Raw genomic sequence first — 113,427 nt, 5'->3', positions numbered from 1 at the left:
ACGCCGGCGTCAACCTCCTGTGGACGGTGTGGCACGGCATCGAGGACGAGGTGCCCGTGCTGGTCGACCCGCGCGAGCCGCTGCGTTCGCTGGCGGGCTACCGGACCGTCAACGAGACGCTGGCGGCCCATGTGGCGCGCGGCGCGCCGCCCGGGGCGGTGGTGGCGTGCCACGACTACCAGCTGCTGCTCCTGCCCGGTGCCGTACGCCGTCGGCGCGACGACCTGTGGATCAGTCACTTCAGCCACACGCCTTTCCCGGCCCGGGAGTCGTGGGCGCGGCTGCCGCACCCGCTCGTCCCGACGCTGGTCCACGGCATGCTCGGCGCCGACCTGCTGGGCTTCCAGCGGCCCGCGTGGGCGCGGCGGTTCCTGGAGTGCTGCGCCGCACTGGGGCTGGCCGTCGACCACGAGCGGGGCCTGGTCGCGTCGGGGCGGGGGCGCGCCACGTGGGTGCGGTGCTACCCGGTGACCGTCGACGGTCCGGCGCTCGCCACCCGCGCCCTGGCGCCGCGCGTCACCGAGTGGGCGGCCAGGACCAGGGACGAAGACCCACGCGCGGTGATCGCCCGCGTGGACCGCCTCGACCCGGCGAAGAACGCGCTGCGCGGCTTCGAGGCGTACGCCCGCCTGCTGGACCTGGACGCGGGGCTGGCGGAGCGGGTCCGGTTCGTGGCCTGCCTGGTCCCGTCCCGGGAGCGGGTGCCGGCCTACCGCGACTACCGCGACCGGGTCCGGCGCACGGTCGAGGCGGTGAACGCCCGCCATCCCGGGGCCATCACGGTCCACGAGGGCGACGACGCGGAGCGCGCCCTCGGCGTGCTGCGCGCCCATGACGTGCTCCTGGTCAACGCGGTGGCGGACGGGATGAACCTGGTCGCCCAGGAGGGCGCGCTCCTCACCGAGCGGGACGGGGTGACCGTGTTGTCCGCCGGTACCGGCGCCGCCGACCTGCTCCCCCGGGACGCCACGGTGCCCCTGGAGCGGCCGCGCGACGTCGAGGCGACGGCGGACGCGCTGTACACGGCGCTGACCCTGCCGCCCGGGCGGCGGCGGGCCATGGCGGCCCGGGCCCGCGCGGCGGTCGCGCACGCCGACCCGGTCGACTGGCTGCACGACCAGCTCGCCGACATCGCCGCGATCCGGGCCGGGCGGGCCCCGTCGGGGCTCGGCTTCCCCCATGAGGTGGGGCGGGCGGTGGCGGAGGGGGTGTCCGTGCCATGAGCGGCGCCGACTCTTCACCCGTCGCGGTTCTTTTCGACTTCGACCACACGCTCTTCGCGCACGACGACAGCCCGCGGTGGGTACTCGACGCCTGCCGCGCCGCGGGCCACGACACCGGCGGGGCGGCGCCGCGGGCGCTGTACGACCGGATGCTCGCGGAACGCCGTACGCCCGGTGTCACGGCCGCGATGCGGGGCTGCCAGCGGTCCGCCCCCGCCCACCGCCGCGCCCACCTGGCGTGGTTCGGGAGGGCCGGAGCGGACGAGGAGCTCGCGCGGGCGCTGTACGCGCGGCTGCTCTCGCCGGAGGCGTGGACTCCGTACGAGGACGTCGGCGCCACCCTGGCGGCGCTGCATGCCCACAACGTGCCGGTCGGCGTCGTCAGCAACGTCGGCTGGGACATCCGGCCCACCTTCGCCGCCCACGGCCTCGCCGGGTACGTCGGCGCCGACGCCTTCGTGCTGTCGTGCGAGGAGGGCGCCGAGAAGCCGGATCCGGGGCTGTTCCGGACGGCGTGCGCCCGTCTCGGGGTCCCGCCGGGGCGGGCGCTCATGGTCGGTGACGACCCGGTGAACGACGGCGCCGCCGTCACCGCCGGCCTCCGCGTCCATCTGCTGCCCGACCGGCCGCCGGGCGCCTGCCGGGGCCTGGCCGGCGCGGTCCACCACGTGCTCCATGCCGCTACCCACACCCGTCGAATCCGTCACACTCCGCAGGGAGAACCGCATGCCTTCCACTGACCGCGCGTGGGCGCACGTCCCCGAGGACGTCCTCGCCCCCTTCCGTACCGCCGCCGTCACGGGCGGGTCCGGCTTCGTCGGCCGCCACCTGGTCACCGCGCTCGCCGACCACGGCGTACGGGTACGGGTGGTGGACCTCGTCGCCCCCGACGTGCCCTTACCGGGCGCCGAGTTCCACCAGGCCGACCTGCGCGACCCGGCCGCCACCGCCGAGGCGCTGGGCGGCGTCGACGTCGTCTTCCACCTCGCGGGCAACCCCAGCGGTACGCGCTCGCTGCTGGACCCGCGCTTCGACTTCCGGATGAACGTCGAGGCCACCTTCAACGTCGCCGAGGCGTGCGCCCGTTCGCGTACCCGCCTGGTGCACCAGTCGGCGGCCTCCGTCTACGGGCCGCCGACGTACAGCCCCACCGACGAGGCGCACGCCAAGGACCCGATCCTGCCGTACGGGGCGCACAAGCTGTGCGGCGAGGCCATCATCCGGGGCCTGGTCAAGACCTGGCACCTGCCCGCCTCGATCGCCCGGCCGTTCGTCATCTACGGCCCCGGCGAGGACCCGCGCCGCGCCGAGGGCGAGGTCTCGCAGTTCCTGCGCTGGCACCTCAACGGCAAGCCCATTCCGGCGGTCGGCGACATCGACCGCAAGAGCCGCGACTTCGTCCACGTGGAGGACATGGTCAGCGGGCTGCTGTACGTCGCGGGGCGCGCCGAGCCGGGCGAGGCGGTCAACGTCGGTTCCGGCACCGACACGTCGCTGCGGGAGCTCGCCCGGACCATCGGCGAGGTGACCGGGAGCGAGGCGGTGCTGGAGGCGGACGCCACCGTCCTGGACGACAGTTACGCCCTCGTCGGCGACATCGGCCGGGCCCGCGTCCTCGGTTACAGCCCGCACGTGACGCTGCACGACGGGATCGCGGCCCTGGCCCGGGAGCTGGGCGACCGGCCCGAACTGCCCTCCATCACCTCGAGCTTCCAGAAGGAGGCCCCGCAGGAAGCCCCGGAGAACCGCGGATGATCTCCACACGTACGGCCGTCGCGGCCGCGTTCGTCCTCAACGGCATGGTGTACGGGTCGTGGGTGGGCCGGGTCCCGGCCCTCGCCCACCAGGTCGGCGCCGACGAGGGCGCCCTGGGTCTGGCCCTGCTGGGCCAGGTCGCGGGGCTCCTCGCGGGAGCCACCTTCGCCGGGTGGGCGTGCGCGGCCCTCGGTACGCGCCGGGTCACGCTCACCGCGCTCCCGGCGATGTGCCTGGCGCTGGTGGTGCTGTCGCTGCCGGGCGGGTACGCCCTGCTGGGGGCGGCGTTCTTCGTCATCGGCTTCACCGTCGGCACGCTGGACGTGGCGATGAACATCTGCGCGGTCTTCGTCACCGCCCAGGTGGGAAGGCCGCTGATGTCCTTCTTCCACGGGGTGTTCAGCACGGGCGCGGTCGCCGGTTCGGCGGGCGCCGCCCTCGCGGCGTGGGCCGACTGGGGCACGCGTCCTCACTTCCTGCTGGTGGCGGCCGTGGCGCTGGTGCTGGTGGCCGTGTTCGGGCGCCACCTGCCGACGGTGGGAGCGGAGCAGAAGGCCGCAGGACGGGCCGGCAAGGGAGGGGACGCTGCGGCGCCTCGCCCCGTCCGGCAGGTGATGCTGTGGCTGATCGCGTTCACCCTCTTCTGCGCCGCGATCGGCGAGGGCGCCATGGCGAACTGGTCCGTCCTCTTCCTCGACACCGAGCGCGGCATGTCCGCGTCGGCGGCCGCCGCCGGGTACACCGTCTTCTCCGTGACCACCGTCGTCGTCCGCTTCCTGGGCGTCCGGCTGGAGGAACGGCTGGGCCCGTACCTTCTGCTGGGCCTCTGCGGCACGACCGCCGCCGGCGGCCTGCTGATCGCCGTCGCCCTGCCGTGGGCGGCGGCCGGGTACGCGGGTCTCGCCCTGGCGGGCCTCGGTTTCGCGCTGGTCTTCCCGGTCGCCATCGGCCAGGCGGGCAAGCACGGCCAGAGCCTCGGCACCAGCGGCGAGCGGGAGGTGGGCTTCGTGTCCTCCGTCGCGTACGTCGGGCTGGTGACGGGGCCGCCCGCCATCGGGGCGCTCGCACACGCCACCTCGCTCTCGGTGGCGCTGGGGTGCGTGGGCGGCGTGGTGGCGCTGGTGGTGGTGTTCTCCCGGCTGGCCGCCCGGCACGGCGCGCGGACCTCCGCCCCGCCGGGGCGGGTTCCGCCGGAACCCGGCGACGAGCGCCCGGAGCCGACCGTGCCGCAGGGGACGACACCATGACACCGGCCCCTCCCCCGGTCCGGTGGGGCGTGCTGTCGACCGGGCGCCAGGCGGCCGCGTTCGCCGAGGACCTGCTGCTCCTCGACGACGCCGAGGTGGTCGCGGTCGGCTCACGGACCGCGTCCTCGGCGCGGGCCTTCGCGGCGCGGTACGGGGTGGAGCGGGCCTACGGCGGCGGCCCGGGGAAGCTCGCCGCCGACCCGGACGTCGACCTCGTGTACGTGGCGTCCGTCAACGCCGCGCACCACGGCGCCGTCCGGACCTGCCTGGAGGCGGGCAAGCACGTGCTGTGCGAGAAGCCCCTGACCACGAACGTCCGGGACGCACAGGACCTGATGCGGCTGGCCGAGGCGCGGGGCCTGCTCCTGATGGAGGCGATGTGGACGCGGTGCCTGCCCGCCGTACGCCGGGCCGCGCGGCTGGTGGTGGAGGGTGCCGTCGGTACGCCGCACCTGCTGCGCGCCGCGACGGGCGGCCGCGCCCCGGCGCCCGCGCTGGCCCGGCTGCGTGACCCGGAGGGCGGCGGGGCGCTCCTCGACTCGGGCGTCTACCCGCTCGCCCTCGCCGACCTCCTGCTCGGCACGCCCCAGTACATCGACGCCCGCTCCCTGTCCACGGCGCCCCTCGTGGACGACACCACGGCCCTGCTGCTGGGCTACCCGTCCGGCGCCATGGCGGAGCTCGCCTGCTCCTTCGCCACCGAGCTTCCCGCCCACGCCGACCTCTCCGGCAGCGAGGCCCGCATCGAACTGCCCGCCCCCTTCTACGCCGCCGACCGCGTCCTCCTCCACCCGGCCCGCGGCCCGTCCCGCGCCTGGCACCTGCCGCCGACGGGACGCGGCTACACCCACGAAGCGAGCGAGGCGATGCGCTGCGTCCGCGCGGGCCTGACCGAAAGCCCCCTGGTCCCGTGGTCGGCGACGCTCGGCGTGCTGACGGTGACGGACGCGGTCAGGAGGGCGTAGCCACCCTGCCGTGTCGGGCAGGGGCACTGCAGGGACCGACGGCCCGGCCTCTGGTCGGTGAACTCCAGAGGTCGGGCCGTCGGGACTACCGGGACGTCCGGTCGGGCGTCAGGCGCTGGGCGTCAGGCGCGGCAGCGCAGCATCTCCAGCGGCGGGTTGGCGTGGAAGTCCGCCCAGTGGTCCGCGCCGAACTCGCGCACGCCGGCGTCGGACACCTGCAGCGGAACCCAGGTCAGGTCGGTGAACCCGGCGGCCGTCAGGGACTTCTCGTAGACGTCGCGGCGCGGGCGGTTGGCGACGAACGAGACCGGCGGGTCGAGCAGCGCCGTGGTCCGGACGCGCGGTCCGGTCTCGCCCTCCTCGCCGGTGAGCTCGGTGCGGAAGCCGTACTTCTCCGGGGTCGGCCCGTCGAACCGGTAGTCGGGCGACTGGTTGAGCAGGAAGAGCTCGGCGCCGGGCTTCAGGCTGCGGTGCAGGTTGCGGCACATGCGCTCCGTGGTGGCGGTGTCGTCCGCGTAGTTGAGCAGCTGGACCGCCAGGCCGATGTCGAAGGGCTGCTCGAAGGACCGCAGTTCGGCCACGTCTCCGACCTCGTAGCGGATGCCCAGCGGCTCGCGCTCCTCCAACGCCTGTGACACGGCGACCATCTCGCTGGAGATGTCGATGCCGAGCACCTCGGTGGCGCCCCGCCGCTTGAACTCCCGGCTGTAGAAGCCGGTGCCGGAGGCCAGGTCGAGCACCGACTTGCCGCGTACGTCCCCGACCATGGCCAGGAAGCTGGGCACCACCACGTACCGCTCCAGCGGCAGTGCCTTGAAGCCCTCGTACGCCTCACCGATCTCGTCATACTGCTGCACGCTCATCGCGCCGTCCTCCCGTGTGCTTCGTCATGCCCATGGCTCGGCCCCCGTCCCTGTTCCCGGGACATGCCGCGACCGCTGATGGGCAGTCTCTCCACATCACGCCGGACCCTCGTATGGGCAGAAGCCACAAAGATCAGGACATCGTCCCGGCCTCACGTACGGGCGGGGACCGCCACACCCACGCTTTAGGGAAGCGGCGGCCCCGGTCTCAGCGGCAGTGCGGCCCAGATGATCTTGCCGCCGGTCGCGGTGTGCTCGACGTCGCACGCACCACCCGCCTCGCGGGTGATCTCGCGGACCAGCAGCAGTCCGCGGCCGCCCGTGCGCGCGGAGTCCGACTCCAGCGCCTTGGGGCGGTACGGGTGGTTGTCCTCCACGGACACCCGGATCCACTCCGGGCCGATCCCGACCTCGACCGCGACCTCGGGTGACAGCAGCGCCGCGTGCCGTACGGCGTTGGTCACGAGCTCGGAGACGATCAGCAGCAGTCCCTGCGCGACGTCGTCGCGGACGGGGATGCCTTGACGTTTCAGCAGATCCCTGACGGCGTGCCTGGCCTGCGGTACGGAGACGTCGACGGCGGGAGCGGTGAACCGCCAGACCCCTTCGTACGTCGGTGGCCGCGTCGGCGCGGGGGTCCGCGCCGGGGCGCTCCCGCGGGATTCGATGGTCCGGCTTTCACCTTCGTGCTCGATTGTCGCCACGCACCGAGTGTGGGAGCGGCGGGGGCCCCTCCCGGCCAGTGACCGGAAGTCATCGCGTAGCGGACGCCTTCTGACCGAATGGGTCGCCGGAGATTGTCCTTTGACCGCTTTGTCGATACGCGTGGTCACGGCCCGACCCCCGTCGGCGGATAGCATCCGGCCCATGGAGCAGCAGCCGCAGCTGGAGCACAGCGTCTCGGACGGTGTGGCCACCGTCGTCATCAGCAACCCCGCCAAGAGGAACGCCATGACGTCGGCGATGTGGCGCGCCCTGCCCGGCCTGCTCTCCGGACTGGCCACCGACCGGGACGTCCGGGCGCTGGTGCTGACGGGCGCGGGCGCCACCTTCTGCGCCGGGGCGGACATCTCCTCGCTGGGCGCGCCGGGCGACGAGCAGCAGATGCTGGCGGTACGGGCAGAGGAGGCGCTGGCCGCCTTCCCGAAGCCGACGCTCGCCGCCGTGCGGGGCTACTGCGTGGGCGGCGGAAGCCAGCTGGCGGCCGCCTGCGACCTGCGGTTCGCCGAGGAGGGCGCGCTGTTCGGCATCACCCCGGCCAAGCTCGGCATCGTCTACCCCGCCTCCTCCACCCGCCGCCTGGTCTCGCTGGTGGGCCCGTCGGCCGCCAAGTACCTGCTGTTCTCGGGCGAGCTGATCGACACGGAACGCGCCCTGCGCACCGGCCTGGTGGACGAGGTCCTCCCGGCGGGCGAACTGGGCAAGCGGGTCGCGGAGTTCACCCGGGTCCTGGTGTCCCGCTCGCAGCTGACGCAGGCGGCGGCGAAGGAGTTCGCGACCGGTCGCACCGACCGGGACGCGTACTGGGCGGAGCAGGCGCGCGACAGCGGCGACACCGCCGAGGGGGTCGCCGCCTTCCTGGAGCGGCGGGCGCCCCGCTTCACGTACGGGGTGTGACGTGACGTCGACGGCGGCGGCGGCGCTGCACGGTGCCTGGCTGAACGGCCTGGCCATGAACCCCTCCGCGTCCCCGCGGGTGCTCATCCGGGTGCTGGGCATGGCACCCGCGCAGCGGCTGCCGTTCCGGCTGCGCTTCCGGCCGCTGCCGGCGGAGGTGATCGAAGCCTGGGCCCGTCATCCGGACGCGCGGACCCGACGTGAGGTGGCGGAGCACATCCACCTCACTCCCGAGCAGCGCACACGGCTGGTCGACATGGACGAGCGGATGGCATGGATGGTGGCGCTTCACCTCGGCCACGAGCCGGACGCCCTGACCGACGCGGGGTTCGAACGGCTGGCGACGCATCCCAACGCCATGGTGCGCGGTGAGCTCACCCGCCACCTGCGGCTGCCTCCCGGTCCGCTGCGCCTGCTGGCCACGGATCCGGAGCCGGGCATCCGGCGCGCGGCCTGTCCGAGTGCCTGGGAGCACCTGGGCTCCGAGCAGCGGGCGGCGCTGCTGGCCGACGAGGACGACGGCGTACGGTCCGCGGCGCTGGTGAGCCACCACCGGAACGGCCCGCCGATGGGCCCGACGGCGTACGCCTCCCTGCTCGACGGCCAGGACCGGGAGCGGGCGGCCGAGGAGTGCTTGCTGCGGCGTGACCTCGCCGAGCGGCTGGTCCGGGACGACGACTCCGGGACGCGGTGCTCCGTGGCCCGCAACCTGCGCCTGGACGCCGACCTGGCGGCCGTCCTGGGTGCGGACCCGGACGACACCGTACGCTTCCACGCCTCCGTCCACCCGGCGCTCACCGAGCGGCAGCGGGCGGCGGTGCGCGGCGTGGAGGTGGGCCCGCACGACCACCACTACCCGCTGCGGTGGGTGCAGGACCGGCACGGCGACCCCGACGAGATGCGCCGGTGCGCCGCGTCCGGCCATGTGCTCCTGCGGCGCAGCGCCGCGACCGCGCGGAGCCTGCCCGCCGATGTGGTCGAACGCCTCGCGGCGGACGAGGACTTCGCCGTACGGCTCCTGCTCGCCGAGAGGTGCGCCGAGGCCCCGGGACACCTGCTGCTGGAGATGTGGGAGTCCTGGGAGGGGCGCTCCGCCCACCAGATGCCCGAGCACCCGAACTTCCCGCGCGAGGGCCTGATCCGGTACGCCGCCGATCCACGGCCCCGGATGCGGGAAGCCGCGCTGCTGGACCCGGGCTGCCCGGCCGAGGTCGTCGAGCGGCTCAGCCGTGACCCCGAGGAAGCCGTACGCCGCCGGGCGCTGGACGACCCCCGCTTGTCGGTGGAGTCGGTGGTGCGGCTGACCGGCGACCCCGCGTGGTGGGTGAGAAACGCCGCCGTACGGGATCCTCGCGTGCCCACCGAGGTGCTCGCCGGTCTTCTGGAGGAGCGGGAGACCGCGGACGAGGCGGCGGCGAACCCCGCCCTGCCCGAGGCCGCGATGCACGCGCTCATGGACCGGGCGGGCCTGCCGGACGTGGCCTAGCGCGGCGGGGCGCCGATGCGGTACAGCACGTTCGGACGCAAAGGACCTTCGGGCGCGGTGGGGTCCTCGAAGTCGTCGGCCGGGTCCCGGGTCATGCCGATCCTGCGCATCACGGCCTGGGAGCGGAGGTTGGCGGAGGTGGTCACGGCGAGGATCTCGGGAAGCCCGAGCGTGTCGAAGCCGTGGGCCAGGACCGCCTGCGCGGCCTCGGTGGCGTAGCCCTGGCCCCAGGAGGAGCGGGCGAGCCGCCAGCCGATCTCCACTCCGGTGAACGGCATGCCGTCATCCACCTGATCCAGGCCGGCGAAGCCGATGAACTCGCCCGTGGCCCGCACCTCGACCGCCCACCACCCGTAACCTCGCCGGGCGAACTCCACCTGGAACCGTGCCACGGAGGCATCGCTCTGTTCACGGGTGAGCAGGTCGCCCAGGTGCTCCCGCACCTCGGGATCGGCATTCATCGCCGCCCACGGTTCAAGGTCGGACTCACGCCATCGCCGCAGGGTGAGGCGCTCGGTATGCAGGTCGGTCATGCCGCCCACCCAACGTGAGCGCTCCCGCCGGGGCAATCGCTTTTCCTCAGGCCACGCCGCGCATCCGGGCCACGATGGCGGCCGGGGCCTTCTCCGGGGAGCCGGCGTCGTACGGGGGCCGCGGGTCGTACTCCGTCATCAGCTGGACGGTCTGCGCGACCGTGTCGCCGGCGATGCGGCCCAGCAGGTGGAGGGCCATGTCGATGCCGGACGAGACGCCGGCGGCCGTGACGTACTTGCCGTCGAAGACGACGCGCTCGCCGGTCGGTTCGGCGCCGAGCTCCTTCAGCCTCTCCATGGCGAGCCAGTGGGTCGTGGCGCGCCGGCCGCCCAGGAGGCCCGCCGCCGCCAGCAGCAGGGAGCCGGTGCAGACGGAGGTGGTCCAGGTGGTGGCGGCGTCGGCGGTACGGAGCCAGTCGAGGAGCTCCTCGTCGCGCAGGACCGGCTCCCACTCGCCGGTGCCCGGAACGACGACGACGTCGGGGCGGGAGACCTCGGCGAGGGTGCGGTCGGCGACGAGGGCGAGGTTGCCCTGGTCGTTGCGGACCGGGCCGGTCTCCTTGGCGACGAAGACGGTCTCGGCGCCGGGCAGGTGGCTGATCATCTCGAAGGGCCCGACGGCGTCGAGGCTGGTGAAGCCCGGGTAGAGGAGGATGGCGATCTGCATGGGCGTGGACGTCCTTTCAGTGGCTGGGTACGTGCGGCGCGTGGAAGCGCCGCCGGTATTCGGCGGGCGCGGTCCCGAGCGCCTTGACGAAGGCGCGGCGCATCGCCTCGGGCGTGCCGTAGCCTGCGGCCCGGGCGACCTCCTGGACACCGTCGCCGGTGTCCTCCAGCAGGCGCCGCGCGTGTTCGAGGCGGACCCGGTCGACGTAGCGGCCGGGTGTCGTGCCGGTCTCCGCCTGGAAGGCGCGGGCGAAGTGGCGCGGTGAGAGGCGGGCGCGGGCGGCCAGGGACTCGATCGAGAGGTCGGCGGCCGGGTGCTCGGTGATGAACTGCTGGACCTCGCGCAGGGGTTCGCGCCGCGCGGTCTGGGCGGCGAGCTGGGCGCTGAACTGGGCCTGGTTGCCGGGGCGGCGGAGGAAGACCACCAGGTGGCGGGCGATGGTGAGCGCCGCGTCCCGGCCGAGGTCCTCCTCGACCAGGGCGAGGGCGAGGTCGATGCCCGCCGTGACCCCGGCGGAGGTGGCGAGGTTCCCGTCCCGTACGAAGATCGGGTCCGGATCGACCTCCACCGCCGGATGGTCGCGGGCGAGGTGGTCGCAGAACGCCCAGTGCGTGGTGACGCGCCGGCCGTCCAACAGGCCCGCCTCGGCGAGGAGGACGGCACCGGTGCAGACCGAGACCAGACGTTCGGCGCGCGGGGCGTGGACGCGCAGCCAGTCGACCAGGCGCGGGTCGGGGTCGCGGGTGCCCTCGCCGCCGGGGACCAGGAGGGTGTGCGGCGGCTCGGCGTCGGTGAGCGAGGTGTCGGCGGCCAGGCGCAGGCCGCTCTGGGTGCGGACGGGCGCTCCGTCGAGCGAGGCGGTACGGATCGGGTACGGGGGGACGGGGCCGAGATGAGCCGCCCCGGCGAACACCTCCACCGGTCCGGTGACGTCCAGGCTCTGCACGCCGTCGAAGAGGACGACGAGTACGGGTCGCTGCGTCATGCCCCTCATCCTTGGGGGCGGGACCCGATGGCGGCAATGACGAGAAGCCCACCTTTCCTGCCATGCGGCGGCACGCGGCCTGGCCCTGCGTACTGACCAGTCGGTAACGTAGGGCCATGACGACTCTGCCGCCGCGCGCCGGCCGCCGCTGCCACAACGCCCTCAACCCGCTGCACTCGACGGTCTACTTCTCCCCCGACTACGCCAAGGAGCTCGCCGGGCTCGGCGTGGAGGACTCCAGCGCCGCGTACTTCGCCGGGCGCGCCGCCGCGATGGGCGCCGTCGGCCCCGGTGTGGTCGCGGCCTCCTTCTACAACTTCAACCACGAGCTCATCGCCCGCCACCTCCCCGCCGTCTGGGACGCCGCCTCCCCCGAGGCCGTACTGGCGGCGCGGCTGCGGGCCGCCGACACCACGCTGCGGCGTCTGCTCGGTGACGGGATCGTCGCCTCGGCAGAGATGGCCGAGGCCGCCCGGCTCGCCCTGCGTGCCGCCGAGGCCTGTACGCGGCACGCCCGCCCGCTGTACGCCGCCCACGCCGACCTGCCGGTGCCGGAGGAGCCGCACCTCGCGTACTGGCACGCCGCGACGCTGCTGCGCGAGCACCGCGGGGACGCGCACCTGGTCGCGCTGCTCACCGCCGGACTCGACCCGCTGGAGGCGCTGGTCAGCCACACGGCGACCGGCAAGGGCATGGCGCCGCGCTGGATCCTCGCCACCCGCGGCTGGCGGCGCGAGGACTGGGACGCGGCGGCGGGCCGGCTGCGCGAGCGCGGCCTGCTGGACGAGGCCGGCGACCTGACGGAGGCCGGCTCCGCCCTGCGCGCGGAGCTGGAGGACCACACCGACCGCCTGGACGCGGCCCCGTACGAGCACCTCGGCGCGGCGGACGTCGAGCGCCTCACCGAGCTGGGTCGGGGCTTCCTGGCCACGGCGATGGCGGCGGGCGCGTTCCCGCAGGACCTGGCCGGCAAGGGCTGAGGGCTCGTGGCTAGCGGCTGACGTTTCGCGGGTTGGGGCGCGGCAACGCGCAGGGGGCAACCAACCGGACATGGAGGTGTCCCCTTTGCGTACCATCGCAGACTTCTTCCGCATGATCGGCTCGGCCGTCGCCACCGTGGTGACCCTGCCCTTCCGGCTGCTGGCCCGGCTCTTCGGCGGGGCGTCGCGGGGCGGGGGCAGGGCGCGCCGCGCTTGAGAGCTGCCCCGACGGCAGGGCAGGCGGACACGTCGTGCGGTGACCCGGCAGAATGCAGGCTCAAGCTGGTAGGCACGAGAAGGCGAGTCGGGACACCGTGACGACGTCCATCGAAGGCAGGATCGCCGAGGAGCTCGGCGTACGGGAGCGGCAGGTGAGGGCGGCCGTCGAGCTGCTCGACGGCGGGTCGACCGTGCCGTTCATCGCGCGCTACCGCAAGGAAGCGACCGAGATGCTCGACGACGCGCAGCTGCGCACGCTCGAGGAGCGGCTGCGCTACCTGCGGGAGCTGGAGGAGCGGCGGACCGCGATCCTCGACTCCGTACGCGAGCAGGGCAAGCTGTCCGAGGAGCTCGAGGCGCGGATCCGGGAGGCCGACACCAAGGCGCGCCTGGAGGACATCTACCTGCCGTTCAAGCCCAAGCGGCGCACCAAGGCGCAGATCGCGCGCGAGGCGGGTCTGGAGCCGCTCGCGGACGGGCTGCTCGCCGACCCGTCGGTGGAGCCGTCGGCGGCGGCCGCCGCGTTCGTCGACGCCGACAAGGGCGTCGCGGACCCGGCCGCCGCGCTGGAGGGCGCCCGCGCCATCCTCACCGAGCGGTTCTCGGAGGACGCCGACCTGATCGGCGAGGTGCGCGAGCGGATGTGGACGCGCGGCCGGCTGGTGGCGAAGGTGCGCGAGGGCAAGGAGGAGGCGGGCGCGAAGTTCGCCGACTACTTCGACTTCGCCGAGCCCTTCACCGAGCTGCCCTCCCACCGGGTGCTGGCAATGTTGCGCGGCGAGAAGGAGGAGGTCCTCGACCTCGTCCTGGAGCCGGAGGAGCCGGTCGAGGGCCCCTCGTCGTACGAGGCGATCATCGCCTCCCGGTTCGGGATCGCGCAGCGGGGGCGGCCGGGCGACAAGTGGCTCGCCGACACGGTCCGCTGGGCGTGGCGCACCCGCATCCTGGTCCACCTCGGCATCGACCTGCGGCTGAGGCTGCGGACGGCGGCGGAGGACGAGGCGGTGCGGGTCTTCGCCGCGAACCTGCGCGACCTGCTGCTGGCGGCGCCCGCCGGGACGCGCGCGACGCTGGGGCTCGACCCCGGTTTCCGTACGGGCGTGAAGGTCGCCGTCGTCGACGCGACCGGCAAGGTCGTCGCCACCGACACGATCTACCCGCACGTGCCGGCCAACAAGTGGGACCAGGCGCTGGCGACCCTGGCCCGGCTCGCGAAGGAGCACGCGGTCGAACTGATCGCCATCGGCAACGGCACCGCGTCCCGCGAGACCGACAAGCTCGCCACCGAACTCATCGCCAAGCACCCGGAGTTGAACCTCACCAAGGTGATGGTGTCGGAGGCGGGCGCTTCGGTGTACTCGGCCTCCGCCTTCGCCTCGCAGGAGCTGCCGGACCTCGACGTCTCGCTGCGCGGCGCGGTGTCGATCGCACGCCGCCTCCAGGACCCGCTCGCCGAGCTGGTGAAGATCGACCCGAAGTCGATCGGCGTCGGCCAGTACCAGCACGACCTGTCCGAGGTGAAGCTGTCGCGGTCGCTGGACGCGGTGGTCGAGGACTGTGTGAACGGCGTCGGGGTCGACGTCAACACCGCGTCGGCGCCCCTGCTGTCGCGCGTGTCGGGCATCGGGGCCGGACTCGCCGAGAACATCGTGGCCCACCGGGACGCCAACGGGCCCTTCCGGTCCCGCAAGGCGCTCAAGGCCGTGCCGCGGCTCGGCCCGAAGGCGTACGAGCAGTGCGCGGGCTTCCTGCGCATCCGGGGCGGCGACGACCCGCTGGACGCGTCGAGCGTGCACCCGGAGGCGTACCCGGTGGTGCGGCGGATCGTGAAGACGACGGGCGGCGAGGTGGCCTCGCTGATCGGCAACACGTCGGTGCTGCGGTCGCTGCGGGCGGACGACTTCGTGGACGAGACCTTCGGTCTGCCGACGGTCACCGACATCCTGCGCGAGCTGGAGAAGCCGGGGCGGGACCCGCGGCCCGCGTTCAAGACGGCCACGTTCAAGGAGGGTGTCGAGAAGATCGGCGACCTGGAGCCGGGGATGGTGCTGGAGGGTGTGGTCACGAACGTGGCCGCCTTCGGTGCCTTCGTGGACGTCGGTGTGCACCAGGACGGGCTCGTCCACGTCTCGGCCATGTCGCGGAGCTTCGTCAAGGACCCGCGCGAGGTGGTGAAGCCGGGCGACGTGGTGAAGGTGAAGGTGCTGGAGGTCGACATTCCGCGCAAGCGGATCTCGCTGACGCTGCGGCTCGACGACGAGAAGGCCGGGGCGGAGGCGGGCCAGAAGGGGCCGAAGCGCGAGCGGGGCGGCGGCGGTGGCCGACCGCCGCAGCAGCGCAAGGGCGGCGGCGGAGGCGGCGGAGGCCGTAAGCCCCAGGGCCAGGCCCAGACGCCTGCGCCGGCGAACAGCGCCATGGCCGACGCCCTGCGCAAGGCGGGGCTGCTGGGCGGTGACAAGGGCCGCCGCTGAGGCGGTGACGCCAAGGGCGGGCGGGGGAGGCTCCCCGTCCGCCCGGCGTGCGGGCGCGTACGGGCTGTGTGACCCTGACCGCATGAACCAGGTCGGAGACAAGCCCGAGGAAGTCCGCAAGCACCTCGCAGAGGAGAAGCGGGACGCCCGACAGAAGGAACGCAAGCCCGGCGACGACCGGTCCGCGAAGACCCCGGGCCCGGTCCGGCGCGACGACGAGCCGTTCGAGGAGCCGTACGAGGAGCCCGAGGACCGCCCGTAGGCGGCCGGACGGGCGTCAGACCTCCGTGACCTTGCCGTCCGCCACCTCGACGCGGCGGGTCGTACGCACCGCGTCCAGCATGCGGCGGTCGTGAGTGACCAGCAGCAGCGTGCCCGTGTAGGAGTCGAGCGCGGACTCCAGCTGCTCGATCGCGGGCAGGTCGAGGTGGTTGGTCGGCTCGTCCAGGACGAGCAGGTTCACGCCCCGCCCCTGGAGCAGGGCGAGCGCGGCACGGGTCCGCTCCCCCGGGGAGAGGGACGTGGCGGGCCGCAGGACGTGGTGGGACTTGAGGCCGAACTTCGCGAGCAGGGTGCGTACGTCGGCGGGCTCGGTGTCCGGTACGGCGGCGCAGAACGCGTCCAGCAGCGACTCGGTGCCATGGAAGAGGCGCCGGGCCTGGTCGACCTCGCCGACGACGACGCCCGATCCGAGAGCGGCGTGGCCCGCGTCCAGCGGGAGGCGGCCCAGGAGGGCGGCGAGCAGGGTGGACTTGCCCGCGCCGTTGGCGCCGGTGATGGCGACCCGGTCGGCCCAGTCGATCTGGAGCGTGGCCGGGCCGAAGCGGAAGTCGCCGCGCCGGACCTCCGCGTCCCGCAGGGTGGCCACGACGGCGCCGGAGCGCGGGGCGGCGGCGATCTCCATCCGCAGCTCCCACTCCTTGCGGGGCTCCTCGACCGCGTCCAGGCGCTCGATCATGCGCTGGGTCTGGCGGGCCTTGGCGGCCTGCTTCTCGCTCGCCTCGCTGCGGAACTTGCGGCCGAGCTTGTCGTTGTCGCTCCCCGCCTTGCGGCGGGCGTTCTTGACGCCCTTGTCCATCCAGGAGCGCTGCATCTGGGCGCGGCCTTCGAGGGCGGCCTTCTTGTCGGCGTACTCCTCGAAGTCCTCGCGGGCGTGGCGCCGGGCGGTCTCCCGCTCCTCCAGGTAGGCGTCGTAGCCGCCGCCGTACAGCCGGATCTGCTGCTGGGCGAGGTCGAGCTCGAGGACCTTGGTGACGGTGCGGGCGAGGAACTCGCGGTCGTGGCTGATGACGACCGTCCCGGCGCGCAGGCCGGTGACGAACCGCTCCAGCCGCTCCAGGCCGTCGAGGTCGAGGTCGTTGGTCGGCTCGTCGAGCAGGAAGACGTCGTAGCGGGAGAGGAGCAGGGAGGCGAGACCGGCGCGGGCGGCCTGGCCGCCGGAGAGCGCGGTCATCGGCAGGTCGAGGCCGACGGTGAGGCCCAGGGAGTCGGTGACCTCCTCGGCGCGCTCGTCGAGGTCGGCGCCGCCGAGGTCCAGCCAGCGCTCCAGGGCGGTGGCGTAGGCGTCGTCGGCGCCGGGCGCGCCGTCGACGAGCGCCTGGGTGGCCGCGTCCATCGCCTCCTGGGCGGCGGCGACGCCGGTACGGCGTGCGAGGAAGCCGCGTACGGTCTCGCCCTCCCGGCGCTCCGGCTCCTGCGGGAGGTGGCCCACGGTGGCGGTCGGCGGCGAGAGGCGCAGCTCCCCGTGCTCGGGCGTGTCGAGCCCGGCGAGGAGCCGGAGCAGGGTCGACTTGCCCGCGCCGTTGACACCGACGAGGCCGATGACGTCGCCGGGCGCGACGACGAGGTCGAGGCCGGAGAAGAGGGAGCGTTCGCCGTGGCCGGCGGCGAGGTCCTTGGCGACGAGAGTGGCAGTCATAGCGAGTCGATCCTAGGGCCTGTCCTCCAGGTCGTGCCGGGGCGGCGGTGTGACGGGGGCGACGCGCACGCTGCCCATGGCCCGGGCCACCAGGTACGCCCGGCCGCTGCCCGCCACGCGGGCGGCGCTCGGCCACCGTGCCGCCGCGGTGGCCCGAACATGCCGAAAGGGCCGCGGGTGGCGGCCCTTTCGGGGTTCCCGGCCGCTCGGCCCCCTCGTGGGGAGGTCCGAGGCCGGCCGGTGGTCTCTCCGGTCGCGCCGGTCACCGGCCGTGGGGGCCGGTGACCGGCGGTTCAGTCCGGGAACGAGACGGACACGGCGAGGACTAGCCCGGGAACGGCTTGCTCGCGTTGTTGTCGCCGTCGATGCAGGCCCGCATCTTGCGCTCGATCGCCGTGGCCTGTGCGCGGGCCTTGCGGGCCTCGGTCTTGGCGCCGTCGCGCTCCAGGCGCTGGGCCTTCTGCCGCAGGTCGGCGATCTGCTTCTGCATGTGCGAGATGTTGCAGGTGACCGTCTTGGCGGCCAGGTCGACCGCGGGCTGCTCCACGTGGGCGCCGCCGATCAGGAGCCCGCCGGCCACGAGGGTGGAGACGGCGAGCGCGGAAATACGTACACGCATATAAGGGAACCTCAACTTCCGGGCTGTGCGGGCCCGTTCGTGGGGGGTGATCATTACCGAGTGGTAACAATAGCGTAATGATCACCGCTCCCCGGACGGCCGGTCGCGCTCCTCCCCCGGCTCCTCGCCACCCTCCGGCCCGGCCCCGGTCCCGCGCCCGCGCCCGTGTCCGGCGTCCGGCTCGGCCGGCCCGATCCGGATCTCGAACTCGCCCGCGTACTTCTCGTGGCCCGCGATCACCGCCTCCTCCACGGCCTCCTCGGCGAGCTCGCCGCGGACGATCAGCGGGTCCCGCCGGAGGTCCCGCATGAGGGCCCAGCACATGCCGACCATCACCAGGACGAACGGCGCCGCGACCAGGATCGTCAGGTGCTGCAGACCGGCGAGCGCGTCGCCCTTGCCCTCGCCGACGAGCAGCATCACGGCCGCGACGGCGCCCGTCACAATGCCCCAGAAGACGACGACGAACCGGGCCGGTTCGAAGGTGCCCTTCTGGGAGAGCGTGCCCATCACGATCGATGCCGCGTCGGCGCCGGAGATGAAGAAGATGCCGACGAGGATCATGACCACCAGGCTCATCACACCGGCGATCGGGAACTCCTGGAGCACGCCGAACAGTTGTGCTTCCGGCGTCGCGTCGGCCTGGAGCCGGCCCCGCTCCTCCAGGCGCATGGCGGTGCCGCCGAAGATGGCGAACCAGATCAGGCTCACCGTGCTGGGCACCAGGATCACGCCGCCGACGAACTGGCGGATGGTCCGCCCCCGGCTGATGCGGGCGATGAACATGCCGACGAACGGCGTCCAGGAGATCCACCACGCCCAGTAGAAGACGGTCCAGCTGCTGAGCCAGTCGGCCACGTCACCGCCGCCGGTCGCCGCCTCCGTCCGCCCGGCGAGCTGCGGCAGCTCACCGAGGTAGGAGGCGAGCGAGGTGGGGATCAGGTCGAGGACCAGGATGGTGGGGCCGGCGATGAAGACGAAGGCGGCGAGGACGAGGGCCAGCACCATGTTCGTGTTCGACAGCCACTGGATGCCGCGCTCCACTCCCGAGACCGCCGAGAGGACGAAGCACACCGTCAGCACGGCGATGATGGAGACCAGCAGTCCGGTCCCGGCCTTGTCCAGCCAGCCCACCTCGCGCATGCCGCTGCCGATCTGGAGCGCGCCCAGGCCCAGGGAGGTGGCGGAGCCGAAGAGCGTGGCGAAGATGGCGAGGATGTCGATCACCCGGCCGGGCACCCCCTCGGCCCGCCTCTTGCCGATCAGCGGGGTGAAGACGGCGCTGATGTTCTGCCGCCTGCGGCGCCGGAAGGTGCTGTACGCGATGGCCAGGCCCACCACGGCGTAGATGGCCCAGGGGTGCAGGGTCCAGTGGAACAGCGTGGTGGCGAGCGCCGTCTGCATGGCGTCCGCCGAGTCGGCGGGGTCGGTCCCCGGCGGCGGCGTGGTGTAGTGCGCGAGGGGCTCGCTGACCCCGTAGAACATCAGCCCGATGCCCATGCCCGCGCTGAACATCATCGCGACCCACGAGACGGTCTTGAACTCCGGCTCCTCGTGCTCCTGCCCCAGCTCGATGCGGCCGTAGCGGCTGACGGCGAGCCAGAGGGCGAAGACGACGAAGCCCGAGGCGGCCAGGACGAACGCCCAGCCGCCGTTGTGCATCAGCCCGCCGAGCAGGGAGTCGGAGAGGCTCTCCAGGGACTTGGTCGCGGTGGATCCCCAGATGACGAAGGCGAGGGTGAGGACGGCCGCCACGCCGAACACCACCGCGTCGGTCACGGGCGGCTTCTCCTCGTGCGGGTGGCGGCCCGGGAGGGCCGCTTTCACCGGCAGCCGCAGCCGTTGCCCCGGTTTGCGTTCGTCGTGCGACACAGGCGGCACCTTTCACGAATCCATGGGTGATTTCGCTCTCGGTACCCCCTACCACACCCGCACCATACGAATCGGGATCAACAGGCGGTCATGGGCTCTCCCGCCGTGAGGTGGTACGCAGCGCGCGCGTCGAGGAGCAGGGGCACCAGGGCGCGTGCGGACTGCCGCAGCGGTACGCGTACGGAGCCGTCGCCGCCGTCCGGCCGCGTGACACGCACGCCGTGCAGGGCGAGCTCGTCGTGGACACCGGCGTACTGAGCGGGGCTCAGGCGGTAGGCGCAGGGCGGGTCCTGGATGATCTCCGCCGGCTCGGCCGGGTCGTTGTCGGCGCCGCCGAGGTGGACGGGGCCGCGGTCGGCCAGGCCGGCGAGCCGGGCCGTCGTGGTGGCCGCCTCGATGCGGCCGCGCCGCTCGTCGGTGTACCGCATGAGGCCGTCGAGGGCGGTGAGCTGGGTGGTGACGCGGCGGCGGTTGTTGACGGCGGTGTCCCGCTTCTCCTCGTCCGTGAGGGGCGTGACGCGCGTCTCGACGAGCAGGCCGACGGCGTGCTTGAGGCCGGCCGTGTTGCGCAGGATGCGCTCCTGGCCGTCGCCGGCGACCTGCTTGAGGGGCTCGCCGGTGGCGGGGTCGGTCCAGATGCCGTAGACGCCGCTGCTGAACCCGGCGCGCTCGGCGGCGGGGCGGACGTACGACTCGGACAGGCCGTGCGCCTCGTCGTGCACGCGCGCGTCGGTGTTGAGGTTGCGCGGCCACAGCGACAGCAGCGCCTTGTCGTAGTACGGCGGGGTGGCGTCGTACTCGTGCAGGTCGTACACGACGTCGGGGCGGTGGTCGCGCAGTACGGCGGCGAGGGCGCGGCCCTCGGCGGTCTTCAGGGCGATGTGGTCGCGGTTGACGTCGACGCCGTCGGCGTTGGTGCGGGTGTGGGCGGCGCGGCCGTCGGGGTTGGCGGTCGGCACGACGAGGACGGTCGTCCGGGACAGGAAGCGCCGGGTGCCGGCGTCCTCGGCGTACGCGAGGTCGCGGACGGTGGTGAGGCAGGCTTCGCGGCCGGACGGTTCGTCACCGTGCTGGCTGCAGACGAGCAGCACGGTGTGGGGGGTACGGGCGGTGCCGACGGTCACGAGCTGGAGGGGCCTGCCCTGCTTCGTCGTACCGATGGTGGACATCGCCACGCGGTCGCTCGCCCGGTCGACGGCGGCGAGGAAGCGCTGCTCCTCGGCCTGGGTGGTCCAGCGGGCGCCCGCGCTCGCCTCGAAGCCGGTGCGCGGCGGCGCGGTGGCGGACGAGGCCTGTGACGCGGGGGCGGTCAGGAGCGGGAGGGCCAGGGCGGTGGCGGTGACGGAGAGGAGGGCGGTGCGTATGTGAGGGCTCATGCGTATGCGGGGTCTCATCGGATGCCGCCTCCGGGGGCCGCGTACGGTATCGGGGTCGTGGCGCGCGGCTCGGCGACGCCGTCGAGTGGCGCCTTGCCCGGCGTGTGGGGCTTCGTGCCGGAGGTGGCGCGCAGGTACGCTCCCGGCCCGCCGACGACCGGCAGCTTCGCCCGGGTGCGGGCCAGGTCGAGGGTGAGCTTCGGGGCCGTCGTGGCGGCCGGGGGGTCGATGAGGCCCGCGTCGGTGCCGCCGATGATGAGCGCGAGGCGGTGCCCGGCCGGGACGACGTGGTCGGCGGCGGCGAGGTCGAGGGTGATGGTGTGGGCCTTGCCGGGGGTCAGCGGGCGGCCTTGCCGCTCGTCGGCCCAGTTGCCGAGGTCGGCCCAGCCCCGGCTGAAGACGGTGAAGTCGACGTCGGCCGTCTTGGCCTCGGTCTCCTTGAAGCAGGCGCTGTCGCCGGCGGTGCTCGCACCCCAGCAGCTGCGCTCGGTGAGTGTCGTGATTCCTTCGCCGCGCGCCGCGTAGTCGCGGATGGTGTCGGGGCCGAGGTCGACGAGGACGGCGCTCAGGTGTGCGCTGGTGGTGTTCGGGGTGGCGGTGACGGTGACCGTGGCGGAGCCGGACAGGCGCAGGTCCTTGGCGAGCGGCCGGGAGACGAAGCCCGCCTTGGCGGGGGTGGACGTGTCGATGTGGGACGCCCAGTCGATCTCGCTCAGGCCCGGGTCGTCGGTGAAGGTCTCCGTCGTGCCCGGCCGCGCCGGGGCGAGCGACAGGGTGCCGACCCCGGGTGCCGCGCCCGTGCCGGGCCGCAGCGTGGTGGGGACGGTGGCGCGCGGCGGCCAGACGCGGTCGGTGGACCACTGGTCGGGGGCGCGCTCGATGTCGGCCATCGGCTCGCGGTCGATGCCGTTGTCGTAGCCGAGGAGATGGTGGTCGAACCAGCGGTGCAGCGTGCGCACCCACTCGGCGCGGCGGAAGTCGAAGGGGTCGACGTGGCCGGTCTGGGAGAGCCAGATCTTGCGCTCGACGCCCTGCGCGGCGAGGGCGTCCCACCACTGGCCGAAGTGCTTGGCGCGGACGTTGAGGTCCTGCTGTCCGTGGACGACGAAGACGCTGGCCTTCACCTTGCCCGCGTCGGGGACGTAGTCCCGCTCGTCCCACAGGGGGGTCCGGTCGCCGGTGCGCGGCGCGCCGTCGACGAGGCGCTGCTGGACGTGGCCGCAGCGGGCACGGGCGTCGGGGCTGTTGACGTGGTGCGAGAGCCATTCGGGGCCGGAGTCGTAGAGCGGGGCGCCCTTGGCGAAGTAGTAGTCGTACCAGGAGGAGATGGCGCCGATCGGGACGATGGTCTTCAGGCCCTCGACGCCGGTGGCGGCGACGCCGTTGGCGATGGTGCCGTCCCAGCTCTTGCCGATCATGCCGGTGTCGCCGGTGGTCCAGCCGGTGGCGCGGGCCCGCTCGGAGCCGGTGCGGCTGGTGTAGGCGGGGGCGCGGCCGTTCAGCCAGTCGACGACGGCCTTGGCGGACTGGATGTCGGAGGGCCCGCCGACGTCGTCGCAGCCGTCGGAGCGGTTGGTTCCGGCGAGGTCGACGGCGACGAAGGCGTACCCGCGCGGCACGAAGTAGTTGTCGTAGAAGAGCGGGAACTGGACGGGCCTGCCGTCGGCGTCGTACGTCTTCTTCTGGCTCTCGTTGCCGCGCCCGCAGCAGGAGTAGTACGGGCTGGCGTCCATGATCACGGGGACTTTGCGGCCCTGCCGCTCGGCCTCGCGCGGCCGGATGATGTCGGCGGCGACCCGGTCGGCCTTTCCGTCGCGGTCGCCGTCGAGGCCGGTGTCGACCCAGACGGACTCGCGGACGGCGTCGTCGTACGCGTAGACGGGGGCGGACTCGCGGGGCGCGCGGGACTCAAGGGGCGGGGGCGCGGTGCCGGTGTCGCTCCGCGCGCTCGCCATCGGGGTCAGGGCGACGGTCAGCAGTGCGGCCGAAGCCGCCACGGCCAGGGATCTCCTCGCCGGGCGGGTGACGCGTAGATGTAGGGGCATGGCCGGGAACGTACACGGGTCAACTGCCGCGCAAAAGAGTGCCGGAACGGTATCAAAGGGGCATGCGGGGCGGTGCGGGCGAGGGCGGTTCATGTCGGCCGAATGGCGATCGTGTGACGGATGGGGCCATGGACATGACTGCGCCGGAGAAGGCTGAATAACCTTCAGAAGATCTTATGGTCCTACGACTTGGAGAGCCTGACGTGCACCGCAGACTGATCGTCCCGAGCGCACTCGCGGTCTCGCTGATGCTGGCGATCCCGGCATCGGCCGCCGACTACGCACCCGGCGCCGCCGGCATCGGTGACCCCTACTACCCGGCCAGCGGCAACGGCGGGTACGACGTGTCGCACTACGACCTGCGCCTGAAGTACCAGCCCGCGACCGACCTGCTGGAGGGCACGGCGACGATCCTCGCCACCACCAAGCAGAACCTGTCCCGCTTCAACCTGGACCTGGGGCTCAAGGCCAGCGAGGTGCGGGTGAACGGCACCCGAGCGAAGTTCGCCGCGACCGGCGACCACGAGCTGGAGATCACCCCGGCCACGCCGCTGGAGAAGGGCCGGGCGATCTCGGTCGTCGTACGGTACGCGGGCAAGCCGTCCGAGCTGAAGATCGGCGGCTGGACGGCGTGGCACCGTACGCCCGACGGCGGTGTCGCCGCGCAGGAGCCGGATTCGGCCGTGTGGTGGTTCCCGTCCAACGACCACCCGCTCGACAAGGCGACGTACGACATCTCGGTCTCGGTCCCGGACGGTACGCAGGCCATCTCCAACGGCGTCCTGCAGTCGCAGTCGTCGCGGCTCGGCTGGACGCGCTTCAACTGGCGCTCCAACAAGCCGCAGGCCACCTACCTCGCCACGCTCGCCGTCGGCAAGTTCGACATCACGACGGACAAGACCGACAAGGGCCTGCCCGTCCTCAACGCGTACAGCAAGGACCTCGGCGACCACGCGGGCGCGGCGCGCGCCAGCATCGAGCGCACCAAGGAGGTCGCCGAGTGGCTGGAGGAGGTCTTCGGACCGTACCCCTTCAACGCGCTCGGCGGGTACGTGCCGAACGTGACGAGCGGGTACGCGCTGGAGACGCAGACCCGGCCGTTCTACAGCCCCCGGCAGTTCGCCAACGGCGCGAACGTCTCGGTGGTCGTGCACGAGCTGGCGCACCAGTGGTACGGCGACAGCGTCTCGGTGGAGGGCTGGAAGGACATCTGGATCAACGAGGGCTTCGCCCGCTACAGCCAGTGGCTCTGGTCGGAGAAGGAGGGCGAGGGCACGGCGCAGGAGCTGGCGGACTACGTGTACGCCACGCGTGCGGCCGAGGACCCGTTCTGGACGGTCAAGCCGGGTGACCCGGGGCCGGACAAGCAGTTCGACATCGCCGTGTACGACCGGGGCGCGCTCGCGCTCCAGGCGCTGCGCAACGAGATAGGCGACGAGGACTTCTTCGCCATCCTCAAGGGCTGGCCCACCGAGCGGGCGTACGGCAACGCCAAGGTGAGCGACTTCGTATCGTACGCCGAGCGGATCTCGGGCAAGCCGCTCGCCGGGCTCTTCGACACCTGGCTGTACCAGCCGTCGAAGCCGGAGGCGCCCACGGCGGCCGAGTCGGGGATCGCGGAGCGTTCGCGGGCGGCGGCAGCGGCGGACGGCCCCGCCCAGCCGAAGTCGTGGAAGAAGATCGCCGCGACGAACACGATCCACGACCACGGGCACGAGGACGGGCACGGGCACGACCACTGAGGTGTGACTGCGGGAGCCGCCGCCCTCACCCTGCCGTGGGGGCGGCGGCTCCGCCGCCCCCGCTGCTTGAGAGCGCTCTCACACCGTGCCCGGACCGGCTACCCTGCTCCTGTACGCGCACGACGCACCCGCGTACACGGTCCGCCGCGCCGCCGAGGAGCCCGCTTGCCCGCCCTGCCCGCACCGCCCGATCCCGCCCCCGGGTCCCGCCCCACCCTGGAAGCCGTCGCGGCCCGCGCCGGGGTCTCCCGGGCGACGGTCTCACGCGTCGTGAACGGCGGCACGGGCGTGCGCGGGCCCCTGGTGGAGAAGGTCCGCCGGGCGGTCGAGGAGCTCGGGTACATCCCCAACCACGCGGCCCGCACCCTGGTGACCCGCCGCAACGGCGCGGTGGCCGTGATCATCGCGGAGCCCGAGTTCCGGGTCTTCTCCGACCCGTTCTTCGAGCAGCAGGTGCGCGGCATCAGCCGCGAGCTGACCGCGCACGACTCCCAGCTGGTGCTGCTGTGGGTGGAGGGACCGGGCGACTACGACCGGATCGGCCGCTACCTCGGCGGCGGGCACGTCGACGGTGCGCTCGCCTTCTCGGTGCACGACGACGACGAACTGCCCGCCATCATCCGGCGCGTCCAGGTCCCGGTGGTCTTCGGCGGCCGGCCGGGCTGGCCCGGTGCGACCGGCGGCCTCGCCGTGCCGTACGTCGACGCGGACAACCGCGGCGGCGCCCGCGAGGCCGTACGCCACCTGCTCGCCCTGGGCCGCGAGCGCGTCGCGCACATCGCCGGGCCGCGCGACCAGACCTCCGCGATGGACCGGCTCGACGGGTACCGAGACGTCCTGCTGGACGCCGGACCGGGCCTCATCGCGCAGGGCGACTTCACGGAGGAGAGCGGGGCCCGGGCGATGGCGGAGCTGCTGGAGCGCCGTCCGGACCTGGACGCGGTGTTCGCCGCGAACGACCTGATGGCGTCGGGGGCCCTGCGCGTGCTGCGCGAGCGCGGGCTGCGGGTGCCGGAGGACGTGGCGCTGGTGGGCTTCGACGACATGACGTCCATCGCGGAGGCGACCGATCCGCCCCTGACGACGGTCCGCCAGGACATCGAGGGCATGGGCCGGCTCATGGTCCGGCTGCTGATGCGCGTGCTGGGCGAGCGGGAAGGCGCCGAGCCCGGGGCGAGCAGCGCCCCGGGCTCGGTGATCATGCCGACGGAACTGGTCCGCCGGGCGTCGGCCTGACCACGGCGACGCGTACGGGATGACTTACGCGTACAGGACCCACGCGTAAGGGATCTGCGCGAGTGATCTAGCCGTACGGGATGACGAGCACGGACCGGTCCGTACCGGTCTGGAGCTTGGCGGTGCCGTTGCCGATGGCGTGCCACACCTCCAGGCGTACGGTGCCGCCCCGGAGGTCGCCCAGGGTGCCGGTCGCCGCCTTCAGGCCGCGCCCCTGGGTGTACTCCTCCCAGCCGGCCACCGGGTCGGTGGCGAAGTAGTGGTACGTCTCCGTCCGGTCGAAGGTGCCGTCACCGGTGAGGTCGTAGCTGACCCGGGCCTGCTGGCCGAGGCCGACCGTGGTGCCCGCGTCCAGCTGGAGGCGGAAGGCGGTGGCGGCGCCGGGCTTCAGCGTGCCGTTGACGCCCTTCGCCTCGTACACCAGCGGCTGGTGCGGGGTGCCGTCGTGGTTGGCGCCGCCCGCCGAGGCGAGGGTGTCGCTGCCGGCCGTCCCGTTCGTGGCGGTCGTCAGGGCGCCGCCGGTGCGCAGCTGGAAGGTGTCGCCGGTGGAGGGACCGGGGTCGGGGTCGGTGCCTCCGGTACCGGTGCCGGTGGCCGTCGACCGGGCCGGGACGGTGAGCTTCGCGCCGTCGGAGAAGGTCACGGTCCGGGCGGTGGAGCCGTGGTTGTGGGCCGCGTAGGTCCGTACCGTGCCCTTGGTGAAGACGGCCGACGTCGGGATGTCGCCGGTGACGGTGGCGTCGGGGGCTCCGAGCGCGTCCAGCGTGGCGATCCAGTGGTAGGTGTGGGCCTTGGACTCCCCCGCCTCCGGGGTGTACGCCGCGTGGCCCGCGTCCCACTTCGCCTTGGCGGCGGCGGGGTCGGCGAGGGCCTGGAACTCCCACAGGATGTCGCGCCACTCGACGGCCGGGCCGCCGTTCTCGCGCTCCATCTCGGCGAGGTTGCGCCGGATCGCGGCCTTCTCGCCGCCGAGGTGCAGGGAGCCGCCGGTCACGGGCAGGACGTTGATGCCGTGGATCTCCTCGGGGTTGGCGGTCCACCAGGTCGCGTAGGCGGCGCCGCTGCCCCACACCATGCCGGCCGTGTCGTGCGCGAAGGAGGCGGGGAAGACCTGCTGGTCGGCGTCGAACCAGTACTGCGTGATCGCCTCGGACTCGGTCGTCAGCAGGTACACGCCCAGGTCGCGCAGGGCGGTGTCCCCGGTGGCCGCGCCCCACAGCACCAGGCCCGCGCTGAGGTTGGTGGACTCCGACGACGACTCCTGGTTGTTGCCGGCGGCGAAGCCCTGGTGGCCGGAGGCCCAGCTGTGCCCGGCGTAGACGTCGAAGCCGCGCAGGAAGGGGAAGGCGGCGTCGGTGCGGCTGGGGTTGGCGGCATCGCGCACGAGCGTCTTGACCATGCCGCCCCAGGCGGAGTCGGCGGCCCAGGCGGGGTCGTACTGGGCGACGATCGCCGCCGCGTAGACGTAGTACGAGTAGTGGAAGTGGTGGTCGTTGAGCTCGGTGTCGCTGCCGTACGAGGCGGGGTAGCCGGTCAGCGTCCTCCACGTCCGGTCGTACGAGAACTCGTTGCCGCCGCCCACGGTGAACCAGTCCTGGAGGCGGCCCTTGAGGAGGCCCAGCAGCTTGTCGCGGACGGCGGTGTCGCCGGTCTGCTCGGCGAGCGGCACCAGCTGGGCGAGGCGGCCGAGGGCCTTGCCGGTCCAGTAGGTGTCGGTGGCGCCTTGCAGCGGGTCGGGGGCGTTCGCGACCTCGTTCAGGTAGCCGCGCAGCCGGGCCGCGTCGACGCCGGACGACTTCGGCAGGCCGGGCAGCACGGCGGCGGCCCGCTGGCTGGTGGTGAAGGACGTGCCCTCGCGGACCTTCATGGTGCCGCGCGGAGAGACGTACGTGTACGGGGTGAGGGCGTCCGCGGTGTTGAGCCACTGGTGGCGGTAGAGGGCCTGGAGGGTGCCGGTCTCGGTGCCCTCCTGCGGCTGGGTGGTGAGGCTGTACGTGGCCCTGACCGTGCCCGCGCCATGACTCCAGGCGACCTGCGAGCCGGTCACGAAGCTGAAGGCGTACTTCCGGTAGGTGGCGAGCGCGTCGGTGGAGGGCAGGACGGCGAGCGAGAAGTAGTCCTTGCCGCCGAGGGCGGCCGTGAGCGTGGAACCGGAGACGGTCCAGTCGGTGCCAGTGGGGGCGAACAGGGCGTAGTGGTGCCCGGCGACGGTGATGCCGAGGACGTTGCCCTGGTCGGCGAAGACGGTCGGGGCGGTGGCCGTGGTGACGCGTGCGCTGCCGCCGGTGCCCTTGGCGTAGACGAAGGGCAGGCCGTGGCCGATGGTCGTGCGGAGGGTGCGCGCCCCGTCGGACCAGTACGGCGTGACGGTCCAGTCGGACCAGGAGTCGGCCTTGGTGTCGGGCGAGTTGAGCCCCGTCAGGCCGAGGGTGAGGTCGCGCTTGTGGGCGTACTCGTACTGGCGGCCGTCCCCGACGATGGCGGGGGTCGTGGGGTAGCCGATGTCCAGGCCGGCGGCGGTGGCCTGGTAGGTGAGGGGGTGGCCGTACATGGGGGTGGACCAGGGGTTGTCGCCGTAGCGCTGGAAGGCGAGCGAGGACCACCAGTCGTTGGTGGGGACCGGCTTGCCCTGGGCCGCGGGTGTGACCTTGGGGGTGACCGGGGTGCCGGTGTTGGTGGTGGGACCGGAGGTGCCGGCGGGGCGGGTGTCGGAGTAACCGCCCGCGCCGACGGGGACGGCGGCGGCGGCAGCCGGGGCGGCGGTGGGCCCGGCGAGGCCGAGGGTGGCCAGGGTGGTGGCCAGGAGCACTGCGGCTGATCGGGTGCGCGGGGATGGCATGGACTGCACCTCGAGGGGGATGGGGGGGTGAGCGTTGAGAGCGCTCTCATATGGCCAGGAACGTAAAACTCCTGAAACGGGCTGTCAATACACGGGGCGTAGGCGGCACTTGACGTGCTCGCGCTGCCGTTACGCGTTCGAGTCTTGACGGCGCGGGGGCGGCCGGGGCACGCTCCGACGCAGCCTGTTTGAGAGCGCTCTCAGCGCTTTCGGCGCCGTCCCGCTCCCCCGAAGCCAAGGGAGGCTTCCCATGCCCATCGCCCGAGCCGCCAGAAGGGCCGCCGTCCGACTCGGCGCGGTCGCGCTCACCGGGGCCCTGCTCGCCGGCTGCGGAGCCGGCGCCTCCGACGAGGCGTCCGACGGTACGGTCACGCTCACCGTCGACCTCTTCGGCTCCTTCGGCTACAAGGAGGCCGGGCTCTACGCCGAGTACGAGAAGCTGCACCCCGGCATCACGATCAAGCAGACCGACACCGAGGACGAGCAGGACTACTGGAAGTCCCTCCAGACCCGGCTCGCGGGCGGCGGCGGGCTCGCCGACGTCCAGGGCATCGAGGTCGGCCGCATCGCGTCCGTCACGCAGCAGCAGGCCGACAAGTTCGAGGACCTGACGAAGTACGGGGCCGACAAGCTCAAGGGCCAGTTCGCCGAGGCCAAGTGGTCGGCGGCGACCACCAAGGACGGGCGCGTCCTGGGGCTCGGCACCGACGTGGGCCCCGAGGCGATGTGCTACCGCACCGACCTCCTCAAGCAGGCCGGGCTGCCCACGGACCGCACCGAGCTGGCCGCACGGTGGTCCACCTGGGACGGCTACCTGGAGTTGGGCAAGCAGTACAAGGCGAAGGCCCCCGGCAAGAGCGCGTGGCTCGACAGCGTGGGCAGCCTCTTCACGATCATGATCGGCCAGGAGGAGGAGCGGTACTACAACGCCTCCGGCGAGCTCGTCTACGACAAGAACCCCGCCGTCAAGGCCGCGTGGGACACGGCGGTCGAGGCGGCCGAGGCCGGCCTGAGCGCCAAGCTCGACCAGTGGTCGCCCCAGTGGAACCAGGCCTTCGCGGCCGGGTCCTTCGCGACGATCCCGTGCCCCGCGTGGATGCTCGGCTACATCAAGGGCCAGGCCGGTGACGCCGGGCGCGGCAAGTGGGACATCGCCAAGCTGCCGGGCGGTGCGGGGAACTGGGGCGGCTCGTACCTGACCGTGCCGCGCGCGGCGAAGCACAAGAAGGAGGCGTACGAGCTCATCCAGTGGCTCACCGCGCCCGAGCAGCAGGCCAAGCTCTTCCGCGCGCAGGGCAACTTCCCGTCCTCCACGGGCGCCATCGCGACGATCGCGGACGCCACGGACCCGTACTTCTCGGGCGCGCCCATCGGGCGGATCTTCGGCGAGGCGGCGAAGGAGGCGCCGGTGCAGGTGCTGGGCGTGCACGACAAGAACGTGGCGGACCAGATCACGAACGCGCTCAGCGAGGTGGAGCGCAAGGGGACGGCGCCTGGGGAGGCGTGGACCACCGCGAGGAAGGGCGTCGCGAACGCGACGGGCTGAGGGGCCCTCCGGGGGCAGCGGTTTGCGTTGCGGCGGCGGCTTGCGGTGCCGTGCCGTGCGGCGCCCGCGTGCTTCGGCTGCCGCCGGTGGGTGGCGGTGCGGGGCCCCTCCGGGCTCGACTCCTCGACGCTGGCGGCCTTGGGTTCGTACGGACGCGGAACAGTCTCGGCGCCTCCCCCGTAGCCCTTCGGGCACGGGAGGTACCCCCAGCGTCTGCGGGGACGGCCCTGCACGGCCCCGCCCCGAGGCCGTCGCCCGACTGCGGACCGGTGCCCACCAGGGTGGGCTGGACGGGCGGTGGATCTGTCCCGACCGCGTGAGGGGGACGGGGGCGGAGCGTGGGGGGTGGTCGGACGTAAAACGACTGAACTCGCGCGAAGCGCGGTGAACGAGAGTCCGGCCGCCCCCCACCGGAGCCCCCGGCACCCGACCCACGCCCACCGGGCACAAACCACCGCCCCAGCACAAACCAGCGCGCAGCGGAACGCTCGCGCATCGACTCGAAGGGCCCCGTACCGTGACCCTCTCCGCACCACCCGCCGCGCGCGGCGCGGCGTACCGGCGCATATGGCAGGCGGCCTCGCCGTACGCGTACATCGCGCCGTTCTTCACGCTCTTCGCCGCCTTCGGGCTCTTCCCGCTCCTCTACACCGCGTTCGTCTCGCTCTACCGCGTCGAGCTCCAGACCCCGGGTGACATGCAGTGGCGCGGCCTCGGCAACTACACCGCGCTCTTCGCCGACGACTTCTTCTGGATCTCGCTGCGCAACACCTTCACCATCGGGGTGCTTTCCACCGTCCCGCAGCTGGTGATGGCGCTGGGCCTGGCGCACCTGCTCAACTACAGGCTCCGCGGCCGTACGTTCTTCCGGACGGCGATGCTGTTGCCGTACGCGACGTCCGTCGCCGCCGCGACGCTGGTGTTCGCGCAGCTCTTCGGGCGGGACTTCGGGCTGGTGAACTACCTGCTGGGCGTGGTCGGGGTCGGGCCGGTGGACTGGCAGACGGGGACCGTCGCCTCGCAGGTCGCGGTGTCGACGATCGTCATCTGGCGGTGGACCGGCTACAACGCCCTGATCTACCTCGCGGGCATGCAGTCCATCCCGACGGAGCTGTACGAGGCCGCGGAGATGGACGGCGCGTCGCGCTGGCGGCAGTTCGTGCACGTCACACTGCCGGGCCTGCGCCCGACGATCGTGTTCACCGTGGTGGTGTCGACGATCGGGGCGACGCAGCTCTTCGGGGAGCCGCTGCTCTTCGAGGGCAGTGTGTCGGGGGGCATCTCGCACCAGTACCAGACGCTCGGGCTGTACCTGTACGAGCAGGGCTGGGGCTTCTTCCACCTGGGCCGGGCGGCCGCGGTCGCCTGGGTGATGTTCCTGCTGATCCTGGTGCTGGTCGGGGTCAACGCCCTGGTCGTGCGCCGACGTGCCCGCAAGGAGGCCGTCCGATGACCGTGAGGCGACGCGCGGGGCGCACGTTGCACGGGGGGCGCGTGGCGTACGCGGTCCTGATCGCCGCGGTGCTCGTCTCCGCCTTCCCGTTCTACTGGACGATCGTCGCCGCGAGCCGCTCGAACGCGGATCTGGCGCAGGTGCCGCCGGCGCTGCTGCCGGGCCCGAACCTGATGCGGAACGTCGAGGCGGTGCTGGAGGAGGCGGACATCGGCACGGCGTTGCTGAACTCCCTGATCGTGTCGGGCTCGATCACCGTCGGCACGGTGCTGTGCTGCACACTCGCCGGGTTCGCCTTCGCCAAGCTGCGCTTCCGCGGCCGGGGGGCGCTGCTGGCGGTGACGGTGGGGACGATGATGATCCCGCCGCAGCTGGGCGTGATCCCGCTGTTCATGCTGATCGCGAAGCTGGAGTGGGTGAACCAGCTGCAGTCGGTGATCCTGCCGGGGCTGGTGTCGGCGTTCGGGGTGTTCTTCATGCGCCAGTTCCTGGTGCAGTCGCTGCCGGACGAGTTGATCGAGGCGGCGCGGGTGGACGGCGCGTCGAACGCGCGGATCTTCTGGTCGATCGTGGTGCCGGTGGCACGGCCCGGGATGGCCGTGCTGGGCATGCTGACGTTCATGGCGGCCTGGAACGACTTCTTCTGGCCGATCGTGGCGCTGTCCTCGCAGAACCCGACCGTGCAGGTCGCGCTGCGCCAGCTGGGCGGCGGCTATGTGCACGACCAGTCCGTGATCATGGCGGGCACCCTGCTCGGCACCCTTCCCGTGCTGCTGGTCTTCGGGCTGCTGGGCCGGCAGATCGTCGGCGGCATCATGCAGGGCGCCGTCAAGGGCTGACCTGCCTTTTCTCTCCTTCTCTCTGTTGCGTTGGGAGTCTCATGACCGAGCTCATTTTCCCGGACGGCTTCCGCTGGGGCACGGCCACGGCCGCGTACCAGATCGAGGGCGCCGCCGACGAGGACGGCCGGACGCCGTCCATCTGGGACACCTTCAGCCGTACGCCGGGCAAGGTCCGCAACGGCGACACGGGGGACATCGCCGCCGACCACTACCACCGGATGCGCGAGGACGTCGCGCTGATGAAGGACCTGGGGGTGACGGACTACCGGTTCTCGGTGGCGTGGCCGCGGGTGCAGCCGACGGGTCGCGGGCCCGCGGTACAGAAGGGCCTGGACTTCTACCGGCGGCTCGTGGACGAGTTGCGGGCCGCGGACATCCGGCCGGTGGCCACCCTTTACCACTGGGACCTGCCGCAGGAGCTGGAGGACGCCGGCGGCTGGCCGCACCGGGAGACGGCGGAGCGGTTCGCCGAGTACGCCTCGCTGGTGGCGGGCGCGCTGGGCGACGGGGTCTCCACGTGGACGACGCTGAACGAGCCGTGGTGCGCGGCTTTCCTCGGGTACGCCTCGGGGGTGCACGCGCCGGGCCGCACGGACCCGGTCGCGTCGCTGCGCGCGGCGCACCACCTGAACCTGGCGCACGGGCGCGCGGTGCAGGCGCTGCGGGCCGCTCTTCCGGCGGCGGCCGAGGTCTCGCTGACGCTCAACCTCCATGCGGTGAGAGCGCTTTCGGAGGCGGAGGCGGACCGGGACGCGGCGCGGCGCGTGGACGCGCTGGGCAACCGGCTCTTCCTGGACCCGGTCTTCCACGGGCGGCTGCCCGCGGACCTGGTGGCGGACACGGCGGCGCTGACGGACTGGTCGTTCGTGCGGGACGGGGACCTGGAGGTGACGTCCGCGCCGGTCGACTCGCTGGGGATCAACTACTACTCCCCCACGGTCGTCGGGGCGGGCACGTCCGCGTCGCCGTCGCCCTGGCCCGGCACGGAGGGGCACGTCCGCTTCGTACCGGCGCCGGGTCCGCGTACGGCGATGGACTGGCCGGTGGACGCCGACGGGCTGTACGAGCTGCTGGTACGGCTGCGCGACGAGCTGCCCGCCGTACCGCTGATGGTGACCGAGAACGGCGCGGCGTACGACGACTACGCCGATCCGTCGGGCGACGTCCACGACCCCGAGCGGGTGGCGTACCTGCACGCGCACATCGCCGCGGTGCACCGGGCGCTGGCGGACGGTGTGGACGTGCGCGGCTATTTCCTGTGGTCGCTGCTGGACAACTTCGAGTGGGCGTACGGCTACGGCAAGAGGTTCGGCATCGTGCACGTGGACTTCGCGTCCCAGCGGCGTACGCCGAAGGACAGTGCGCGGTGGTACGCGGACGTCATCGCGCGGGGCGGGCTGCCGGGCTGAGGCGGTGCCGCCGGCGCGCCTCGCGGGCGAGAGGGAGGTAGCGCAGGCGTTCGGGCAGGACGGGGACGACGGCTCGTACGACCCGGCCGAAGCGGCGCAGCGCGCGCTCCTGCTCGTCCGTCCACTCCAGGCCGAGGGCGGCGCGCGCGTCGGGCGGCATGAGGCCGATGGTGACGAAGCGGCGGAAGCGGGCGAGCGGCGGCAGCAGGACCGGCCACAGGGCGCGCAGAAGGAGCCGCGTCGGGAGGGGCCCGCGGTCGGGCGGGGGCACCGGGCTGTCGGTGGCGACGAGCTCGCGGACGACGACGGTGGCCTCGATCTCCTCGGCGAGGACCTTGCGGTAGTACGGCCAGAAGTCCTCGATCGTCTGCGGCATGTCGCGGTCGTGGAGGCCGAGGATCCGGCCGACCTGGAGCCACTCGGCGTACAGCTGCCGCTCCTGTGCCCCGGTCATGGGGCGGACGAGGTAGCGGTAGGCGTGGTGGAAGACGGGGAAGCCGGTGGCATGGACCCAGGCGTAGTTGGCCGGGGTGAGGGCGTGGTAGCGGCGGCCGCGGGTGTCGGTGCCCTGGATGGTCTTGTGGAGCCGCCGGAGCCTGCGCCCCTCCTCGGCGGCGGCCTCGCCCCCGTACACCCACAGCTGGAGGGAGCGCAGGGAGCGCTCGCCGCGGCCCCAGGGGTCGGTGCGGAAGACGGAGTGCTCGTCGACGCCGGCGCCGACGGCGGGGTGGGCGACCTGGAGGGTGAGGGCGGCGGGCAGCATGAGCAGGCCGCGTATGTCACCCGCGAGGGTCCACAGCACGCCGCCGGGGGGTGGCGGTGCCGGGTCTGCTGCTGCCATGGCCGTCGTGCTCCTCGGTGCGGTTCCGGGGCCCGGGGTGGGCCCCGTTACCAGTATCGATCACCGGGTGCGAGGTGGGGGCTGGGGGTCAGCGGCGGTCGGCGGGGCGGGCGGAGACGGGTTCGCCGATGATCCGCTCGGCGAGGGTCCGCGCCCATGCCTCCACGTCGTCGGCGAGGCGGGACTCGGCGGCGGCGCGTTCCTCCGCGATGCGGGCGTGCCCGGCGGTGAGGATCCGCTCGCGCTCGCGCACCCCCTCCTCGCGGGCGGCGGTGAGGGCGGCCGCGCCCTGCTCGTGCGCCTCGGCGCGGATGCGGGCGGCGTCGTGGCGCGCCGAGGCGAGCTCGGCCTCGTACTGGGTACGCAGCTGGGCGGCCTGCTCGCGCAGTTCCTCGGCACGGTCGGTGCCGCCCTCGATGGCGTCCTGGCGCTGCTGCAGAGTGCGGTTGATCCGGGGCAGGATCACCTTGGCCATGATGAGGAAGGTGGCGCCGAAGAACACGACGCCGATGATGAGTTCCGCCCATACGGGGTTGAGCGGGCCGAGATCGAAGGGGAACACCTCGGCGTTCCGGGCAAGAGTCACCGTCGAGTCCATGTCCGGATCCTACCGAGTCATCTCGATCCGTCCCGACCGGTCGGAGCGGGACACGAGCGGTGTTGACGGGAGTTGACGCGGCGGCCCCGCGTTCCGTCGTGGTCGCCGTGACGTCCCCGGACCGCTCCGTCGGTGACGCGCGGGCACGTCGCGTACCGTGCAGGCGCATGCATGTGGTTGCCGTACTGGCTCTTGACGGTGTGTCAGCGTTCGACCTGACCATTCCCTGCCAGGTGTTCGCCTTCGCGCGCAGGCCCGACGGGTCGCCCGCCTACGAGATCAGGGTCTGCGCGGACCGCGCCGTCACCACGCGGGCGGGTGAAGCGGAGCCCTTCCGCCTCACCGCGCCGTACGCCCTGGCCGACGCCCGCGGCGCGGACACCCTCATCGTCCCGGGCATCGCCGCCGACCAGACCCCGCACCCGCGGGTGGTCCGACTGCTGAGGGAGGCGGCGGCCTCGGGATCACGCATAGCCTCCATCTGCACGGGCGCCTTCGTCCTGGCCCGGGCCGGACTGCTCGAAGGGCGCCGGGCGACGACGCACTGGCGCTTCGCGGACGACCTCGCCGCGCGGTACCCCGACGTGACGGTGGACCCCTCCGTGCTGTTCGTCGACGACGCGGACGTCCTGACCTCCGCGGGCATCGCGGCAGGCCTCGACCTGTGCCTGCACATCGTGCGCCGGGACCAGGGCGCGGCGGTCGCCGCCGAGGTGGCCCGCATGATCGTCATGGCCCCGCAGCGGGAGGGAGGCCAGGCCCAGTTCATCGAGTACCGGGAGCCCGGCACCGATACCGACGACCTCGGCGGGACGCTGCGGTGGATGCGGGACAACCTGCACCGGCCGCTGACCATCGCCGACATCGCCTCCCAGGCCTCCATGAGCAGGCGCAGCCTGGCGCGGCGCTTCCGGGCGCAGACCGGGACGACCCCGCTGCGGTGGCTGCTCGCGCACCGCGTGCAGCGTGCCCGGGAACTGCTGGAGACCACCGACCTGCCGGTCGGCCGGATCGCGGAGAGCGCCGGTTTCGGGTCCATCGAGGCTCTCCGGCACCACTTCACCCAGCAGGTGGGCACGACTCCGAAGGCGTACCGCGCAAGCTTCCGGGTGTGAAGACGGGCGGGGCGGGGCCGGGTTCCCGTCGTGGCCGCATCTTGCGCCACATGGGCACTGGGGCCACTGTCACCTCGCGTCCTCCGTCGAAAGACTGGGCCTGTTGTCGCACTTCGGGCGCCGCACGCGGCGGCGCCGGGAGGCCTTCCCACTCTTCCTGGAGGATCCATGCACAGGCGCGATCTGCTGCGTTCGAGCGCTGGGGCGGCGGTCGGCATCGGGGCCGCAGGCGTCGGCCTCGCGGGCGCCGGCCCAGCGGAAGCCGACACCCCCGGTCCGGCCCGCCGACGCCATGAGCCCCTTCGCGTGCACACCGTGCTGTACGACGGCGTGGAGGAACAGGACTTCGCCGGACCGGTCGAGGTCTTCGGCATCGTCGGCGACCGGGGTCCGGTCGAGCAGACCTTCGTCACGGCGGACGGGCCGCGCACGGTCGTCACCGCCGCCGGCATGGAGATCGTCTGCCGAGCCCGCTGGTCGCCGTCCTCTGCCGACCTGATCGTCGTGCCGGGTGGCGGGTACGGTCCCGGATCAGGCCTGCAGAAGGAGATCGACCGCGGCAGGCTGCCCAAGGCCCTGGCGCAGGCGCGGCGGCCGGGGCTGCTCCTCGCGGCCGTGTGCAGCGGGACGATGCTGCTCTCCGCCGCCGGCATCACCCGCGGCCGGCCCTGCACCACCCACCACATCGCCAAGGACGACCTGCGGGCCCAGGGCGGGCAGGTGGTCGGCGGACGGGTCGTCGACGACGGTGATCTGGTGACCTGCGGCGGAGTCACCTCCGGCATCGACCTCGGGCTGTGGCTCGTCGAACGGTTCTACGGCCACGAGACGGCCGTCTTCGCCGAGGAGGTGCTCGAGTACGAGCGCCGGGGCACCGTATGGCGCTCGCGCCGGACCCCGTGAACCTCCCCTGACGACGACCGGCGTCCCGACCGACCTGTTCACCGACCCACCCCCGACACCCATGGGAGACCCGCATGAACCGCCGAGACCTGCTCCGCGCCTCGACCGCGGTCGGTGCCACGGCACTGGCCGCGGGAGCGGCTGCCGCCTCGCCCGCCCCGGCTGCCGCCCCGAAGCCGGCCGCCGCCGTGGGCGGCAAACCCCTGCGCGTACACATCGTCCTGTATGAGGGCGTCGAGGAGCTCGACTTCATCGCGCCTTACGAGGTCTTCTCCGCCGCCCCCTTCTTCGCCGCCCGCCCGGTGGAGGTCCGGTACGTCACCGTCGACGGCACCACGGCCGTCAGGGCCGCATACGGGACGGAGGTCCACGGCGTGCGCCCCTGGGCACCGCACCGGGCGGATCTGCTGGTCGTGCCGGGCGGTGGATACGCCCGCCGGGACAGCCCCGGCGTCTGGGCCGAGATCCAGCGTGGCGCACTGCCGAAGGCCCTGGCCGCGGCCGCGCGGCCGGGCCTCACCGTCAGCGCGCTGTGCACGGGGACGATGCTGCTCTCGGCGGCCGGTCTGACGCGGAACCGGCCCTGCACCACGCACCACAGAGCACGGCAGGACCTCCAGGACCAGGGCGGTGTGGTGAAGAACGCCCGGGTCGTCGACGACGGTGACCTGGTGACCGCCGGCGGCGTCACATCCGGGCTGGACCTGGGCCTCTGGCTCGTACGCCGGGAACTGGGCCCGGACGCCGCGACCGGCTTGGAGGCCATGCTCGAGTACGAGGCGCGCGGCACGGTGTGGACGTCGGCCGCCGCGGCGCGCTAGCCCTCAGGCTCTCGGCGGTGTCCAGCCTGTCGGGCACCGCCGCGACAGGGTCCGGCGCAACCGCGGCCTTTCTCTCACCCGTCGGGAAAGGTCCACCCGACGGCTACCGGAAAGTAACCGCAGATGATGTGATGTGCGGCGCCACGTCCAAACCCCCCTCACTCCGCAGGAGTTCGTCGTGCCACGTCCCCTGACCCGCCGCTCCCTGTCAGCCGCGGTGCCCGTGGTGCTCGCCGCCGCCACGCTGGGCGCCACCGCGCCGTCGGCGTCCGCCGCGTCCACCGCCGGGACGCCGCACCTCAAGGTCCTCTCGTACAACGCCTTTCTCTTCAGCAAGAACCTCTACCCGAACTGGGGACAGGACCACCGCGCGGCGGAGATCCCCAAGACGGGCTTCTACCAGGGCAACGACGTGGTCGTTCTCCAGGAGGCGTTCGACAACGGCGCCTCCGACGCGCTGCTGCGCAACTCCGCGGGCCAGTACCCGTACCAGACGCCGGTGATGGGCCGCGGCAAGGACGGCTGGGACGCGACCAGCGGCGCGTACTCGGCGACGACGCCGGAGGACGGCGGGGTCACCGTGCTGAGCAAGTGGCCGATCGTGCGCAAGGAGCAGTACGTCTACAAGGACGCGTGCGGTGCGGACTGGTACTCCAACAAGGGCTTCGTCTACGCGGTGCTGAACGTGAACGGCGCGCGCGTCCATGTGGTGGGCACGCACGCCCAGTCGACGGACTCGGGCTGCGCGGCGGGCGAGGCGGCGCAGGTGCGCAGCCGGCAGTTCAAGGCGATGGACGCCTTCCTGGACGCGAAGAACATCCCGGCGTCCGAGCAGGTGCTGGTGGCCGGCGACTTCAACGTCGACTCGCACAGCGCCGAGTACGCCGCCATGCTCGGTGACGCGGGCCTGGCGGGCGCGGACGCGCGCACCGGGCACGCGTACTCCTTCGATACCGAGCAGAACTCGATCGCGGCGGAGCGCTACCCCGACGACCCGCGCGAGGACCTGGACTACGTCCTGCACCGCGCCGGTCACGCGCGGCCCGCCGGCTGGACCAACGAGGTGATCAAGGAGCAGAGCGCGCCCTGGACGGTGTCGAGCTGGGGCAAGCGGTACACGTACACCAACCTGTCCGACCACTACCCGGTCGTGGCGTCCGGACAGTAGCGGGCGACTTGCAGGCGCGAGCGCTTCGCAGCTGGTCGGAGGGGGTATCTCCGCAGTGGCTGCAGGGGTGTTGCGCTGCCATGGTGGTGTTCATGACGGGCCATGGACACCACCACCATCGTCACCATCACCACCAGCCTCACGAGCGGATCGACGCCGCGCTGGAGGGGTCGGCGGAGGGGCTGCGCACCCTGTGGTTCTCCTTCGGGGTGCTGGCCGCGACGACCGTCGCCCAGGCGGTCGTCGCCGTGCTGTCGGGTTCGGTGGCGCTGCTCGGTGACACCGTGCACAACGCCACGGACGCGCTGACGGCGCTGCCGCTCGCGCTCGCCTTCGTCCTCGGGCGGCGGGGCGCCACGCGCCGCTACACGTACGGCTTCGGGCGCGCCGAGGACCTCGCGGGCGTGTTCGTGGTGCTGGTGATCGCGGCGTCGGCCGTGTTCGCCGGATACGAGGCGGTGCGGCGGCTGCTGGAGCCGCAGCCGGTCAGCCATCTGCCGGCGGTCGCGGCCGCCGGGCTGGTGGGGTTCGCGGGCAACGAGTGGGTGGCGCGTGCCCGGATCCGTACGGGCAGGCGCATCGGGTCGGCCGCGCTGGTCGCCGACGGGCTGCACGCCCGCACGGACGGGTTCACCTCGCTCGCCGTGCTGCTGGGCGCGGGCGGCGCGGCGCTGGGGTGGCGGTGGGCGGACCCGTTGATCGGGCTCGCCATCACGGCCGCGATCCTGCTGGTCCTGCGGGGCGCGGCGCGGGAGGTCTGGCACCGGCTGATGGACGCGGTGGACCCGGCCCTGGTGGACCGTGCGGAGCACGTGCTCTCCCATGTCGACGGCGTACGGGGTGTGGGGGCCGTGCGGATGCGATGGCTGGGCCATGCGCTGCGCGCCGAGACGTCCGTGGTGGTCGACCCGTCGCTGACGGTCGTGCAGGCGCACGCGGTGGCGGTCGCGGCGGAGCACGCCCTGCTGCACGGCGTGCCCCGGCTGGCCGCGGTGACCGTCCACGTGGACCACGGCCACGCGGCGGACGCGGACCCGCATGAGGTTCTGGCGCACCACCTCCGCGCCCTGGGTGCCGGGAGCGCGTAGCCGCGCCGGTGCCGACGACGGGAATGCGGTGCGGGGCCGTCCGGGAATTCCGGAGCCGTATTTCGGTATCCACGTACGGAATGCGCTGAATACGCGTGGCGCGTACGGCGAGGCGAATGTGGCGGGTGATTGCCAATCCGGGGTCGGGTGCGCACGCAAGGGAATGACAACGTCGTCACCGTCCGGCACATCTGCCGGACGCACCCCGATGTGTGCGGTCCGTAAACGCTTCCGCATGCTCGCAGCCCCGAAAGGAAAAGAGCGATGTACCAGAATTCGCTCAGCGCCATTGTCAGCTCCACGTGCAAGGGCGAGCCGATCATGATCGTGCACCAGCTCAGCGGCGGTTACATCACCAAGGAGTTCGATCTCCAGATCCGCACCTATCCACTGGCGACTCAGACCGACAAAAAGCATCTGTGGAAGGTGATCTGTGAGGACGTGCGCGACGGCAACGTCGTCTACCGTCTGCAGAGCGCCATGGCGGACGAGAAGCAAATGGCGATCGACCCCAACAACCCGACCGGGCTGGGTGTCCTGCTTCAGGACCCCCGCCCGCTCAACGAAGAGGGCCAGCGGGCCGACGCCCAGCGCTGGTACATCCTCCCGTCCAGCAACGGCTGCTGGACCATCGTTCCGCTGCTGCGGCCCGACCTCGTCCTCGGGCCGATGGACAAGCAGGTCGGCATCAACGTCTGCTACCGGCCGGTCGAGGTCGTCGGCAATGTGGTGCCGACGACCAGCTGCGTGCAGTTCTCCCCGCCGAACCCCCCCAAGGACCCCTCGAGCGAAGGCCAGGAGTCGAACGCTCCCCAGACCCGCCGCGTGTAAGGGCACCCGATCAGGCGGACGGGTGCGTCCCGACCGGCGACTTCACCGGCTGACGCGCGCTCAGCCGGCGTGGTCGTACACCGTCACCGGCACGCCCCGCGCCACGAGCCGCTCGGCTATCAGCGGCTCCACCCGCGACCACTTCCCGCCCGCCAGCCCGCATCCGATCCTCGGCATGTGCACCGAGGCCCCGAGCTCGACCGCCTTGGCGCCGAGCTGGTCCAGGGCGGCGTCGATCGCCTCGTACCGCACGGGCACCCCCTTGCTGCCCGTGCGGATCCCCCGCTGCCCCACCATGTTCGCCACCCAGAGATACGGCTCCACCTGGACGAACTGCACGGCCCCCAGGCCGAAGTCGTTGCGGGCGCGCTCCCGGTGCCAGCGCCGGAAGGCGGCTTCCGGCTCGGGCCAGCGGCGCGAGAGGGCGAGGACGAAGCCCTTGCCCCAGCCGCCCAGGTCGTTGCAGACATGCGCGATGATCTTGACGCCCCTGCCGACCGGCGTGGTGGCGTCCCCCTGTACGTATGAAACCCGAGCGGTTTCCTGCATCCCCGTCACCCTCACCACCGTACGGGCGACCACTGACAATGGCACCGGACTTTCACATCATTGGTGAGACAGCAATACTGTTTCACCGACGCATCGCACGCCGCACCACCGGAAGTGAGGCCCCCCATGGCGACCGAGACCGAGGAGCACCAGCAGCCGACGCTCACCGTCGACGAGCTGGCGGCCCGGGCCGGTGTCACCGTGCGCACCGTGCGGTTCTACAGCACGCGCGGGCTGCTGCCGCCGCCGGTGATCGGGCCGCGCCGGGTGGGGCTCTACGGCCCCGAGCACCTGTCGCGGCTCGCGCTCATCGAGGAGTTGCAGCACCAGGGGATGACGCTGGCCGCCATCGAACGCTACCTGGAGCAGCTGCCTGCGGACCTCAGCGCCCATGACCTCGCCATCCACCGGGCGCTGGTGGCGACCTGGGCGCCCGACTCGCCGGAGGAGCTGTCGCGGGCGGAGCTGGAGCGGCGGGCGGGCCGGGCTCTGTCGGAGGAGGACGTGGCGCGGCTGACCGCGATGGACGTACTGGCGCGGACGGAGGACCCGGACACCTACCGGGTGGACGCCGGGCTGCTGCGGCTGGGCGTGCGGCTGCTGGACGTGCCGATCGCCCACGAGACGATCCTGGCGGCCCGTACGGTGCTGCTGGAGCACACGCGTTCGGCGGCGCAGGAGCTGACGCGGCTGTTCCGGGACGAGGTGTGGAACCCGTACCGGGAGCGCGAGTCGGATCCGGAGCACCTGGCGGCGATGAAGTCGCTGTCCGCCCACATGCAGCCGCTGGTGGTGCAGGCGCTGGTCACGGCGTTCCAGCGGTCGCTGAAGGAGGAGCTGCGCGCCGCCTTCCGGGCGGAGTGAGCCGGGGGCGGTGCGGGCTGCCGGGCCCGGTGGTGGGCCCGCGCTGGACCGGCACTGGGCCGGCACCGGGGCGACCGGCCGGTGGACCCGGACGGCCGCCCCGACGACCGGGGCTCAGTCGCCGAACGTCTCGCCCCGCTCCGCCTTCTCCACCAGCAGCGCCGGCGGCTGGAACCGCTCCCCGTACCGCTCGGCGAGCTCCCGCGCCCGCGCGACGAAACCGGGCAGGCCGCCCTCGTAGCCGTTGATGTACTGGAGCACGCCGCCGGTCCAGGCCGGGAAGCCGATGCCCATGATGGAGCCGATGTTGGCGTCGGCGACCGACGTCAGCACGCCTTCCTCCAGGCAGCGGACGCTGTCCAGCGCCTCGGAGAAGAGCATCCGCTCCTTCATGTCCTCGAAGGGGACGGAGGCCCCGGCCCCGGATCCGCCGAAGTGCTCGCGCAGGCCCGGCCACAGGCCCTGCCGCTTGCCCTCCTCGTCGTACTCGTAGAAGCCCGCGCCGCCGCTGCGGCCGGTGCGGCCGAAGTCGTCGACCATCCGGTCGATCACCGCGTCCGCGGGGTGCTCCGGCCAGGTGCCGCCCGCCTCCTCGACGGCCCGCCGCGTCTCGTTGCGGATCTTGCGCGGGAGGGTGAGCGTCAGCTCGTCCATCAGGGAGAGCACCTTCGCCGGGTAGCCGGCCTGCGCCGCCGCCTGCTCGACGGAGGCGGGCTCGACGCCCTCGCCGACCATCGCCACGCCCTCGTTGATGAACTGGCCGATGACGCGCGAGGTGAAGAAGCCGCGCGAGTCGTTCACGACGATCGGCGTCTTCTTGATCTGGCGTACGAGGTCGAAGGCGCGCGCCAGGGCCTCGTCACCCGTCCGCTCGCCCTTGATGATCTCGACGAGCGGCATCTTGTCGACCGGCGAGAAGAAGTGCAGGCCGATGAAGTCGGCCGGGCGCTCGACGCCCTCCGCCAGGAGGGTGATCGGCAGGGTGGAGGTGTTGGAGCACAGCAGCGCGTCGGGCTCGACGACGTCCTGGATCTCCTGGAACACCTTGTGCTTGAGCGCCGTGTCCTCGAAGACCGCCTCGATGACGGCGTCGCAGCCGGCCAGGTCGGCCGGGTCGGCGGCCGGGGTGATCCGTGCCAGCAGCTCGTCGCGCTGGGCCTCGGTCGTCCGGCCCCGCGCGAGCGCCTTGTCGAGCAGCTTGACCGAATACCCCTTGCCCTTCTCGGCCGCTTCGAGCGACACGTCCTTGAGGACGACGTCGATGCCGGCCTTGGCGCAGGCGTACGCGATGCCTGCGCCCATCATCCCGGCGCCCAGGACGGCGACCTTGCGGACGGTGCGCGGCTCGACGCCCTGGGGGCGGCTCCTGCCGGCGTTGACGGCCTGGAGGTCGAAGAAGAACGCCTGGATCATGTTCTTGGCGGTCTGTCCGGTGACCAGCTCGGTGAAGTACCGCGCCTCGATGGTCAGGGCGGTCTCGAAGTCGACCTGGGCGCCTTCGACGGCGGCGGCGAGGATGCTGCGCGGCGCCGGGTAGGGGGCGCCGTTGAGCTGCTTCCTCAGGTTGGCCGGGAAGGCCGGGAGGTTGGCGGCGAACTTCGGGTGCGACGGCGTACCGCCGGGGATCCTGTAGCCGGGGACGTCCCAGGGCTGCCGGGACTCGGGGTGCGCGTCGATGAACGCCCGCGCCTTGGCGAGCATCTCGTCCTCGGTGGCGGCCACCTCGTGGACCAGGCCGTTCTCCAGGGCCCGCTTGGGCGGGTACTGGGTGCCCTGGAGGAGCACCTTCAGCAGCGCGTCGGCGATGCCCATGAGCCGTACGGTGCGGGTGACGCCGCCCCCGCCCGGCAGGAGGCCCAGGGTGACCTCGGGCAGGCCGATCTTGGAGCCGGGCGCGTCGAGGGCGATGCGGTGGTGCGAGGCGAGGGCGATCTCGTAACCGCCGCCCAGCGCGGCACCGTTGATGGCGGCGACGACGGGCTTGCCGAGGGTCTCGATGCGGCGCAGCGCGCTCTTGATCTCGGTGGAGGTGTCGAAGACCCGCTGGGCGTCCTCGGGCCCGGCCTTCATCATGTCCTTGAGGTCGCCGCCCGCGAAGAAAGTCTTCTTGGCGGAGGTCCAGATGATGCCGCGGATCGCGTCCTTCTCGGACTCCGCGCGCTCGGCGATCGCCGCGATGGAGGCGCGGAAGGCCTGGTTCATGGTGTTGGCGGACTGGTCGGGATCGTCCAGGACGAGGGTGACGACGCCGGTCTCGTCCTGTTCCCAGCGGATGGTGGTGCTCTCGGTCATGTGCTGCTCTCCGTAAGGGGTGCGGACGGGACGGTCAGACGCGCTCGACGACGGTGGCGATGCCCATGCCGCCGCCGACGCAGAGCGTGGCGAGGCCGTAGCGCTTGTCCTGGCGCTCCAGTTCGTCGACGAGGGTGCCCAGGATCATGGCTCCGGTGGCGCCAAGGGGGTGGCCCAGGGCGATGGCACCGCCGTTGACGTTGACCTTGTCCAGCGACAGGCCCATGTCCTTGACGAAGCGCAGCACGACCGCGGCGAACGCCTCGTTGATCTCGACCAGGTCGATGTCGTCGATGGTGAGCCCCGCCTTGGCGAGGGCCTTGCGGCTGGCCGGGGCGGGACCGGTGAGCATGATGGTCGGCTCGGACCCGGAGACCGCCACGGAGACGATCCGCGCGCGGGGCGTCAGCCCGTACCGCTCGCCGACCTCCTTGTTGCCGATGGCGACGAGCGCGGCGCCGTCGACGATGCCGGAGGAGTTGCCGGCGTGGTGGACGTGGTCGATCTTCTCGATCCAGTGGTACTTCTGCAGCGCCACGGCGTCGAAGCCGCCCATGTCGCCGATGGCCGCGAAGGACGGCTTGAGGGAGGCGAGGGAGTCGGCGGTGGTGCCGGGCCGCATGTGCTCGTCGTGGTCGAGGACGACGAGGCCGCTGCGGCGGTCCCTGACCGGGACGACGGACCGCTCGAAGCGGCCTTCCTTCCAGGCGGTGGCGGCCCGCTCCTGCGACAGCGCGGCGTACTCGTCGACGTCGCGCCGCGAGTAGCCCTCGATCGTGGCGATGAGGTCGGCGCCGATGCCCTGCGGGACGAAGTTGGTCTCCAGGTTGGTCATCGGGTCGTTGAACCAGGCGCCGCCGTCCGAGGCCATCGGCACGCGCGACATCGACTCGACGCCGCCCGCCAGGACGAGGTCCTCCCAGCCCGAGCGGACCTTCATCGCCGCCATGTTGACGGCTTCGAGTCCGGAGGCACAGAAGCGGTTCTCCTGTACGCCGGCGACCGTGTCGGGCAGCCCGGCGGCGATGGCGGCGATCCGGGCGATGTCCGAGCCCTGGTCGCCGACCGGGCCGACGACGCCGAGCACGATGTCGTCGACGGCGGCCGGGTCGAGGCCCGGGAAGCGGTCGCGGAGCTCGTGGATGAGTCCGACCACCAGGTCGATGGGCTTGGTGCCGTGCAGGGCGCCATTGGCCTTGCCGCGCCCGCGCGGGGTGCGGATCGCGTCGTAGACGTACGCTTCGGTGCTCACTGGTCAGGCCTTTCGGGAGGGGTGGTCGAGCAGGGAACGGCCGATGATCTCCTTCATGATCTCGGTCGTGCCGCCGTAGATCGTCTGGATGCGGCCGTCCGTGAAGGCTCTGGCCACCGGGTACTCGGCCATGTAGCCGTAGCCGCCGTGCAGCTGGAGGCAGCGGTCGGCGACCCGCTTCTGCAGCTCGGTGGCCCACCATTTGGCCATCGAGGCGTGGACGGCGTCCAGCTCCCCGTCGGCGTGGTCGACGATGCAGCGGTCCAGGAAGGTGCGGGTGACGGCGCACTCGGTGGCCATCTCCGCGATCTCGAAGCGGATGTGCTGGAGCTTGGCGAGCGGCCGCCCGAACGCCTCGCGCTCCCTGACGTACCGCGTGGTGATCTCCAGCAGGTGCTCGGCGGCGGCGATGCCGGCGACCGCTATCGCCATCCGCTCCTGCGCGAGGTTGGTCATCAGGTGGACGAAGGCGCCGTTGAACTCGCCGAGCAGGTTCTCCTTGGGGACGCGTACGTCGTGGAAGAACAGCTCGGCGGTGTCCTGGGACTTCTGGCCGATCTTGTCGAGGTTGCGGCCGCGCTCGAAGCCCTCCGTGCCGCGCTCGACGACCAGCAGGGACAGCCCGTGCGCGCCGCCCTCGGGGGTGGTCCTGGCGACGACGATGACGAGGTCGGCGAGGATGCCGTTGGAGATGAAGGTCTTGGAGCCGTTGAGCAGCCAGTGGTCGCCCTTGTCCTCGGCGGTGGTGCGGATGGCCTGGAGGTCGGATCCGGCGCCGGGCTCGGTCATGGCGATGGCGGTGATGGTCTCGCCGGTGCAGAAGCCGGGCAGCCAGCGCCGCTTCTGCTCCTCGGTGGCCAGCCCGGTGAGGTAGGGGCCGATGATGTCGTTGTGCAGGCCGATCGCGAAGCCGGGCGTGCCGGCCCGGGTGAACTCCTCGGCGAGGACGGCGCTGTAGCGGAAGTCGGTGGTCCCGCCGCCTCCGTACTCCTCGGGCACGGCGAGGCCCAGCAGGCCCTGCCGGCCGGCCGCGCGCCAGGCGTCGCGCGCGACGATGCCGTCCTTCTCCCACTGCTCGTAGTGCGGGAGGACCTCCTTGGCGAGGAAGGTGCGGACGGTCTCGCGGAAGGCGTCGTGCTCGGCACTGAAGATCCGGCGTTTCACCCGGTCCCCCTGTTGTCGTCGTCGGAGCCGTCGGAGTCGGTGGCCTGGTCGGATTCGGTGGCCTGGTGTGGGTCGGCGGCCTGGTCCGATCCGGTGGTACGGATGCTCGGTACGCCCCAGTCGCGGGCGATCTCGTCCGTGTCGGCGCCCGGCTGGGCGGGCGGGCGGCGCACGGCCCCGGGCGTGGCGGAGAAGCGGGGCGCGGGTGCGGGCTGGGTGATGCCGCCGTGGACGGTGAAGGTGGACCGGGCGGCGAGGTGCGGGTGCGCGGGCGCCTCGCGCAGCGAGAGGACGGGGGCGACGCAGGCGTCGGAACCTTCGAAGACGGCGGTCCACTCGGCGCGGGACTTCTCCTTGAAGCGCCGGGCCACGGCGGCGCGCAGCTCGTCCCAGCGGGCGAAGTCCTTGCGGGCGGGTGCGGTGTCCTCGATGCCGAGGAGCGCGGTGAACTCGTCGTAGAACCGCTGCTCCAGCGCGCCGACCGCCATGTACCGGCCGTCGGCGGTCTCGTAGGTGCCGTAGAAGGGGCAGCCGCCGTCGAGCAGGTTGGCGCCGCGCCGGTCCTGCCAGCCGCCGGCCGCCATCATGCCGTGGATCATCGTGGCGAGGTGGGCGGTCCCGTCGGTGATCGCCGCGTCGACGACCTGCCCGCCGCCGCCCTCCCCGCGCGCGTGGTGGAGCGCGGCGAGCACGCCCACGACCAGGTAGAGGGCGCCGCCCGCGTAGTCCCCGAGGAGGTTGGCGGGCACGGTCGGCGGCTCGTCGCCCTTGCCGATCATGGAGAGCGCGCCGGTGATGGCGATGTAGGAGATGTCGTGCCCGGCGCGCTGGGCGAGCGGGCCTTCCTGGCCCCAGCCGGTCATCCGCCCGTACACCAGCTTCGGATTGCGGGCCAGGCACGGCTCGGGGCCGATGCCGAGCCGTTCGGCGACGCCGGGGCGGTAGCCCTCGATGAGGACGTCGGCGCGCTCGACGAGGTCGAGCACCCGCTCCGGCGCGCCGTCGGCCTTGAGGTCGATGAGGACCGAACGCTTGTTGCGGTTGGTGAGGTCGTACGCCGGGTCGATGGCGAGCCCCGCGCCGCCGGGCCGGTCGACGCGTACGACGTCGGCGCCGAGGTCGGCCAGGAGCATGGCGGCGAACGGGCCGGGGCCGATGCCCGCCAGCTCGACCACGCGCACCCCGGCGAGCGGGCCGGTGCCTGTCGCTGCCATTCGAACCCCCAGCATGGTGTGACACAACTGCTGTAACAGCACTGATGCTAAGAACACGTTTCACTGCGCACAAGACCTGTGGACAACTCCGCCTCCGGGAGCGGAGCGACCGCGCCCGAATCCGGCCGAACTTGCTTGCTAGGGTCGCGACATGCGTATATCCGGCCGTCGGCCCCTCGCCCTGCTCGCCGCGCCCATGGCAGCCCTGCTGATCTCCTGCTCCGGCGGCGGCGACGACCCGGCCGGGGCCCGGGCGACGAGCACGGCCACGGCCGCGACGGCACCGACGCACGGTGCGGCGACCCAGGAGGGTGACACCCTGCAGGACGGCACCCAGGAGGCGGACCCCGCGCCGGAGACCTCCGACCCCGGTCCGGAGAAGGTGCGTGACGCCTTCGCCGGGCTCCAGGCCACGCTCGGCGACAGCTGCACCCCGGACAACTGCTCCTACTTCCTCACCCGCGTCCACGAAGAGCTCGACGGCCTGGACCGCGCCATGAAGGCGGACCCCAAGGGCCCCGGCCACTTCCCCGAGCCCATCGCGTGGATCGCCGCGCTGCGCACCTCCCTCAAGGGCGACACCTCGTTCGACAACCTCAAGAAGCACCAGAGCGAGCTGATCGGCACCCGCGACCGCATCAACGTCTGGATGCAGGACCACCCGGACGATTACCGCTGACACCCACGCTAGCCTCTGCCACCGACAACAGCTCCGCACGCACTGCACGCGTGGGGCTCCTGGGATGCGGAGGGCTGGATGGACAGACGGGACAGCACGGAACGGGCGCAGGGGGCTGGCGCGCAGGAGGCTCGCACGCAAGGGGCGCGGGCACAGGAGGCACCGGACCGGGAGGCGCGGCCCTACGACGTCGTGCTCTTCGGGGCCACCGGCTTCGCAGGGGAGCTGACCGCCCGCTACCTGGCCAGGCACGCGCCCGCGCACTGCCGCTGGGCGCTCGCCGGGCGCAGCCGGGACAAGCTGGAGCGGCTGCGCGAGCGGCTCGCCGCCGAGAACCCCGCCTGCGCCGAGCTGCCGCTGCTGCACGCCGACGCCGCCGACCCCGGCTCCCTGCGCGAGCTCGCCGAGTCCGCCCGGGTCGTGGCCACCACCGTCGGACCGTACATCTGGTACGGCGAGCCCCTGGTCGCCGCCTGCGCCGAGGCCGGCACGGACTACGTGGACCTGACCGGGGAGCCGGAGTTCACGGACCTGATGTACGTGCGCCATGACACGCGGGCCCGCGAGACCGGGGCCCGTCTCGTGCACGCGTGCGGCTTCGACTCGGTGCCGTACGACCTCGGCGTCTACTTCACGGTCCGGCAGCTGCCGCGGGACGTGCCGCTGCGCGTCGACGGCTTCGTCCGCACGAACGCCGTGTTCTCCGGCGGAACCTTCGCCTCCGCGCTCACCGCGATGGGCCGCGGGCGCCAGATGCTCAGGGCGGCGCGCGAGCGGCGGATGCACGAGCCGCGGCTGGTGGGGCGGCGGGCCCGGGCTCCGCTGACCGGGCCCCGGTTCAGCCGCGAGACCGGGGCGTGGGCGCTGCCCCTGCCCACCCTGGACCCGCGGATCGTGCAGCGTTCGGCGGCGGCACTCCCCCGGTACGGGCCCGACTTCCGCTACCGCCACTACGCGGCCGTCCGCACCCTCCCCATGGCGCTCGGTGGAGCGGCGGCCGTCGGCGCGGGCGTCGCCCTCGCCCAGGTGCCCGCCGTGCGGCGGTGGCTGATGGAGCGTTACGAACCGGGGAGCGGCCCGGACGCGGAGCGGCGGGCGCGCAGCTGGTTCAGCGTGCGGTTCGTCGGCGAGGGCGGCGGACGGCGGGTCTTCACCGAGGTGGCGGGCGGCGATCCGGGCTACGACGAGACGGCGAAGATGCTCGCCGAGTCGGCACTCTGCCTCGCCTTCGACCCGCTGCCGAAGACCGCCGGCCAGGTCACGACGGCCGTCGCGATGGGCGACGCGCTGCTGGACCGGCTGCGGGCGGCGGGCATCGTCTTCCGGGTGGCCGCTACACGCTGACGCCGCCACGAGCGCGCGCCCGGGGCGGACCGCCCGCCCCGGGCGCGCGTCGGGCCGGCCCACCCAGGCGCTACGACGACTCGCGTACCACCAGTTCCGTGGGGAGGGTGAGGCGCTGCCGGGGCGCGTCCGGGTCGGCGATCTCCCGCAGCAGGATCCGGGCGATCCTCGTGCCGATCTCCTCGACGGGCTGGCGTACCGTCGTCAGCGGCGGGCTGGTGTGCCGGGCGAGGAGCGAGTCGTCGAAACCGACCACGGCCACGTCGTCCGGAACGCGGCGCCCGTGCCGGCGCAGCTCCATCAGGGCGCCCGCCGCCATGACGTCGGAGGCCACGAAGAGGGCGTCCAGCTCCGGGACGCGTTCGAGAAGCGAACGCACCGCCTCGCGCCCACCCTCCTCGGTGAAGTCGGCGACGGCCACCAGCCGTTCGTCGGCCGGCCGGCCGGCCGCGTACAACGCCTCCCACCAGCCCTGCAGCCTGCCGCGGCCGACCTCCATGTCCTGCGGCCCCGCGATCGTGGCGATCGTCGTGCGGCCCCGCTCCAGCAGGTGGCGGACGGCCGCGCCCGCTCCGCCCACGTTGTCGGAGTGCACATGACTGAGCGGCTCCCGGGCCGAGCGGCGTCCGGCGAGCACCGTCGGCAGTCCCATGTCCTCCAGCAGCGCCGGCAGGGGATCGTGCTCGTGCACGGAGACCAGGAGCACGCCGTCCACCCGCCGCTCCGCGACGGAGTCGGTGAGCCGGTCGCGTTCGCCCTTGTCGCGTACGAGGATCAGCTGCAACTGCGTACCGGTGTCGGCGAGCCCGCCGCTGACCCCGCGGATGACGGCCGAGAAGTAAGGCTCCGATCCGAGCCGGGCCTCCGGTTCCGGGATCACCAGCGCGATGGAGTTGGTCCTGCTGGTGACCAGGCCGCGGGCGACGGAGTTCGGCACGTAGTCGAGCTCGGCGATGGCCGCCAGGACGGCCTCCCTGGTCCGGTCGCTGACGAGCTCCGAGCCGTTGATGACCCGTGACACGGTGGTGCGCCCGACACCGGCGCGCGCCGCCACGGTCTTGATGGTCGGTCGCCGTCCGCGCCCCATGGCCTTCCCTCCCCCGCCCCGGCACACGGACCGCGCGCCGTTCATCAGCGCATTGTGCCAGGGCCGTTGACAGGATCCGGCGCGTTCAACTTCTTGACAGGAGCACAGCGGGCGGACAGTCTTCGGACCATCTTCATGGGAACGCTCCCACCGCCGAGTGGGAACGTACCCATCGCCTGCGACAGAGCCGTTGAGTGCACCACCGGGCCCCCAGGTCCCGGCGTGCCGCCCCGCCGGGAGGGTCCAGATGACGAGGGTTTCCAGACCGCTGCGTACAAGGCTGCGTACAAGACTTGTGGCAGTCTCCACCGCTGCCGCGCTCGCCCTGATCGCCGGGTGCGGGGACGGCGGCGGCGGGGGCGGCACCGGCGGGGGCGTCGAGAACGGCAAGGTCACCATCACCATGGGCCTGTTCGGCGTCATGGGCTTCAAGGAGACCGATCTCCTGGAGCGCTACATGAAGGAGAACCCGAACGTCCGCATCAAGGCGGAGGTCGCCGGTGACGAGCAGACCTACTACACCGCCCTGCAGACGCACCTGGCGGCGGGCAGCGGCCTGAAGGACATCCAGGGCATAGAGATCGGACGGGCGAAGGAGCTCGTCGACACGCAGGCCGACAAGTTCGCCGACCTGTCCGGCACCCCGGGCAAGGACCACTTCCTGCCGTGGAAGCTCAACCAGGTCTCCACCAAGGACGGCAAGGTCATCGGGCTCGGCACCGACATCGGCCCCATGGCCGTCTGCTACCGCAAGGACCTCTTCCAGCGGGCCGGACTGCCGACCGACCGCGAGGAGGTGGCCCGCCTCTGGGAGGGCGACTGGTCGAAGTTCGCCGCCGCCGGCGACCGGTTCAAGGCGGGCTTCAAGGGTGACGGCGTCGCCTTCATGGACAGCGCCAGCGGCCTGTTCAACGCGATGATCTACGGCAGCTCCGAGCAGTTCTACGACAAGCAGGGGAACCTGATCCACGAGGACAACCCGGTGGTCAAGGAGGCCTGGACGCTCGCTGCGAAGGCCGCAAGGTCCGGACTGACCGCCAAGCTCCGCCAGTTCCAGCCCGGCTGGGACCCCGGACTGGCCAACAGCACCTTCGCGACCACCGTGTGCCCCGCCTGGATGCTCGCCCACATCAGCGAGAAGGCGGGTCCCGGGAACAAGGGCAAGTGGGACGTGGCCAAGGCTCCCAAGGGCGCGAACTGGGGCGGTTCCTTCCTCGGCGTCGTGGAGCGGAGCCCGGTCAAGGAGGAGGCCAGGAAGCTGGTCGCCTGGCTCACCGCGCCGGAACAGCAGGAGTACCTCTTCCAGAAGCTCGGCAACTTCCCCTCCTCGCAGCAGGCCCTGAAGGCGCCCGGCGTGGCGGACGCCACGTCGGAGTACTTCAGCGGCGCGCCCATCGGCCGGATCTTCGGCGCCGCGGCGCAGGAGATCCCGGACGAGCAGGTCCTCGGCCGCAAGGACGGCACGATCAAGGACCTCTTCTCGCAGGGGCTGACGCTGATCGAGTCGCAGGACAAGAGCCCCGACGAGGCGTGGCGGACCACGGTCGACCGCGTCGAGAAGGCCGCCGGCTGAGACGGTCCGGCACGCGCCCGCCCCGGTGACCGCCGAAGAGGGACGGCCACCGGGGCGGGTCGCCGGCCGGCCTGCAGCCCGCGGCAGCCCGCGACAGTCCGCCCGACAGCCCGCCTCGCACACGTCTCACAAAGGATCTCTCCCGGTGGCCGCTTCCCCTCCGACACCCCGTACGGGCGCGCCCGCGGACGGCGCGTCCGGCCCTGCCCCTGCGCGGCACCACAAGCACCACAGGCGCGGTCAGGCGGCGCGCCCCCGGCGCCGTACGCTGCTGCACCGGCTGGACGTCAGGGGCGCGCCGTACGCCTTCGTCGCCCCGTTCTTCGTCGTCTTCGCCGCCTTCGGCTTCTACCCGCTCGTCCACACCGCCTGGATATCGCTGCACCGCGTGGAGCTGGCGACCATGGACCTGAGGGAGTGGGTGGCGTTCGACAACTACACGGCGCTCTGGAGCGACGCGCACTTCTGGAACGCGCTGGCCAACACCTTCACCATCGGGGTCCTCTCGACGGTCCCCCAGCTGCTGATGGCCCTGGGCCTCGCCCACCTGCTGAACTACCGCCTGCGCGGCTCGGCCTTCTTCCGGGTGGCCGCCCTCACGCCGTACGCGACGTCCGTGGGCGCCGCGGCCCTGGTCTTCACGATGCTGTTCGAGCGGGACTTCGGCGTGATCAACTGGGCACTGGGTCTGGTCGGCTTCGACGCCCTCGACTGGGAGAACGACAAGTGGGCCGCCCAGATCGCCATCTCGACGATCGTCATCTGGCGCTGGACCGGCTACAACGCCCTGCTCTACCTGGCGGCGATGCAGGCCATCCCGCGCGACCGGTACGAGGCCGCCGCCATCGACGGCGCCTCGCGCTGGCAGCAGTTCCGTACGGTCACCGTCCCCGGCATCCGCCCCACCGTCGTCTTCACGATCGTGCTCTCCACGATCGGCGCCACCCAGCTCTTCGGTGAACCGCTGATCTTCGGCCAGGGCCCCAACGGTGTCACCGGAGGAGCCGACAACCAGTACCAGACCCTCGGGCTGCTGCTGTACGAGGAGGGCTGGAAGAACTACCAGATGGGGCGAGCGGCCACCGTCGCCTGGGCGATGTTCCTGCTGCTGATCCTCGTCTTCGTCCTGCAGCGCGTCGCCACGCGCCTCACCTCACGCACGCACCTGATCAGGAGCCGCCGGCCATGACCACCATCGACAGCCTCCCGCCCCCTGCCGGGCGTCGCGGAGCGCCACAAGCGCGTCGGCTCTCGCTGCGCCCCGCGGCCGGGCGCCAGCACCACGCGGGCCCGGTCACCTACCTGCTGCTCACCGTCGCCGCGGTCGCGTCGCTCTTCCCCCTGTACTGGACGATGGTGGCGGCTTCCAGCGACAACACCCGGGTGACGCAGACTCCGCCACCCTTCCTGCCGGGCCCGCACCTCCTCGACAACCTCGCCAAGGCGTGGACCGAAGCGGCCCTGGGGAGGGCCATGGCCAACAGCCTCATCGTGGCCGGTGTGATCGCCCTGTCGACCGTGCTGTTCGCCACCCTGGCGGGCTTCGCCTTCGCCAAGCTGCGCTTCTCGGGGCGCAACGCGCTGCTCACGCTCGTCATCGGGACGATGCTGGTTCCGCCGCAGCTCGGCGTCGTACCGCTGTTCATGATGATGAGCGAGCTGGGCTGGGGGCAGAAGCTGCCCGCCGTCATCTTCCCCACCCTGGTGAGCGCCGTCGGCGTCTTCTTCATGCGGCAGTACCTGGCGGAGGCGCTGCCCGACGAGCTGGTGGAGGCGGGGCGGATCGACGGTGCCCACTCGCTGCGGATCTTCTGGAGCATCGTCCTTCCGGTGGCCCGGCCGGCGATGGCGGTGCTGTTCATGATCACCTTCGTGCACGCGTGGAACGACTTCTTCTGGCCGTTCATCGCGCTGGACATGACCAATCCGACCGTGCCCGTCGCGCTGACGCAGCTCAGCGCCGGGTACGTCCGCGACCAGTCGCTCATCATGGCGGGCGCCCTGCTCGGAACGCTGCCGCTGCTCGCGATGTTCGTCGTCTTCGGCCGCCAGATCGTCGGCGGGATCATGCAGGGGGCGGTCAAGGGATGAGCACGCGCCCTCCTTCCCCCGCCGATCTCACCTTCCCTCCCGGGTTCACGTGGGGTACGGCCACCGCCGCGTACCAGATCGAGGGCGCGGCGGACCTGGACGGGCGGACCCCGTCCATCTGGGACACCTACGCGCGCACGCCGGGCAAGGTGCGCAACGGCGACACCGGGGACATCGCCACCGGCCACTACCACCGCTGGCGCGAGGACGTCGCCCTCATGGCCGACCTCGGTGTGGGCGCCTACCGGTTCTCCCTGTCCTGGCCCCGCGTCCAGCCGACCGGGCGCGGCCCCGCCGCTCAGAAGGGGCTGGACTTCTACCGGCGGCTGACCGACGAGCTGCTGGAGAAGGGCATCCAGCCGGTCGTCACCCTCTACCACTGGGACCTGCCGCAGGAGCTGGAGGACGCGGGCGGCTGGCCCGAGCGGTCCACCGCCGACCGGTTCGCCGCGTACGCGGAGCTCGCCGCCGAGGCGCTCGGCGACCGCGTACGCACCTGGATCACCCTCAACGAGCCCTGGTGCAGCGCCTTCCTCGGTTACGCCTCGGGGGTCCACGCGCCCGGACGCACCGACCCCGTCGCCGCGTTGCGTGCCGCCCACCACCTCAACCTGGGGCACGGCAAGGCGGTTCAGGCACTGCGCGCGGCCCTGCCGGCCGAGGCCGCCGTCTCCCTCACCCTCAACATCCACCATGTGCGCGCCCTCGGCGACGGCCCCGGGGACGCGGACGCCGTACGCCGTGTCGACGCCCTCGCCAACCGGGTGTTCACCGGGCCCGTACTGGAAGGCGCGTACCCCTCGGACCTGCTGGAGGACACCGCCGGGCTGACGGACTGGTCCTTCGTACGGGACGCGGACACCGCCGTGATCCGGCAGCCGATCGACTTCCTCGGCGTCAACTACTACACACCCACCCTGGTGTCGGTCGCCGACGGGACCCCGGCGGACCACTCCTCCGACGGCCACGGCAACAGCCCGCACAGCCCGTGGCCCGGAGCCGACGACGTGGTCTTCCACCGCCCGCCCGGCAGTACGACCGCGATGGGCTGGGCCATCGATCCCAGCGGCATGTACGACCTGCTGCTGCGGCTGAAGCGGGACTTCCCGGACCTGCCGCTCGTGATCACCGAGAACGGCGCGGCGTTCGACGACTACGTCGATCCGAACGGCGAGGTCCGCGACCCGGACCGGATCGCCTACCTCCACGGCCACCTCGCGGCCGTGCACCGCGCGATCGAGGCGGGCGTCGACGTCCGGGGCTACTTCCTGTGGTCCCTGCTCGACAACTTCGAGTGGGGGTACGGCTACAGCAAGCGCTTCGGCGCGGTCTACGTGGACTACCCCACCGGCCGCCGCATCCCCAAGGCGAGCGCGCACTGGTACGCCGACGTGGCCCGCACGGGCACCCTGAGGGGCCGGTGACCGGGGACCGTCGCCGCGCACACCGTGCCGAGGCTCAGGCCGCCGCTTCCTTCAGGGCGCGGCGGCACAGGGCGTCGGCGCGGCGGGTGGTCTCGGGGATGCGGTAGCGGGGCGTCAGGTGCAGGGTGTGCGCGCAGGCGTTGTCCAGGGTGACGCGGTGTCCGGCCGAGACGAAGACCGGCTTGACCGCGTCCTGCGTACGCAGCGCCCGGCCGACCTCCTCGCCGTCCGCGAGCAGCGGGCTGGACGCGCCGCGCTGCGACGCCGGTTGCTCGTACGTGAAGGTGAAGGGGTTCTTGGCGACGCCGATGACCGGCCGGCCGGTGAGGACGCCGAGGTGGCTGGCGAGCCCGAAGCGCCGCGGGTGGGCTTGGCCGTACCCGTCGCAGACCACCGTGCCCGGGTCGGCGGTGAGGGCGTCCAGGGCGGCCAGGACCGCGGGCAGCTCGCGGAAGGCCAGCAGGCCGGGGACGTACGGGAAGGAGACCCTGCCGACCGCTGTGGCCTCCTCGACGACGTCGAGGGTGCGGGCGTCGAGGACGACGGCCGCCGCGGCGACGAGGTCGCGTTCGTCGTCGTAGGCCACGTCGACACCGGTGACGTGGCCGGTGCCCGGGGGCGGACCCGGCTCGTCGAGGACGACGCGGCCGCGCAGTTTGTCCTGGACGGCCAGGGCTTCGGTCTCGTGGGCGGGCCAGTCGGCGGGCACGGGGATGATCATCATGATGACGTCACCTTAGGGCGTCCGCGCGCCGGGGGCGAGGGTGTGGAGGACGACGTGGTGGAGGGCGGTTTCCCGGTCGTGGGCGGGTTGTCCACAGCCTCCGGGGGGTGTCGGCGGGGGCGGGTAGCCTGGCGCGCATGTTCGTACTGGAATTGACCTACACCGCACCGGTCGAGCGCGCCGACGCGCTGCTGGAGCCCCACGTCGCCTGGCTCGACGAGCACTACGCGTCGGGAGTGTTCATCGCCTCCGGTCGCAAGAACCCCCGCGACGGCGGTGTCATCCTCGCCGTCGGGGACGACCGCGCGCGGATCGAGAAGATCACGGCGGCCGACCCCTTCGTCACGGGCGGGGTGTGCGCGTACCGCATCACCGAGTTCATCGCGACCAAGACCGCGCCCGAGCTCGCCGCGTACCGCCAGCAGCTGCCGTCCTGACGCTAGCCCCCTAGGGGTGGGCCATCCGCTCCAGGCGCGCCACCCGGCCCTTCTCGCCTGACGCCCAGCATCCTCCGTCGGCGGCGCAGTCGACGGTGTCGTACGAGCCGGGGTCGACGGTGCGCCAGGTGTGGCCGCCGTCCGTGGTGAGGTCCGTGCCCGTCGGGCCGACGGCGAGCGCGGCGGACCGGCTGTGCGGCAGCCAGGACACGCCGGAGCGGTAGGCGGGCGGCGGGGTGTGCGCCTGCCGCCAGGACCGGCCGCCGTCCCGGCTGATCGCGGCGGCCTGCGGGGACGGCTGCCCGGCCCGGTAGTCGCCGCCCACCGCCAGGCCGTGCGCGCGGTCGCGGAAGGCGAGGGCGAACACGCCGCGCGCCGGGTCACCGGCGGGGAGGGCGGAGTCGGCGACGGTCCAGTTCAGGCCACGGTCCGACGAGTGCAGGACGCGTGCGGTGGCGCCGCCTCCGGTGGCCAGCCAGACGTCTCGGGGGCCCGCGCTCACGAGGCACTGGCCGCTCGCGGCGAAGGCCGCCTCGCCGGGCAGCGCGGCGGGCATCCCCGCGGTCGGCAGGACGCCCCAGGACCGGCCCCCGTCCCGGGTCGCCAGGATGCGGTACCGGCCGTCCACCGGGTCGCTCACGGCGAGCCCGTGCCGGCGGTCGAGGAAGGTGACGCAGTCGTAGAAGGCGCGCGGGTCGGTGTTGCGGAAGGCCTCGGTCCAGGTCGCGCCTCCGTCGTCGGTGCGCAGGATCCGGGACGCCTCGCCCTCGCCGATCGCCAGCACCACCGCGCGGCGCTGGTCGAACGCCTCGATGTCGCGGAACTCCAGCGTCTCCGCGCCGGGCGGCGACACGTTCCGCCAGCTGTGGCCGCCGTCCGCCGTGCGCAGCACCGTGCCCTTGGAGCCGGCCACCCACGCGCCGGTCCGGCTGACGGCTGCGAGGCCCCGGAACCGTACGTCCGTACCGGTCGGGCGCGGGGACCAGACCGGAGCCTCCTGGGCGGCTTCCTGGAGGGCTTCCCGGGCCGGTACGGCTTCGGCTGCCGGGGCGGCTTCGGCCGGGGCGGACTGTGCCCGGGCGGTGGGCGGCGCGGCGGTCAGGGCCGCCGTCAGAGCTGCGGTCAGGGCCACGGCGAGGGCGGCCGCCGATGCCCCTCCGCTCCGTCCCGGCCTCACCGTTCGTCTCGTCTTCCCCATGGACATCATGGCGGGGGACGGTGACACAGGTCACGCAACGCGTCAATGCACGCCTTGGCCGAAAACATCGTCCTCCCCCGTGTAAAGAGACGTACCCCAAGCCACGCGTGAGGGAGCAGGCCTTGTCCACCGTCATCGAGCAGGCCGTGCAGGCCCGCCTGGTCGCGTCCGCGCCCTGTATGGAGACCGTTCCGGCCACGCTCCGCTACGACCGGAAGGACCCGTTCGCCGTACAGATGGCGTTCCCCGCCCCCGCCACCCTGGAGGGCACCGAAGTGGCCTGGGCCTTCTCCCGGGAACTGCTGGCCACGGGCGTCGACCGGCCGGCGGGCGTCGGCGACGTCCGCGTACGCCCCTACGGCTACGACCGTACGGTCGTGGAGTTCCACGCACCGGAGGGCGTCGCGATGGTGCACGTACGCACCTCGGAGGTGCGCCGCTTCCTCGAGCGTGCCCAGCACCTCGTACCCACCGGTTGCGAGCATCACTTCCTGGACCTCGACGAGGACCTGAACGCGCTGCTGCGCGACGCCCGCTGACGGGCACCTGCCCAGGCCCCCGTAAATTCCGTTGCCGCCCGGAGCCGTCCGGGCGTAGCGTCCTTTCCGGCCCTTGTCGTCGTCGATCGGAGTAGGACGTTGCTCGTCTGAGGTCTTGAGACACCGTGTCGCACCCCGCGCTTTTGGCGGTGTGCGCACTGATGTGTGCGACCTCGGCAGAGAGCCGTACGAGCTGCGCAAGCCGTACGAGCCGCACGAGCCGTCCCGCGACAGCGACCGCCACCGCTCGCGGTGTCTCACCCGTTGCCCCAGCCCTTTACCCACGCAACCGGGAGACCCGTATGTCTACCTTTCCCACCTTCATCACCTGCACCGACCTGTCCTTCTCGTGGCCGGACGGCACCGAGGTCCTCGACGGCCTCCAGCTGGCGGTCGGCCCCGGCAGGACCGGCCTGATCGGCGTCAACGGCTCCGGCAAGTCGACCCTGCTCAAGCTGATCGCCGGAGACCTGACCCCGTCCGACGGCACCGTCCGCGTGGCCGGCGAGGTCGGCTACCTGCCACAGAACGCCACCCTCGACACCGCCCTCCGCGTCGACCAGGCCCTCGGCATCGCCGCCACGCGCGCCGCGCTGCACGCCATCGAGGCGGGGGACGCGAGCGAGGAGCACTTCACGGCGGTCGGCGACGACTGGGATGTCGAGGAGCGCGCCCGCGCCCTGCTCGACCAGCTCGGCCTCGGCCACATCGGGCTGGACCGCACCATCGGCGAGGTCTCGGGCGGCGAGTGCGTCCTGCTGCGGCTGGCGGCCCTGCTGCTGGCCAGGCCCGACGTACTGCTGCTGGACGAGCCGACCAACAACCTCGACCTGTACGCGCGCCGCCGCCTGTACGCCGCGGTCCGGTCCTGGTCGGGCGTCCTGGTCGTGGTCAGCCACGACCGCGAACTGCTGGAGCTGGTCGACCGCATCGCCGACCTGCGCGACGGCGAGGTGGCCTGGTACGGCGGGCCGTACTCCGCGTACGAGGAGGCCGTCGCCGCCGAACAGGAGGCGGCCGAGCGCATGGTGCGGGCCGCCGAGGCCGACGTACAGCGGCAGAAGCGGGAACTGTCGGAGGCGCACATGAAATTGGCGCGTCGCAAGCGGTACGGGCAGAAGATGTTCGACAGCAAGCGCGAGCCGAAGATCGTGATGAACGCGCGCAAGCGGGCCGCCCAGGAATCGGCCGGAAAGCACCGCATCCTGCACACCCAGAAGCTCGCCGAGGCGAAGGAGCGGCTCGACGAGGCGGTGGAGGCGGTGCGGGACGACGACGAGATCCGCGTGGAGCTGCCGTACACCACGGTCCCGCCGGGCCGCAGCGTACTGCTCCTGCGCGACCTGGAACTGCGGTACGGCGCCCGGGTCGGCGGCGAGTGGGAGCTGCGCGGCCCGGAGCGCATCGCGCTGGTCGGGCGCAACGGCGCGGGCAAGACGACGTTGCTGCGCACGATCGCCGGGGAGCTCGAGCCGGTGTCGGGCGAGGCGGTGGCGCATGTTCCGCTGCGCTTCCTGCCCCAGCGGCTCGACGTGCTGGACGACGGGCTCAGCGTGGTGGAGAACGTCGCCCGCTTCGCGCCCGAGGCCACGGCCAACCGGATCCGGGCCCGGCTGGCGCGCTTCCTGTTCCGCGGCGCGCGGGCCGACCAGCCCGCCGGGACGCTGTCGGGCGGGGAGCGCTTCCGGGCCTCGCTCGCCGCGCTGCTGCTGGCGGAGCCGGCGCCGCAGCTGCTGCTCCTGGACGAGCCCACGAACAACCTCGACATGGCGAGCGTACGGAAGCTGACGGCGGCGCTCGACGCGTACGAGGGGGCGCTGATCGTGGCGAGCCACGATCTGCCGTTCCTGGAGTCGATCGGCATCACGCGGTGGCTGGAGATGGACGGCGAGCTGCGTCCGACCACACCGGAATCCGCGGCTCCGTCACTCGATTGACGCACCTGAGCAGGGCTCATAGCGGAATGTGACGAGCCATGCCCAGAGCCGGGCTTGGCTGGTGTTTACAGCGCGCTTAACCTACGGTTTCGTAACCTACGAAGCCGTAGGTATGTCACGTCCCCAGGAGTATCCGCATGACCCTCACCTCTCCCCACCTCGGCAGCTCGGAAGCGTGGACCGACGCCCGACTGCTGTACGCCTTGGAAGAGGTGGTCGAGAAGGAGCTCAACCGCCACCTGAAGGTCGTCAAGGACTGGATGCCGCACGAGTACGTGCCGTGGTCGGACGGCCGCAACTTCCCCGGCCTCTTCGAGGACGGCGAGGCCTGGGAGCCCGAGCAGTCCAAGGTGACCGACATCGGCAAGATCGCGCTGGTCGTCAACCTGCTCACCGAGGACAACCTCCCGAGCTACCACCACGAGATCGCCACCCTCTTCGGGCGCGACGGCGCCTGGGGCACCTGGGTGCACCGCTGGACCGCGGAGGAGGGCAGGCACGGCATCGTCATGCGCGACTACCTGCTCGCCTCGCGCGCGGTCGACCCGGACAAGCTGGAGCAGTTCCGGATGGCGCACATGAGCGAGGGCTTCGAGTCGGACAACCGGCACTCGATGCTGCACTCGGTCGCGTACGTCGCCTTCCAGGAGCTCGCCACCCGCATCTCGCACCGCAACACCGGCCACCAGTCCGGGGACCCGGTCTGCGACCGGATGCTGGCGCGCATCGCGACCGACGAGAACCTCCACATGGTCTTCTACCGGAACCTGCTGGGCGCCGCCTTCGAGCTCGCGCCGGACCTGACCATGCAGGCGGTACGGGACGTGGTGGTCAACTTCCGGATGCCGGGGCACGGCATGCCGGGCTTCGAGCGGGCGGCCGCGCAGATGGCCATCGGCGAGATCTACAACATGCGCATTCACCACGACGACGTTCTCCAGCCGGTGCTGCGCTTCCTGAAGGTCCTGGAGATCGACGGGCTGGGCCCGGAGGGCCTGAAGGCGCAGGAGGAGCTGGGGCTGTACATGGGCGGGCTGGACGCGGAGGCGCGCAAGTTCGACGAGAAGCTCGCGGCCCGCAAGGCGCGTCTGGCGGCACGCGCGGGCGGCTGACGGCTTTCCCGACCGGCGCCTTGTCAGCCATCGTCGCCTCCGTCGTTTTTCGGCGGAGGCGACGGTGGCTGAGTGGCACAACATGACCGGTGTACGGAGAAACGTTCCGTATCGGCCGCTGATCCACCAACACCACCCGGGAGAGTTACGGCGTTTCAGCACATTGCTGCTGATCTGCCAGGCTGGTCCGCCATGGACTCCCCTCTCCGTGCCGACTGCGACCAGTTGGGTCGTTTCTCCCATGCGCTGGGCGAATCGCTGACCTCCCTCGCGGAGGCCAGACGCGCACTGGAACACGTACGGGCCGACCAGCTCGGCACTCGCGAACTCGACGAGGCCTGCGACGGCTTCCAGGAGCGCTGGAAGTACGGCGCGGAGCAGCTGGGTATCCGGATCAAGGCCGTGCACGACGGGGTGCGGCTGAGCCACAAGGGGTACGTGCAGCTCGAGCACGCGATCGCGTCGGCGTTCCGGGCGGTGGGCCACCGTGACTGACGCCGCCTTCCCCCACTTGGGCTGGGACCCGGCGCCGGGGAGCCCGGCGGAGATCGCCGCGCTCCGGTCGAAGCTGACGTCCTCGGCGACCGCCCTGGGTACGGCGCACCGCCTGGTGCAGCAGCTCCTGGGCGAGAGCTCCTACTGGAAGGGCGAGGCCGCGGACGCCTTCCGCGAGGCCCTGGACGGCGAACTCCCCCGCTACCTGGGCAACGCCCACCGCTCCCTGACGAAGGCGGCGAGCCGCCTGGGCACGTGGCACGACTCCCTGGTCTCCTACCAGGCGACGGCCCGCCGCTACGAGACCCAGGCGGTCCTCCACGCGAAGTCCCTGCGCTCCGCGGAGTCCACCCACGCCGCGACCACCTCCCGCGCGGACGCCTCCCCCTCCGACCTCCACGCCGCGACGACGGCCCTCACCGAGGCCCGGGAAGCCCTGCAGCACGTCCGCCGCCTCGCCCGCGAGCTGGAGGAAACCCACAGGGCGGAGGCGGCTCGCGTGGCGAAGTGCCTGGACGAGGCGACGGACCGGTTGGCTCCGGAGGAGCCGGGGGTGTTGAGCCGGGCTATCGACTGGATCAGCGAGGACCTCGGAGATGTACTGTCCGACGTATCCGCTGTCATGGGATTTGCCGGCCTGGTGCTGGGCGCTGCCTTTCCCCCGCTTGGCCTCGGTCTGATGATCGTCGCCACTGGAGCGAGTATGGGCGCCCTGGGGCTGCATCTGTCGGACGACAAGGTGCGCGCCTCATTGCGGGATGGCTTCACCAAGGGTGAGTTCGATGCCGACTTTTGGGACAACGCCGTCACTCTCACCGGCGACACCTTGGGGTCCATCCCAGGGGTAGCGGCCTTGGCAGAGGGAACCAAGGCACTTCGCGCAAGTACTTCCCTGACCGGGTCTGGAACCCTGGCTGATCTGGGAGCAGGAGCACGCGAGTTCGCCGACGCTTCGAAGAGCTCGATCGATGAGCTGCGACATATCGAAAGCCCGCTTACGGAGTGGGCGCTCCGAGAAGCACATCCCAGGGTGAGGGACGGCGTGAAGTACGGCGTGCCGGCGACGGGCGCAGTGACTGCCGCCAGCCATTACTCACCCCTCGACGAAAACGAGACGGTCTCGAACTCGGCTACCGCAGTCGACGGCACGAGAGCCGCCATCGAAGACGCCCCCACATCGGCAGCTAGGCTCGCGCATGTGTGGGCCTCCCTCTCAGGATGACAACCTAGAAGGCGGTTCTCATGAACCTGGAAGACAGCACCCCATCAGTCTGGTTCCGCTTGCCCCCCGGATTTCACTCCCTCGAAAGCGTCACGCAGGAATCGCTCACCCGGGCTGTCACCACAGTCGTCCTGCCGCTGCTGGAGCAGGAGCCGACCGCCAACCGAGTTGTGCAGGAAGCATGCGTGTTGACGGAGCTCATTGAGGCACTTGCTGACAAGGGGTCCGCATATCTGGCCTTCGGCATGCATCCGGATGGCTCGCACGGCGCTTCCATGTCGCTCTTCTCGCTGTCCATGATCAGCACAGTGACCCCGTCACCACACGTGGCTGCGGCACGTGCGGGAATCACGCTGGCCGACTCTGCCGCGTGGCAAACGCGGAGTTGCAGACTTCTCGATCTGGCCACCGGTGTCCCAGGAGCAATGGTCGCCGGCATTCTTACACCGCCGGTGCCCCTAGCCCAGCGTGCAGGAGTCTCACCCTCGACGACTGAGGTGTTCCAAGCCCGCATCGCGGTTCCGCATCCGGGCGGCTCTTATGTTCTGGTCGCGGACTTGGTGAGCGCGGCCACGCGTCACGCAGATTCCTACACCGACATCCTCGAAGGAATCGCTCACACGTTCTCGTTTTCACATCCGGATGAAGGTTCCGAATCCGCGAGCACGACGCCGACTTCACGCATTCTGGAGCTTCTCACGTGACGACATCGCCGGCATCGACACCTCTGCTGAAGAGGGCCATCGATCACGCGCCGACGGTTCGAGGCCACGCCCGCCTAGTGATCAAACGCTGGGCCTGGCTCGTCTGCACGACCGTCCTCGCGGTGGCCTCCTTCTACGCATGCATCGCATGGAAGTCCATCGGGCTCACCGTCCTGTGCGTGTTCTTCTACCCGTTCATGCTGACCCTGACATTCGTGGCAGTGCGACGGACACAGCGCGTCAAGAAAATCCTGAGCACATACCCTTGGCAGGCATATCCGTGTTCGTACCCCCCGCGGGCGCTGGAGCAGCCAGTCGTGATCCGCATCAGGTTCAGCGAGCAGTACGCGCCCACCTTCCGGATCACGCCCTTCTCGGTGGAACTGGACCGCAAGCAGAACCCCCAGCCCGACATGATCTGGTTCGCCGGGGACCCCCGCTACGGTGGCGTCGTCTCGCCCGTCGGTGGGCACTACCCCGTGCGAGTCGTGCCCGAGGACATGGGGGACGGCGTGCCGGGCGGCGCTCCCGAGGAAGATGTACTCGCGGAGCGGGCCGGTCTCGTGAAGGGCGGGAAGGCTCGGCGGAGTTGAGGCTCAGCGGCGGCCGTTCCGCCTGAGCGCGTGCCGTTCCTTCTCCGAGAGGCCGCCCCAGACGCCGAACCTCTCGTCGTGCGTGAGCGCGTACTCCAGGCAGGCCTCGCGGCCCTCGCACGCCGCACACAGGCGCTTGGCGTCGCGGGTGGAGGAGCCGGGGTCCGGGAAGAAGAGTTCCGGGCCCGTCTGGGCGCAGAGGGCGGTCTCCTGCCAGGAGAGCTCGTGGTCGATCGTGGTGGGGGCATTGGCGTGGATCGGCATGGCCAACACGCTGCCCCGTCGGGATAAACGGCGCCTCAACGAATGATCAACACGCGCACGCGGATCGCTCCCCGTAAGCATGGGCTTCCGTCCGGTGATCGGCAAGAGCGCCACGCCCGCACGCATGATCGGATCATGACGTTCAGAAAGGCTCATGCCGCGTAGGCGCCCGGCGCCCCTCGGCTCCGCGGCAGGAGTCGTCCGTCGACTGCGAGGAGGTGCTCCACCTCGCCGACTGGTGGGCCGTCAGTGCGCCGCGTGGCCCCCCGCCGGGTGGTGCGGCTCATAGCCGGGGATCGTGCCGTCCGGCTTCGCCACCAGGAACAGCCCGGCCATGCCCATGTCGGAGTGGCTCTGGACGTGGCAGTGGTACATCCACGCCCCGGCGCCCACGCCCTCGCCCGCGATGATCTGGAAGCCGAAGGAGTCGGCGGGGCCGGTGATCTTGTTGTCGATGACGGGGCTCGGGTCGTCGGGGCCGGTGAGCATGCCGGTGCGGTTGTCCGCCCAGCGGTGACCGTGCATGTGGAAGGTGTGGTAGTACTCGCCGTGGGTGATCATGATGATCTCGACCCGCTCCCCCACGGTGGCCTGGAAGTTGGGGCTCTGGTGACCGGGCCGGTTGTTGATCGTCATGTCGTTGAAGACGATCGTGAACTGCTTGTCGGGGAGGACGTCGCCCTGACGCCGTACCACGACCGGCCCGTACAGGCCCTTGCGGATGCCTCCGGTGCCGTGGTCGGTACCGACGACGTGGTCGTGGTAGTGCCAGTAACCGGCGCTGCCGGCGCGCCAGGTGCCGTCCTGGCGGCGGCCGGGGGCGTGGGTGCGCCATGTGTACGTGCGGGTGCCGCCGGGTTCGACGTGGCTGCGGTTCAGTTTGGTGCCGTCGCTGGCGGTGTCGTAGTCGACGCCGTGGACGTGGAGGCTCGCGGGGACGTCCATGGTGTTCTCGAACTCGATGTGGAGGGTGTCGCCTTCGTCGAGTTCGATGAGCGGACCCGGAATCGTGGCCTTGCCCTTCTCCAGGCCGTACCCCATCTGACCATCCGGCAGCCTCTCGGCGTAGAGCTTGAGGTGGCGCACCCGGCCGCCCGCCGGCGCGGTCCTCAGGGGTGTCGCGGCCGGCGTCGCGCCCGGTGCGGCGGCTGCGGACAACGATGTCACGCCGGTCGCGGCAGCCGCGCTCGATGCCAGGAGACGCCGGTTGAAGCTCCGTCTGTCCATGCCGAACTCCCCAGTACGGTGCGGAGACTGACGGGGGCTGAGTACCCCGGGACGGCCACACCGTAGTCGTGGGCGATTCGTTTTTCCACAGGCAGGACAAAGTTCGCGCGATCGGTGCCAAGCTATTGGCGTGTCACGGAAAGAGGTCTAGCTTCGTCGTCGTTTGCTGTGACCACAGAGGGGTGGGTGAACACATGCACCGTGCACCACATCACCGGTCAAGAACACGCCGCGTCGCGGTCGCGGCCCTGGCGGCCGCCGGCCTGGCGGCCGCGCTGCTCAGCGGTACGGCCGCCACCGCCCAGCCGCACCCGGAGGATTCGCGGACAACGTTGTCCCTCCCGTCGCCGCCCGGCGGCGCCCACGTCCGCGTGCTGGTCTTCCACGCCTCCGCCACCGCCGAGTCCCCGGCCGTCAACGCCGGTATCGCCGCGATCGAGGCGATCGGCCAGTCCGGGCCGACCGCGCAGCGCTTCCGTACCGAGGCGACGGACGACGCCTCCGTCTTCACCGACGCCGCCAGGCTCGGCCGGTACAACGCGGTCGTGTTCCTGACGGGCGGCGGTGATGTGCTCGACCCGGAGCAGGAGGCGGGCCTGGAGGCGTACATGGAGGCGGGCGGCGGCTTCCTCGGCATCCACGAGGCGGCGCGCACCGAGCCGTACTCCGACTGGTTCACCGGTCTCGTCGGCGCCCGGCCCGCCGCGGGCGGCCCCACCGCCGTGCGGCGCGCGACCGTCGAGGTCGGTGACCGGCAGCACCCCGCGACCCGGCAGCTTCCCCCGACCTGGAAGCGCCCCGACAAGTGGTTCAACTGGGCGGTCAACCCCTCCGGCAGCGTGCACACGGTGGCGCGGGTGCGCGAGAGCAGCTACCGGCCGGGGCCGGGCGCCAACGGCTGGGATCACCCCGTCTCCTGGTGCCGCGACTACGACGGCGGCCGCTCCTTCTACACGGGCATGGGCGGTACGGCCGAGTCGTTCGCCGAGACCGACTTCCGCGAGCATCTGCGCGGCGCCCTGCTGTGGACCACCCGGCTGGTCCGCGCCGACTGCAAGGCCACCATCGACGCCAACTACCGGAGCGAGCGTCTGACCCGGCCCAACCAGCCGGGCACGAACGACCAGATCGGCGAGCCGCACGGTCTGGTGGCCGCCCCGGACGGCCGTGTCCTCTACATCGGGCGCGGCGGCGCCGACTCCTCCCAGCCCGTGGTCACCGACTGGAACGACCCGGACATCGGCAAGGGAAGCGGCGAGATCCACGTCTACGACCCGAGGACGAAGGAAGTGCGGCTCGCGGGCGCGCTCACGGTCTTCGGCAACAAGGGCGGCGGGGATGAGCTGACGAAGAACGAGGAGGGGCTCCTCGGGATCGAGCTCGACCCCGGCTTCCTGTCGAACGGCTGGGTGTACCTGCACTACACGCCCCACTCCCGGATCAACCGCGACACCCACATGGCGGAGCGGTACGTCTCACGCTTCACCCTCGACCCCGCCACGAACAAGCTCGACCTCAGCAGTGAAAAGGTGCTGCTGAAGTGGCCGGTGCAGATCCACAGCTGCTGCCACGCGGGCGGCGGCATGGCCTGGGACTCCAAGGAGAACCTGTACATCGCCACCGGCGACAACAACTCCAGCGGCTTCAGCGGCGGCTACTCCGGCAACAACCCGGAGCCCGTCTTCAAGGGGGTCTCCTTCGCCGACGCCCGGCGCACCTCCGGCAACACCAACAACCTCAACGGCAAGATCCTGCGCATCCACCCCGAGGACGACGGCACGTACACGATCCCGGAGGGCAACCTCTTCACGGGCAAGGAGCCGGACGAGGGCGGCGGCAAGACGCGCGGCGAGATCTATGTGATGGGGGTGCGCAACCCGGCGCGCATCTTCGTCGACAAGACGACGGACGTCCTGTACGCCGGGTGGGTCGGCCCCGACGCCGGTACGCCGTCGACCACGTGGGGCCCCGCCAAGTACGACACCTTCACCGCCATCACCAAGGCGGGCAACCACGGCTGGCCGTACTGCATGGGCAACAACCAGCCCTACCGGGACCGGAATCTGCCCGATCCGAGCAAGCCGCTCGGCTGGTACGACTGCTCCGCGCCGAAGAACGAGTCGCCCCACAACGACGGCCTGGTGAACCTGCCGCCCGTCACGCCCAACTCCATCTGGTACTCGCCGCAGGGCGGCGGCCCCGACTTCCCGAGGGACGCGAGCGGCGTGCCCAGCTACCGGACGGAGGAGCAGAAGCTGCTGCTGCCGTGGCTCAAGGGCGGCGGCCAGGCGACCATGAACGGGCCGGTGTACCGGTACGACGCGAGGAGCGCCGGCACCGGCGCGTGGCCGGCGTACTGGGACGGCAAGTGGTTCGTGGGCGACTTCTACGACGGGGACCAGCCGCGCCACGCCGTGCTGATGGACCCGAGGACGGTCGGCCAGGGTGGCCTGCCCGTCCACGCGGAGTCCTTGAAGAAGATCATCCCGGTCGGCGCGAACGGCATCCGCAACCTCATGGACTGGAAGTTCGCGCCCGACGGCTCCCTGTACGTCCTCGACTACGGCCGCGGCTTCTTCACCTCCGACCCCAAGTCCGCGCTGTGGCGCGTGACCTACCAGGGCGGCGGGCCGACGCCCGCCGCCGAGGACCTGGCGAGGAAGGCGGCAGCGCAGTGAGACACCGCTACCCGAGGACGCGGAGGGCCGTGTGGACGGCGCTGCTCGCCTCCGTGCTGATGGTGCTGGGGCTGACCTCGAACGCCGCGTACGGGCGCCCGGACAACCGTGCGCAGGCCGCGGCCGCGGCCACGGGCTCGGCCTCGGCGGAGCAGGTGCTGACCTGGACCGCCGGCGACCCCATCGACCGCTACCTGTCCTTCCCGGCCACCGCGGTGGCCGGCCCGGCGACGATCGTCTTCGAGAACAGCGCGGCCACCGGCAACACCACGGGCATGCCGCACACCCTGACGTTCGACGTCTCCGACCCGGAGTACAACAACGACGTCCGGCTGAACATCCTGGCCAACCCCAGTGACGACCAGGGCGGCAAGCACACCGCCCAGGTCACGCTGACGCCCGGACGGTACCGCTTCTACTGCACCATCCCCGGCCACGGGGCGATGCAGGGCATCCTCACCGTGACGGAGGCGGGCGGCGGCGAGGACACCACCGCGCCCGAGACCTCGGCGAAGGTGGAGGGCGAGCGGAACGCCGACGGCGCGTACATCGGCCACGCCAACGTCACCGTCTCGGCGACCGACGCCGGATCGGGCGTGAACCGGATCGAGTACGCGGTCGGCGCCACCGGCGCCTGGCAGACGTACACCGCACCCGTGATGATCCATGAAGTCGGCACCCACAAGGTCCGCTACCGCGCCACCGACAAGGCGGGCAACACGGCCGCCGAAAAGGCGGTCGACTTCACCGTGGTCGCCCCGCCGACGGACGACAAGACGCCACCCGAGACATCGGCGACGGTCAGCGGCGAGAAGGACGCCGAAGGCCGGTACCTGGGGATGGCGACGGTCACCGTGACCGCCTCCGACGCGGGGTCCGGCGTCAACACCATCGAGTACGCGGTCGGCGCCGCCGGCGCCTGGCAGACGTACACCGCACCCGTGATGGTCCACGAGACCGGCACGCACACCGTGCGGTACCGGGCCACGGACCGGGCGGGGAACACGGCCGCCGAAAAGGCGGTCGACTTCACCGTGGTCGCCCCGCCGACGGACGACAAGACGCCGCCCGAGACGTCGGCCGCGGTGACGGGCGAGAAGAACGCGGACGGCGCGTACATCGGCCGGGCCACTGTGACGGTCACCGCGACCGATTCGGGATCCGGGGTGGAGAAGACCGAGTACTCGCTGGACGGCGGACCGTACCTGGCGTACACGGCGCCGGTGGTCGTGGACCGGGTGGGCTACCACACCCTGCTGCACCGGGCCACGGACAAGGCGGGCAACACCTCGGCCGCCCGGCAGGTCGGCTTCAACGTCGCGGAGGGCGGCGGCGTCCCGGCGCCCCAGTGCCCCGAGCACGACGAGAGGCTCACGGTCATCGTGGGCACGGTGGACACGGGTGTGCCGAACCGGATGACGCGCGGCCGCTGCACCGTCAACGAGCTGATCGAGGACGAGAAGGACTGGTCGTCGCACGCGCTGTTCCTCAAGCACGTGGACGCGGTCCTCGACCGGCTGCTCACCGAGGGGGTCATCGACGCGCGCGAGCACCGCACGATCTACCGGGCGGCCAAGGAGTCCGGCATCGGCAAGCCCGGGCAGACCAGCGGGTACCGGACGCTGTTCGACGGCTCGGCGGAGACGTTCGCCAGGTGGCAGCACGTGGGCGGCGGCCGGTTCGGCCTGAACGGCGACGGCTCGATGACGAGCAGTACGACGGTCCCGGGCATGGGCATGCTGTGGTTCCCGCAGCGGCAGTACGGGGACTTCTCGCTCAAGCTCCAGTGGCGGGACGACGCACCGGGCGCGGGCAACGCCAACTCCGGTGTCTTCGTCCGCTTCCCGTACGTCCACGAGCACCCCGAGGAGCCGCGGCCGGAGTGGGTCGCGATCAAGTTCGGGCACGAAATACAGGTTCTGGACCGGCCGGACGGCGACATGTACAAGACCGGTTCGGTCTACGGCTTCGACCGCGTGGGGCTCGGCGGCGCGGGCGTCACCCCGAAGGGCACCTGGAACGACTACGAGATCCGGGTGGAGGGCCAGCACTACTCGGTCTTCCGCAACGGCGTCCTGATCAACGAGTTCGACAACACCGGCGGTCAGGAGTTCTCCCCGCCGCGCGCCGACGACCCGGGCACGGACGGCCGGCGGTACGCCACCGGCTACATCGGGCTCCAGGTCCACGGCACGACCGATGTCATCTCGTACCGCGACATCCGGATCAAGGAGCTCTGACCGGCCGTCATGCCGCTGCGCCCGGGCCGCTCGGCCCGGGCGCCGCACCGGACGCAGCTCAGGGGACGGGCCGGTCCCGTTCGAGGAACTCCTCGAGGATGCCCGGACGGGCCGCGACGGCGAGGGCCACGGCGTCGTCGGCCGCCACGTCGCGTACGGGGTAGGCGTGTGCCCCCGCGGCCACGGCGGCCGTGAGCGTGACGAGGCCGGCGCGGTGGCCGAACGGCGAGGTCGAGAACGTCCAGGCGACGATCCCCGAGCGTTCCAGGGCGAGGGTGTCGCGGCTGAACGTACCGGACCTGACGAGGAGGTGGGAGCCGTGCACGGCGTGGCCGAGGCTCGCGTAGGCATCCCGGGCGAGCAGCACCGTCACGGCCGTCGCGCCCAGTGCGTACATCCAGGCGGCGTGCAGGAACACGGGTGTGAGGACCGCTCCGAGCACGAGAAGCGCGAGCGTCGCCGGCAGGACGGCGAGCAGCATCCCCCGCGTCGTCCGGCGGCGCAGTGCGGCCCTGGGGTGCGGGGTGAGCGGGACCGCGTCCACCAGACGTACGGGGATGCGCAGCGCTCCGGCGAGGACGCGCAGGGCCTCGCCGCGCGGTGCCGGTGGGAGCAGGGCGCCGCGTGCGTGGGCCTCCTCCTTGTCGCCGAGGCCGCCCGCCACCGCGGCCGCGCTCGCGCCTCCGGCGGCCCGCAGCAGCAGCGGCTCGCGGAGCAGCACGCCGTGCAGCCGGCTGCGTTCCAGCGCGACCGATCGGGTGGTCAGCAGTCCGCGCCGTACGGTGAGGGTGTCCCCGTCGGTCCAGGCGGCGCGGTAGCCCCACCAGTTCTCCGCGTACACGGCGAGGGCGCCGAGGGACCCGAGGGCGGTCACGACGACCAGGGCCGCGGGGACGGTCAGCCACAGCGGTCTCGCTCCTCACGCTGCCCGCCGCGGAGGACATCTCAGGCGAGTGGGCGGTCGAGCGCGGCTGGGTCGGCGGACAGCGGCCGTGACCTGATCGTCCTTCGCCGACACCGCTGACCGATCGACACCCCAGGCCCTAGTCCGCCGCCTTCTTGGCGCGGCTCGGCTGCACCCGCTTGGGCTCGCCCGGCATCTTCGGGTAGTCCGGCGGGTACGGCATGTCGGCCAGGCCGTGGTCGCGCTCGTCCCGGTCGGCCAGCTCCAACAGGCTGTCCAGGGTGAAGGCGTGGTCGTCCATGTCCGCGTGGACGTCGCCGTGGTCGGCGTACCGCACGGGCATGGTCGCCAGGTCGAAGTCGCGCGGGTCGACGTCGTCGAGCTCCTCCCAGCGCAGCGGGGCGGAGACCGGGGCGTGCGGCCTGGGGCGGATGGAGTAGGCGGAGGCGATGGTGCGGTCGCGCGCGGTCTGGTTGTAGTCGAAGAAGATCTTTTCGCCTCTTTCCTCCTTCCACCAGGCGGTGGTGACCCGGCCCGGCATGCGCCGCTCCAGGGCGCGGCCGAGCGCGATGGCGGCCCGGCGCACGCCGGTGAACTCCCACCGCGGTTCGATCGGCACGAAGACGTGGAGACCGCGCCCGCCGGACGTCTTGAGCCAGCCGCGCAGGCCGTACTCCTCCAGCAGGGCCCGCAGCTCGTGCGCGGCGGCCACCGCCTCCGGGAAGCCGGTTCCGGGCTGCGGGTCCAGGTCGACGCGCAGCTCGTCGGGGTGGTCGGTACGGTCGCCTCGCACCGGCCAGGGGTGGAAGGTGAGCGTGCCGAGGTTGGCCGCCCAGATCACGGTGGCGATCTCGGTGGGGCGGATCTCGTCGGCGTAGCGGCCGCTGGGAAAGGTGATGTGGGCCGTGGGGATCCACTCGGGGAGGTTCTTGGGGGCGCGCTTCTGGAAGAAGGACTCGCCCTCGACGCCGTCGACGAAGCGCTCCAGGGTGGTGGGCCGGTCGCGCAGGGCGCGGACGATGCCCTCGCGTACGGCGAGGAAGTAGCGCGCCACGTCCAGCTTCGTGAAGCCGCGCTCCGGGAAGTAGATCTTGTCCGGGTTGGACAGGCGTACGGTACGCCCGCCGGCCTCCAGCTCCACCGCGTTTCCCATACGCGCCACAGTAGGCGGCAGGCATATACCTCGCATATCGGCACAGATGAGCGTCGGCCAGTAAAGAGGGGCAGAATCGGGCCATGGATCTGCCGGTGATGCCACCCGTCAAGCCGATGCTGGCCAAGTCCGTCAAGAAGATCCCGCCCGGCATGCACTACGAGGCCAAGTGGGACGGCTTCCGTGCGATCGTGCACCGGGACGGCGACGAGCTGGTGATCGGCAGCCGTACCGGCAAGCCGCTGACCCGGTACTTCCCCGAGCTGGTCGCGGCTCTCCCGGAGCGGCTCCCCGAGCGCTGCGTCGTCGACGGCGAGATCGTGATCGCCCACGAAGGGCGGCTCGACTTCGACAAGCTCACCGAGCGCATCCACCCGGCCGCCTCCCGCGTGAAGATGCTCGCCGAGCGCACGCCCGCCCGGTTCATCGCCTTCGACCTGCTCGCCCTCGGTGACGCGTCCCTGCTGAACACGCCCCTGACCGAACGCCGGGCGCTGCTCACCGAGGCCCTGGAGGGCGTCGACGCCCCGGTCCACCTGGCGCCGTCCACCACCGACATCGACGTGGCCCGGCACTGGTTCGAGCAGTACGAGGGCGCCGGGCTCGACGGCGTGATCGCCAAGCCGCTGGACCTGCCCTACCGCCCGGACGCCCGGCTCATGTACAAGATCAAGCACGAGCGCACCGCCGATGTCGTCGTGGCCGGCTACCGCTTCCACAAGACCGGGAACGTCATCGGCTCGCTGCTGCTCGGCCTGTACGACGACAACGGCGCGCTCCAGCACGTCGGGGTGTGCGCCGCGTTCTCCGACAAGCGGCGCGCGGAGCTCGTGGAGGAGCTGGAGCCGCTGCGCATGGAGACGCCCGACGGCCACCCCTGGGCCGCCTGGGCGGACGAGGCCGCCCACGAGACCGCGCGGCTGCCCGGGGCGCCGAGCCGCTGGTCGGGCAAGAAGGACCTGTCCTGGGTGCCGCTGCGGCCGGAGCGGGTGTGCGAGGTCGGCTACGACCACATGGAGGGCAACCGCTTCCGGCACACGGCGCAGTTCCGCCGATGGCGGCCTGACCGTACGCCGGAGAGCTGCGGCTACGGGCAGTTGGAGGAGCCGGTCTCGTACGACTTGGGCGCCGTGCTGTCGGGGTCGGGGGGCTGAGCCGCGCCGGGTGACGGGGACTCGGTCGGTGTGGGCGATGGTGTGGGCGTGGGCGGCGGGCATGGGGGGTCGGTGGGCGTCGGGGTCGGCGACGGAGTAGGAGTCGGGTCCGTGGGCGTCGGGGTCGGGGTCGGCGTGGGCGATGGTGTGGGTGTGGGGGTGGGGGTGGGGGTGGGCGACCCCGGGGACGGGGACGGGGACGGGGACGGGATCGGAGGCCGGCTCGGCGACGGGGTGCCGGGCGGCCGTGGCGTGGAGGTCGGGCGGGGCGAGGGCTGCGGGCCCACCACGATGCCGCCGCCCGGACGCGGACTCGGCGCGGGCCTGGGCCTCGCGGGCGCCGGCTGCGCGCCCGCGCCCGCACCCGGGCTCACCGGCAGCACTCCCCGCCCGTCCGGCACCGGGTGCGCGCCCCGCTGGTAGAAGGCGAGCCACGACAGCACGGTGCGCAGGTAGGCGGACGAGTGGTTGTAGCTGAGGATCGCCCGGCCGAGGTCGGCCCGGACGGTCAGCGTCCGGTCGCCCGCGCACAGGTAGTGCCCGGCGGCCAGCGCCGCGTCGTGGATGTTGTCCGGGTCGGCGCGCCCGTCGCCGTTGCCGTCCGTACCCCAGCGGGCCCACGTCGAGGGGATGAACTGCATCGGGCCGACCGCCCGGTCGAACGTCCGGTCCCCGTCGTACACGCCGTCGTCGGTGTCCGTGATCCGGGCGAAGCCGACGCCGTCGAGCACCGGGCCCAGGATGGGCGAGAGCGTGGTGCCGTACGCGTCGACGCGGCCGCCGCGCGCCTGGCCCGACTCCACCTTGCCGATCGCGGCGAGCAGCTCCCACGGCAGCCGGCAGCCCGGGTCGGTCCGGGCCACGGCGGCCTCGGCGCGCCGGTACGCGGCCAGCACGGTCGCCGGGATGCCCGCCTGGACCGGTCCGGGACTCACCGACTGCCCGGCCTCCACCGCTGCCCCGATCGCCCCCGGAGGCCGAGCGGCCCCAGGGGCCGCGGGCGTGACCAGCGGCGGGAGTTCGGTGTGGTAGGCGTCGTCGGACGGCGGGGCCGGGGTGGTGTCGTGCCGCGCCGCGGATTCGTCGGGGCGGGGCGCCTGGGACGGTACGAAGCCGGGGGCCTGCGAGGCGGTGAGGGCGGCCATCGCGGCGACGGCCGCGGCGGTCCCGGTCACCGCCCGCCGCACCCGCACACGCCCGAGCTTCCGCCCGCGCTCCCGACCGAGCCCGCGACCGGCCCGGGGCCTCATGAGGCCGCCCCCAGGGTGTCGATGGCGCTGACCCGCCAGGCGCCGCCGACGCGTACCGCCTCCACCGCGAACATGGCGGCGCCGTACGTCGTGGCGTCCTTCGCTGCCGGTGCCTTGGCGGCGGTGCGCGTGTTGGTCTGGTCGGCGTAGACGAGCACCCGGGCCCGGTCGCCGTTGATGCGCTCCACTCCGCTCTCCGTGACCGTGGTGGTGAGGACGAGCTTGTGCCGCGCGGCCTGTGCGCGTACGGGCGCCAGCATCGCGCGGTGCTGCTCGACCGCCCGGCCGGTGAGGTGGGTCTTGGCGGCACGGTCGGCTTCGGCGGGGCTGGCGTAGTTGTACGAGAAGAGTTCGCCCACCGCCTTGGTCAGCTGGCCCTTGACCTCGCTGGTGCGAGCCGTGTCCGTCAGGGCGGTGTTGCGCACGGCCGGATCGTCGCGGAGGGCCGCCGCCTCGCCGTCGGCCCAGGCGGCGAGGCCGCCCAGCAGCACGGTGAGCGCGGCGAGCGCGCCGAGCACCACGGGTGGCCTGCGACGGCGGGGTGGTGGCGGTGCCTGCGGCGGTGCGGGGGACCTGGGCGCCGGCGCGGAACCGGGCGAGGCCCGCGTCGTGTGCGTGGCGGCCAGGCGGCGCTGCCGGTTGATGAGGTGTCGGGTCGTCGACGACATGGGAGCTCCTCTCAGTCCACTCGTTCCGCGGCGGTGCTGCCGACCGGTGCCTGGCCGAGCGCGCTGAGCTTCCACCCCTCGGGGGTGCGGGTGAGCTCCCCGAGCAGACGGCTCTGCTTCGCCGTCGGCTTGCCCTCGGAGGGGGTCACCGTGATCCGCAGGGCGACCATCACGCGGGCCCGGCCCGCACGCGCGTCCAGCTCGGTCACCGCGCCGGACAGCACCTTCGCGCTGGTCACGGTCTTGGCCTCGCGGATCTGCTGCTCGAACCGCGCGCGGCCCTCCGTCAGTTGGGTGCGCAGCTCGCCGGTGGCGGAGTCCTGCCAGGTGTCGAGACCGCGGCGCAGGTCGCGGTGGTCGAGGGTGTTCATGTTCTGCACGGCCTGCTCCCCGGCGGCGAGGACCTCGTCCCGCGTCTTCGCGTACGCGGCGGAGTCGTCGTGCGCGGCCGCGTACCAGGACCAGCCGGCCCAGCCCGCCCAGCCGGCGCCGCCGGCCGCGAGGAGGGCCAGGGCGACGACCGGCGCCAGGAGCGGGTTCCTGCGCGGCGTGGCGTTGCGCGTACGTTCCATCGGCGTGACGGCCTCTCTAGCGTGCGGTGATGTCGACGATCCGCCAGTGGCCGCCCCGCAGTTCGGCGGTGACGGACAGCTGGGCGGCGACCGTGGTGGCGGGTTTCCCGGCGCGCTGGGCGACCTGGTCGAGGAAGACCAGGAGGTGCGCGTCGCGGTCGGTGAGCCGCGTGACCCCGGCGCGTACGACATGGGTGGTGAGCGTCAGCTTCTGCCGCGCGGCCCGCTGCTCTACCTCGGTGAAGAGCGTCTCGTACTGCCGTGCCGCCTTGCCCGCGAGGAGCTGCCGCGCCGCCTGCCGGGTCGAGGCGGTGTCCTGCGGGGCGTACGAGAAGACGCGCCCGAGCGCGCCGCCGACCTCGCCGACGACCCGCTCGGTGGTCCGGGTGTCGGCGAGCGCGCGGTTGTCCAGGGCCGGGGAGTCGGCCAGCTCCTCGGTACGCCAGAGCAGCCAGCCGCCGGCCAGCAGCAGGAGGGCGGTGAGCAGGGCCGCCGTACGGCGATACCTCAGAAAGCTCCGGACGTGGACCTCGTCTCTCGTGGTCACCTCTCCCCTTCCTCTCAGGCCCCGGCGGCGGGGACGGTGGTCAGCGCCGTGACCTTCCAGCCGTCGGACGTACGGAGGAGTTCGGCCTCCAGCCGATTGCGATCGCCGGAGGACGCGGGCCGGGCGCCGCCGGACGCGGTGGTCTCCACCCGTACGGTCGCGATGAGCCGGGCGGTTCCTGCGCGGTGGTCGAACGCGGTGAGCGCGGCGTCGGTGACGGTCGCGCGCACCGGCACATCGGTGGATGACCGGTCCTTCCTCAGCTCCTCCCGCAACTCCCCCGCCGACACCTCCAGCCACGCGCCCCGGTCCGCCCGGGCCCGTGCCGGGTCCAGGCTGTTGAGCACGGCGAGGTGCCGCCGCCCGGTCGCGAGGGCGGTGTCGCGGGCCTCGGCGTAGGCACGGGCCTCGTCGCCGGCGGTACGCGCGTACGACCACCCGGCGCCGCCGCACAGCAGCGCCGCGACGAGGACGGCCGCCCACCATCCGTACGGGATAGCCCCCGTCCCCCTCCTCATGGGCGCTCGCCCCGGGGCGCGTTCGCGGAGCCGCGGACGTTGACGCCGCTGGAGGGGGTGGCCGTGCAGCGGGCCTTGGTGTTGAGGGCGGGCGGGGCCGACAGATCGAGGCCGTTGCGGTAGGGCGTGCCGCCGTAGCCGGCGGTGCAGGGCAGCGGCTGGAAGAACGTCACCGACATGCCGAAGTTGGCGCCCTGCGGGGTGACGGCCGTCGCCCCGGCGGCGACGAGCGCGGGCATCGTGACGAGGAACTCCTCCATGCCGCGCTGGCGCGTCACGGCCACCTCGGAGACGGTGAGGAGGTTGGCGAGGACGGCCCCGAAGGCCGGGTCGAGGTCCTTCAGCAGGGCGCTGACCTGGCCGGCCGCTCCGGGCGCGACGGCGATGAGCCTGCGCAGGTCGGCGTCCGAGCCCTGGAGCGTGGCGGCGAGCTGCCGGGCGCCGGAGGCGAAGGAGGTGAGGGCCTCGCCCTCCTCGGCCTGGGTGCGCAGGACCGTCTCGGCGTCGATCACCAGCCGGGTGTTGGCGGGCAGCGCCTTGTCGGCGGCGCGTACGAAGGCGTCGCCGCCGTCCAGCAGTGCCTGGAGGTCGTCGCCGCGGCCGTTCAACGCCGTACCGAGTTCGTCGACGACCGTGCGCAGCGACTCCAGGTCGACGGAGGCGGCGAGGTCGCCGATCCCGGTCAGGACGGTGGTGACGGGTGGGGGCGTGCGGGTGTCGGAGCGCGGGATGACCGCTCCGTCGCGCAGGTACGGGCCGCCGGAGCCGGCCGGCCGCAGGTCGACGTACTGCTCGCCGACGGCCGAGAGGCCGGCGACGACGGCTTCCAGGTCCGCCGGGATGGGGGGCGCCGAGTCGTCGATGCGCAGCTCGGCCTCTACTCCGTCGCCGGTGAGCTCGATGGGTCCGACGCGGCCCACGGAGACGCCCCGGTAGGTGACGTTGGAGTGGGTGAAGAGGCCGCCGGTGGAGTCGAGTTGGACGCGCACGGTGTAGTAGTCGCGGAGTCCGGCGTACCGGCCGAGGTCGGCGTACCGCACGCCGACGTAGCCGAGGACGACGACGGCGATGAGGAGGAAGGCGAGGTTCTTGAGCCGGATGGCGAGGGTCGGCATCAGTTCCTCCCGGTCGGCGGCAGCGGTAAGGGAAGCCCGGCGGTCGACGGGGCCTCCGCCGGGTCACTCGGCGGGACCAGCGGCGGTACGAGCTGGGTGCCGGGTACGGCGGCGACGTCGAGGTACACGTTGAGGTAGTCGCCCTTGACGCCGCGCAGCACCTCGTCCGTGAACGGATAGGTGAGCAGCACCTGGAGCGAGTCGGGCAGCGCCTTCCCGGAGTCCGCCAGGGCGCGCAGGGTCGGGCCGAGCGCCTTGAGGTCGGCGATCAGGTCGGCCTTGCTGCGGTTGACGGTGTCGACGGCGACGGTGGAGAGCGTGTCCAGGGCGCCGAGCATGCTGAGCAGCGAGGCGCGCTGCCGCTCCAGCACCTTCAGGCCGGGGCTGAGTCCGGTGAGGACCTTGCCGACGTCCTGCTTCCGGGTGGCGAGGGTGGCGGAGAGCCGGTTCACGCCGTCGAGGGCCGCGGTGATGTTCGCCTTGTTGGCGTCGAGGCTCGTGACGAGGGTGTCGATGCGCGTGAGGAGGGACCGGACTTCGGTCTCGTTGCCGCGCAGCGCCTTGCCGAGCTCGGTGGTGATGGTCCTGATCTGCTGGATGCCGCCGCCGTTGAGGAGCATCGACAGGGCACCGAAGACCTCTTCGACCTCGGGGTTGCGGTTGGTGCGGCTCAGGGGGATGCGGTCGCCGTGCGCGAGCGTGCCCTCGGCCGCCTTCGCGGGCGCGGAGAGCTGGACGTACTTCTCGCCGAGCAGGCTGGACTGTTCGAGGTGCGCGTAGGCGTTGGCGGGCAGCCGTACGTCGCCGTTGACGCGCAGGGTGACCTGGGCCGACCAGTCGTCCTCGCCACCGGAGCCACCGGAGCCGCCGGACCCGCCGGACCCGCCGGTCAGGGCGATCCTCGTCACGCGCCCGACGGCGACGTCGTTGACCTTGACCGCGGAGTTCGGTACGAGGCTGAGGACGTCCGCGAACTCCGCGGTGACCTCGTACGGATGGTCGCCGAGGTCGGCGCCGCCGGGCAGGGGCAGCTGCTCGATGCCGGAGAGCTCCAGGCCTGCCGGTGCGTCGCAGCTCACGGCGGTCGCCGAGAAGCCGACGGCGAGGGCGAGGGCGGCGGCGGCCAGACCGACAGGGCGGGCACGGGCCGGCCGGTTCACCGCGCCGCTCCCTTCTCGGCGGTGTCGTTCTCGGCGGTTCCGTAGACCTGGCCGACGACGGGGAACGGGAGGGCGGGCAGGTCCTTGCGGCGGGCCGGTTCGACGGGAACCAGCCCCGATGTACCGGATGCGCCGGATCCCATGCTGAGCTCGTTGATGTCGGCGCGTCCGTTGAGGGTGCGGTGGAGCGGGTCGTACGCCTTGAGGGCGTTGCCCGCGGCGAGCGGCGCGGTGTCGAGTGCTTCCGCGAGCGAGGCGCGCTGCTCGGCGAGCGTCCGGGTGATCGGCAGCAGGATGTCGACGTTCTGCTTCAGGCTGCCGCGGTTCTTCTCGACGAAGGTCTTCACCTGGGCGAGGGCGGTGGAGAGCTCCTTGAGGGCGGCGGCGAGGTTCTCCTTGTCCTCGGCGAGGAAGCCGGTGACCGTGGCGAGCTGCCGCTCGGCCGTGCGCACCTCGCCGTCGTTGTCCTTCAGCATGGTGGTGAAGGACTGGAGGTGGGCGAGGGTGTCGAAGAGGTCGTCGCTGCTGGAGTCGAGGGTCTTGGCGGCCTTGCCGAACTGCTCGATGGAGTCGCCTATCGCCTTGCCGTTGCCCCGGAGGTTCGCGGCGCCGGTGTCGAGCAGGTCCGCCAGGGCACCCTGGGCGTTGGCTCCCTCGGGGCCGAGGGCCTCGCTGAGCTGGTTGATCGACGCGTACAGCTGGTCGATTTCGACGGGGGTGGCGTTGCGGGCGGCGGGCAGGACGGCGCCGTCGCGCAGCTGGGGGCCGCCCGTGTAGGCGGGGGCGAGCTGGATGTACCGGTCGGCGACGATGCTGGGGGCGACGAGCACCGCGTGGGCGTCGGCCGGGACCCGGACGCCCTCGTCGAGCAGGAGCGTGACCTCGACCTCCTTGCCCTGGGGGCGGACCGCTCCGACGGTGCCGACCTTGACGCCGAGGACGCGCAGGTCGGAGCCTTCGTACACGCCGGTGGCCCGGTCGAAGTACGCGGTGACGCGGGTGGTGCGCGCCTCGTCGAGGGCCTGGAGGCCGGAGGTCGCCGCGACCGCGACGACGGCGAGGCCGGCGCCGATGCCGATGGCGCGTCTGAGGTTCACCTGGCACCCCCTGGGGGCTTGGGCGGCATGCATCCGGTGGCCGGGGGCGTGCCGGGCGGGAGGTAGTGCCTGGGGACGAGGCCGCAGACGTAGGTGTCGAGCCAGCGGCCGTTGCCGAGGGTGTTGCCGACGAGCCGGTAGTACGGGCCCGCCAGGGCCAGGGTCCGGTCGAGGCTCTGCCGGTTCTTCAGCAGGACTCCGGTGACCCGGCTCAGCGACTCCAGGGTGGGGCCGAGCTGGCGGTTGTTGTCCTGGACGAGCCCGGTGAGCTGGGTGCCGAGGTTCCGGGCGCCGGTCAGGAGCTGATGGATGGCGTCGCGCCGGGCCTGGATCTCGCCGAGCAGCAGGCCGCCGTCCTCCAGGAGGGTCTCGAAGCTGCTCTTCTTGGTGGCCAGGGTCTTGGCCAGCTGCTTGCTGCCCTTGAGGAGTTCCGCGAGCTGCACGTCGCGCGAGGAGACGGTCCGCGACAGCGCCGACAGGCCCTCGGCGGCGCTGCGCACGTCGGGCGGCGCGTTCTTGAAGGTGGCGGAGAGGGCGTCGAAGCTCGCCGCGAGCTGCCGCGCGTCGAGGGCGTCGATGGTGTCGCCGAGGCCGCCCAGCGCCTGGGTGACGTCGTACGGGGAGGTGGTGCGGGACGCGGGGATGCGGCTGGCCGGGTTCTGGCGGCGGGTGCCGAGCGGGTCGACGGCGAGGTACTTCTCGCCGAGGAGCGTCTTGATGGCGATGGCGGCGGTGCTGGCGTCTCCGATCCAGGTGCCGTCGTCGACCTCGAAGGTGACCTTGACCCTGGCGCCGTCGAGGGCGACACCGGTCACCTCCCCGACCTTGACGCCGGCGACGCGTACCTCGTCCCCCTCGTCCAGACCGGCGGCCTCGGTGAAGTCGGCGGTGTAGCCGGTGCGGGCGGCGAGAGCGTCGACCTTGTACGCGCCGATGCCGAGGAGGGCGAGGACCAGGAGCCCGACGAGGCCGGTGAGGACGGGGTTGCGCTCCCGTACGGGCTTCGGGCGGAAGCGGGAGGGACGGAAGCGGAACGTCGGGAGAAGGCGTCTCATGCGCGGCACCTCGCTTCCGTGAGGGGGATACCGGTGGGCGGCTTGGAGCCGTCGGAGGTGGTGACGCCCGCGACGGTGGCCTCGCAGAGATAGAGGTTGAGCCACGACCCGTACGAGGCGAGCCGCCCGATGGCCTCCATCTTGGCGGGGCTCTTGCGGAGGAAGTCCTCGATCTGCGGGGTGCTCCGCTCCAGTTGGCCGGAGAGGCGGCCCAGCTGGCGGATGTCCTCCTTCAGCGGGGCGCGGCCGTCTTCGAGGAGGCCGGCCGTGACGGTCGTCAGCGATCCCATGGCGGTGACGGCCTCCCCGAGCGGTTTGCGGTCGCCGGCGAAGCCGCTGACGAGCTGCTGGAGGGTGACGACGAGGTCGTTGAAGCCCTCCTCGCGGTCGTTGACCGTCTGCAGCACCGTGGTGAGGTTCTGGATCACCTCGCCGATGACCTTGTCCTTGGCCGCGACGGTGCCGGTCAGCGAGCCCACGTGGCGCAGGAGCGAGTCGACGGTGCCGCCCTCCCCCTGGAGGACCTGGACGATGGAGCCGGCGAGGCCGTTGACCTCGGTCGGTGAGAGTCCTTCGAAGAGCGGCCGGAATCCGTTGAAGAGCTGGGTGAGGTCGAGGGCGGGCGTGGTCCGCTCCAGCGGGATGACGGCGCCGGGCGGCAGGGTGCGCCCGACCGGGCCGGTGCCCCGGTCGAGGTCGACGTAACGCTGGCCGACCATGTTCAGGTACTTGATCGACGCGGTCGCCGACGCGGGCAGCGCCCGGCCTTCTTGGACGGTGAAGCCGACCTCGGCGACGCGCCGGTCGACGACGCGGATCGACGAGACCTGACCGACCTTCACCCCGGCGATGCGGACGCTGTCGCCTTCGACGAGACCGGTGACGTCGGAGAAGCGGGCACGGTACGTGCTGGTGTCGCCGACTCCGGTGTTGGCGATGGACAGCGCCAGGACGGTGGTGGCGCACACGGTCACCACGATGAAGGCGAGCGACTTGGTGAGCGGCCCGGCGAGGGAACGGCGCGTCACTGGAGGGTCACCTCCGCTCCACGGAAGAGGGGGCCGGTCAGGACGGTGGACCAGTCGGGCAGCGACTGGGGCGCGGTCCGCAGGCCCGGGGCGATGAGTTCGTTGACGAGCTGGTTCTCCTGCGGGGAGTTGGGCAGGCCGAGGCCCTCGGCACCGGCAGGCTTCCCGGTGACCGGATGCCCGGTGGCCGACTGACCCGCGACCGGTTTCCCGGTGTACGGAACGGAGTAGCAGTGCGGCCCGCCGGTCGCCTCGTACACGGGCCGGTCCTTGCCGGGTACGTACGCGCCACGGGAGGGCACGGTCCGTACGGTGACGTGGAGCCCGGGCTCGTCGGTGCCCTTGCCGAGCGCCCTGTCCATCGCGGGGACGAAGCCCGCGAGCGTGCGCAGGGTGCAGGGGAAGGAGGAGGCGTAGCGGCCGAGCAGCTCCAGGGTGGGGCGGGAAGCGGCGGAGAGGCGGATGAGGTGGTGCCGGTTCTCGCGCAGGAAGGCGGTCAGGTCGTGGGCGGTCGCCGTCGTGGAGCCGTACAGCCGGGAGAGCTGGGCCTGCTGCTCGGCGAGGGTGCCGCTGGTCGTGGTGAAGTCGGTGAGCGCGTCGAGGATGTCGGGCGCGGCGTCCCCGTACACGCGGCTGACCTCGACGAGGTGCGTGATGTCCCGGTTGAGGGCGGGCAGGTGCGGGTTGAGCCTCTTCAGGTGCGCGTCGAGCGTGACGAGGGTGCGGCCGAGCTGCTCGCCGCGGCCTTCGAGCGCCTGGGCGACGGCCGTGAGGGTGGCGGAGAGCTTCTCCGGCTTCACGGCGGTGAGCAGGGGCAGTACCTGGTCCAGGACCTGTTCGAGTTCGACGGCGTTGGCGGAGCGGTCCTGCGGGATGGTGGCGCCCGCCGCGAGCGTATGAGGTGAGGGGCCGGGCGCGGGTGGGACCAGTGCGACGAACCGTTCGCCGAAGAGGGTGGTGGGCAGCATCTGCGCGGTGACGTCCGCCGGGATGCGGTCGAGCTGACCGGGGCGGATGGCGAGGGTGAGGCGGGCGCCGGTGCCGTCGGCGCTGATGTCGCGCACCTCGCCGACGACGACTCCGCGCAGCTTCACCTCGGCGCCTCGGTGCATCTCGTTGCCGACGCTGGTGGTGAGGACGGTGACGGTGGCGTCGCGGCTGAACTCCTTGTCGTACACGGCGACCGACAGCCGGACGAGGAGGACGGGGACGAGCAGGAACACGGCCCCGGCGAGGCGTCTGCGTACGGTGCGCGCGTTCATCCGGCCACCTTCACGGTCGTGGTCGCGCCCCAGATGGCGAGCGAGAGGAAGAAGTCGGTGACGCTGATCAGCACGATGGCGTTGCGTACGGAGCGGCCGACGGCGACCCCGACCCCCGCCGGGCCGCCGTGGGCGTGGAAGCCGTAGTAGCAGTGGGCGAGGATCACCATCACGCTGAAGATCAGCACCTTGAGGATGGAGAGCAGCACGTCGTCCGGGGAGAGGAAGAGGTTGAAGTAGTGGTCGTACGTGCCCGCCGACTGGCCGTTGAAGAGGACGGTGACGGCGCGGGAGGCGGCGTACGAGGAGAGCAGGCCGATCGCGTACAGCGGGATGATCGCGACGACGCCCGCGATGATGCGGGTGGTGACGAGGTACGGCATCGAGCGCAGGCCCATCGCTTCGAGGGCGTCGACCTCCTCGTTGATGCGCATCGCGCCGAGCTGCGCGGTGAAGCCGGCGCCGACGGTGGCGGAGAGCGCGAGCCCGGCGACGAGCGGGGCGATCTCGCGGGTGTTGAAGTAGGCGGAGACGAAGCCGGTGAAGGCGGAGGTGCCGATCTGGTTCAGCGCGGCGTGCCCCTGGAGGCCGACGACGGTGCCGGTGAACAGCGTCATGGCGACCATCACGCCGATGGTGCCGCCGATGACGCCGAGGCCGCCGCTGCCGAAGGCGACCTCGGCGAGGAGGCGTTGGACCTCCTTCAGGTAGCGGCGCAGGGTGCGCGGGATCCAGAGCAGCGCCTTGACGTAGAAGAGGAGCTGGTCGCCGGAGCGGTCGAGCCACGCGAGGGGCGAGGCCATGGTCAGGCCCCCTTCGCCGGGACGATCTGGAGGTAGATCGCGGTGAGGACCATGTTGACGAAGAAGAGGAGGAGGAAGGTGATGACGACGGACTGGTTGACGGCGTCGCCCACACCCTTGGGGCCGCCGCGGGGGTTGAGGCCGCGGTGGGCGGCGACGATGCCGGCGAGGAAGCCGAAGACCAGCGCCTTGATCTCGCTGATCCACAGGTCGGGGAGCTGGGCCAGGGCGGAGAAGCCGGAGAGGTACGCGCCGGGGGTGCCGCCCTGCATGACGACGTTGAAGAAGTAGCCGCCGAGGGTGCCGACGACGGAGACCATGCCGTTGAGGAGCACCGCGACCAGCATGGTCGCGAGGACGCGCGGGACGACGAGCCGCTGGACGGGCGAGACGCCCATGACCTCCATGGCGTCGAGCTCCTCGCGGATCTTGCGCGAGCCGAGGTCGGCGCAGATGGCGGAGCCTCCGGCACCGGCGATGAGCAGGGCCACGATCAGGGGGCTGGCCTGCTGGATGACGGCGAGGACGCTGGCGCCGCCGGTGAACGACTGGGCGCCGAGCTGCTGGGTGAGCGAGCCGACCTGGAGCGCGATGACCGCGCCGAACGGGATCGACACCAGGGCGGCGGGCAGGATGGTGACGCTCGCGACGAACCAGAACTGCTCGACGAACTCCCGGAACTGGAAGGGCCGTCGGAAGATGTCGCGGGACACGGTGGCGGCGAGCGCGAAGAGCTTGCCGCTCTCGCGGAGGGGCGCGAGCAGGCGTGAGGGCGCCGGGGCCCGGGGCGGTGCGGCCTCGGGCGGCGAGGCCTCGGGCGGTGGGGTGCGCGGGGGCAGCTCGAGGGTCATGAGACCGGACCGCCCGTCGGGGCGTAGCTGTGCAGGATGGCCGACCTGGCGGCCGGCGGAAGGTCGGGCAGCATCCCGAGGACCCTCTCGCGGCGGCGCAGTACGGCGGCGCGGGCGGGCATGCCGGGTGAAGGCTCCAGCTGGCGGGCGACGGGGCGCGGCGGGTGCGGGTGGAGGGCGGAGGTGCGCTGTTCGCGGGCGAGGGTCGCGGCGTCCTTCTCCTCCGACATGCCGATCGGCCCCTCGCGCCGTCCGGCGAGGAATTGAGCCACGACCGGCTCGTCGCTGGTGAGCAGCACCTCGCGCGGCCCGAAGGTGACGAGCCGCCGCCGGAAGAGCATCCCCATGTTGTCGGGGACGGTCGCCGCGATGTCGAGATTGTGCGTGACGATGAGCATCGTGGCGTCGATCTGCGCGTTCAGGTCGATGAGCAGTTGGGAGAGGTACGCGGTGCGCACGGGGTCGAGCCCGGAGTCGGGCTCGTCGCACAGGATGATGTGCGGATCGAGAACGAGCGCCCGGGCCAGGCCGGCACGTTTGCGCATTCCGCCGGATATCTCGCCGGGGAGCTTCTCCTCGGCGCCGATGAGGCCGACCATCTCCATCCGCTCCATGACGATGCGGCGGATTTCGGACTCCTTCTTGCGGGTGTGTTCGCGGAGCGGGAAGGCGACGTTGTCGAAGAGCGTCATCGAACCGAAGAGGGCGCCGTCCTGGAACATCAGGCCGAAGAGTTTGCGCGTTTCGTAGATGTCCCGCTCCGGGCTGCCGACCATGTCGACGCCGTTGATGAGCACGCGGCCGCGTTCGGGTTTGACGAGCCCGATGAGGGATTTCAGGAAGACGGTCTTCCCGGTGCCGGACGGCCCGAGCATGACGCTTACCTCGCCGGCGGGCAGGGTGAGGGTCACGTCCTGCCAGATGTTCTGCTTTCCGAAGGATTTCGTGAGCCCTTCGACGACCACTTCTGTTCCCACCACAACTCCAGACAGATGCCGCTCGTGCTGAGGAAGTGACAAAAGTGCACCGGGGAAGCGCACGTTACGGTCACGGTGAAGGCGTGGACAAGCGTTGCGACGACGGTTCTCCGATCGCCCGGCGCGTTTGTCATCGGGTGACAATTCCGCTGGGCGGTTTTGTCGCCGGGTGCGCAGCGACGGCTCAGCGCTCGGGCCGCGGCCTCGGCGGGTCCGGGCAGTGCGGGCTTCCGGGCGCGCAGAGCGGGCCCTGCGTCATCTTCATGTAGTTGCCCGCGCCGGAGAGCGACGCCGTGAAGAGCCGGTCCAGATCCTCGCCCGCCCCGACTCCGACGCCGGGCCCGGCACCCGTCCCGGCCCGGCAGCCACGGAACTCGGGGAGGGCGGCCGTGGCCGTCAGCGGGCCGCCGCCGGCGACGGTGTACCCGTGGGGCAGGCCGTCGACGTCGTTGTATCCGCGCCCGGTCAGCACCAGGTCCACGGGGCGGGCCGAGCGGCAGCGGGGGCCGACGTCCAGGGGGGTGCCGTTGACCTTGACGTCGTACAGCCGGATCCAGACCTTGCCGGTGACCGTGGACACCTCCGGCTGCCGTCCCTGCTCGTCCAGGGGGTAGCCGTGGGTGACGATCTCCATCGGGCCGACCGCGGTCAGTTCCACGGTGGCGGTGGTGGGCATGAAGCCGAAGGTGAGGAAGGTCGAGGTGGCGGGCGGGAGTTGCGGCTTTCCGCGATGGTCGAAGCGGGCATCGCTGTAGATGGCGAAATACGGCCCTCCGGGAGGGCTGCAGGTGAGCATCTGATAGGCCTTCAACATGTTCACGCGCAGCATGCCCGGCTCTTTCAGGAAAATCGCGCCACCGAGCTTTCGGACATTCGAGTAGCCGGCGATGTAGCCGTGCGCCGGTGTCGGTTCCAGCGGGAAGGGGGGTTCTTCGACGCACCGCTCCTTGTAACCGGGCCCGAGCGGGGCCGGGGTCGGGGTCGAGGGCGGGGCCGGGGTCAGGGTCGAGGGCGGGGTCGCGGGCGGGGTCGAGGGCGGGGTCGAGGGCGCTTGCGCGGGCCGCGCCGCCACCTTGACCCGTGCGAACTCCGTCTCCTCGCCCCGCTCGGGCGTGCACGCGAGGGACAGGTTCGGCGGTGCGGCGGGCCGGTCGTCCGCCGTCCGGGCGAGCAGGTCGAGCGCGACGGCCCCGGCGGAGAAGGCGAGTTCACCCGCGGACCGGGGGGTGACCTCCGGCACGGCGCCCCGCGCCTCGATCGTGTACTCGCCCTGCGCGGGCACCGCCGTCTCCGGGGCCGCCAGCTGCGCCCAGGGCACCTCCACGGTCCCGGAGCTGTGGGCGACGGCCGTCGTCAGACGGACGACACCGCCGGTCTTCGCCACCCCCGCCGCGGCGAGATCGGCGACCGCCTCCGGCGACAGCCGGACGCCCACGACGATGGACTCCGCGCGGACGGGCCGTCCGGCCCGCACCTGCCGGGGCAGGACCGCCGAGACCCGTACCGTCGCGGCCCGCTCCCCGCCGCCGCCCGGCAGGACGCAGCGGTAGGCGAGCGTCCGGTCCACGACCTGCTCGCCCTCGTCGGCGGCGGCTCCCGTACCGACACCCGTACCGGGAACGAGCCCCGCGACCAGTACGACGGCGCCCATCGCCACCGTACGGCGCAGGCCCCGTCGCCCGTGCCATGCCTCGCTCATACCGTCGCGCCCTCTCTCGAAGTCCCGAAGTCCCGACCGCGCGGCCGGTGGGAACCGTCCGCGCGGCGGGGAAGCGGTCGGCCGCCGTCCCTGGGGCCCCTGAACGGGCCTTACGGGCTGGTGACCGTGAGGATGGGCGAGACCTTGTACTGGGCGCGGAACGTCGCCGCGTTGCCGTTGTTCAGCAGGCCGGCGCACGCGCCGGTGACCTCGGAGATGGTGAGGGCGGGCGTCGCGTCGTCCGCGATGCTCAGGACACCGGTGGAGTTGGTGTACGAACCGGTGTTGGCCGATCCCCTGATGCGGGCGGAGCAGGTTCCGGCGATGCTGGTGCCGGTCAGCTTGACGTCGATGCCGGTGATGTTGCCCTTGGTCACACCCGCGCTGTACGAGCTGCCGTTGAGCGACATCGGGGCGTTGCTCGTGGCGATCCAGGTGGAGCCGAGGGGGCCGGTGCACTTGGAGGCCGAGCTGCCGAAGGTGGCGGTCTGGATGATGGCCAGGCCGATGCCGTCGGAGTCGACGCCGTCCACGGCGGTGCCGGACGCGGCGATGGTCCGACAGGTGACCTGCGCGCCGGTGGACTTGTTGGTGAGCACCGCCGTCGTACCGGCGACGTTCACGGCGGTGAACTTGTCGTCGGCGGCGGGGTTGGTGACGGTCCACGAGGCCTGCGCCGCCGCCGAGGCGTTCGTGGCGGTGACTCCGGCCGCGCCGAGAAGCGCGGCGGCTGCGATGGCGGACAGTTTTGTGATGCGTCGCATGGGTGTTCCCTCCTGGGGATTCGGGCGTACCCGATGGACCGCTTTCCGTCCCCGCGCGGCTCTTTCGGGTGGGAGGTACGGAAAGCGTGAGCGGCTCACTTCACAGAACCGGCGCCGATATGTTCCGCTCCATCGGCCGCCGGGAGTAAGAACCTTGCGCCAGTGACGCTACGAGCGGGTAACCAACCGCGCAATACTCGGCCGACGGTTTTCCGCAGCGCACTTACTCACCGGTATTTTCTTATCGCCGCCGGAGCAGATCGCCGCGATTTCTTGTCGAGAAGTGAGCAGCCCCGCCCCTGCCCGCCCCGCCCCCTCCCGGGCCGGGTCCGGCCACCGTCCGGCTTCGGCCATATCGCCGCCGAAGACCCCCGACCACGGTCCGAACTGCTGCGCGAGCGCGACGTCCTGGACTATGTTCGGGCCCCCAAGAAGTGCCACGCGCAGTGCTCACACCGTCGATCCGCGGGAGCGCTCTCACCCCCCACGCTCGCTCCCACCCCCACGGGACGTCCGGAGAACGAGGGGACCGCCGCATGCCCAGAACCACCCAGCCGTCGGACGCGGGCGAGCCGCTGGGGCAGCTCCCCCAGGAGTTCGCCGCCATGATCAGGCCCGAACTGCCCAGCCTCGTCACGGAGATCGGCATCGAGGTCACCCGGGCCTACCCCGAGTACGCGCGCCTGCTCAACGGACCGTACCGGCAGGCGCTCCAGTACGGCGTCGAGCAGAACATCGCGGCCTTCGCCGAACGCGTCGCCTCCCCTTCCGCCCCCACGACGCTGCGCGACGAAGTGTGCCGCAGGTTCGGCCGGTTCGAGGCGTACGAGGGCCGGAGCCTGGAGACCCTCCAGGGCGCGTACCGCCTCGGCGCCCGCGTCGCGCTGCGGCGCGCCAAGAAGGTCGGCCGGCGCTACAACCTCTCCCCGTCGCTGCTGCTGAGCTTCGCCGACGCCCTCTTCGCGTACGTCGACGAGCTCGAAGCGCTCTCCCGCGAGGGCTACCTGGAGGTGCGGGCGCAGGCCGACGCGCGGTCGGAGCTGTTACGCAGGCGGCTGCTGCACCTCGTCCTGTCGGGGCCGCCGCTGCCGCGTACCGCCATCACCGAGCTGTGCGAGCAGACCGGCTGGACGCTGCCCGAGCTGGTCACACCGGTGGCGCTGCGCTCCCCCGCCGCGCTCTCCCCCTCCGTCCTGGACAACGATGTCCTGCTGGACGCGGCCGACCCGCAGCCGCTGCTGCTCGTTCCCGGCGCCGTGGACGGCGCCCGCCGCCGCATGCTGGAGGCGGCCCTGCCGGCCGTGCGCGCCGCGGTCGGCCTCACCGTGCCGACCGCCTCTGCCGCCGACTCGCTGCGCTGGGCGCGGCGGGTGCTGGAGCTCATCGACGCGGAGGCCATCGAGGACCGGGCGCTGGCCTTCTGCGCGGACCACCTGGTCACGCTGTGGCTGCTCGCCGATCCCGCGCTCACCGAACAGATCGCCGAGCGCGAACTGGCGCCGCTCGCCGAGCTCACCCCCACCCGCCGCTCCCGGCTCGTCGACACGTTGCGCGTCTGGCTGGAAACGCGCGGCACGGCGGCGCAGATGGGCCGGTTGCTGGAGGTGCACCCGCAGACGGTGCGCTACCGGATGCGGAGCCTGGAGCACCGGTTCGGCGGCCGGCTCACCGACCCGGAGGCCCGGTTCGCGCTGGAGGCGGTGCTGCGGGCGCTGCACCTGCGGGGCGGGCGCCGGTGACTGCTGCCTCCGGGTGAACCCGGGCGCACCCGGACGAGAAACGTGGGAAACGGTTGCAGCACAGATACAAACCCGCGGGAAAACCGGGATACGCGTCCTGTACTCATGGAGGGAGCACCGCATCGGACCGCTGTCCTCCGGGCAGCGCGCAGCAAGCAGCAAAGGACCTGACGTGACCGCCTCGCCCCTCGTGCCCGTCCCGATTCCCGACCGCGTCGCCGCCCTCATCGGGTCGTGCATGCCGATCGGCATCCTGCAGGCCGAGATCGACGCCGAGTGCGCGGCCCGCGAGGTCCGCCGCTTCCGCTTCCCGATGTGCCAGGAGGACCAGGCGGACCGCGAGCACGCGCTGGCGCTGCTGGCCAGGGCCAACAAGGTGCTCGGCGCGTACAACCCGGGTCTGCTCCTGCGGTCGGGCGGGGCCGCCCGCTGAGGTGACCCTCCAGGGGGTGTCACCGGTCCGGACCGCGCCCGCATGCGGGGGTGGTCCGCCGGTGTGAGGGTGCAAGCGTGACGACGACCACGCAGCAGGCGCCGGTGGCGGCGCCGCCGGTGCTCGACGCCCGGCAGCGGAACATCGTCTTCGTGACGATCATGCTCGGGGTGCTGCTGGCCGCGCTCGACCAGACGATCGTCGGTACGGCGCTGCCCACGATCGTCGCGGACCTGGGCGGCGCCGCGCACATGTCGTGGGTCGTCACCGCGTACCTGCTGGCGGAGACGGTCGCGACCGTCCTGGTCGGCAAGTTCGGCGACCTCTTCGGGCGCAAGCTCGTCTTCCAGGTCTCGGCCGTCGTCTTCGTCACCGGATCGTTCCTGTGCGGCCTGGCCGCCAACATGACGCTGCTGATCCTGTGGCGCGGGGTACAGGGCGTCGGCGCGGGCGGGCTGATGGTCACCGCCATGGCGCTGATCGCGGACGTCATCCCGCTGCGCGAGCGCGGGAAGTACCAGGGCGCGATCGGTGCGGTCTTCGGGGTGTCGACGGTGATCGGCCCGCTGCTCGGCGGGCTGTTCACCGACCACCTGTCCTGGCGGTGGGCGTTCTACGTCAACGTCCCCATCGCCGTCGTCGTGGTGTTCGCGGCGGCCCGCACCATCCCGTCCGTCAGGTCGGCGTCCCGGCCGGTCATCGACTACGCCGGCATCGCCCTCGTCGCGGTCGGTGCGAGCGCGCTGATCCTGGCCACCAGTTGGGGCGGCAACGAGTACGCGTGGGGCTCGCCGGTCATCGTCGGGCTGTTCGTGGCCGGGATCGTCGCGCTCGCGCTGTTCTGCGTGGCCGAGACGCGGGCCGTGGACCCGATGCTGCCGATGCGACTGTTCGGCAATCCGGTCTTCACCGTGTGCTCGGTGCTCAGTTTCATCGTGGGCTTCGCCATGCTCGGCGCGATGATCTTCCTTCCGTCGTACCTCCAGTACGTCGACGGCGACTCGGCCACCGTCTCCGGCGTCCGTACGCTCCCCATGGTCGTCGGTCTGCTCATCGCCTCGGTCTACAGCGGCAACGTGACCAGCAAGACGGGCCGGTACCGGATCTTCCCCATCGTCGGCTCGCTGGTGATGGCGGTCGGGCTCTATCTCCTCTCCCTGATGGGTCGGGGGACGGGCACCTGGCTGGAGTCGCTCTACATGTTCGTGCTCGGCGTCGGGATCGGCCTGTGCATGCAGGTGCTGACGATCGCCGTGCAGAACACCGTGGAGTACGCGGACCTCGGCACGGCGACCTCGGGCGTGACCTTCTTCCGCACGCTCGGCATGTCCTTCGGTACGGCGGTCTTCGGGACGATCTACGCCAACGCCCTGGGCCCGAACCTGCGGCAGGGCGTCGGCGAGGCGGCGGCGGTGGCGGCGGACGTACCGGACCCGGCGGAGGCGGCGGACGCGGCGGCGCTGGGGCGTGCGGCGCTCAGCCCGCAGGGCGTGCACGGGCTGCCGGCCGAGCAGGCGGCGCCGCTGATCGAGGCGTACGCGGACACGCTGCACACCGTGTTCCTGTGGACGGTGCCGGTGGCCGTGGTCGGCTTCGCGGTGTCGCTGTTCCTGCGGCAGGTGCGGCTGCGGGACGCGGCGCGCGTCACGGCGTCGGACATGGGCGAGGGCTTCTCGTCGCCGGTGGCGACGGCGGACTCGGCGCGGCTGCTGGAGCTGTCGGTGGGCCGGCTGCTGCGCCGGGTGGACCTCACGACGGTGCGTCGGGTGATCGAGGACTCCGACACGCGGCTGGACGTGGCGGGCGCGTGGGCGGTGATGCAGGTGGAGCTGTTCACCCGCCTGGTGGGGCACGCGAGCCTGGGACTGATCGCAGCGCGGCGGCGGGTGCCGCCGGAGGTGCTGGTTCCGGTCTTCGACCGGATGGTCGAGGAGGGGTACCTGACCCGGGCCGGGCACCTCTTCTCGCTCACCCCGGCGGGGGCGCGGGAGGCGGCGGTGATCAGCGAGGCGTGGGCGCGCTGGCTGACGGACCGGCTCGAACGGGACAGCGGCCGCCCGAGCGGTCCGGAGCTGCGGGCGGCGACGGACACGATCGCCAAGCGCATGCTGGCGGAGGACCTGGCGTCGGCCGACCCCGCACGGATGAGCGGATGAGCGGCTCAGCGCCTCAGCAGCTGATCAGTCGATGAACGTGCCGTCCACGTAGACCCAGGCCCCGTCCTCCTTCTCGAACCGGCTGCGCTCGTGGAGCGCGCCGGGCTCGCCCCCGTGGGTGTAGCGGGCGACGAAGGTGACGGTGCCGGTCGTGTGGAACAGGGTGCCGTCCGTGGTCCCGGTGACCTCCAGCCCCGTCCAGCGCATCTCCGGGTCGAACTCCACGCGCGGGGGCCGGGTGCGCGCGGCCCAGGTGCGCAGCAGGTACGGCTCGTCGCGTACGACGAAGGCGCTGTAGCGCGAGCGCATCAGCGACTCGGCGGTCGGGGCGTGGGCCTCCCCCGCGTGGAACCGCCCGCAGCAGGCCCCGTACGCATCGCCGCGCCCGCAGGGGCAGGGCGTCTCGGCCCGTACGGCGGAGGCGGCCGCAGGGGCCGGTGCCGCCGGTGCGGGGCGCGGTGGGATGGTACGTCGGGGGGTGCGTCGGGCCATACGCCCCATTCTGCCCCGACGCGCCGGAGCCGGGGCCGCCGGGTCGCGCGCCGCCGGGAACCGGCCGACGCGCGGGGAGAGTTCATGAGCCGACGGGGAAAACGTACGGGGACCGCACACGCGCCGCCGTGGCACAGAGTGACGAGAACCCTACAGGTTGGCTGCGTACTGTCATAAGGATCGAGAGTCGGCACGGCGATGAGCAAGACGATGATCAAGAAGATGCACGAGATGACGAGACGAGGGAGAACCATGCACCCTTTCGCTTACGCCTACGCCCGTCCGCAGGAGAGCGCTGACGACGCCACGGAGCTGTACACCTACGACGCGGCACGCCAGCTCAACGTACTGCCGGACGGCCGCCCCGCCATCGCCGAGCCCGCGATCCTGCTGGCCGCCGGCACCACCACGTCCAAGGCCGGTTCCCAGACGCACTTCGACGACTGAGCGGCCGGCGGCGCGCTGATGACCGTACTGATCCTGACCAGCCCTCAGGACGTCACCGCCGACATGGTGGTGGACAAGCTGCAGGCGCGGGGCGTTCCCCTGGTACGCCTGGACCCCGCCGACCTCCCGGGTGAGGTGGACCTGTCGGCCGAGTACGTACGCGGCGACTTCCACGGCTATCTGTCGGCGCAGGGCCGCATGGTCAGCTCCCGGGCCCTGCGCTCCATATGGATGCGCAGGCCCGGCGAACCGGCCGCGCACGCGCCCGAGCACTCGGACTGGCTCGGCGCCGAGACCGCGCAGGCACTGTACGGAATGCTGTACTCCACCACGGCGCGCTGGATGAACCACCCCCGGCAGGCGGCGCAGGCCCGGCACAAGCCGTGGCAGCTCCGGCTCGCGCACCACAGCGGTTTCGCCGTGCCGCCCACCGTGATCACGACCTTTCCCCGGGTGGCGGAGGAGTTCGCGGCGCGGCACGGGCCGGTTGTGGTCAAGTCCCTGTCGGGGCCGCCGCGCGGCGGTCCGCCGGTCGAGCTGCCCACCACGCTGCTCGGCCCCGGTACGGACTTCGCCGGTGTCGCGGCCGGCCCCACCCTGCTCCAGCAGTACGTGCCCAAGCGGGCCGACCTCCGGCTCACCTACGTGGGCGGACGGATCTTCGCCGCCCGGAAGGCGTCCGCGCCCGGCCAGGTCGACGGGCGCTACGGCGACACCGGGGAGCCCTGGAAGCCGGCCGAGGTGCCGGACCGGATCGTGCGGGGCGTGCGCGACTACACGGACCTGGCCGGACTGGCGTACGCCGCCTTCGACTTCGCCGAGGACCCGGAGGGGCTGTGGTGGTTCCTGGAGTGCAACCAGGGCGGGCAGTTCGGCTTCGTGGAGGCGGAGACGGGCCAGCCGATCGCCGAGGCGGTCGCCTCCTGGCTGGCGCCGCGTCACCCGTCGGAGCGCACATGACCGACGGGTCGCCGACCGGCGGCCCCGTGTGGCGGAAACCGGCCAAAGTGCGCACGGGGCACTCCTGATCGGTTCCGGGCCGCGCGGGGCGGCCCTATGCTCCTGCGACCAACGTGACCGTTACCGCAGGTAAGGGGTGGGTGGGGCATGGATCGTACGCGTACGACGACACGACGGGGCTTCGTGGCGGGTGCCGCCGTGGTGGCCGGGGCCGTGGGGGCGGGCCTCCCGTCGGCGGGTCCCGCGGCGGCGGCAGAGGTGTCGGCGGGGGACGCGGCCGGTGGCCTCTCCGGCCGGTCCGTCGCCGTGTTCGGCGGCGGCGTCGCCGGGCTCACCGCCGCGCACGAACTCGCGGAGCGCGGCTTCCGGGTGACCGTCTACGAACGGCGCGCGCTCGGCGGCAAGGCGCGCAGCTTCGACGTACCGGGCAGCGCGAAGGGCGGGCGCAGACCGCTCCCCGCCGAGCACGGGTTCCGGTTCATCCCGGGCATCTACCACAACCTGCCGGACACGATGCGGCGCATCCCGTACCCGGGCAACGCGCGCGGCGTCTTCGACAACCTCGTCGCGCCGCCCGAGATGATGTTCGCCCGCACCGGCCGCGAGGACCTGCGGATGTCCATCCCCTGGCCCGGGCACAAGCCGGCCGCGCTCACGCTGGACGAGATCCGCCGCGCGCTGACCGCCCTCGTCGAGACGGCCGCCGGGCTCCCGGCGCACGAGACCGCGTACTTCGTGAACCGCGCGCTCGTCTTCCTCACCAGCTGCGACGAGCGGCGCGACGAGGTGTGGGAGCACACGCCGTGGTGGGACTTCACCCGGGCCGCGCGGATGTCGGAGACGTACCAGCGGATCCTCGCCATCGGCGTCACCCGCAACATCGTGGCGACGAAGGCCGAGGAGGCCAGCACCCGCACCGTCGGCACGCTCGGCGAGGCGTTCGTCTTCAACGCGCTCGGCCGTGGCGCGGACGGCCCCCCGGACCGGATCCTCAACGCCCCCACCAACGAGGCCTGGATCGACCCCTGGGAGGCCCATCTGCGCTCCCTGGGCGTCGAGTTCAAGGTCGGCTGGACACTGCGCGAGGTGCTGTACGCGGACGGGCGGGTCGGCGGCGCGGTGGTCGAGGACCCGGGCGGGGCGCGCGGAAACGTCACCGCCGACCACTACGTCTGCGCGCTGCCGGTCGAGCACGCCCGCCGCACCTGGGGCGCGGCCCTGCGCGCGGCGGACCCGCAGCTGGCGCGGTGCGACAGGCTCCAGACGGACTGGATGACGGGCATCCAGTTCTATCTGACCGAGCGCCCGCCGCTCGTCCACGGCCACCTCAACTGCATCGACTCGCCCTGGTCGCTCACCGCCATCGCCCAGGCGGAGCACTGGCCGCACCGCGACTTCCCCGCCGACTACGGCGACGGCGTGGCCGTGGACTGCCTGTCCGTCGACATCTCCGAGTGGGACAAGCCGGGGATCCTGTACGGGAAGACGGCCAAGCAGTGCACGCGCGAGCAGGTGGCCCGCGAGGTGTGGGCGCAGCTGAAGGCGGCGCTCAACGACACGGGCCGGACGGCGCTCAAGGACGGCGCGCTGCACTCCTGGTACCTGGACCCGGGCGTGGACGGTCTCGGCACCCCGCATCCGACCAACGAGGACGAGCTCCTCATCCACCCGGTCGGCACCTTCCACCACCGGCCGTCGGCCGCCACGGCGATCCCGAACTTCTACCTGGCGGGCGACTACGTCTCCGTCGACATCGACCTGGCGACGATGGAGGGCGCCAACGCCTCGGCCCGCCAGGCGGTCAACGCCCTGCTGGACCGGGCGGGTTCGACGGCGCCCCGCTGCACGGTCAAGCCGCTGTTCCGGGCCCCGGAGATCGAGCTCCTCAAGCGCCACGACCGCACCCGCTACCGCCTGGGCCTGCGCAACGCACTCGACCTGGGGTGATCCGGCGTTCGGGGGCGGGCCCGCGCCGTGCCGCCGGGCCCACCCCCGGCCCCGCTCAAGGACCCGGCCGGAACCGATCCCCGCATAACGCTGCGCCGGGCGCGACCGGCCCGATACGCTCGGCGGGTGCGGCAGAGGCCCGTACCGCTTCAGAGACCCATGATTTCCGGGTGCTCGGCCAATTTGGCGAAATGGGCGGCGGGATTCGCGATGAGCTTTCGCTGATCCAGGTCGATGAGGCCGGCGACGCTGGTCAATTCACAGGCGAGTACACCGTCGGCACGCCGGATCTCTTGCTCCACCCGGAATGTCCTGCCGTCACCCCAAACCCACCGGCACGTCACGTCGACTTCATCTCCGCCGCGCAGCTCATGACGGAACCGCATGGTGTTCTCCAGGACGGCCGGGCCGATCCGCGTCTCCAGCAGGCGGTCCTGGGAAATACCCGCCGCCCGCAGACTCTCCCACCGCAGATGCTCGCAATACTGCAGGTAAACCGCCTGGTTGAGGTGGCCTTGCGTGTCGAGCTCGTAGCCCCGTACAACGATCCGTAACTGAAACGGCTGCGTCATGTTCAGTCGGCCTCCTTTATGGATCCCCGTAGATCCACGAAATTCCTACCCCATCGAGTAGGCACGGGCAACCCCGACCAGGAATGACGAATTCCGCGTGATCTGGATCACATCGCAGCCTCCCTTGACCCGTCGATCTGCCAGAGTGTTAACGTCTGGCCATGCCTTGCTGGGTGATCGCTTTCGAATTCATTCGCTCGCAGCTCTTACCCGACCACTTACCCCGCCGCTTAGCCCGCCCCGCCGTCTCATTGAATGAGATAAAACGGTGACGGCGGATGTCGTCGCCGATCTGATGGCAGCCGGCCACCGGTTCCCGCACCACATCGCACTCGCCCACGGTGACCGCGAGACGACCTACGCGGAGCTCTTACGCCGGGTCCGGGCGACGGCCGAGCGGCTGGGCCCCGAGCCGGGGCCGGTGGGAGTCCTCACCGACCGCTCCCCGGCCACCGTCGTCGCCCTCCTGGGCGTCCTGGCCGCCGGCGGCACGTACTGCCCCGTCGACCCGGCCTTCCCCGCCGCGCGGCAGAAGGCCCTTCTGATGGCCGCCGGTTGCACCCGAGTGATCGTCACCCGCCCCGGGACCCCGGTCCCCGAGGGAGCGGACGCCCTCCATCTCCCCGACGCGGAGACGGAGCCCCGGAATCCGGCACCGGACTCACCCGGGACGCGCAGCGCGGCGCCCGACCTGCCCGCGTACACGCTCTTCACCTCCGGGTCCACCGGCACACCCAAGCCGGTCCTCACCCCCCGGCGCGCCATCACCGCCTCCGTCGCCTCGCTGCGCGAACTCTTCGGCCTCACCCCCTCGGACCGTGTCCTGCAGTTCGCCTCGCTCAACTGGGACACCTGCTTCGAGGAGATCCTCCCCGCGCTCACCGTCGGCGCGACCCTCGTCTTCGCGGACGACGCGTACACCGGCTCGCTGCCCCGTATGCTCCGCGCCGTCGCCGCCGCCCGCGTCACCCTGCTCGACCTGCCGACCGCCTTCTGGCACGAGCTCGTCCGGCACCTCGCCGAGAGCGGCGAGTCGCTGCCCGGCCACGTCACCACCGTGGTGATCGGCGGCGAGGCCGTCAGCCCCGCCCGGCTCGCCGAGTGGCGGGCCCTCGGCACCGGCCGTATCCGGCTGGTCAACACCTACGGCTGCACCGAGACCACCCTGATCACGCACGCCGTCGACCTGCACGGCCCCCGGGCCCCCGGCCCCGGCGCGTGGTGGGGCGAACACGACCGCGTCCCGATCGGCCTGCCGCTGCCGCACGTCGTCGACGCCGTCGGCGAGGACGGCGAACTGCTGGTGTCCGGGCCCGCGTTGGCGCTCGGCTACCGGGGCCTGCCGGACATCACCGCCGAACGCTTCACGACACGCGAGGGACCCGCCGGCCAAGGGGCCGTCCGCTGGTTCCGCACCGGCGACCGGGTCTCGCGCAACCCGCACGGCCACCTCGTCCACGAGGGCCGCCTCGACGCCGAGATCAAGGTGCGGGGCATCCGCGTCGACCCCGGGGAGATCGAGGCCCATCTCACCGCCCACCCGCGGGTCGGGGCCGCCGCCGTCGTCGGCGCCCGCACCGCGGACCGGACCACCGTGACCGCGTACGTGGTGCCCCAGCACGCCGGCGCCGACACGGACGGCCTCGCCCGCGAGGTGCTGCGCCACCTGCGCGACACCGTGCCCGGCCATCTGGTCCCGCACCGGATCACCGTCGTCCCCGGGCTCGTCCACACCGCGGGCGGCAAGATCGACCGGCTCGGAACCCACCGGCGCCACACGGCCGCCGCCGGCGCACCGCCGTCCGCGTCGCCCGCCTCCTCCGTGCCCGCCACCGCCGCGCCCGCCTCGGCCGCGCCCGCCACCGGCCAGACAGAACAGGACGCTTGATGAACCCCGACGACATCGTCGACATCTTCCGTCGTGTGCTGGAGACCGAGAGCGTCTCCGCGGACTCCGACTTCTTCGACCTCGGCGGGGACTCGCTCCTCGGCACCCGCGTTCTGAGCGCCGTCGCCCGCACCCACGGTGTCGAACTCACCTTCGACGACATCCTGGAGGCGCCGACCCCGGCCGCCCTCGCCCGGCGTGTCGCGAGCGTGGCCCGATGAGCGTCGTCGTCGTGGGCGCCGGCCTCGCCGGGCTGACCGCCGCCGACGCACTCGCCCGGCGCGGCGTCGACGTCCAGGTCCTGGAGGCCCGGGACCGGGTCGGCGGACGGATGCACGGCATCGAGGTCGCCCCCGGCAACTGGGCCGACGCCGGCGCCGCTTATCTGGGCGAGCGGCACACGCACCTGCTCGCCCTGATGGCCGAGTCCGGCCTCAAGACCGCCCCCACCACCATGGACGGCGCCAGCCGCTTCGCCCTCGGCGCCGGGTCGCCCGACAGCGTCCCGGGCCGCTTCCCCCCGCTCAGCGGCGTCGCGCTCGGCGACATGTTCGACCTGCTCGACGAGGTCACCCGGTCGGTACGCGCCGACGCGCCCTGGCTCACCCCGGACGCCGCGCGCCTCGACGCCATGACGGCCGCCGAATGGGCGGACACCCACCTGCGGCACCCCGACAGCCGGCTCTTCTTCCCGCTGTTCCTCGGCGAGATGATGGCCGCCGCACCCGCCGACGTCTCCGTCCTCCACATGGCCTTCTACCTCCGCTCCGGCGGCGGCCTGCGCTACCTCAACGCCTTCGCCGGCGGTGCCCAGGAGTGGCGGATCGACGGCGGCGCGCACCGCCTGTGCGAGGCGCTGGCCGCCGGGCTCGGCGACCGGGTGCGGCTGTCCGAGCCGGTCACCGCCGTGGAGCAGGACGACGACGGGGCCACCGTGCGCTCCGCCGGCGGCGCCACCCGCGCGGACGCCGTGATCGTCGCGCTGCCGCCGGTCCTCGCCGACCGGATCGCCTACACGCCGGGCCTGCCCGCCCCCCGCTCCGGTGCGCGGACCGCGCCCGGCTGCGCGGTCAAGGTGCACCTGGTCCACCCGTCCCCGCTCTGGCGCGAACAGGGCCTTTCTGGCTGGTCGGTGAGTTCCGACGGCCCGCTGCTCTCCACCGTCGACGACTCGCCCGAGGAGGGCGGCGCGGGCGTCCTCACCGGTTTCGTCACCGGCGAGGAGGCCCGCCGCTTCGCCGCCCTGAGCCCGGCCGAGCAGCGCGCCGCCGCCGTCGGCCAGGCCGCCCGGCTCTTCCCGGACCTGCCCGAACCGATCGGCTTCCACGTCACGGACTGGGTGAACGACCCGTACAGCAAGGGGTGTTACGCGGCCCTGTTCGGCCCCGGCGACTGGCTCGCGCTCGGTCCCGGGCTGACCCGTCCGCACGGCCGCGTCCACTGGGCCGGCACCGAGACCAGCACCGAGTTCTTCGGCCTCATGGAAGGCGCCATCCGGTCCGGCCGCCGGGCCGCCGAGGAGACCGCCGCCCGCCTCTGAGCGGGGCCGGGCCCCACGTGCCACCACCTTTCGACGTCCTCAGGAGAGCACTGTGACGACCAGCCCCATCGCTCCACTCGCCGTCCGGCGCCAGTTCATGACCGACCCCACCCTCGGCGCGGGCAACTTCCTCCAGAAGGCCCTGGAGTCCAACCCCAACAGCGACGTCCCGTACGCCTTCACGCACACCCTCGACCACCGCGGGGAGGTCGTGCTGCGCGGCCACAGCCTGCGGGACCTCGCCGCCCTGCGCGACCGCTACGCCCGCTGGTACCACGCCAACGGGGTGCGGCCGGGCGATCCGGTCGCCGTCTTCGTCGGCGAGGGGCTCCAGCCGTTGCTGCACTTCCTCGCGCTCACCGCCCTCGGCGCGATCCCGGCGCTCATCAACAACGCCATGCCGGAGCGGACCGCGATCCGCTACATCGACCACGTCGGAGCGGCCGGCCTGGTCGCCGACGACCCGACCCGGCTGGTCGCCGCGTACCGCGCCGACGGCAACCGCCGCCGCCCCCGGTTCGTCGTCCCGGCCGCCGAGATCAAGGCGTACGACCCGGAAGGCGACGCGAGCGGCGCGCTGCCGGCGGCGTACCCGTACGCACACGCCGCCGACGAGGTCGTCGCGCTCATCCACTCCTCCGGGACCACCGGCACCCCGAAGTCGACGATGCTCGCGCACCGGCAGTTCTGGGCGGGCAAGGAACCCCGGATGGAGCGGTTCCCCGCCTCGCCCGACGACCGGCTCATGTCGCTGATGCCGCACACCCACGCCGGAGGCCTCAGCTACTTCCTCACCGCGACGCTCCTCGGTCTGCCCACCGTCGTCATGGCGGACTGGCGGCGCGCGGTCGTCGAGCCGGTGATGGAGGCCTTCCAGCCGACGATGGTCGCCTCCTTCCCGCGCACGTTCGTGGAGCTCGCCACCGGTGAGCCGCCGACGAAGGGCGCCGCGAAGGTGCACAGCTGGTTCAACACCGGCGACGGCGCCCACTACGGCCACATCCGCCGCCTGGTCCGGCTCGGCGAACGCCCCGCCGGGCTCATCAAGCCCTGGCTGCTCCCGCGCGGCCAGGACGCCGACGCGCCCCTGCCCGGTTCGCAGTTCATCGACGGGCTCGGCTCCTCGGAGATGGGCATGGCCCTCTTCGGCCAGGTCACCACCCCCGAGTCGGAGCGCGACGACCGCTGCGTCGGCAAGCCCACGGAGGTCGTGACCGCCGCGGCCGTCCTCGGGACCGACGGCCGGGAGGTCCCGGTCGGCACGGTCGGCCTGCTCGCCGTCAAGACGCCGTCGCGCACGCCCGGTTACTGGAACGACCCGGAGCTGACGCGCAGCTTCGAACTCGACGGCTACTGGCTCACCGGTGACGTGGCGCGCAGGGACGAGGAGGGGAACTTCTACCACCTCGACCGCACCGTGGACGTCATCGACACCGCCGACGGCCCGGTCTACAGCCTGCCGATCGAGGAGGTGCTCCTCGCCGACTGCGGCGACGTCGTCCAGGACTGCGGCGTGGTCGGCGTACCGGCCGCCGAGGGGGACGGGCAGCGGCCGATCGCCGTCGTCCGGATCCAGCCGGGCGTCGCCGAGCCGTCCACCGACGCACTGCGCGAGCAGGCCAACAAGGAGCTGACCGCCGCCGGACTGGCCCCGCTGGCCGCCGTGATCGTCGCGCGCGACGCCGCGGACTTCCCGACCGGCGTCACGGGCAAGGTCCTCAAACGGGAGCTGCGCACCCGCTGGGCCACCCTCCTCACCGGCGCCGACCGGACCTGACCGCCGCCGTCAGCCCGGGGGCCGGTGCCGCGGCCCCGCCGCACCGGGCACGGTGCCGCGGACCGGCGGCGCCGTACCCGACCCCCTCGCCGATCAGCTAGGAATCCGATGGAAGCCGCGAACTCGACGGGACCGCCCGCCCTGCCCTCCCCGCAGCCCTACGCGTACGAGCGCATGACCCCGGTGGAACCGGACTGGCGCCGCCTGCCCGGCTGGCGCGACGTCACGGCCGCCCAGTGGCGCGACGCCCAGTGGCAGCGCGCCCACTGCGTGAAGACCCCCAGGCAGCTCAAGGCCGTGGCCGGGCCGCTGCTCCAGGACCGCTTCTTCGCGGACCTGGAGGCCGACCGCAAGCGCTTCGCCACCATGTCGATGCTGCTGACCCCGCAGATGCTCAACACCATGGCCCCGGCGGCGCCCACCGGGCCGGCGGCCTTCACCGAGGCCTTCCTGGCCGACCCGGTCCGCCGGTACATGCTGCCCGTCGCCTCCGACCGCGACCCGGAGTGGCCCAGTCACCCCTACGCGGAGCGGGACTCCCTGCACGAGGCGGAGATGTGGGTGGTGGAGGGGCTCACCCACCGCTACCCCACCAAGGTCCTCGCCGAGCTGGTGTCCACCTGCCCCCAGTACTGCGGACACTGCACGCGTATGGACCTGGTCGGCGGCTCCACCCCCCAGGTGGAGAAGGCGCGGCTGACGCTCAAGCCGACCGACCGCCAGGACCTGATGATCGACTACCTCAAGCGGACCCCCGGGGTCCGTGACGTGGTGGTCTCGGGCGGGGACGTCGCCAATGTGCCGTGGCCGCGCCTGGAGTCGTTCCTGATGCGGCTGCTGGACCTGGAGAGCGTCCGCGACATCCGCCTCGCCACCAAGGCGCTCGCCGGACTGCCGCAGCACTGGCTGCAGCCGGCGGTGCTCGAAGGGCTGGAGCGGGTCGCGCGCACCGCCGCGCGCCGGTCGGTCAACCTCGCCGTGCACACCCACGTCAACCACGTCCAGTCGGTGACGCCGCTGGTCGCCGAGGCGGCCCGCGCGGCGCTGGAGGCCGGGGTGCGGGACGTCCGCAACCAGGGCGTCCTCATGCGGGGCGTCAACACCACGCCGAAGGCGCTCCTCGACCTGTGCATGGTCCTCCAGGGCGAGGCGAACATCCTGCCGTACTACTTCTACATGTGCGACATGATCCCGCACGCGGAGCACTGGCGCGTCGCCCTGTGGGAGGCACAGGAGCTCCAGCACGCCGTCATGGGTTACCTGCCCGGCTACGCGACCCCGCGGATCGTGTGCGACGTCCCGTACGTCGGCAAGCGCTGGGTGCACCAGGTCGCCGCGTACGACCGGGAGCTGGGCATCTCCGAGTGGACGAAGAACTACCGCACCGGCATCGAGCTCGACGATCCGGACGCGCTCACGCGCCGCTACCTCTTCTACGACCCCGTCTCCACGCTCGACGAGCCCGGCCGGCGCTGGTGGCGGGAGAACGGACACACGAAGGAATGACCATGCCCGCCAGGAACACCACGCAGAGCGCCGCGGAGAGCACCTCGGGGAACACCTCCCGGAACACGGCGGGAAGCGCCTTTGGCCCCGTCCTCAGGGAGCTCGACCGCCGGGCCGTGCTGCGCAGCGCGGAGATCGTCGCGCGGGTGCGCGAGGACCAGTGGGACGCACCGACCCCCTGTGGGAGCTGGACGCTGCGCCGCCTCCTCGCCCACATGACCGCCCAGCACCTCGGCTTCGCGGCGGCCGCCGACGGCGGCCCGGCCGACGCCGGGGTGTGGCGGGAGGAGCCCCTGGAATCGGCCGCGGACCCCGGCCGCGCCTACGCCGCCTCCGTCGAGCGCGTCCTCGGCGCGTTCGCCGTCGACGGTGTGCTGGAGCGGGAGTTCGTGCTGCCCGAGATCCACCCCACGTACCGGTTCCCGGCGGCGCGTGCGATCGGCTTCCACTTCGTGGACTACGTGGTCCACGGCTGGGACGTCGCCGCGGCCCTCGGCATCCCGGCGGGCTACGACGACGAACTCGTGGCCGCCGCCACCGAGGTCGCCGTGCGGGAGGTACCGGTCGGGCCGTCGCGCGAGCGCCCCGGCGCGGCGTTCCGGCCGCCGGTGGACCTGACCGGTCCGGCCGGTGCCGAGGAGCGGCTGCTCGCCTTCCTCGGCCGCGATCCCCGCTGGTCACCGAGGTGACGGACTCACCCCGCGCGCGTCTCGGCGGCCGGTTCGGCGGTCGTCTCGGCGGCCGGCCGCACCGGGCGGCCGCCGAGCGTGTGGCTCTGCCCGCGGAACTCGGCGATCACCGCACCGTCCGAGCGGCGCACCGTCACGTCGTACACCCCGCCCCGGCCGAACCGGGCCCGCTCCACCGCCTCAGCGACCAGTTCGTCGCCGACCTCCGCCGGACGCAGGAAGGTGACCTGCGCGCCCTGCGCCACGGTCGCCGGACCGTGCGTGTTGCAGGCGAACGCGAAGGCCGCGTCGGCCAGCAGGAAGAGGAAGCCGCCGTGTGCAGTGCCGTGGCCGTTCACCATGGTCTCCGCGACCCGCATCCACACGGTGGCCCGGCCGGGACCGGCGTCCTTCAGCGCGATGCCGAGGAGCTCGCAGGTGCGGTCCTTCGCGTACAGCTCCTCGGCGCGCTGCCGGGCCGCGAACTCCGGATCGCGGTCCTCGACCGTCTCCGTCTCCGTCTCCCTCTGCGCCATGGACAGGCCCCCCATTCTCTTTTGTCTTCCGGGCATTCGGTGCCCTGATCCTTCCGCCCGGAAAGACCGGCGGTCAACAGGCAACGGAAATCCCGCACTCCCGCACCAAGGAGCAGCATGACGTCGTCCACACCCTGGCTTCAGGAATTGTCCGATACTCCCCTGTCCGAGCGCCGGGCCCGGCTCGAATCGTTCGTCGTCGCGGAGTTCAAGCGCGAACTGATGATGGACGAGACGGATGTGCTGCCCCCTCATGTCAGCTACTTCGAACTCGGGCTGACCTCGCTCGGCGCGACCGACACCCGGCAGCGGCTCGAGCGGGAGCTCGGACGCCCGCTCGACTCGGCGTTCCTGTTCAACCACCCGACAGTCGGGCACCTCGTCGACTTCCTGACCACCGAGGTGATCCCGGAGCTGTTCGCCGCGCCCGCCGGCCGCACCGCGGACGACCCGGCGCGGGAGGCCCCGGCCACGGATGCCGCGAAGGACCTGGTCGACGACGTACTCAAGGAGCTCTACCGGTGACCGACACAGCCTCGTCCCGCACGGACGCCCTGGTCCGCGAACTGCTTCTGGAGAAGTACGAGCCGATCGCCGTCGTCGGCATGGGCATCCGCTTCCCCGGGGGCAACGAGACGCCCGAGGACTTCTCCGCGTTCCTCCGGGAAGGCCGCCGCGGCACCGGTCCCGTACCGCCGGACCGCTGGGACATGGAAGCGCTCCAGGCCGTGGAGAGGGAAGCCGGTCGGCGCCCCCTCTCGGCCGGCGGCGGATTCGTCTCCGGGATGGACGAATTCGACCCGAAATTCTTCAACATATCCCCGAAGGAAGCCGAATTCATCGACCCCCAGCACCGCTGGGCGCTGGAATCCGCCTGGCGCGCGCTGGAATCCGCGCACATCGACCCGGCCGCGCTCCGGGGCGGAAACGGCGGCGTCTATCTGGGCGTCGGGCAGATGGACTTCGCCCTCGACGTCGAGGCGCTGGACACCGCGGACCTCGACGCCCACGTCGCCGCCGGTACGGCGCACAGCGCCGCCGCCGGGCGCCTGTCGTACTTCCTCGGCTGGCGCGGCCCCTGCCTGAGCGTCGACACGGCCTGCTCCGCCTCGCTCGTCGCCCTGCACCTGGCCGCCCAGGGCCTGCGCCGCCGCGAGTGCGACATCGCCCTGGCCGGCGGGGTGAACGTCAACCACCACCCGCGCAACCACGTCGTCTACTCGCGCGCCGGCATGCTGTCGCCCGACGGCCGCTGCAAGACCTTCGACGACTCCGCCGACGGCTACAGCCGCAGCGAGGGCGCCGGCATGCTCGTGCTCAAGCGGCTCTCCGACGCACGCCGCGACGGCGACACCGTGCTCGCGCTGATCCGGGGCTCCTCCGTGCGCCAGGACGGTGAGAGCGGCGGCCTGACCGTGCCGAACGGCACCGCCCAGATCGCCCTGATGCGCGACGCGCTCGCGGCCGCCAACCTGGAGCCCGGCGACATCCAGTACGTCGAGGCGCACGGCACCGGCACCTCGCTGGGCGACCCCATCGAGATGGGCTCCATCAACAGCGTCTTCGCCGGCTCCGGCACGGGCGAGGACCGCCTCCTCGTCGGCTCGGTCAAGACCAACATCGGCCATATGGAGGCCGCGGCCGGTATCGGTGGCGTCGCCAAGGTGATCCGCCAGCTCCAGGAAGGCGTGATCTACCCGCACATCAATCTGGAGACGCCGTCCCGTCACATCCCCTGGGACCGCTATCGCGTGGCCGTCCCCACCGAGCTGTGCGAGTGGATGCCCGCAGGGGCCCGGCGCGCCCTGGTCAACTCCTTCGGTTTCGCCGGAACCATCGCCTCCGTCGTCCTGGAGCAGGCGCCGCCGGTGCCGGAGCGGCCGGCCGCGCCCGACGACGGCACCGCGGTCTTCACCCTCTCCGCCAAGGACCGTGCCGGGCTGCGGGCCCAGGCCGAGGCGTACCGCCGCTTCCTGGACGCGCATCCGGACATCGCCGTCGCCGACCTGTGCTTCACCTCCAACACCGGTCGCACCCACCTGCCGGCCCGCCTCGCCGGACCGGTCTCGGGCCGCGCGGACCTGGAACGGCTGCTCGACCGCCACCTCGACGGGGCTGTCCCGGAGGCGGCCGAACCCCCGTACGCCGACGCCGCGTTCCTCTTCTCCGGGCAGGGTGCCCAGTACGTCGGGATGGGCCGCGACCTGTACGAGCGCCATCCCGAGTTCCGCCGCCGCCTCGACGCGTGCGACCGGCTGTTCGCCGAGCATCTCGGCCGCTCCGTCAAGGAGATCATGTTCGGCGAGGCGCCCGGCAGCGAGCAGGACCTGGGCCGCACCCTTTACACGCAGCCCGCGCTGTTCTCCCTGGAATACGCGACCGCGCGGCTGTGGATGTCCTGGGGCGTCCGGCCCGGCGTGCTGCTCGGGCACAGCGTGGGCGAGATCGCCGCGGCGGCCGTCGCCGGCCTGTTCTCCCTGGAGGACGCGGTCCGCCTGGTATCCGTACGCGCCCGGCTCATGCAGTCGGTCACCGCGCCCGGTGGCATGGCCGCCGTCTTCGCCCCGGCCGAGGAGGTCGCCCCGCTCCTGGAGGCGTATGCCGACGTGAGCTTCGGCGCGCTGAACTCCCCGCTCCAGTGCGTGGTCTCCGGCGGGTGCGACTCGCTCGCCGAGCTCGTCGCCACGCTCCGGGAGCGGGGGGTGCGGACGCGGGAGCTGCCCGTGTCGCACGCCTTCCACTCGCCGCTGATGACGGAGGTGTCCGACGCCTTCCGGGAGGCCGTCGCGGACATCGCGTTCCACGAGCCGCGCATCAGTTTCGTGTCGAACCTGACCGGCGAGGTCGCGACCCTCGCCGAGGTGGGCACGCCCGACTACTGGGTCCGGCACATCGCCGAGCCGGTCGACTTCGCCGCCGGCATGCGGCGCGTCCAGGCCCGCGGACCGCAGGTCTTCGTCGAGGTCGGCCCGTCCGCCGCCCTCACCGACATGGGCCGGCAGACCGGCGACCCGAGCGCCCACGTGTGGGTCTCCAGCATGTCCCGGTCCGACGCCGACGCCACCACGGTCCGCACCGCGCTGGCCCGGGTGTACGAGGCCGGGCTCCCCGTCTCCTGGACCGGTTACCACGCCGGCCGCGGCGGGCGGCACGTCCCGCTGCCGGGCTACGTCTTCGCGAAGAAGCGCTACCCGCTGCCCTCGGCCCGGGTCGCCCGCGCGCCCCTCACCGGCCGCACCGGCGGACCGGCGCACCATCCGCTGCTGGGCCGGGAGATCACCGACGAGGCGCGGCGCGCGGCGGGGGTCCGGGAGTTCGGCACGCTGCTCGCCCCCGACGCCCCGGCCTACCTCGCCGACCACGTCGTGATGGGCCGGCCCGTCTTCCCCGGCGCGGGTTACGTCGAGATGGTCCTCGCCCTCCAGGACGCGGTGCACGGGGAGACCGCCCGGCTGGTGGAGGACCTGCGCATCCACGAACCGCTGTTCCTGCGCGACGGCGAACCGGTCGAGGTCCGCGTCCGGCTGCGCGCCGAGGCCGGCCCCGAGGGGCCCGCCGCCGTCGAGATCGCCAGCCGGGTCGAGGGCCGCGACGGCGCCATCGAACGCGTCCACGCCACCGCGACCCTCGGCGCCGCACCCGCCGGCCCCGCCGCCCTCGCCGAGGTCGTCGACCGGCTGCGCGAGGCGACCGCCGACCCCGGCGCCCCCGAGGCCCGGCACCGCGGCGAGGACCTGTACGAGCGCTACGCCGAGCTCGGCCTGCCGTACGGCCCCGAGTTCCGCCGCGTCCTCGGCGTCGAGCGGTACGCCGGCGGCCTCGCCACCGGTGAGCTGCGCGGCCTCGACACCCCGGCCGTCGAGCACCTGCGTGCCTCGCTGCTGGACTGCGCGATGCAGACGCTCGGCGCCGCCGTCGACCTGGACGGCACCTATCTGCCCGTCGGGTTCGACCGCGTGGAGCTGCTCAAGCGCCCCAAGGGCGACCTCCGGATCCTCATCCACGTCGGCCTGGACACGCAGGCCGGGGAGCTCGCCGCCGACATCGTCGCCCTGGAGGGCGCCCGTCCGGTCTTCGTCGTGCAGGGCGTACGGCTCAAGCGGGTCGCGGACGCGCCCGCCGACCCGGCCGAGCGGATGCTCCTGCGGCCCCGCTGGGTCAAGCGCTCGCTGCCCACCGCCCGGACCGGCGGCGAGGGCCGCCGGGTGCTCGTCGTCCGGGCCGGCGCGGCCCTGCCCGCCGAGCTGTCGGAGCTGCTCGCGGGGACCGGGGCCGAGGCCCTGCACGCGCCGGACGCCGCGGCGGCGGCCCGGCTGCTCGCCGGCGATCCCGCCGTCACGGACCTGTGCTGGTTCTGGACGGCGGAGCCGGGGCTCGACGGCGAGGGCCGGCTGCGCGCCGAGACCGAACGCAACTACCGGGACCTGCTCGCCCTGGTGGCCGCCGTCGAGGAGCACGGCACCGGCCGGGACCTGCGGGTCCAGCTGGTCACCGAGCGGGCGCAGTGGCTGCCCGGCGACGTGGCCAGCGCCGTGCGCCCGGACGCCCTCGGAGCCGCCTCGCTGTGGGGCTTCGGCGCCGTACTGCTGAACGAGTACCCGGCGCTGCGGACCGTCCTGATCGACCTCGACGGGACCGGGCTCCAGCCCCTGGTCGACGAGTGGCTCGCCGGTGACACGGCGGGCGGCGAGCACCAGATCGCCTACCGCTGCGGCATCCGCCACGTGAAGCGGCTCTCCCCGCCCGCGGGCCCGGCCGACGACGCGAACGCCGAGCTGACGGTCACCGAGTACGGCCGGTTCTCCGCCGTGCGGCCGGTACCCGTCGAGGACCGCGCGCCCACCGGCGACGAGGTCACCGTCCAGGTCCACGCCGCCGGGCTCAACTTCAAGGACGTCCTGAACGCGCTCGGCATGCTCCGCCAACACGCCCTCGACCAGGGCGTTCCGTACGAGCCGCTGCCGCTCGGCTTCGAGGCCTCCGGCACCGTCGTCGCGGCCGGGCCCGACGCCGCCTTCGCGCCCGGCGACGAGGTGGTGCTCAGCCGGATCGGCTGCATGCGCCGCCGGGTCACCGTCCCCTCCACGGTCGTCGTGCGCAAGCCCGCCGGCCTGGGCTTCACCGAGGCGGCGGGCCTGCCCGCCGCGTACGTCACCGCCCACCACGCCCTGCACGGCCTCGCCGGGATGAAGCCCGGCGACCGGGTCCTGATCCACGCCGCCGCGGGCGGCGTCGGGCAGGCGGCCGTTCAGCTCGCGCGGCTCGCCGGGGCCGAGGTGTACGCCACGGCCAGCCCCCGCAAGTGGCCGCTGCTGCGCGCCCAGGGCGTCGAACACGTGATGAACTCCCGCACCCTGGACTTCGCTGACGAGGTGCTCGCCGCCACCGGCGGCCGGGGCGTCGACATCGTCCTCAACAGCCTCAACAAGGACTACATCCCGGCCGGGCTGCGCTGCCTCGCCCCGGGCGGCCGCTTCGTCGAGCTCGGCAAGATCGGCGTCTGGACGCCCGAGGAGATGCGGGCCGAGCGGCCCGACGTGGCGTACCACAACTTCGACCTCGGCGAACTGCCCGCCGACGCGCTCGACCGCCTCAACCACGGCATCCTGCGCGAGGTCGCCGAGCACGTGGAGGCCGGCCGGCTCACCGCCCTGCCGACCGTCGGCTACGCGCTCGACGAGGTCGAGGAGGCCTTCGGCGTCCTCAGCCGGGGCGCCAACATCGGCAAGATCGTGATCGAGTTCCGCGATCCGCTCGACCGGCCCGCGCGGCCGGTCCGGCTCGACGCGGGCGAGACGTACCTGATCACCGGCGGCCTCGGCGCGCTGGGCCGGGCCTCCGCCCGCAAGCTGGTCCAGGAGGGCGCCCGGCACATCGCGCTCGTCAGCCGCCGGGCCGTCGACCCGGCGGAGACCGCCGAGCTCGCCGCGTGGCTCGGCGAGGACGTGCAGGTGACCGTCCACCAGGGCGACATCGCCGACGCCGCCGACGTCGAGCGGATCGTGGGCGCGCT

99 protein-coding genes (2 of these 99 running past the window's edge) are annotated in these 113,427 nt (G+C 72.4%); 55 read left to right on the top strand and 44 right to left on the bottom strand.

Annotated features, from left to right (window positions below):
- The 5 genes in view from ACIRNI_RS16490 to ACIRNI_RS16470 are tightly spaced (each overlapping or abutting the next) and all read left to right on the top strand, a layout consistent with a single transcriptional unit that may run on beyond the window.
- A protein-coding gene (locus tag ACIRNI_RS16490; RefSeq protein ID WP_403552100.1) for a trehalose-6-phosphate synthase crosses the window boundary here: on the top strand, positions 1-1,223 show its 3' portion. Its footprint begins 298 nt before the window's first position; the window shows 1,223 of its 1,521 coding nt (coding positions 299-1,521); its start codon lies beyond the left edge, outside the window; its stop codon occupies positions 1,221-1,223.
- Complete coding sequence (locus tag ACIRNI_RS16485; protein WP_403552099.1) at positions 1,220-1,963, top strand: HAD family hydrolase; 744 nt, start codon at positions 1,220-1,222, stop codon at positions 1,961-1,963. Before ACIRNI_RS16490 ends, ACIRNI_RS16485 begins: the two co-directional genes overlap by 4 nt.
- A complete protein-coding gene (locus tag ACIRNI_RS16480) occupies positions 1,950-2,978 on the top strand; it encodes an NAD-dependent epimerase/dehydratase family protein (RefSeq protein ID WP_403552098.1) in 1,029 nt (342 codons plus the stop codon). The genes ACIRNI_RS16485 and ACIRNI_RS16480 overlap by 14 nt, the downstream gene beginning before the upstream one ends.
- Positions 2,975-4,225: an MFS transporter gene (locus ACIRNI_RS16475; protein WP_403552097.1), complete on the top strand. Its 1,251-nt coding sequence runs from the start codon at positions 2,975-2,977 to the stop codon at positions 4,223-4,225. The genes ACIRNI_RS16480 and ACIRNI_RS16475 overlap by 4 nt, the downstream gene beginning before the upstream one ends.
- On the top strand, positions 4,222-5,190 hold the full coding sequence (locus ACIRNI_RS16470; protein ID WP_403552096.1) for a Gfo/Idh/MocA family protein: 969 nt from the start codon (positions 4,222-4,224) through the stop codon (positions 5,188-5,190). Before ACIRNI_RS16475 ends, ACIRNI_RS16470 begins: the two co-directional genes overlap by 4 nt.
- 122 nt (positions 5,191-5,312) lie before the next feature.
- Here ACIRNI_RS16470 and ACIRNI_RS16465 read toward each other — a convergent pair whose 3' ends face one another.
- Together ACIRNI_RS16465 and ACIRNI_RS16460 are read right to left on the bottom strand one after the other, a co-directional pair.
- Positions 5,313-6,053: a class I SAM-dependent methyltransferase gene (locus tag ACIRNI_RS16465; RefSeq protein ID WP_403552095.1), complete on the bottom strand. Its 741-nt coding sequence runs from the start codon at positions 6,051-6,053 to the stop codon at positions 5,313-5,315.
- A 185-nt stretch (positions 6,054-6,238) separates the two neighbouring features.
- Complete coding sequence (locus ACIRNI_RS16460) at positions 6,239-6,721, bottom strand: ATP-binding protein (RefSeq protein ID WP_403552212.1); 483 nt, start codon at positions 6,719-6,721, stop codon at positions 6,239-6,241.
- A gap of 199 nt (positions 6,722-6,920) precedes the next feature.
- On the opposite strand from ACIRNI_RS16460, the gene ACIRNI_RS16455 reads away from it, so the two are divergent.
- Positions 6,921-7,670 (top strand): enoyl-CoA hydratase/isomerase family protein, encoded by a 750-nt coding sequence (locus ACIRNI_RS16455; protein WP_403552094.1) that lies wholly within the window; start codon positions 6,921-6,923, stop codon positions 7,668-7,670.
- A 1-nt stretch (position 7,671) separates the two neighbouring features.
- Positions 7,672-9,156 carry a PE-PGRS family protein gene (locus tag ACIRNI_RS16450; RefSeq protein WP_403552093.1) on the top strand — a complete coding sequence of 495 codons (1,485 nt, stop codon included), beginning with the start codon at positions 7,672-7,674 and terminating at the stop codon, positions 9,154-9,156.
- Here the strand turns inward: ACIRNI_RS16450 and ACIRNI_RS16445 are convergent.
- From ACIRNI_RS16445 to ACIRNI_RS16435, 3 genes are read right to left on the bottom strand one after another with little or no spacing between them, the layout of a single operon-like run.
- Positions 9,153-9,689 carry a GNAT family N-acetyltransferase gene (locus tag ACIRNI_RS16445; protein WP_403552092.1) on the bottom strand — a complete coding sequence of 179 codons (537 nt, stop codon included), beginning with the start codon at positions 9,687-9,689 and terminating at the stop codon, positions 9,153-9,155. The two genes, ACIRNI_RS16450 and ACIRNI_RS16445, sit on opposite strands and share 4 nt — an antisense overlap.
- A 46-nt stretch (positions 9,690-9,735) precedes the next feature.
- A complete protein-coding gene (locus ACIRNI_RS16440) occupies positions 9,736-10,356 on the bottom strand; it encodes a DJ-1/PfpI family protein (RefSeq protein WP_403552091.1) in 621 nt (206 codons plus the stop codon).
- A gap of 16 nt (positions 10,357-10,372) precedes the next feature.
- The gene (locus tag ACIRNI_RS16435; RefSeq protein WP_403552090.1) at positions 10,373-11,341 is read right to left on the bottom strand and encodes a GlxA family transcriptional regulator; all 969 of its coding nucleotides are present in this window, start codon (positions 11,339-11,341) and stop codon (positions 10,373-10,375) included.
- Between the two features lie 116 nt (positions 11,342-11,457).
- On the opposite strand from ACIRNI_RS16435, the gene ACIRNI_RS16430 reads away from it, so the two are divergent.
- From ACIRNI_RS16430 to ACIRNI_RS16415, 4 genes are all read left to right on the top strand, one after another.
- Entirely contained in the window at positions 11,458-12,321 is an 864-nt protein-coding gene (locus ACIRNI_RS16430) for a hypothetical protein (RefSeq protein ID WP_403552089.1), read from the top strand.
- 85 nt (positions 12,322-12,406) lie between these two features.
- The gene (locus ACIRNI_RS16425) at positions 12,407-12,538 is read left to right on the top strand and encodes an LPFR motif small protein (RefSeq protein ID WP_260604312.1); all 132 of its coding nucleotides are present in this window, start codon (positions 12,407-12,409) and stop codon (positions 12,536-12,538) included.
- A 97-nt stretch (positions 12,539-12,635) separates the two neighbouring features.
- Positions 12,636-15,011, top strand: coding sequence for a Tex family protein (locus ACIRNI_RS16420; protein ID WP_403552088.1), 2,376 nt, complete (start codon positions 12,636-12,638; stop codon positions 15,009-15,011).
- An 82-nt stretch (positions 15,012-15,093) separates the two neighbouring features.
- Positions 15,094-15,273: a hypothetical protein gene (locus ACIRNI_RS16415; RefSeq protein WP_403552087.1), complete on the top strand. Its 180-nt coding sequence runs from the start codon at positions 15,094-15,096 to the stop codon at positions 15,271-15,273.
- 15 nt (positions 15,274-15,288) lie between these two features.
- Here the strand turns inward: ACIRNI_RS16415 and ACIRNI_RS16410 are convergent, their stop codons facing one another.
- The 5 genes from ACIRNI_RS16410 to ACIRNI_RS16390 form a co-directional block, all read right to left on the bottom strand.
- Positions 15,289-16,929: an ABC-F family ATP-binding cassette domain-containing protein gene (locus ACIRNI_RS16410; RefSeq protein WP_403552086.1), complete on the bottom strand. Its 1,641-nt coding sequence runs from the start codon at positions 16,927-16,929 to the stop codon at positions 15,289-15,291.
- Between the two features lie 325 nt (positions 16,930-17,254).
- The gene (locus tag ACIRNI_RS16405) at positions 17,255-17,548 is read right to left on the bottom strand and encodes a hypothetical protein (protein ID WP_403552085.1); all 294 of its coding nucleotides are present in this window, start codon (positions 17,546-17,548) and stop codon (positions 17,255-17,257) included.
- 81 nt (positions 17,549-17,629) lie between these two features.
- Entirely contained in the window at positions 17,630-19,420 is a 1,791-nt protein-coding gene (locus ACIRNI_RS16400; protein ID WP_403552084.1) for a BCCT family transporter, read from the bottom strand.
- A 77-nt stretch (positions 19,421-19,497) separates the two neighbouring features.
- A complete protein-coding gene (locus tag ACIRNI_RS16395; protein ID WP_403552083.1) occupies positions 19,498-20,796 on the bottom strand; it encodes a M14 family metallocarboxypeptidase in 1,299 nt (432 codons plus the stop codon).
- 14 nt (positions 20,797-20,810) lie between these two features.
- A complete protein-coding gene (locus tag ACIRNI_RS16390; protein ID WP_403552082.1) occupies positions 20,811-22,841 on the bottom strand; it encodes a Xaa-Pro dipeptidyl-peptidase in 2,031 nt (676 codons plus the stop codon).
- Between the two features lie 203 nt (positions 22,842-23,044).
- Between ACIRNI_RS16390 and ACIRNI_RS16385 the strand changes: the two genes are divergently transcribed.
- Positions 23,045-24,583, top strand: coding sequence for a M1 family metallopeptidase (locus tag ACIRNI_RS16385; RefSeq protein ID WP_403552081.1), 1,539 nt, complete (start codon positions 23,045-23,047; stop codon positions 24,581-24,583).
- Between the two features lie 174 nt (positions 24,584-24,757).
- Complete coding sequence (locus ACIRNI_RS16380) at positions 24,758-25,819, top strand: LacI family DNA-binding transcriptional regulator (RefSeq protein ID WP_403552211.1); 1,062 nt, start codon at positions 24,758-24,760, stop codon at positions 25,817-25,819.
- Positions 25,820-25,886: 67 nt separating this feature from the next.
- Here ACIRNI_RS16380 and ACIRNI_RS16375 read toward each other — a convergent pair whose 3' ends face one another.
- Positions 25,887-28,658 (bottom strand): glycosyl hydrolase, encoded by a 2,772-nt coding sequence (locus tag ACIRNI_RS16375; protein ID WP_403552080.1) that lies wholly within the window; start codon positions 28,656-28,658, stop codon positions 25,887-25,889.
- A gap of 250 nt (positions 28,659-28,908) precedes the next feature.
- Between ACIRNI_RS16375 and ACIRNI_RS16370 the strand changes: the two genes are divergently transcribed.
- The 4 genes from ACIRNI_RS16370 to ACIRNI_RS16355 all read left to right on the top strand — a co-directional run bounded on the left by ACIRNI_RS16370 (position 28,909) and on the right by ACIRNI_RS16355 (position 33,908).
- The gene (locus ACIRNI_RS16370) at positions 28,909-30,204 is read left to right on the top strand and encodes an ABC transporter substrate-binding protein (protein WP_403552079.1); all 1,296 of its coding nucleotides are present in this window, start codon (positions 28,909-28,911) and stop codon (positions 30,202-30,204) included.
- A gap of 517 nt (positions 30,205-30,721) precedes the next feature.
- Positions 30,722-31,657: a carbohydrate ABC transporter permease gene (locus tag ACIRNI_RS16365; protein WP_403552078.1), complete on the top strand. Its 936-nt coding sequence runs from the start codon at positions 30,722-30,724 to the stop codon at positions 31,655-31,657.
- The gene (locus ACIRNI_RS16360; RefSeq protein ID WP_403552077.1) at positions 31,654-32,496 is read left to right on the top strand and encodes a carbohydrate ABC transporter permease; all 843 of its coding nucleotides are present in this window, start codon (positions 31,654-31,656) and stop codon (positions 32,494-32,496) included. The genes ACIRNI_RS16365 and ACIRNI_RS16360 overlap by 4 nt, the downstream gene beginning before the upstream one ends.
- A 41-nt stretch (positions 32,497-32,537) precedes the next feature.
- Positions 32,538-33,908, top strand: coding sequence for a GH1 family beta-glucosidase (locus ACIRNI_RS16355; RefSeq protein ID WP_403552076.1), 1,371 nt, complete (start codon positions 32,538-32,540; stop codon positions 33,906-33,908).
- On the opposite strand, the gene ACIRNI_RS16350 is transcribed toward ACIRNI_RS16355, so the two are convergent.
- Both ACIRNI_RS16350 and ACIRNI_RS16345 read right to left on the bottom strand, forming a co-directional pair.
- On the bottom strand, positions 33,880-34,749 hold the full coding sequence (locus ACIRNI_RS16350) for an oxygenase MpaB family protein (RefSeq protein ID WP_403552075.1): 870 nt from the start codon (positions 34,747-34,749) through the stop codon (positions 33,880-33,882). The genes ACIRNI_RS16355 and ACIRNI_RS16350 overlap by 29 nt on opposite strands.
- A gap of 88 nt (positions 34,750-34,837) precedes the next feature.
- Positions 34,838-35,347, bottom strand: coding sequence for a hypothetical protein (locus ACIRNI_RS16345; RefSeq protein WP_403552074.1), 510 nt, complete (start codon positions 35,345-35,347; stop codon positions 34,838-34,840).
- Between the two features lie 167 nt (positions 35,348-35,514).
- On the opposite strand from ACIRNI_RS16345, the gene ACIRNI_RS16340 reads away from it, so the two are divergent.
- The 6 genes from ACIRNI_RS16340 (at position 35,515) to ACIRNI_RS16315 (ending at position 41,273) form a co-directional block, all read left to right on the top strand.
- The gene (locus ACIRNI_RS16340; protein ID WP_403552073.1) at positions 35,515-36,462 is read left to right on the top strand and encodes a GlxA family transcriptional regulator; all 948 of its coding nucleotides are present in this window, start codon (positions 35,515-35,517) and stop codon (positions 36,460-36,462) included.
- A 168-nt stretch (positions 36,463-36,630) separates the two neighbouring features.
- Positions 36,631-37,365: a DJ-1/PfpI family protein gene (locus ACIRNI_RS16335; RefSeq protein WP_403552072.1), complete on the top strand. Its 735-nt coding sequence runs from the start codon at positions 36,631-36,633 to the stop codon at positions 37,363-37,365.
- A gap of 74 nt (positions 37,366-37,439) precedes the next feature.
- Complete coding sequence (locus tag ACIRNI_RS16330; RefSeq protein WP_403552071.1) at positions 37,440-38,186, top strand: DJ-1/PfpI family protein; 747 nt, start codon at positions 37,440-37,442, stop codon at positions 38,184-38,186.
- Positions 38,187-38,364: 178 nt separating this feature from the next.
- Entirely contained in the window at positions 38,365-39,354 is a 990-nt protein-coding gene (gene sph, locus ACIRNI_RS16325; RefSeq protein WP_403552070.1) for a sphingomyelin phosphodiesterase, read from the top strand.
- Positions 39,355-39,446: 92 nt separating this feature from the next.
- Entirely contained in the window at positions 39,447-40,442 is a 996-nt protein-coding gene (locus ACIRNI_RS16320; protein ID WP_403552069.1) for a cation diffusion facilitator family transporter, read from the top strand.
- A 264-nt stretch (positions 40,443-40,706) separates the two neighbouring features.
- Positions 40,707-41,273: a hypothetical protein gene (locus ACIRNI_RS16315; RefSeq protein WP_403552068.1), complete on the top strand. Its 567-nt coding sequence runs from the start codon at positions 40,707-40,709 to the stop codon at positions 41,271-41,273.
- A 60-nt stretch (positions 41,274-41,333) separates the two neighbouring features.
- On the opposite strand, the gene ACIRNI_RS16310 is transcribed toward ACIRNI_RS16315, so the two are convergent.
- Complete coding sequence (locus tag ACIRNI_RS16310; RefSeq protein ID WP_403552067.1) at positions 41,334-41,822, bottom strand: macro domain-containing protein; 489 nt, start codon at positions 41,820-41,822, stop codon at positions 41,334-41,336.
- A 126-nt stretch (positions 41,823-41,948) separates the two neighbouring features.
- On the opposite strand from ACIRNI_RS16310, the gene ACIRNI_RS16305 reads away from it, so the two are divergent.
- Entirely contained in the window at positions 41,949-42,686 is a 738-nt protein-coding gene (locus tag ACIRNI_RS16305) for a MerR family transcriptional regulator (protein WP_403552066.1), read from the top strand.
- Between the two features lie 114 nt (positions 42,687-42,800).
- On the opposite strand, the gene ACIRNI_RS16300 is transcribed toward ACIRNI_RS16305, so the two are convergent.
- The 4 genes from ACIRNI_RS16300 to ACIRNI_RS16285 are packed head-to-tail and all read right to left on the bottom strand — an operon-like array spanning position 42,801 to position 48,608.
- On the bottom strand, positions 42,801-44,978 hold the full coding sequence (locus ACIRNI_RS16300) for a 3-hydroxyacyl-CoA dehydrogenase NAD-binding domain-containing protein (RefSeq protein WP_403552065.1): 2,178 nt from the start codon (positions 44,976-44,978) through the stop codon (positions 42,801-42,803).
- 34 nt (positions 44,979-45,012) lie between these two features.
- On the bottom strand, positions 45,013-46,230 hold the full coding sequence (locus ACIRNI_RS16295) for an acetyl-CoA C-acetyltransferase (protein ID WP_403552064.1): 1,218 nt from the start codon (positions 46,228-46,230) through the stop codon (positions 45,013-45,015).
- 3 nt (positions 46,231-46,233) lie between these two features.
- Positions 46,234-47,394 (bottom strand): acyl-CoA dehydrogenase family protein, encoded by a 1,161-nt coding sequence (locus ACIRNI_RS16290; protein WP_403552063.1) that lies wholly within the window; start codon positions 47,392-47,394, stop codon positions 46,234-46,236.
- Positions 47,391-48,608 (bottom strand): CaiB/BaiF CoA transferase family protein, encoded by a 1,218-nt coding sequence (locus tag ACIRNI_RS16285; protein WP_403552062.1) that lies wholly within the window; start codon positions 48,606-48,608, stop codon positions 47,391-47,393. Before ACIRNI_RS16285 ends, ACIRNI_RS16290 begins: the two co-directional genes overlap by 4 nt.
- A gap of 151 nt (positions 48,609-48,759) precedes the next feature.
- Here ACIRNI_RS16285 and ACIRNI_RS16280 point away from each other — a divergent pair, with 151 nt between their 5' ends.
- Positions 48,760-49,287 (top strand): hypothetical protein, encoded by a 528-nt coding sequence (locus tag ACIRNI_RS16280; protein ID WP_403552061.1) that lies wholly within the window; start codon positions 48,760-48,762, stop codon positions 49,285-49,287.
- Between the two features lie 78 nt (positions 49,288-49,365).
- Complete coding sequence (locus tag ACIRNI_RS16275; RefSeq protein ID WP_403552060.1) at positions 49,366-50,631, top strand: saccharopine dehydrogenase family protein; 1,266 nt, start codon at positions 49,366-49,368, stop codon at positions 50,629-50,631.
- 70 nt (positions 50,632-50,701) lie between these two features.
- Here the strand turns inward: ACIRNI_RS16275 and ACIRNI_RS16270 are convergent, their stop codons facing one another.
- Positions 50,702-51,718 (bottom strand): LacI family DNA-binding transcriptional regulator, encoded by a 1,017-nt coding sequence (locus tag ACIRNI_RS16270; RefSeq protein WP_403552210.1) that lies wholly within the window; start codon positions 51,716-51,718, stop codon positions 50,702-50,704.
- Between the two features lie 247 nt (positions 51,719-51,965).
- On the opposite strand from ACIRNI_RS16270, the gene ACIRNI_RS16265 reads away from it, so the two are divergent.
- The 4 genes from ACIRNI_RS16265 (at position 51,966) to ACIRNI_RS16250 (ending at position 56,806) form a co-directional block, all read left to right on the top strand.
- Positions 51,966-53,291 carry an ABC transporter substrate-binding protein gene (locus tag ACIRNI_RS16265; protein ID WP_403552059.1) on the top strand — a complete coding sequence of 442 codons (1,326 nt, stop codon included), beginning with the start codon at positions 51,966-51,968 and terminating at the stop codon, positions 53,289-53,291.
- 145 nt (positions 53,292-53,436) lie between these two features.
- Positions 53,437-54,480, top strand: coding sequence for a carbohydrate ABC transporter permease (locus tag ACIRNI_RS16260; protein WP_403552058.1), 1,044 nt, complete (start codon positions 53,437-53,439; stop codon positions 54,478-54,480).
- Positions 54,477-55,382: a carbohydrate ABC transporter permease gene (locus tag ACIRNI_RS16255; protein WP_403552057.1), complete on the top strand. Its 906-nt coding sequence runs from the start codon at positions 54,477-54,479 to the stop codon at positions 55,380-55,382. The genes ACIRNI_RS16260 and ACIRNI_RS16255 overlap by 4 nt, the downstream gene beginning before the upstream one ends.
- Positions 55,379-56,806, top strand: coding sequence for a GH1 family beta-glucosidase (locus ACIRNI_RS16250; protein ID WP_403552056.1), 1,428 nt, complete (start codon positions 55,379-55,381; stop codon positions 56,804-56,806). The genes ACIRNI_RS16255 and ACIRNI_RS16250 overlap by 4 nt, the downstream gene beginning before the upstream one ends.
- Positions 56,807-56,840: 34 nt before the next feature.
- Here the strand turns inward: ACIRNI_RS16250 and ACIRNI_RS16245 are convergent, their stop codons facing one another.
- Positions 56,841-57,530, bottom strand: a complete 690-nt coding sequence (locus ACIRNI_RS16245) for an endonuclease V (RefSeq protein ID WP_403552055.1) — start codon at positions 57,528-57,530, stop codon at positions 56,841-56,843.
- Between the two features lie 137 nt (positions 57,531-57,667).
- Between ACIRNI_RS16245 and ACIRNI_RS16240 the strand changes: the two genes are divergently transcribed.
- The gene (locus ACIRNI_RS16240; protein ID WP_403552054.1) at positions 57,668-57,967 is read left to right on the top strand and encodes a YciI family protein; all 300 of its coding nucleotides are present in this window, start codon (positions 57,668-57,670) and stop codon (positions 57,965-57,967) included.
- Positions 57,968-57,977: 10 nt separating this feature from the next.
- Here ACIRNI_RS16240 and ACIRNI_RS16235 read toward each other — a convergent pair whose 3' ends face one another.
- The gene (locus ACIRNI_RS16235) at positions 57,978-59,165 is read right to left on the bottom strand and encodes a WD40/YVTN/BNR-like repeat-containing protein (RefSeq protein WP_403552209.1); all 1,188 of its coding nucleotides are present in this window, start codon (positions 59,163-59,165) and stop codon (positions 57,978-57,980) included.
- A 122-nt stretch (positions 59,166-59,287) separates the two neighbouring features.
- Here ACIRNI_RS16235 and ACIRNI_RS16230 point away from each other — a divergent pair, with 122 nt between their 5' ends.
- The 7 genes from ACIRNI_RS16230 (at position 59,288) to ACIRNI_RS16200 (ending at position 65,767) form a co-directional block, all read left to right on the top strand.
- Positions 59,288-59,704, top strand: coding sequence for an SsgA family sporulation/cell division regulator (locus tag ACIRNI_RS16230; RefSeq protein ID WP_403552053.1), 417 nt, complete (start codon positions 59,288-59,290; stop codon positions 59,702-59,704).
- 302 nt (positions 59,705-60,006) lie between these two features.
- Complete coding sequence (locus ACIRNI_RS16225) at positions 60,007-61,641, top strand: ABC-F family ATP-binding cassette domain-containing protein (protein WP_403552052.1); 1,635 nt, start codon at positions 60,007-60,009, stop codon at positions 61,639-61,641.
- A 137-nt stretch (positions 61,642-61,778) separates the two neighbouring features.
- Positions 61,779-62,753 carry an acyl-ACP desaturase gene (locus ACIRNI_RS16220; protein ID WP_355357624.1) on the top strand — a complete coding sequence of 325 codons (975 nt, stop codon included), beginning with the start codon at positions 61,779-61,781 and terminating at the stop codon, positions 62,751-62,753.
- Positions 62,754-62,945: 192 nt separating this feature from the next.
- The gene (locus ACIRNI_RS16215) at positions 62,946-63,248 is read left to right on the top strand and encodes a hypothetical protein (RefSeq protein ID WP_403552051.1); all 303 of its coding nucleotides are present in this window, start codon (positions 62,946-62,948) and stop codon (positions 63,246-63,248) included.
- Entirely contained in the window at positions 63,241-64,470 is a 1,230-nt protein-coding gene (locus ACIRNI_RS16210; protein WP_403552050.1) for a putative T7SS-secreted protein, read from the top strand. Before ACIRNI_RS16215 ends, ACIRNI_RS16210 begins: the two co-directional genes overlap by 8 nt.
- A gap of 20 nt (positions 64,471-64,490) precedes the next feature.
- On the top strand, positions 64,491-65,174 hold the full coding sequence (locus ACIRNI_RS16205; protein ID WP_403552049.1) for a hypothetical protein: 684 nt from the start codon (positions 64,491-64,493) through the stop codon (positions 65,172-65,174).
- The gene (locus ACIRNI_RS16200; RefSeq protein WP_403552048.1) at positions 65,171-65,767 is read left to right on the top strand and encodes a hypothetical protein; all 597 of its coding nucleotides are present in this window, start codon (positions 65,171-65,173) and stop codon (positions 65,765-65,767) included. Before ACIRNI_RS16205 ends, ACIRNI_RS16200 begins: the two co-directional genes overlap by 4 nt.
- Positions 65,768-65,770: 3 nt before the next feature.
- On the opposite strand, the gene ACIRNI_RS16195 is transcribed toward ACIRNI_RS16200, so the two are convergent.
- A complete protein-coding gene (locus ACIRNI_RS16195) occupies positions 65,771-66,031 on the bottom strand; it encodes a WhiB family transcriptional regulator (RefSeq protein ID WP_403552047.1) in 261 nt (86 codons plus the stop codon).
- Positions 66,032-66,277: 246 nt separating this feature from the next.
- Positions 66,278-67,258: a multicopper oxidase domain-containing protein gene (locus ACIRNI_RS16190; protein WP_403552046.1), complete on the bottom strand. Its 981-nt coding sequence runs from the start codon at positions 67,256-67,258 to the stop codon at positions 66,278-66,280.
- 194 nt (positions 67,259-67,452) lie between these two features.
- On the opposite strand from ACIRNI_RS16190, the gene ACIRNI_RS16185 reads away from it, so the two are divergent.
- Complete coding sequence (locus ACIRNI_RS16185; RefSeq protein ID WP_403552045.1) at positions 67,453-69,936, top strand: ThuA domain-containing protein; 2,484 nt, start codon at positions 67,453-67,455, stop codon at positions 69,934-69,936.
- A gap of 59 nt (positions 69,937-69,995) precedes the next feature.
- Positions 69,996-72,176 (top strand): OmpL47-type beta-barrel domain-containing protein, encoded by a 2,181-nt coding sequence (locus ACIRNI_RS16180; protein WP_403552208.1) that lies wholly within the window; start codon positions 69,996-69,998, stop codon positions 72,174-72,176.
- A gap of 58 nt (positions 72,177-72,234) precedes the next feature.
- On the opposite strand, the gene ACIRNI_RS16175 is transcribed toward ACIRNI_RS16180, so the two are convergent.
- Both ACIRNI_RS16175 and ligD read right to left on the bottom strand, forming a co-directional pair.
- Positions 72,235-73,050: a PH domain-containing protein gene (locus ACIRNI_RS16175; protein ID WP_403552044.1), complete on the bottom strand. Its 816-nt coding sequence runs from the start codon at positions 73,048-73,050 to the stop codon at positions 72,235-72,237.
- Between the two features lie 169 nt (positions 73,051-73,219).
- Positions 73,220-74,233 carry a non-homologous end-joining DNA ligase gene (gene ligD / locus ACIRNI_RS16170; RefSeq protein ID WP_403552043.1) on the bottom strand — a complete coding sequence of 338 codons (1,014 nt, stop codon included), beginning with the start codon at positions 74,231-74,233 and terminating at the stop codon, positions 73,220-73,222.
- A gap of 83 nt (positions 74,234-74,316) precedes the next feature.
- Between ligD and ACIRNI_RS16165 the strand changes: the two genes are divergently transcribed.
- Positions 74,317-75,387, top strand: coding sequence for an ATP-dependent DNA ligase (locus ACIRNI_RS16165; RefSeq protein ID WP_403552042.1), 1,071 nt, complete (start codon positions 74,317-74,319; stop codon positions 75,385-75,387).
- Here the strand turns inward: ACIRNI_RS16165 and ACIRNI_RS16160 are convergent.
- The 16 genes from ACIRNI_RS16160 to ACIRNI_RS16085 all read right to left on the bottom strand — a co-directional run bounded on the left by ACIRNI_RS16160 (position 75,321) and on the right by ACIRNI_RS16085 (position 90,753).
- A complete protein-coding gene (locus ACIRNI_RS16160) occupies positions 75,321-76,532 on the bottom strand; it encodes a lytic transglycosylase domain-containing protein (RefSeq protein WP_403552207.1) in 1,212 nt (403 codons plus the stop codon). The genes ACIRNI_RS16165 and ACIRNI_RS16160 overlap by 67 nt on opposite strands.
- Before the next feature lie 101 nt (positions 76,533-76,633).
- Positions 76,634-77,305, bottom strand: coding sequence for a hypothetical protein (locus ACIRNI_RS16155; RefSeq protein WP_403552041.1), 672 nt, complete (start codon positions 77,303-77,305; stop codon positions 76,634-76,636).
- A gap of 11 nt (positions 77,306-77,316) precedes the next feature.
- Complete coding sequence (locus tag ACIRNI_RS16150) at positions 77,317-77,877, bottom strand: nuclear transport factor 2 family protein (protein WP_403552040.1); 561 nt, start codon at positions 77,875-77,877, stop codon at positions 77,317-77,319.
- Positions 77,878-77,893: 16 nt separating this feature from the next.
- Positions 77,894-78,424, bottom strand: coding sequence for a hypothetical protein (locus tag ACIRNI_RS16145; RefSeq protein WP_403552039.1), 531 nt, complete (start codon positions 78,422-78,424; stop codon positions 77,894-77,896).
- 14 nt (positions 78,425-78,438) lie between these two features.
- Entirely contained in the window at positions 78,439-78,942 is a 504-nt protein-coding gene (locus tag ACIRNI_RS16140; protein WP_403552038.1) for a hypothetical protein, read from the bottom strand.
- Positions 78,939-80,057, bottom strand: coding sequence for an MCE family protein (locus ACIRNI_RS16135; RefSeq protein WP_403552037.1), 1,119 nt, complete (start codon positions 80,055-80,057; stop codon positions 78,939-78,941). The genes ACIRNI_RS16140 and ACIRNI_RS16135 overlap by 4 nt, the downstream gene beginning before the upstream one ends.
- Positions 80,057-81,217 carry an MCE family protein gene (locus ACIRNI_RS16130; protein WP_403552036.1) on the bottom strand — a complete coding sequence of 387 codons (1,161 nt, stop codon included), beginning with the start codon at positions 81,215-81,217 and terminating at the stop codon, positions 80,057-80,059. The genes ACIRNI_RS16135 and ACIRNI_RS16130 overlap by 1 nt, the downstream gene beginning before the upstream one ends.
- On the bottom strand, positions 81,214-82,314 hold the full coding sequence (locus tag ACIRNI_RS16125) for an MCE family protein (protein ID WP_403552035.1): 1,101 nt from the start codon (positions 82,312-82,314) through the stop codon (positions 81,214-81,216). The genes ACIRNI_RS16130 and ACIRNI_RS16125 overlap by 4 nt, the downstream gene beginning before the upstream one ends.
- Entirely contained in the window at positions 82,311-83,369 is a 1,059-nt protein-coding gene (locus tag ACIRNI_RS16120; RefSeq protein ID WP_403552034.1) for an MCE family protein, read from the bottom strand. Before ACIRNI_RS16120 ends, ACIRNI_RS16125 begins: the two co-directional genes overlap by 4 nt.
- Entirely contained in the window at positions 83,366-84,397 is a 1,032-nt protein-coding gene (locus ACIRNI_RS16115) for an MCE family protein (RefSeq protein WP_403552033.1), read from the bottom strand. The genes ACIRNI_RS16120 and ACIRNI_RS16115 overlap by 4 nt, the downstream gene beginning before the upstream one ends.
- Positions 84,394-85,659: an MCE family protein gene (locus ACIRNI_RS16110; protein WP_403552032.1), complete on the bottom strand. Its 1,266-nt coding sequence runs from the start codon at positions 85,657-85,659 to the stop codon at positions 84,394-84,396. Before ACIRNI_RS16110 ends, ACIRNI_RS16115 begins: the two co-directional genes overlap by 4 nt.
- The gene (locus ACIRNI_RS16105; protein ID WP_403552031.1) at positions 85,656-86,462 is read right to left on the bottom strand and encodes an MlaE family ABC transporter permease; all 807 of its coding nucleotides are present in this window, start codon (positions 86,460-86,462) and stop codon (positions 85,656-85,658) included. The genes ACIRNI_RS16110 and ACIRNI_RS16105 overlap by 4 nt, the downstream gene beginning before the upstream one ends.
- 2 nt (positions 86,463-86,464) lie before the next feature.
- Entirely contained in the window at positions 86,465-87,313 is an 849-nt protein-coding gene (locus ACIRNI_RS16100) for an MlaE family ABC transporter permease (RefSeq protein ID WP_403552030.1), read from the bottom strand.
- On the bottom strand, positions 87,310-88,290 hold the full coding sequence (locus ACIRNI_RS16095; RefSeq protein ID WP_355357687.1) for an ATP-binding cassette domain-containing protein: 981 nt from the start codon (positions 88,288-88,290) through the stop codon (positions 87,310-87,312). The genes ACIRNI_RS16100 and ACIRNI_RS16095 overlap by 4 nt, the downstream gene beginning before the upstream one ends.
- A gap of 184 nt (positions 88,291-88,474) precedes the next feature.
- A complete protein-coding gene (locus ACIRNI_RS16090) occupies positions 88,475-89,989 on the bottom strand; it encodes a DUF6801 domain-containing protein (RefSeq protein ID WP_403552029.1) in 1,515 nt (504 codons plus the stop codon).
- Between the two features lie 110 nt (positions 89,990-90,099).
- Positions 90,100-90,753, bottom strand: coding sequence for a hypothetical protein (locus ACIRNI_RS16085; protein WP_403552028.1), 654 nt, complete (start codon positions 90,751-90,753; stop codon positions 90,100-90,102).
- Between the two features lie 536 nt (positions 90,754-91,289).
- Between ACIRNI_RS16085 and ACIRNI_RS16080 the strand changes: the two genes are divergently transcribed.
- From ACIRNI_RS16080 to ACIRNI_RS16070, 3 genes are all read left to right on the top strand, one after another.
- Positions 91,290-92,492 (top strand): helix-turn-helix domain-containing protein, encoded by a 1,203-nt coding sequence (locus ACIRNI_RS16080; protein WP_403552027.1) that lies wholly within the window; start codon positions 91,290-91,292, stop codon positions 92,490-92,492.
- Positions 92,493-92,664: 172 nt separating this feature from the next.
- A complete protein-coding gene (locus ACIRNI_RS16075; protein ID WP_403552026.1) occupies positions 92,665-92,925 on the top strand; it encodes a hypothetical protein in 261 nt (86 codons plus the stop codon).
- Between the two features lie 161 nt (positions 92,926-93,086).
- Entirely contained in the window at positions 93,087-95,081 is a 1,995-nt protein-coding gene (locus ACIRNI_RS16070) for an MDR family MFS transporter (RefSeq protein ID WP_403552206.1), read from the top strand.
- A gap of 24 nt (positions 95,082-95,105) precedes the next feature.
- Here the strand turns inward: ACIRNI_RS16070 and ACIRNI_RS16065 are convergent, their stop codons facing one another.
- Positions 95,106-95,573, bottom strand: coding sequence for a YchJ family protein (locus ACIRNI_RS16065; protein ID WP_403552025.1), 468 nt, complete (start codon positions 95,571-95,573; stop codon positions 95,106-95,108).
- 252 nt (positions 95,574-95,825) lie between these two features.
- Between ACIRNI_RS16065 and tgmA the strand changes: the two genes are divergently transcribed.
- The 3 genes from tgmA to ACIRNI_RS16050 all read left to right on the top strand — a co-directional run bounded on the left by tgmA (position 95,826) and on the right by ACIRNI_RS16050 (position 98,927).
- The gene (gene tgmA, locus ACIRNI_RS16060; protein ID WP_403552024.1) at positions 95,826-96,020 is read left to right on the top strand and encodes a putative ATP-grasp-modified RiPP; all 195 of its coding nucleotides are present in this window, start codon (positions 95,826-95,828) and stop codon (positions 96,018-96,020) included.
- A gap of 18 nt (positions 96,021-96,038) precedes the next feature.
- Positions 96,039-96,980: an ATP-grasp ribosomal peptide maturase gene (gene tgmB, locus ACIRNI_RS16055; protein WP_403552023.1), complete on the top strand. Its 942-nt coding sequence runs from the start codon at positions 96,039-96,041 to the stop codon at positions 96,978-96,980.
- A 147-nt stretch (positions 96,981-97,127) separates the two neighbouring features.
- Complete coding sequence (locus ACIRNI_RS16050) at positions 97,128-98,927, top strand: FAD-dependent oxidoreductase (protein ID WP_403552022.1); 1,800 nt, start codon at positions 97,128-97,130, stop codon at positions 98,925-98,927.
- A 149-nt stretch (positions 98,928-99,076) separates the two neighbouring features.
- Here ACIRNI_RS16050 and ACIRNI_RS16045 read toward each other — a convergent pair whose 3' ends face one another.
- Positions 99,077-99,499: an acyl-CoA thioesterase gene (locus ACIRNI_RS16045; protein ID WP_355357528.1), complete on the bottom strand. Its 423-nt coding sequence runs from the start codon at positions 99,497-99,499 to the stop codon at positions 99,077-99,079.
- A gap of 268 nt (positions 99,500-99,767) precedes the next feature.
- On the opposite strand from ACIRNI_RS16045, the gene ACIRNI_RS16040 reads away from it, so the two are divergent.
- The 6 genes from ACIRNI_RS16040 to ACIRNI_RS16015 all read left to right on the top strand — a co-directional run bounded on the left by ACIRNI_RS16040 (position 99,768) and on the right by ACIRNI_RS16015 (position 106,899).
- On the top strand, positions 99,768-101,387 hold the full coding sequence (locus ACIRNI_RS16040) for an amino acid adenylation domain-containing protein (protein WP_403552021.1): 1,620 nt from the start codon (positions 99,768-99,770) through the stop codon (positions 101,385-101,387).
- Positions 101,387-101,608, top strand: a complete 222-nt coding sequence (locus ACIRNI_RS16035; protein WP_355357522.1) for an acyl carrier protein — start codon at positions 101,387-101,389, stop codon at positions 101,606-101,608. Before ACIRNI_RS16040 ends, ACIRNI_RS16035 begins: the two co-directional genes overlap by 1 nt.
- Entirely contained in the window at positions 101,605-102,927 is a 1,323-nt protein-coding gene (locus ACIRNI_RS16030; RefSeq protein ID WP_403552020.1) for a flavin monoamine oxidase family protein, read from the top strand. Before ACIRNI_RS16035 ends, ACIRNI_RS16030 begins: the two co-directional genes overlap by 4 nt.
- 52 nt (positions 102,928-102,979) lie before the next feature.
- Positions 102,980-104,704 carry a class I adenylate-forming enzyme family protein gene (locus ACIRNI_RS16025; protein WP_403552019.1) on the top strand — a complete coding sequence of 575 codons (1,725 nt, stop codon included), beginning with the start codon at positions 102,980-102,982 and terminating at the stop codon, positions 104,702-104,704.
- Positions 104,705-104,812: 108 nt separating this feature from the next.
- Positions 104,813-106,210 (top strand): KamA family radical SAM protein, encoded by a 1,398-nt coding sequence (locus ACIRNI_RS16020; RefSeq protein ID WP_403552018.1) that lies wholly within the window; start codon positions 104,813-104,815, stop codon positions 106,208-106,210.
- A gap of 2 nt (positions 106,211-106,212) precedes the next feature.
- Positions 106,213-106,899, top strand: a complete 687-nt coding sequence (locus ACIRNI_RS16015) for a TIGR03086 family metal-binding protein (protein WP_403552017.1) — start codon at positions 106,213-106,215, stop codon at positions 106,897-106,899.
- Positions 106,900-106,904: 5 nt separating this feature from the next.
- On the opposite strand, the gene paaI is transcribed toward ACIRNI_RS16015, so the two are convergent.
- Positions 106,905-107,414: a hydroxyphenylacetyl-CoA thioesterase PaaI gene (gene paaI / locus ACIRNI_RS16010; RefSeq protein ID WP_403552016.1), complete on the bottom strand. Its 510-nt coding sequence runs from the start codon at positions 107,412-107,414 to the stop codon at positions 106,905-106,907.
- 117 nt (positions 107,415-107,531) lie between these two features.
- Here paaI and ACIRNI_RS16005 point away from each other — a divergent pair, with 117 nt between their 5' ends.
- Both ACIRNI_RS16005 and ACIRNI_RS16000 read left to right on the top strand, forming a co-directional pair.
- Complete coding sequence (locus ACIRNI_RS16005; RefSeq protein ID WP_403552015.1) at positions 107,532-107,939, top strand: acyl carrier protein; 408 nt, start codon at positions 107,532-107,534, stop codon at positions 107,937-107,939.
- Positions 107,936-113,427, top strand: partial view of an SDR family NAD(P)-dependent oxidoreductase gene (locus tag ACIRNI_RS16000; RefSeq protein WP_403552013.1) — the 5' portion only. 949 nt of this gene lie beyond the right edge of the window; only the first 5,492 of its 6,441 coding nucleotides appear in the window; its start codon is at positions 107,936-107,938; its stop codon lies beyond the right edge, outside the window. The genes ACIRNI_RS16005 and ACIRNI_RS16000 overlap by 4 nt, the downstream gene beginning before the upstream one ends.

Origin of the sequence: Streptomyces sp. NPDC093546 (assembly GCF_044765045.1) — a bacterium.
Taxonomy (GTDB): Bacteria; Actinomycetota; Actinomycetes; order Streptomycetales; family Streptomycetaceae; genus Streptomyces.
This window is presented reverse-complemented; position numbering and strand designations above follow the sequence as displayed.

Coding starts and splice junctions, on each gene's coding strand:
- ACIRNI_RS16220 (WP_355357624.1), top strand. CDS start 61,779: ATGACCCTCACCTCTCCCCACCTCGGCAGCTCGGAAGCGTGGACCGAC.
- ACIRNI_RS16110 (WP_403552032.1), bottom strand. CDS start 85,659: ATGAACGCGCGCACCGTACGCAGACGCCTCGCCGGGGCCGTGTTCCTG.
- ACIRNI_RS16350 (WP_403552075.1), bottom strand. CDS start 34,749: ATGGCAGCAGCAGACCCGGCACCGCCACCCCCCGGCGGCGTGCTGTGG.
- ACIRNI_RS16035 (WP_355357522.1), top strand. CDS start 101,387: ATGAACCCCGACGACATCGTCGACATCTTCCGTCGTGTGCTGGAGACC.
- ACIRNI_RS16005 (WP_403552015.1), top strand. CDS start 107,532: ATGACGTCGTCCACACCCTGGCTTCAGGAATTGTCCGATACTCCCCTG.
- ACIRNI_RS16030 (WP_403552020.1), top strand. CDS start 101,605: ATGAGCGTCGTCGTCGTGGGCGCCGGCCTCGCCGGGCTGACCGCCGCC.
- ACIRNI_RS16160 (WP_403552207.1), bottom strand. CDS start 76,532: ATGGCCGCCCTCACCGCCTCGCAGGCCCCCGGCTTCGTACCGTCCCAG.
- ACIRNI_RS16245 (WP_403552055.1), bottom strand. CDS start 57,530: ATGATGATCATCCCCGTGCCCGCCGACTGGCCCGCCCACGAGACCGAA.
- ACIRNI_RS16340 (WP_403552073.1), top strand. CDS start 35,515: ATGCATGTGGTTGCCGTACTGGCTCTTGACGGTGTGTCAGCGTTCGAC.
- ACIRNI_RS16225 (WP_403552052.1), top strand. CDS start 60,007: ATGTCTACCTTTCCCACCTTCATCACCTGCACCGACCTGTCCTTCTCG.
- ACIRNI_RS16375 (WP_403552080.1), bottom strand. CDS start 28,658: ATGCCATCCCCGCGCACCCGATCAGCCGCAGTGCTCCTGGCCACCACC.
- ACIRNI_RS16415 (WP_403552087.1), top strand. CDS start 15,094: ATGAACCAGGTCGGAGACAAGCCCGAGGAAGTCCGCAAGCACCTCGCA.
- ACIRNI_RS16370 (WP_403552079.1), top strand. CDS start 28,909: ATGCCCATCGCCCGAGCCGCCAGAAGGGCCGCCGTCCGACTCGGCGCG.
- ACIRNI_RS16090 (WP_403552029.1), bottom strand. CDS start 89,989: ATGAGCGAGGCATGGCACGGGCGACGGGGCCTGCGCCGTACGGTGGCG.
- ACIRNI_RS16410 (WP_403552086.1), bottom strand. CDS start 16,929: ATGACTGCCACTCTCGTCGCCAAGGACCTCGCCGCCGGCCACGGCGAA.
- ACIRNI_RS16265 (WP_403552059.1), top strand. CDS start 51,966: ATGACGAGGGTTTCCAGACCGCTGCGTACAAGGCTGCGTACAAGACTT.
- tgmB (WP_403552023.1), top strand. CDS start 96,039: ATGACCGTACTGATCCTGACCAGCCCTCAGGACGTCACCGCCGACATG.
- ACIRNI_RS16330 (WP_403552071.1), top strand. CDS start 37,440: ATGAACCGCCGAGACCTGCTCCGCGCCTCGACCGCGGTCGGTGCCACG.
- ACIRNI_RS16485 (WP_403552099.1), top strand. CDS start 1,220: ATGAGCGGCGCCGACTCTTCACCCGTCGCGGTTCTTTTCGACTTCGAC.
- ACIRNI_RS16105 (WP_403552031.1), bottom strand. CDS start 86,462: ATGGCCTCGCCCCTCGCGTGGCTCGACCGCTCCGGCGACCAGCTCCTC.
- ACIRNI_RS16080 (WP_403552027.1), top strand. CDS start 91,290: ATGCCCAGAACCACCCAGCCGTCGGACGCGGGCGAGCCGCTGGGGCAG.
- ACIRNI_RS16235 (WP_403552209.1), bottom strand. CDS start 59,165: ATGGGGAAGACGAGACGAACGGTGAGGCCGGGACGGAGCGGAGGGGCA.
- ACIRNI_RS16020 (WP_403552018.1), top strand. CDS start 104,813: ATGGAAGCCGCGAACTCGACGGGACCGCCCGCCCTGCCCTCCCCGCAG.
- ACIRNI_RS16390 (WP_403552082.1), bottom strand. CDS start 22,841: ATGCCCCTACATCTACGCGTCACCCGCCCGGCGAGGAGATCCCTGGCC.
- ACIRNI_RS16405 (WP_403552085.1), bottom strand. CDS start 17,548: ATGCGTGTACGTATTTCCGCGCTCGCCGTCTCCACCCTCGTGGCCGGC.
- ACIRNI_RS16155 (WP_403552041.1), bottom strand. CDS start 77,305: ATGTCGTCGACGACCCGACACCTCATCAACCGGCAGCGCCGCCTGGCC.
- ACIRNI_RS16285 (WP_403552062.1), bottom strand. CDS start 48,608: ATGGCAGCGACAGGCACCGGCCCGCTCGCCGGGGTGCGCGTGGTCGAG.
- ACIRNI_RS16315 (WP_403552068.1), top strand. CDS start 40,707: ATGTACCAGAATTCGCTCAGCGCCATTGTCAGCTCCACGTGCAAGGGC.
- ACIRNI_RS16150 (WP_403552040.1), bottom strand. CDS start 77,877: ATGGAACGTACGCGCAACGCCACGCCGCGCAGGAACCCGCTCCTGGCG.
- ACIRNI_RS16015 (WP_403552017.1), top strand. CDS start 106,213: ATGCCCGCCAGGAACACCACGCAGAGCGCCGCGGAGAGCACCTCGGGG.
- ACIRNI_RS16470 (WP_403552096.1), top strand. CDS start 4,222: ATGACACCGGCCCCTCCCCCGGTCCGGTGGGGCGTGCTGTCGACCGGG.
- ACIRNI_RS16065 (WP_403552025.1), bottom strand. CDS start 95,573: ATGGCCCGACGCACCCCCCGACGTACCATCCCACCGCGCCCCGCACCG.
- ACIRNI_RS16305 (WP_403552066.1), top strand. CDS start 41,949: ATGGCGACCGAGACCGAGGAGCACCAGCAGCCGACGCTCACCGTCGAC.
- ACIRNI_RS16275 (WP_403552060.1), top strand. CDS start 49,366: ATGGACAGACGGGACAGCACGGAACGGGCGCAGGGGGCTGGCGCGCAG.
- ACIRNI_RS16280 (WP_403552061.1), top strand. CDS start 48,760: ATGCGTATATCCGGCCGTCGGCCCCTCGCCCTGCTCGCCGCGCCCATG.
- ACIRNI_RS16185 (WP_403552045.1), top strand. CDS start 67,453: ATGCACCGTGCACCACATCACCGGTCAAGAACACGCCGCGTCGCGGTC.
- ACIRNI_RS16250 (WP_403552056.1), top strand. CDS start 55,379: ATGAGCACGCGCCCTCCTTCCCCCGCCGATCTCACCTTCCCTCCCGGG.
- ACIRNI_RS16135 (WP_403552037.1), bottom strand. CDS start 80,057: ATGCCGACCCTCGCCATCCGGCTCAAGAACCTCGCCTTCCTCCTCATC.
- ACIRNI_RS16345 (WP_403552074.1), bottom strand. CDS start 35,347: ATGGACTCGACGGTGACTCTTGCCCGGAACGCCGAGGTGTTCCCCTTC.
- ACIRNI_RS16355 (WP_403552076.1), top strand. CDS start 32,538: ATGACCGAGCTCATTTTCCCGGACGGCTTCCGCTGGGGCACGGCCACG.
- ACIRNI_RS16120 (WP_403552034.1), bottom strand. CDS start 83,369: ATGAGACGCCTTCTCCCGACGTTCCGCTTCCGTCCCTCCCGCTTCCGC.
- ACIRNI_RS16430 (WP_403552089.1), top strand. CDS start 11,458: ATGACGACTCTGCCGCCGCGCGCCGGCCGCCGCTGCCACAACGCCCTC.
- ACIRNI_RS16100 (WP_403552030.1), bottom strand. CDS start 87,313: ATGACCCTCGAGCTGCCCCCGCGCACCCCACCGCCCGAGGCCTCGCCG.
- ACIRNI_RS16045 (WP_355357528.1), bottom strand. CDS start 99,499: ATGACGCAGCCGTTTCAGTTACGGATCGTTGTACGGGGCTACGAGCTC.
- ACIRNI_RS16070 (WP_403552206.1), top strand. CDS start 93,087: ATGCTCGGGGTGCTGCTGGCCGCGCTCGACCAGACGATCGTCGGTACG.
- ACIRNI_RS16205 (WP_403552049.1), top strand. CDS start 64,491: ATGAACCTGGAAGACAGCACCCCATCAGTCTGGTTCCGCTTGCCCCCC.
- ACIRNI_RS16435 (WP_403552090.1), bottom strand. CDS start 11,341: ATGACGCAGCGACCCGTACTCGTCGTCCTCTTCGACGGCGTGCAGAGC.
- ACIRNI_RS16195 (WP_403552047.1), bottom strand. CDS start 66,031: ATGCCGATCCACGCCAATGCCCCCACCACGATCGACCACGAGCTCTCC.
- ACIRNI_RS16180 (WP_403552208.1), top strand. CDS start 69,996: ATGGTGCTGGGGCTGACCTCGAACGCCGCGTACGGGCGCCCGGACAAC.
- ACIRNI_RS16190 (WP_403552046.1), bottom strand. CDS start 67,258: ATGGACAGACGGAGCTTCAACCGGCGTCTCCTGGCATCGAGCGCGGCT.
- ACIRNI_RS16465 (WP_403552095.1), bottom strand. CDS start 6,053: ATGAGCGTGCAGCAGTATGACGAGATCGGTGAGGCGTACGAGGGCTTC.
- ACIRNI_RS16085 (WP_403552028.1), bottom strand. CDS start 90,753: ATGCGACGCATCACAAAACTGTCCGCCATCGCAGCCGCCGCGCTTCTC.
- ACIRNI_RS16395 (WP_403552083.1), bottom strand. CDS start 20,796: ATGAGCCCTCACATACGCACCGCCCTCCTCTCCGTCACCGCCACCGCC.
- ACIRNI_RS16140 (WP_403552038.1), bottom strand. CDS start 78,942: ATGAGGAGGGGGACGGGGGCTATCCCGTACGGATGGTGGGCGGCCGTC.
- ACIRNI_RS16300 (WP_403552065.1), bottom strand. CDS start 44,978: ATGACCGAGAGCACCACCATCCGCTGGGAACAGGACGAGACCGGCGTC.
- ACIRNI_RS16215 (WP_403552051.1), top strand. CDS start 62,946: ATGGACTCCCCTCTCCGTGCCGACTGCGACCAGTTGGGTCGTTTCTCC.
- ACIRNI_RS16050 (WP_403552022.1), top strand. CDS start 97,128: ATGGATCGTACGCGTACGACGACACGACGGGGCTTCGTGGCGGGTGCC.
- ACIRNI_RS16475 (WP_403552097.1), top strand. CDS start 2,975: ATGATCTCCACACGTACGGCCGTCGCGGCCGCGTTCGTCCTCAACGGC.
- paaI (WP_403552016.1), bottom strand. CDS start 107,414: ATGGCGCAGAGGGAGACGGAGACGGAGACGGTCGAGGACCGCGATCCG.
- ACIRNI_RS16480 (WP_403552098.1), top strand. CDS start 1,950: ATGCCTTCCACTGACCGCGCGTGGGCGCACGTCCCCGAGGACGTCCTC.
- ACIRNI_RS16455 (WP_403552094.1), top strand. CDS start 6,921: ATGGAGCAGCAGCCGCAGCTGGAGCACAGCGTCTCGGACGGTGTGGCC.
- tgmA (WP_403552024.1), top strand. CDS start 95,826: ATGCACCCTTTCGCTTACGCCTACGCCCGTCCGCAGGAGAGCGCTGAC.
- ACIRNI_RS16335 (WP_403552072.1), top strand. CDS start 36,631: ATGCACAGGCGCGATCTGCTGCGTTCGAGCGCTGGGGCGGCGGTCGGC.
- ACIRNI_RS16270 (WP_403552210.1), bottom strand. CDS start 51,718: ATGGGGCGCGGACGGCGACCGACCATCAAGACCGTGGCGGCGCGCGCC.
- ACIRNI_RS16240 (WP_403552054.1), top strand. CDS start 57,668: ATGTTCGTACTGGAATTGACCTACACCGCACCGGTCGAGCGCGCCGAC.
- ACIRNI_RS16320 (WP_403552069.1), top strand. CDS start 39,447: ATGACGGGCCATGGACACCACCACCATCGTCACCATCACCACCAGCCT.
- ACIRNI_RS16445 (WP_403552092.1), bottom strand. CDS start 9,689: ATGACCGACCTGCATACCGAGCGCCTCACCCTGCGGCGATGGCGTGAG.
- ACIRNI_RS16165 (WP_403552042.1), top strand. CDS start 74,317: ATGGATCTGCCGGTGATGCCACCCGTCAAGCCGATGCTGGCCAAGTCC.
- ligD (WP_403552043.1), bottom strand. CDS start 74,233: ATGGGAAACGCGGTGGAGCTGGAGGCCGGCGGGCGTACCGTACGCCTG.
- ACIRNI_RS16360 (WP_403552077.1), top strand. CDS start 31,654: ATGACCGTGAGGCGACGCGCGGGGCGCACGTTGCACGGGGGGCGCGTG.
- ACIRNI_RS16310 (WP_403552067.1), bottom strand. CDS start 41,822: ATGCAGGAAACCGCTCGGGTTTCATACGTACAGGGGGACGCCACCACG.
- ACIRNI_RS16440 (WP_403552091.1), bottom strand. CDS start 10,356: ATGCAGATCGCCATCCTCCTCTACCCGGGCTTCACCAGCCTCGACGCC.
- ACIRNI_RS16255 (WP_403552057.1), top strand. CDS start 54,477: ATGACCACCATCGACAGCCTCCCGCCCCCTGCCGGGCGTCGCGGAGCG.